The organism is Psychrobacter piscatorii (assembly GCF_043641605.1).
In the GTDB taxonomy this organism is placed as follows: domain Bacteria; phylum Pseudomonadota; class Gammaproteobacteria; order Pseudomonadales; family Moraxellaceae; genus Psychrobacter; species Psychrobacter piscatorii_C.
This window is the reverse complement of sequence record NZ_JBHZRK010000005.1, coordinates 1-115,343: the sequence shown is the minus strand read 5'-3', so window position 1 is coordinate 115,343 and position 115,343 is coordinate 1. Positions and strand designations below refer to the sequence as shown.

92 protein-coding genes, 2 tRNA genes, 1 other RNA gene and 1 pseudogene (1 of these 96 running past the window's edge) are annotated in these 115,343 nt (G+C 42.6%); 46 read left to right on the top strand and 50 right to left on the bottom strand.

The window, feature by feature from the left end; translation table 11 throughout:
• On the bottom strand, nt 1-492 hold the start of the coding sequence (locus tag ACHUET_RS06545; protein WP_394211596.1) for an OmpP1/FadL family transporter. The gene continues 1,008 nt to the left of window position 1, outside the view; only the first 492 of its 1,500 coding nucleotides appear in the window; its start codon is at nt 490-492; its stop codon lies beyond the left edge, outside the window.
• Nucleotides 493-711: 219 nt separating this feature from the next.
• Entirely contained in the window at nt 712-969 is a 258-nt protein-coding gene (locus ACHUET_RS06540; RefSeq protein ID WP_394211594.1) for a SlyX family protein, read from the bottom strand.
• A 240-nt stretch (nt 970-1,209) separates the two neighbouring features.
• Between ACHUET_RS06540 and ACHUET_RS06535 the strand changes: the two genes are divergently transcribed.
• The 6 genes from ACHUET_RS06535 to ACHUET_RS06510 all read left to right on the top strand — a co-directional run bounded on the left by ACHUET_RS06535 (nt 1,210) and on the right by ACHUET_RS06510 (nt 7,581).
• On the top strand, nt 1,210-3,153 hold the full coding sequence (locus ACHUET_RS06535) for an ATP-binding cassette domain-containing protein (RefSeq protein WP_394211592.1): 1,944 nt from the start codon (nt 1,210-1,212) through the stop codon (nt 3,151-3,153).
• Nucleotides 3,154-3,675: 522 nt separating this feature from the next.
• On the top strand, nt 3,676-4,260 hold the full coding sequence (gene petA, locus ACHUET_RS06530; protein WP_394211590.1) for a ubiquinol-cytochrome c reductase iron-sulfur subunit: 585 nt from the start codon (nt 3,676-3,678) through the stop codon (nt 4,258-4,260).
• Between the two features lie 22 nt (nt 4,261-4,282).
• Complete coding sequence (locus ACHUET_RS06525) at nt 4,283-5,488, top strand: cytochrome b (protein ID WP_179798892.1); 1,206 nt, start codon at nt 4,283-4,285, stop codon at nt 5,486-5,488.
• Nucleotides 5,488-6,201, top strand: a complete 714-nt coding sequence (locus ACHUET_RS06520; RefSeq protein ID WP_101205476.1) for a cytochrome c1 — start codon at nt 5,488-5,490, stop codon at nt 6,199-6,201. The genes ACHUET_RS06525 and ACHUET_RS06520 overlap by 1 nt, the downstream gene beginning before the upstream one ends.
• Before the next feature lie 195 nt (nt 6,202-6,396).
• The gene (locus tag ACHUET_RS06515; RefSeq protein WP_394211588.1) at nt 6,397-7,011 is read left to right on the top strand and encodes a glutathione S-transferase N-terminal domain-containing protein; all 615 of its coding nucleotides are present in this window, start codon (nt 6,397-6,399) and stop codon (nt 7,009-7,011) included.
• 132 nt (nt 7,012-7,143) lie between these two features.
• Nucleotides 7,144-7,581 (top strand): ClpXP protease specificity-enhancing factor, encoded by a 438-nt coding sequence (locus tag ACHUET_RS06510; protein ID WP_394211586.1) that lies wholly within the window; start codon nt 7,144-7,146, stop codon nt 7,579-7,581.
• Between the two features lie 104 nt (nt 7,582-7,685).
• Here the strand turns inward: ACHUET_RS06510 and dcd are convergent, their stop codons facing one another.
• The 6 genes from dcd to ACHUET_RS06480 form a co-directional block, all read right to left on the bottom strand.
• Nucleotides 7,686-8,261 (bottom strand): dCTP deaminase, encoded by a 576-nt coding sequence (gene dcd, locus ACHUET_RS06505; protein WP_058024138.1) that lies wholly within the window; start codon nt 8,259-8,261, stop codon nt 7,686-7,688.
• 142 nt (nt 8,262-8,403) lie between these two features.
• A complete protein-coding gene (gene apbC, locus ACHUET_RS06500; protein ID WP_394211584.1) occupies nt 8,404-9,636 on the bottom strand; it encodes an iron-sulfur cluster carrier protein ApbC in 1,233 nt (410 codons plus the stop codon).
• A gap of 196 nt (nt 9,637-9,832) precedes the next feature.
• Nucleotides 9,833-10,633: a 3-hydroxybutyrate dehydrogenase gene (locus tag ACHUET_RS06495; protein ID WP_394211582.1), complete on the bottom strand. Its 801-nt coding sequence runs from the start codon at nt 10,631-10,633 to the stop codon at nt 9,833-9,835.
• Nucleotides 10,634-10,675: 42 nt separating this feature from the next.
• Complete coding sequence (locus ACHUET_RS06490; RefSeq protein WP_394211580.1) at nt 10,676-11,305, bottom strand: 3-oxoacid CoA-transferase subunit B; 630 nt, start codon at nt 11,303-11,305, stop codon at nt 10,676-10,678.
• A 109-nt stretch (nt 11,306-11,414) separates the two neighbouring features.
• Nucleotides 11,415-12,128: a CoA transferase subunit A gene (locus ACHUET_RS06485; RefSeq protein WP_394211578.1), complete on the bottom strand. Its 714-nt coding sequence runs from the start codon at nt 12,126-12,128 to the stop codon at nt 11,415-11,417.
• 138 nt (nt 12,129-12,266) lie between these two features.
• Entirely contained in the window at nt 12,267-13,607 is a 1,341-nt protein-coding gene (locus ACHUET_RS06480; RefSeq protein WP_394211577.1) for a short-chain fatty acid transporter, read from the bottom strand.
• Between the two features lie 397 nt (nt 13,608-14,004).
• Here ACHUET_RS06480 and ACHUET_RS06475 point away from each other — a divergent pair, with 397 nt between their 5' ends.
• Together ACHUET_RS06475 and metG are read left to right on the top strand one after the other, a co-directional pair.
• Nucleotides 14,005-15,420 carry a GntP family permease gene (locus tag ACHUET_RS06475; RefSeq protein WP_394211575.1) on the top strand — a complete coding sequence of 472 codons (1,416 nt, stop codon included), beginning with the start codon at nt 14,005-14,007 and terminating at the stop codon, nt 15,418-15,420.
• A 341-nt stretch (nt 15,421-15,761) separates the two neighbouring features.
• Entirely contained in the window at nt 15,762-17,843 is a 2,082-nt protein-coding gene (gene metG, locus ACHUET_RS06470) for a methionine--tRNA ligase (RefSeq protein ID WP_394211573.1), read from the top strand.
• 114 nt (nt 17,844-17,957) lie between these two features.
• Here metG and ACHUET_RS06465 read toward each other — a convergent pair whose 3' ends face one another.
• A complete protein-coding gene (locus ACHUET_RS06465) occupies nt 17,958-18,368 on the bottom strand; it encodes a hypothetical protein (RefSeq protein WP_394211571.1) in 411 nt (136 codons plus the stop codon).
• Between the two features lie 595 nt (nt 18,369-18,963).
• On the opposite strand from ACHUET_RS06465, the gene ACHUET_RS06460 reads away from it, so the two are divergent.
• From ACHUET_RS06460 to ACHUET_RS06420, 9 genes are all read left to right on the top strand, one after another.
• Nucleotides 18,964-20,028: an ABC transporter substrate-binding protein gene (locus ACHUET_RS06460; RefSeq protein WP_394211569.1), complete on the top strand. Its 1,065-nt coding sequence runs from the start codon at nt 18,964-18,966 to the stop codon at nt 20,026-20,028.
• A gap of 132 nt (nt 20,029-20,160) precedes the next feature.
• Nucleotides 20,161-21,192 carry an ABC transporter substrate-binding protein gene (locus tag ACHUET_RS06455; RefSeq protein WP_102091257.1) on the top strand — a complete coding sequence of 344 codons (1,032 nt, stop codon included), beginning with the start codon at nt 20,161-20,163 and terminating at the stop codon, nt 21,190-21,192.
• Between the two features lie 446 nt (nt 21,193-21,638).
• Complete coding sequence (locus tag ACHUET_RS06450; protein WP_201602717.1) at nt 21,639-22,538, top strand: ABC transporter permease; 900 nt, start codon at nt 21,639-21,641, stop codon at nt 22,536-22,538.
• A gap of 64 nt (nt 22,539-22,602) precedes the next feature.
• Nucleotides 22,603-23,397, top strand: coding sequence for an ABC transporter ATP-binding protein (locus ACHUET_RS06445; protein ID WP_058024151.1), 795 nt, complete (start codon nt 22,603-22,605; stop codon nt 23,395-23,397).
• 191 nt (nt 23,398-23,588) lie between these two features.
• Nucleotides 23,589-25,919 (top strand): FdhF/YdeP family oxidoreductase, encoded by a 2,331-nt coding sequence (locus tag ACHUET_RS06440; protein WP_394211566.1) that lies wholly within the window; start codon nt 23,589-23,591, stop codon nt 25,917-25,919.
• Between the two features lie 57 nt (nt 25,920-25,976).
• Nucleotides 25,977-26,966 (top strand): formate dehydrogenase accessory sulfurtransferase FdhD, encoded by a 990-nt coding sequence (locus ACHUET_RS06435; RefSeq protein WP_394211723.1) that lies wholly within the window; start codon nt 25,977-25,979, stop codon nt 26,964-26,966.
• Nucleotides 26,967-27,207: 241 nt separating this feature from the next.
• A tRNA-Cys gene (locus ACHUET_RS06430) sits at nt 27,208-27,281 on the top strand.
• A 124-nt stretch (nt 27,282-27,405) separates the two neighbouring features.
• Nucleotides 27,406-27,492, top strand: a tRNA-Leu gene (locus ACHUET_RS06425).
• Nucleotides 27,493-27,655: 163 nt separating this feature from the next.
• Nucleotides 27,656-29,020: a tyrosine-type recombinase/integrase gene (locus ACHUET_RS06420; RefSeq protein WP_394211564.1), complete on the top strand. Its 1,365-nt coding sequence runs from the start codon at nt 27,656-27,658 to the stop codon at nt 29,018-29,020.
• A 103-nt stretch (nt 29,021-29,123) separates the two neighbouring features.
• Here ACHUET_RS06420 and ACHUET_RS06415 read toward each other — a convergent pair whose 3' ends face one another.
• From ACHUET_RS06415 to ACHUET_RS06375, 9 genes are all read right to left on the bottom strand, one after another.
• Entirely contained in the window at nt 29,124-29,402 is a 279-nt protein-coding gene (locus ACHUET_RS06415; RefSeq protein WP_394211563.1) for a YkgJ family cysteine cluster protein, read from the bottom strand.
• Entirely contained in the window at nt 29,369-31,009 is a 1,641-nt protein-coding gene (locus ACHUET_RS06410) for a phage tail family protein (protein ID WP_394211562.1), read from the bottom strand. The genes ACHUET_RS06415 and ACHUET_RS06410 overlap by 34 nt, the downstream gene beginning before the upstream one ends.
• A 155-nt stretch (nt 31,010-31,164) precedes the next feature.
• The gene (locus tag ACHUET_RS06405; RefSeq protein ID WP_394211560.1) at nt 31,165-32,241 is read right to left on the bottom strand and encodes a chemotaxis protein; all 1,077 of its coding nucleotides are present in this window, start codon (nt 32,239-32,241) and stop codon (nt 31,165-31,167) included.
• 128 nt (nt 32,242-32,369) lie between these two features.
• Nucleotides 32,370-33,437: a chemotaxis protein gene (locus ACHUET_RS06400; RefSeq protein ID WP_394211558.1), complete on the bottom strand. Its 1,068-nt coding sequence runs from the start codon at nt 33,435-33,437 to the stop codon at nt 32,370-32,372.
• A 332-nt stretch (nt 33,438-33,769) separates the two neighbouring features.
• Nucleotides 33,770-36,274, bottom strand: coding sequence for a BREX-1 system phosphatase PglZ type A (gene pglZ / locus ACHUET_RS06395; RefSeq protein ID WP_394211557.1), 2,505 nt, complete (start codon nt 36,272-36,274; stop codon nt 33,770-33,772).
• Nucleotides 36,271-39,789: a BREX-1 system adenine-specific DNA-methyltransferase PglX gene (gene pglX / locus ACHUET_RS06390; RefSeq protein ID WP_394211556.1), complete on the bottom strand. Its 3,519-nt coding sequence runs from the start codon at nt 39,787-39,789 to the stop codon at nt 36,271-36,273. The genes pglZ and pglX overlap by 4 nt, the downstream gene beginning before the upstream one ends.
• Entirely contained in the window at nt 39,789-43,394 is a 3,606-nt protein-coding gene (gene brxC / locus ACHUET_RS06385) for a BREX system P-loop protein BrxC (RefSeq protein WP_394211554.1), read from the bottom strand. Before brxC ends, pglX begins: the two co-directional genes overlap by 1 nt.
• Before the next feature lie 16 nt (nt 43,395-43,410).
• The gene (locus ACHUET_RS06380; RefSeq protein WP_394211552.1) at nt 43,411-44,022 is read right to left on the bottom strand and encodes a DUF1788 domain-containing protein; all 612 of its coding nucleotides are present in this window, start codon (nt 44,020-44,022) and stop codon (nt 43,411-43,413) included.
• A 12-nt stretch (nt 44,023-44,034) separates the two neighbouring features.
• Entirely contained in the window at nt 44,035-44,634 is a 600-nt protein-coding gene (locus ACHUET_RS06375) for a DUF1819 family protein (protein ID WP_394211550.1), read from the bottom strand.
• Nucleotides 44,635-44,955: 321 nt separating this feature from the next.
• Here ACHUET_RS06375 and ACHUET_RS06370 point away from each other — a divergent pair, with 321 nt between their 5' ends.
• Together ACHUET_RS06370 and ACHUET_RS06365 are read left to right on the top strand one after the other, a co-directional pair.
• The gene (locus ACHUET_RS06370) at nt 44,956-46,158 is read left to right on the top strand and encodes an AAA family ATPase (RefSeq protein WP_394211549.1); all 1,203 of its coding nucleotides are present in this window, start codon (nt 44,956-44,958) and stop codon (nt 46,156-46,158) included.
• An 11-nt stretch (nt 46,159-46,169) separates the two neighbouring features.
• The gene (locus tag ACHUET_RS06365; protein ID WP_394211547.1) at nt 46,170-46,688 is read left to right on the top strand and encodes a hypothetical protein; all 519 of its coding nucleotides are present in this window, start codon (nt 46,170-46,172) and stop codon (nt 46,686-46,688) included.
• Nucleotides 46,689-46,744: 56 nt separating this feature from the next.
• On the opposite strand, the gene ACHUET_RS06360 is transcribed toward ACHUET_RS06365, so the two are convergent.
• The 7 genes from ACHUET_RS06360 to ACHUET_RS06330 all read right to left on the bottom strand — a co-directional run bounded on the left by ACHUET_RS06360 (nt 46,745) and on the right by ACHUET_RS06330 (nt 52,485).
• Nucleotides 46,745-47,314 (bottom strand): hypothetical protein, encoded by a 570-nt coding sequence (locus ACHUET_RS06360; RefSeq protein WP_394211546.1) that lies wholly within the window; start codon nt 47,312-47,314, stop codon nt 46,745-46,747.
• Between the two features lie 78 nt (nt 47,315-47,392).
• Entirely contained in the window at nt 47,393-47,644 is a 252-nt protein-coding gene (locus tag ACHUET_RS06355; protein ID WP_394211544.1) for a helix-turn-helix transcriptional regulator, read from the bottom strand.
• 166 nt (nt 47,645-47,810) lie between these two features.
• Nucleotides 47,811-48,722 (bottom strand): recombination directionality factor, encoded by a 912-nt coding sequence (locus tag ACHUET_RS06350; protein ID WP_394211543.1) that lies wholly within the window; start codon nt 48,720-48,722, stop codon nt 47,811-47,813.
• A gap of 132 nt (nt 48,723-48,854) precedes the next feature.
• Nucleotides 48,855-49,967: a YqaJ viral recombinase family nuclease gene (locus ACHUET_RS06345; RefSeq protein ID WP_394211542.1), complete on the bottom strand. Its 1,113-nt coding sequence runs from the start codon at nt 49,965-49,967 to the stop codon at nt 48,855-48,857.
• A gap of 115 nt (nt 49,968-50,082) precedes the next feature.
• The gene (locus tag ACHUET_RS06340; protein WP_394211540.1) at nt 50,083-51,075 is read right to left on the bottom strand and encodes a DUF932 domain-containing protein; all 993 of its coding nucleotides are present in this window, start codon (nt 51,073-51,075) and stop codon (nt 50,083-50,085) included.
• 56 nt (nt 51,076-51,131) lie between these two features.
• On the bottom strand, nt 51,132-51,413 hold the full coding sequence (locus ACHUET_RS06335; RefSeq protein ID WP_394211539.1) for a hypothetical protein: 282 nt from the start codon (nt 51,411-51,413) through the stop codon (nt 51,132-51,134).
• 163 nt (nt 51,414-51,576) lie between these two features.
• The gene (locus tag ACHUET_RS06330) at nt 51,577-52,485 is read right to left on the bottom strand and encodes a hypothetical protein (protein WP_394211538.1); all 909 of its coding nucleotides are present in this window, start codon (nt 52,483-52,485) and stop codon (nt 51,577-51,579) included.
• Nucleotides 52,486-53,012: 527 nt separating this feature from the next.
• Between ACHUET_RS06330 and ACHUET_RS06325 the strand changes: the two genes are divergently transcribed.
• Nucleotides 53,013-54,125, top strand: a complete 1,113-nt coding sequence (locus ACHUET_RS06325) for a hypothetical protein (protein WP_394211536.1) — start codon at nt 53,013-53,015, stop codon at nt 54,123-54,125.
• Between the two features lie 482 nt (nt 54,126-54,607).
• On the opposite strand, the gene ACHUET_RS06320 is transcribed toward ACHUET_RS06325, so the two are convergent.
• From ACHUET_RS06320 to ACHUET_RS06300, 5 genes are all read right to left on the bottom strand, one after another.
• Nucleotides 54,608-56,236 carry a long-chain-fatty-acid--CoA ligase gene (locus ACHUET_RS06320; RefSeq protein ID WP_394211534.1) on the bottom strand — a complete coding sequence of 543 codons (1,629 nt, stop codon included), beginning with the start codon at nt 56,234-56,236 and terminating at the stop codon, nt 54,608-54,610.
• A 375-nt stretch (nt 56,237-56,611) separates the two neighbouring features.
• Nucleotides 56,612-56,857, bottom strand: coding sequence for a hypothetical protein (locus ACHUET_RS06315; RefSeq protein WP_394211533.1), 246 nt, complete (start codon nt 56,855-56,857; stop codon nt 56,612-56,614).
• Between the two features lie 251 nt (nt 56,858-57,108).
• A complete protein-coding gene (locus ACHUET_RS06310; protein ID WP_394211531.1) occupies nt 57,109-57,360 on the bottom strand; it encodes a hypothetical protein in 252 nt (83 codons plus the stop codon).
• Between the two features lie 364 nt (nt 57,361-57,724).
• Nucleotides 57,725-58,083: a transfer-messenger RNA gene (ssrA, locus tag ACHUET_RS06305) on the bottom strand.
• 85 nt (nt 58,084-58,168) lie between these two features.
• Entirely contained in the window at nt 58,169-58,840 is a 672-nt protein-coding gene (locus ACHUET_RS06300) for an alpha/beta hydrolase (RefSeq protein ID WP_394211529.1), read from the bottom strand.
• 276 nt (nt 58,841-59,116) lie between these two features.
• Between ACHUET_RS06300 and ACHUET_RS06295 the strand changes: the two genes are divergently transcribed.
• The 4 genes from ACHUET_RS06295 (at nt 59,117) to ACHUET_RS06280 (ending at nt 63,607) form a co-directional block, all read left to right on the top strand.
• Nucleotides 59,117-60,481, top strand: a complete 1,365-nt coding sequence (locus tag ACHUET_RS06295; RefSeq protein WP_394211527.1) for a glycerophosphodiester phosphodiesterase family protein — start codon at nt 59,117-59,119, stop codon at nt 60,479-60,481.
• Nucleotides 60,482-60,713: 232 nt separating this feature from the next.
• Nucleotides 60,714-61,493 carry a response regulator gene (locus ACHUET_RS06290; protein ID WP_201599841.1) on the top strand — a complete coding sequence of 260 codons (780 nt, stop codon included), beginning with the start codon at nt 60,714-60,716 and terminating at the stop codon, nt 61,491-61,493.
• 16 nt (nt 61,494-61,509) lie between these two features.
• The gene (gene creC, locus ACHUET_RS06285) at nt 61,510-63,276 is read left to right on the top strand and encodes a two-component system sensor histidine kinase CreC (protein ID WP_394211525.1); all 1,767 of its coding nucleotides are present in this window, start codon (nt 61,510-61,512) and stop codon (nt 63,274-63,276) included.
• A gap of 130 nt (nt 63,277-63,406) precedes the next feature.
• Nucleotides 63,407-63,607: a hypothetical protein gene (locus ACHUET_RS06280; protein WP_201599839.1), complete on the top strand. Its 201-nt coding sequence runs from the start codon at nt 63,407-63,409 to the stop codon at nt 63,605-63,607.
• Between the two features lie 134 nt (nt 63,608-63,741).
• Here the strand turns inward: ACHUET_RS06280 and aroC are convergent, their stop codons facing one another.
• A complete protein-coding gene (gene aroC / locus ACHUET_RS06275) occupies nt 63,742-64,845 on the bottom strand; it encodes a chorismate synthase (protein WP_201599838.1) in 1,104 nt (367 codons plus the stop codon).
• A 135-nt stretch (nt 64,846-64,980) separates the two neighbouring features.
• On the bottom strand, nt 64,981-66,153 hold the full coding sequence (prmB, locus tag ACHUET_RS06270) for a 50S ribosomal protein L3 N(5)-glutamine methyltransferase (protein WP_201599835.1): 1,173 nt from the start codon (nt 66,151-66,153) through the stop codon (nt 64,981-64,983).
• Nucleotides 66,154-66,493: 340 nt separating this feature from the next.
• Here prmB and ACHUET_RS06265 point away from each other — a divergent pair, with 340 nt between their 5' ends.
• Complete coding sequence (locus tag ACHUET_RS06265) at nt 66,494-67,897, top strand: L,D-transpeptidase family protein (protein WP_193834241.1); 1,404 nt, start codon at nt 66,494-66,496, stop codon at nt 67,895-67,897.
• A 155-nt stretch (nt 67,898-68,052) separates the two neighbouring features.
• Here ACHUET_RS06265 and ACHUET_RS06260 read toward each other — a convergent pair whose 3' ends face one another.
• Nucleotides 68,053-68,265: a hypothetical protein gene (locus ACHUET_RS06260; RefSeq protein ID WP_102090391.1), complete on the bottom strand. Its 213-nt coding sequence runs from the start codon at nt 68,263-68,265 to the stop codon at nt 68,053-68,055.
• A gap of 275 nt (nt 68,266-68,540) precedes the next feature.
• Between ACHUET_RS06260 and ACHUET_RS06255 the strand changes: the two genes are divergently transcribed.
• From ACHUET_RS06255 to ACHUET_RS06235, 5 genes and pseudogenes are all read left to right on the top strand, one after another.
• Nucleotides 68,541-70,283: a DUF389 domain-containing protein gene (locus ACHUET_RS06255; protein ID WP_201599834.1), complete on the top strand. Its 1,743-nt coding sequence runs from the start codon at nt 68,541-68,543 to the stop codon at nt 70,281-70,283.
• A 154-nt stretch (nt 70,284-70,437) separates the two neighbouring features.
• Nucleotides 70,438-73,110: an alanine--tRNA ligase gene (alaS, locus tag ACHUET_RS06250; protein WP_201599832.1), complete on the top strand. Its 2,673-nt coding sequence runs from the start codon at nt 70,438-70,440 to the stop codon at nt 73,108-73,110.
• Nucleotides 73,111-73,426: 316 nt separating this feature from the next.
• The gene (locus ACHUET_RS06245; protein WP_058024167.1) at nt 73,427-74,713 is read left to right on the top strand and encodes an aspartate kinase; all 1,287 of its coding nucleotides are present in this window, start codon (nt 73,427-73,429) and stop codon (nt 74,711-74,713) included.
• A 394-nt stretch (nt 74,714-75,107) separates the two neighbouring features.
• Nucleotides 75,108-75,275 (top strand): annotated as a pseudogene (csrA, locus tag ACHUET_RS06240) (carbon storage regulator CsrA); the annotation flags it as partial.
• A 164-nt stretch (nt 75,276-75,439) separates the two neighbouring features.
• Nucleotides 75,440-75,814: a HopJ type III effector protein gene (locus ACHUET_RS06235; RefSeq protein WP_201599830.1), complete on the top strand. Its 375-nt coding sequence runs from the start codon at nt 75,440-75,442 to the stop codon at nt 75,812-75,814.
• Nucleotides 75,815-75,895: 81 nt separating this feature from the next.
• Here the strand turns inward: ACHUET_RS06235 and ACHUET_RS06230 are convergent, their stop codons facing one another.
• Together ACHUET_RS06230 and ACHUET_RS06225 are read right to left on the bottom strand one after the other, a co-directional pair.
• Nucleotides 75,896-76,207: a YeaC family protein gene (locus tag ACHUET_RS06230; protein ID WP_201599824.1), complete on the bottom strand. Its 312-nt coding sequence runs from the start codon at nt 76,205-76,207 to the stop codon at nt 75,896-75,898.
• A gap of 83 nt (nt 76,208-76,290) precedes the next feature.
• Nucleotides 76,291-77,295 (bottom strand): NAD(+) kinase, encoded by a 1,005-nt coding sequence (locus ACHUET_RS06225; RefSeq protein ID WP_201599821.1) that lies wholly within the window; start codon nt 77,293-77,295, stop codon nt 76,291-76,293.
• Nucleotides 77,296-77,567: 272 nt separating this feature from the next.
• Here ACHUET_RS06225 and ACHUET_RS06220 point away from each other — a divergent pair, with 272 nt between their 5' ends.
• Nucleotides 77,568-78,290: a Bax inhibitor-1/YccA family protein gene (locus ACHUET_RS06220; protein ID WP_058024171.1), complete on the top strand. Its 723-nt coding sequence runs from the start codon at nt 77,568-77,570 to the stop codon at nt 78,288-78,290.
• A 101-nt stretch (nt 78,291-78,391) separates the two neighbouring features.
• On the opposite strand, the gene ACHUET_RS06215 is transcribed toward ACHUET_RS06220, so the two are convergent.
• On the bottom strand, nt 78,392-81,181 hold the full coding sequence (locus ACHUET_RS06215; protein WP_201599818.1) for a heavy metal translocating P-type ATPase: 2,790 nt from the start codon (nt 81,179-81,181) through the stop codon (nt 78,392-78,394).
• Nucleotides 81,182-81,550: 369 nt separating this feature from the next.
• On the opposite strand from ACHUET_RS06215, the gene mrcB reads away from it, so the two are divergent.
• The 6 genes from mrcB (at nt 81,551) to purH (ending at nt 89,574) form a co-directional block, all read left to right on the top strand.
• Nucleotides 81,551-84,055 carry a penicillin-binding protein 1B gene (gene mrcB / locus ACHUET_RS06210; RefSeq protein ID WP_394211516.1) on the top strand — a complete coding sequence of 835 codons (2,505 nt, stop codon included), beginning with the start codon at nt 81,551-81,553 and terminating at the stop codon, nt 84,053-84,055.
• Nucleotides 84,056-84,101: 46 nt separating this feature from the next.
• Entirely contained in the window at nt 84,102-84,914 is an 813-nt protein-coding gene (locus tag ACHUET_RS06205) for a tetratricopeptide repeat protein (protein ID WP_394211515.1), read from the top strand.
• 70 nt (nt 84,915-84,984) lie between these two features.
• Nucleotides 84,985-85,911: a 50S ribosomal protein L11 methyltransferase gene (prmA, locus tag ACHUET_RS06200; RefSeq protein WP_201599813.1), complete on the top strand. Its 927-nt coding sequence runs from the start codon at nt 84,985-84,987 to the stop codon at nt 85,909-85,911.
• Between the two features lie 159 nt (nt 85,912-86,070).
• Entirely contained in the window at nt 86,071-87,333 is a 1,263-nt protein-coding gene (locus ACHUET_RS06195) for a DUF3426 domain-containing protein (protein ID WP_394211512.1), read from the top strand.
• A 148-nt stretch (nt 87,334-87,481) separates the two neighbouring features.
• On the top strand, nt 87,482-87,844 hold the full coding sequence (gene fis, locus ACHUET_RS06190) for a DNA-binding transcriptional regulator Fis (protein WP_394211511.1): 363 nt from the start codon (nt 87,482-87,484) through the stop codon (nt 87,842-87,844).
• 149 nt (nt 87,845-87,993) lie between these two features.
• Nucleotides 87,994-89,574 (top strand): bifunctional phosphoribosylaminoimidazolecarboxamide formyltransferase/IMP cyclohydrolase, encoded by a 1,581-nt coding sequence (purH, locus tag ACHUET_RS06185; protein ID WP_394211509.1) that lies wholly within the window; start codon nt 87,994-87,996, stop codon nt 89,572-89,574.
• 185 nt (nt 89,575-89,759) lie between these two features.
• Here the strand turns inward: purH and ACHUET_RS06180 are convergent, their stop codons facing one another.
• Nucleotides 89,760-91,634 (bottom strand): SurA N-terminal domain-containing protein, encoded by a 1,875-nt coding sequence (locus tag ACHUET_RS06180; protein WP_394211508.1) that lies wholly within the window; start codon nt 91,632-91,634, stop codon nt 89,760-89,762.
• Between the two features lie 337 nt (nt 91,635-91,971).
• A complete protein-coding gene (locus ACHUET_RS06175; RefSeq protein WP_161808411.1) occupies nt 91,972-92,292 on the bottom strand; it encodes an HU family DNA-binding protein in 321 nt (106 codons plus the stop codon).
• 457 nt (nt 92,293-92,749) lie between these two features.
• Between ACHUET_RS06175 and ACHUET_RS06170 the strand changes: the two genes are divergently transcribed.
• The 8 genes from ACHUET_RS06170 (at nt 92,750) to fdx (ending at nt 99,951) form a co-directional block, all read left to right on the top strand.
• Nucleotides 92,750-93,394, top strand: a complete 645-nt coding sequence (locus tag ACHUET_RS06170; RefSeq protein WP_394211506.1) for a hypothetical protein — start codon at nt 92,750-92,752, stop codon at nt 93,392-93,394.
• Between the two features lie 484 nt (nt 93,395-93,878).
• Nucleotides 93,879-94,388, top strand: coding sequence for an Rrf2 family transcriptional regulator (locus ACHUET_RS06165; RefSeq protein ID WP_238037312.1), 510 nt, complete (start codon nt 93,879-93,881; stop codon nt 94,386-94,388).
• Entirely contained in the window at nt 94,385-95,611 is a 1,227-nt protein-coding gene (locus ACHUET_RS06160; RefSeq protein ID WP_394211504.1) for an IscS subfamily cysteine desulfurase, read from the top strand. Before ACHUET_RS06165 ends, ACHUET_RS06160 begins: the two co-directional genes overlap by 4 nt.
• A gap of 152 nt (nt 95,612-95,763) precedes the next feature.
• A complete protein-coding gene (iscU, locus tag ACHUET_RS06155) occupies nt 95,764-96,174 on the top strand; it encodes a Fe-S cluster assembly scaffold IscU (RefSeq protein ID WP_058024183.1) in 411 nt (136 codons plus the stop codon).
• A gap of 223 nt (nt 96,175-96,397) precedes the next feature.
• Nucleotides 96,398-96,718, top strand: coding sequence for an iron-sulfur cluster assembly protein IscA (gene iscA / locus ACHUET_RS06150; protein ID WP_058024184.1), 321 nt, complete (start codon nt 96,398-96,400; stop codon nt 96,716-96,718).
• A 135-nt stretch (nt 96,719-96,853) separates the two neighbouring features.
• The gene (gene hscB, locus ACHUET_RS06145) at nt 96,854-97,435 is read left to right on the top strand and encodes a Fe-S protein assembly co-chaperone HscB (protein WP_394211501.1); all 582 of its coding nucleotides are present in this window, start codon (nt 96,854-96,856) and stop codon (nt 97,433-97,435) included.
• A gap of 210 nt (nt 97,436-97,645) precedes the next feature.
• Nucleotides 97,646-99,526: a Fe-S protein assembly chaperone HscA gene (gene hscA / locus ACHUET_RS06140; protein ID WP_394211499.1), complete on the top strand. Its 1,881-nt coding sequence runs from the start codon at nt 97,646-97,648 to the stop codon at nt 99,524-99,526.
• Nucleotides 99,527-99,612: 86 nt separating this feature from the next.
• Nucleotides 99,613-99,951 carry an ISC system 2Fe-2S type ferredoxin gene (gene fdx / locus ACHUET_RS06135; protein ID WP_058024187.1) on the top strand — a complete coding sequence of 113 codons (339 nt, stop codon included), beginning with the start codon at nt 99,613-99,615 and terminating at the stop codon, nt 99,949-99,951.
• A gap of 102 nt (nt 99,952-100,053) precedes the next feature.
• Here fdx and ACHUET_RS06130 read toward each other — a convergent pair whose 3' ends face one another.
• The 5 genes from ACHUET_RS06130 to ACHUET_RS06110 all read right to left on the bottom strand — a co-directional run bounded on the left by ACHUET_RS06130 (nt 100,054) and on the right by ACHUET_RS06110 (nt 107,643).
• A complete protein-coding gene (locus ACHUET_RS06130) occupies nt 100,054-101,478 on the bottom strand; it encodes an adenylate/guanylate cyclase domain-containing protein (RefSeq protein ID WP_394211497.1) in 1,425 nt (474 codons plus the stop codon).
• 334 nt (nt 101,479-101,812) lie between these two features.
• Complete coding sequence (locus ACHUET_RS06125) at nt 101,813-102,244, bottom strand: HIT domain-containing protein (RefSeq protein ID WP_057759208.1); 432 nt, start codon at nt 102,242-102,244, stop codon at nt 101,813-101,815.
• A 168-nt stretch (nt 102,245-102,412) separates the two neighbouring features.
• The gene (mfd, locus tag ACHUET_RS06120; protein WP_394211496.1) at nt 102,413-106,123 is read right to left on the bottom strand and encodes a transcription-repair coupling factor; all 3,711 of its coding nucleotides are present in this window, start codon (nt 106,121-106,123) and stop codon (nt 102,413-102,415) included.
• A gap of 206 nt (nt 106,124-106,329) precedes the next feature.
• Nucleotides 106,330-106,851 carry a ribonuclease E activity regulator RraA gene (gene rraA, locus ACHUET_RS06115; RefSeq protein WP_394211494.1) on the bottom strand — a complete coding sequence of 174 codons (522 nt, stop codon included), beginning with the start codon at nt 106,849-106,851 and terminating at the stop codon, nt 106,330-106,332.
• Between the two features lie 90 nt (nt 106,852-106,941).
• Complete coding sequence (locus ACHUET_RS06110) at nt 106,942-107,643, bottom strand: NAD-dependent epimerase/dehydratase family protein (RefSeq protein ID WP_394211492.1); 702 nt, start codon at nt 107,641-107,643, stop codon at nt 106,942-106,944.
• Between the two features lie 463 nt (nt 107,644-108,106).
• Between ACHUET_RS06110 and rpsT the strand changes: the two genes are divergently transcribed.
• On the top strand, nt 108,107-108,373 hold the full coding sequence (gene rpsT / locus ACHUET_RS06105; RefSeq protein WP_058024191.1) for a 30S ribosomal protein S20: 267 nt from the start codon (nt 108,107-108,109) through the stop codon (nt 108,371-108,373).
• A gap of 142 nt (nt 108,374-108,515) precedes the next feature.
• Here the strand turns inward: rpsT and ACHUET_RS06100 are convergent, their stop codons facing one another.
• The 7 genes from ACHUET_RS06100 to cmk all read right to left on the bottom strand — a co-directional run bounded on the left by ACHUET_RS06100 (nt 108,516) and on the right by cmk (nt 115,081).
• On the bottom strand, nt 108,516-109,352 hold the full coding sequence (locus ACHUET_RS06100) for a histidine phosphatase family protein (RefSeq protein ID WP_201599872.1): 837 nt from the start codon (nt 109,350-109,352) through the stop codon (nt 108,516-108,518).
• Between the two features lie 164 nt (nt 109,353-109,516).
• On the bottom strand, nt 109,517-110,314 hold the full coding sequence (locus ACHUET_RS06095) for a metallophosphoesterase (RefSeq protein ID WP_394211490.1): 798 nt from the start codon (nt 110,312-110,314) through the stop codon (nt 109,517-109,519).
• 149 nt (nt 110,315-110,463) lie between these two features.
• Nucleotides 110,464-111,162: an orotidine-5'-phosphate decarboxylase gene (gene pyrF / locus ACHUET_RS06090; protein ID WP_201599787.1), complete on the bottom strand. Its 699-nt coding sequence runs from the start codon at nt 111,160-111,162 to the stop codon at nt 110,464-110,466.
• A 77-nt stretch (nt 111,163-111,239) separates the two neighbouring features.
• On the bottom strand, nt 111,240-111,647 hold the full coding sequence (locus ACHUET_RS06085; RefSeq protein ID WP_201599785.1) for a lipopolysaccharide assembly protein LapA domain-containing protein: 408 nt from the start codon (nt 111,645-111,647) through the stop codon (nt 111,240-111,242).
• 57 nt (nt 111,648-111,704) lie between these two features.
• Entirely contained in the window at nt 111,705-112,010 is a 306-nt protein-coding gene (locus tag ACHUET_RS06080; RefSeq protein ID WP_058024195.1) for an integration host factor subunit beta, read from the bottom strand.
• A 324-nt stretch (nt 112,011-112,334) separates the two neighbouring features.
• The gene (gene rpsA, locus ACHUET_RS06075; protein ID WP_201599784.1) at nt 112,335-114,023 is read right to left on the bottom strand and encodes a 30S ribosomal protein S1; all 1,689 of its coding nucleotides are present in this window, start codon (nt 114,021-114,023) and stop codon (nt 112,335-112,337) included.
• A gap of 290 nt (nt 114,024-114,313) precedes the next feature.
• On the bottom strand, nt 114,314-115,081 hold the full coding sequence (cmk, locus tag ACHUET_RS06070; protein WP_394211487.1) for a (d)CMP kinase: 768 nt from the start codon (nt 115,079-115,081) through the stop codon (nt 114,314-114,316).
• Between the last annotated feature and the right edge of the window lie 262 nt (nt 115,082-115,343).

The following is a 115,343-nucleotide window of genomic DNA, read 5'->3' as shown; positions in this document are numbered from 1 at the left end:
TTGTCTTACTTGCTCTCTAGCTGCATTTAAACGAGTTTCAGCAGCAGTTAGTTGGCCCTGAGTGCCATCAACTAGAGATCTCAATCCTTCTACATTAGTAACGCCTAACTCACCTAGACGTGATGCAATAATATTGTTAACAGCATCAGTTGGTGCGCCTACAAAATTATTGTTACCAGTATAGTCAGCGGCTGCGCCGAAAGGCTCATCATATAAGACACCAACACTAAACGTGTCGTTAATGTCTGTTTTTACGCCATAACGGAAAAAATCATAAGATTCTGCGATATCATCAATATTATTACCTGAAGTATCTTCACCCGTCACGTCCGCATCGATATAGGTATAGACAGCTTCAGCATAAGTGCCATCTTGTAGGAATGCGGTGATATCTTGACCTGAGCGATCAAGACCAGCAGCACTAGCGGCGCTAGCGACAGATAGAGCAGCAACAGCTACTGCAAGAGTTTTTAAGTGAAAGGTGTGGCGCATTTTACATCTCCAAACATCCGCATTGTTTTACTGTTTTACTTAATTTTCTTAAGTAAGCAGCATCCGAGGTGGAAGATAGTAAAGATTTTTAAACACTAAAACAACTGCCAAAATACATTATTTCCATATTATGACTATTAAGTCACCACAAGGTATCTTTATCTAAAAATACACATATTGCGATCATTCACTACTGATTATCTTATTTGCTGTTATTTTTTAATAATGTGGTGGTCTATCCGCCATCACATCAAATGGGGCAATACCACTCTCTGGGTCTTGATTTTCTATTTGCTTATAAATCAGCTGTAGCTGACGTTGTAATGTCTGAATATCTTTGTCTTGACGTGCAATCACCTCATCAAGTCTCTCTACTGTGATCTCAAGATGCGCTACGTTCATTTGCAGATCAATTACTTGGGTTTGTAAGTCATCTTGTATGCTCGCAGCAGCATCTTTGTTATTGGATCGATTCATATTTTTCTCTAAAGTATCGTAAATATAAGGCTGAAAGGTTTAGTAAGTAAAATAGGTGGCAAAACCTAGGTGACATTGTTAAATCCATCATGCTAATCAAAAAATAGCTACTATGAATAAAAGCTATAAATAGTACTGATAAAACTATTTACCCGCACTACAGTTGCGCGGTGGCATGTTATACTGCTGGCAATTTTGCAACAACCCCTACCTCACTATTATATAAGCTTAAGATACTCTATGGCACTGATTCATTTAAAAGATATTCACTTAGCGTTTGGCGTCGCGCCTGTTCTTGATGGTATTGATTTTTCTATCAATTCAGGCGAGCGTGTGTGTTTGATTGGCCGCAATGGCGAAGGTAAATCTACCTTGTTCAAACTGATTAATGGCTCATTACAGCCTGACAGTGGCGAGATTATTACCAACAGTAGCATGCGTGTGGCGATGCTAGAACAAGACGTTCCTGAAACCAGTGGTCGCATCTTAGACATCGTCATGGGTGGTAGTCGCCGCACGGCTGACTTGCTGATTAACTATAACAAGCAAGTGGATATGTGCGCCAATGGTGATATGGATGCCTGTGAACATATGGCGACCCTACAGCATGATATCGATGCGGTACATGGTTGGGATTTAGAACGTGATGCCATGCGTCTGATTACAACGATGGGACTTGATCCAGAAGATGATTTGTCATCACTCTCTGGTGGTCGTAAGCGCCGCGTACTACTTGCTCGTGCGTTAGTTACCAAGCCTGATGTGCTCTTACTCGATGAGCCAACCAACCATTTGGACGTTGAAAGTATCGAATGGCTAGAGCGCTTTTTGCTCGACTGGCAAGGTTTGACGTTGTTGTTCGTGACTCATGACAGAGCATTCGTGAATAAATTATCAACTCGTATCATCGAGCTTGATCGTGGTCAATTGACCAGCTACGACGTAACCCAAGGCGAAGGTGGCTACGCCCGCTACCAAGAGCTAAAAGAACTACAATTACAGGCTGAAGAAAAGAACAACGCCAATTTTGATAAAAAACTGGCGCAAGAAGAAGTGTGGATTCGCCAAGGTATCAAAGCTCGCCGTACCCGTAATGAGGGCCGCGTCCGTGAACTAAAAGCATTGCGTGAAGAGCGCAGCGAACGCCGTGAGCAAGTGGGTAATGTAAACATCACGATGGGTCAAGGCGAAAAAAGCGGCAAGCTTGTCTGTAAAGTCAAAAACTTACATCTTGAATACGATGGCAATGTATTGGTTGATAATTTTACGACCACTATAATGCGTGGCGACAAAATCGGTATTGTCGGCCCTAACGGTGCTGGTAAAACCACCCTCATCAAAGCATTACTCGATATGTCTGATGATGAAGTCACCAAGACTGGTCATGTTGAATTAGGCACTAACCTAAAGATTGCCTTTTTCGACCAGCTGCGTGATCAGTTAGATCTAGAAGCAAGCGTGGCGCAAAACGTCTCAGAAGGTTCTGACTTTGTCGAAGTTGGCGGTCGCAAGACACATATCATGAGCTATTTGCAAGACTTCTTATTTGCCCCAGAGCGTGCACGTACGCCTGTTAAAGCCTTATCAGGTGGTGAGCGTAACCGTGTGTTACTTGCCAAGCAGTTATTGAAACCTGCCAATATTTTGGTACTCGATGAGCCAACCAACGACTTGGATATGGCGACACTTGAGCTATTAGAAGAGTCAGTCGCTAGCTTTGGTGGTACGATTTTGCTGATCAGCCATGACCGATCATTCATGGATAACGTCGTTACCTCTACTTGGGTATTTGGCGAAGATGAAGATGGCAAAGGAGTGGTCAGCGAATATGTTGGTGGCTACCAAGAGTATTTGGTGCAAAAAACCCGAGAAGAAGAAGCACGTGCCGCAAGAGCACCTTCCAATAATGCGGTCAGCAAAAAAGCAGCAAACAAATCTGGCGCAGATACCAAGCCTAAAAAAGCAGCCAAAAAGCTGAACTATAATGAGCAGCGTGAATTGGATAACTTACCAAAAGAAATCGCAGCACTCGAAGCCGAACAAACTCAACTACAAGAAAAATTGGCTGATGGCTCTTGGTTTAATACCGACTTTGATGCAGCGACAGCCGCAAGTGAGCGGTTATTAACAATCGAAGATGAAATGATGAGTAAGCTTGAGCGTTGGAGCGAGCTTGAAGGCTAGTATTGGCAATACTCTAGCTAAGTTTATTGGAATAACGCATATATACCTTGCATTGCGTATTTCGATAAACAAGTTTCTGATAGTCTGATAAAGCATTATTAATTATTCTGAAAGCATCACCACTTTATTATATAGAGTGGTGATATTTGTTTTACAGAAACTTACACAACAGTTAGATAGTGAAAGTTAGTGAACATTCCCTTAATTTCAAGTATCATTCGCTATTGCTGAAAATCCTTATTAATTATAAGGTCATGACGTTTACAATCCCTATGAAAGCAAAGTTAGCGTTAAACATTGATAATCCGACTATTTTGGTCTGATTGTCATATTCAACCTCCTAATATGTCCTATTAAGGTTGCTTTATTTTTAACGCAATAATTTATTTTATCACCGAAATAGCTTAGAATAGTAACAATTAGCAAAATTAGGCACAGCTAAAGTGGCTTGATATTGTATATTTTCTAAGCCACAAACCCAGTGTGGGATAATCCCATTTCATTCACCTGGAGGAAGTATTAATGAGCCAAGCCGAAGGCGTTAATGTACAACGCCGTAGAGTTCTTATTGCCTCAACTGCCGCGATTGGTGCAGCTGGGGTAGCTGCCGTGGCGACACCTTTTGTCCGTTCTTGGTACCCAAGCGCTAAAGCTGAGGCTGCAGGGGCTGCAGTAACCCAAGATATCGGTGCTATCGAAGCAGGACAAATGATCGTCGTCAAATACCGTGGCAAACCTATTTATGTGGTTAAGCGTACTGAAGACATGATCGCAGGACTTGAGTCAGTCAAACCATTATTGTCTGATCCTGACTCTACTGCATCAGTACAACCTGAATACTGTACCAATCCTACTCGCTCTTTAGATCCAACCGTATTGGTTGTCGAAGGCGTTTGTACACATTTAGGCTGTGCACCAAACTACCGTCCTGATGTTGGCGCAGCTGACTTGGGCGGCAATGACTGGTATGGCGGGTTTTTCTGTCCGTGCCACGGGTCAAAATATGACTTAGCAGGTCGCGTCTTTAGTGGCGTTCCTGCACCGCTGAATCTACCCATCCCAGAATATGGTATGGATGGTACCATCTTGACGGTTGGGGAGGCTTAATATGAGTATGGGTAAAAAGTTAATGCATTGGGTGGACGCGCGCTTTCCTGCGACCGAAACCTATGAATACCATATGTCAAAGTACTACGCACCAAAAAACTTTAACTTTTGGTACTTCTTTGGTGTGCTATCAATGATTGTATTGGTCAACCAATTGGTGACTGGTATATGGCTGACGATGATGTACAACCCAAGTGCCGAAGGGGCATTTGCATCTGTTGAATATATCATGCGTGACGTCAAAGGTGGCTGGCTCATCCGCTATATGCACTCGACTGGGGCCTCTGCGTTCTTCGTCGTTGTCTATCTGCATATGTTCCGTGCCTTGCTATACGGTTCATACCAAAAACCTCGTGAGCTTATCTGGCTCATCGGTATGGGTATTTACCTAGCATTGATGGCAGAAGGTTTCTTTGGATACTTGCTACCTTGGGGTAACATGTCATTCTGGGGTGCTCAGGTTATTTTGAACCTTCCTGCAGCGTTACCTGTGATTGGTGATGGCCTTGCTGAATGGGTACGTGGCGACTATATCATCTCAGGTATCACGCTAAACCGTTTCTTTGCTCTACACGTTGTTGCTATTCCATTAGTGCTAGTGGGTCTAGTATTCATGCACATTGTGGCACTGCACCATGTGGGTTCGAACAACCCTGATGGTATCGACATCAAGAAGCTAAAAGATAAAAATGGTGTGCCATTAGACGGTATCGAATTCCATCCGTACTACACTGTGCATGACATGGTTGGTATCGTAGTATTCTTTATCTGTTTCTTTGCAGTGGTATTCTTCTTCCCAGAAGGCGGCGGTTTCTTCCTTGAACCACCAAACTTTGAGACAGCGAACTCACTGAAAACACCAGCACATATTGCACCAGTATGGTACTACACGCCGTTCTACGCTATTTTACGTGCGGTTCCTGACAAGCTTGGTGGTGTTATCGCGATGGGTGGTGCGATTGCCGTACTGTTCTTGATCCCATGGCTTGATAGGTCTCCTGTGCGCTCTATACGTTACAAAGGTATATTATCTAAGATTGCGCTGACCGTCTTTGCTATTAGCTTTGTTGTATTGGGCTACTTGGGTGCGACGCCTGCTACACCAACGGCAACCATCATGGCTCGTGTATTCACGATTCTATATTTCTTGTTCTTCTTACTGATGCCTTTCTACACTGCGATTGAGAAGTGTAAACAGCCACCAGAACGCGTTACCGGAGGTCACTAATGAACACGCTAATTAAATCCCTAGCTGGTCTAGGCTTAGGCGCGGCATTAACCTTGACTGCTGGTACGGCAATGGCTTCAGGCAGTGGCTGCGGTACATTCACCAATGCAGATGGCGTTGATGAACACCTGGCTTGTAGTACAGCTCCTATTGATTTTACCAATAAGGGCTCACTACAAAACGGCGCGAAGATCTTTATGAACTACTGTGCTGGGTGTCACTCAGCCAAGTACGTTCGTCATTCGCGTATTGCCAAAGATTTAGAGATACCGCCTGAGTTGGTTGAAAAGTATTTGATGGTTACTACCGATCAAATCGGTGACCACATTACTGCTGAAATCGATCCTGAGATTCAAGCATCTTGGTTTGGCGCAGCGCCTCCTGATTTATCACTTGAGACACGTCTACGTGGTGATGACTGGGTATATACTTACCTACTATCGTTTTACGAAGATCCAAGCCGTCCTTGGGGCGCGAACAACTTAGTACTGGCCAATGCAGCGATGCCTCACGTATTGCATAACATGCAAGAAGAGTTGAGCCAAGAAGAGTTTGAATCTGAAGTTGGTGACTTGGTTAACTTTATGGCGTGGATGGGTGAACCTGCTCGCCACGACCGTCAAGTAATTGGTTTCTTTGTAATTCTATTCTTATTAGTACTGCTCATCCCAGTTTACTTATTGAATAAAGAATTCTGGAAAGATGTCAAATAAGTCATAGTTAGCAGACCGTTCTTAGAATTAAAAAAGGCACTACTTCGGTAGTGCTTTTTTGTGCCTTGATATAGAGCATAAACACTAGAGAAGCCAGAAAATAAGCCGCTCAGCGCTAATGTTTACGTACACTACCTTGATAAACGTTGCGAGTTTGTTTACGATGACAACCTTCACTCTTAACATTAGGCTTTCATGATTGATGCGAATGACATTCCAAGTAGTCAGCTAATTTTGTATGCTGATGACGGCTACGACAGTCATGTGGTACGCCTATTACTTGAAGAAAAAAAGCTCGCTTACTATTTGTCTCGTCTGCATTCTGAGCGCCCTGAAGATTTGACTGAGCTAAACCCCTATCATACCTTGCCTGTATTGCAGCAGCGTGAGATTGCGCTTTATGAGGTTAACGTCATTTTTGAGTATCTTGAAGAGCGTTATCACACAAATAAATTGCTCCCTGAGACACCGCAAGAACGTGCACAGTTTCGCCAATTGGCTTGGCGCATTCAGCGTGATTGGTTAGTACTTGGCAAGCGCTTGCTGACACATCCAGATAGCTTTAATAAAGCACAGGCTGCCGTTGCCAAAAAACAGCTTAGTGATTCGTTGATTACTCTGTCACCGCTGTTTGCTCATAAGCCTTATTTTATGGCTGATGAGTTTGGCTGGTGTGACGTGTTATTAGCACCACTATTATGGCGATTAGATGAAATGGGTATTGAGCTGCCACGTGCTATCAGCCGTCCATTGTTTGAATATCAAACGAGAGTGTTTGAGCGTAGTAGCTTCCAAAAAAGCTTACGTTGATTAGACAAGTATAAGAAGCTGCCTTAGAATAAGTACCAATATAACAGAAATTGACTTGCACTTATTGTGCGATAATTTGCTAAATAAAATATCTTTTCATTATTGAACATCATTAGTATAGGAAATCATTAGATGAGCGAAACCACCTCTATTATACCTACCCGTCCTTATATGGTACGTGCACTATATCAATGGATAGAAGACAACGCCTTGACGCCTTATCTGATGGTCGATGCTACTGCTGATAACGTACAGATACCAACCGAGCATGTGCAAGATGGTCGTATCGTACTAAATATCGCCAGCCGTGCTACAGGCAATATGAGTATGGAAAATGACTACATACATTTTAGTGCGCGTTTTGGTGGCGTCTCACAAGAAATTTGGGTGCCACTTACTGCAGTCATGGGCATTTATGCTAAAGAAAATTCGCAAGGAATGTTCTTTGATCCAAAAGAATATGATAACTATGTACCAGAAGACGACGACGCACCGATTGCTAGCAAAAAACCTGCTACTGCACCTAAACCGAAGCGTGATAACAAAGCAGGTTTAAAAGTTTTAAAATAATTAGAGATTCACACTCATTACTTCTCACATAATAAAAAAGCCAGTCATGTTTATTATGACTGGCTTTTTATTGTCTGCTCAAAGACTTGATACTTTATCTTTGACTAAGTTCTTGGCAAGGTCACGCCGCGTTGACCTTGATATTTACCGCCGCGATCTTTGTAGCTGGTCTCACACACATCATCGGCATCGCTTTGGAAAAACAACATCTGTGCCACGCCTTCACCCGCATAAATACGCGCAGGAAGATTAGTAGTATTACTGAACTCAAGAGTTACATGCCCTTCCCACTCAGGCTCAAGCGGCGTTACGTTGACGATAATACCGCAACGCGCGTAAGTCGACTTGCCTAGGCAAATAGTCAGTACGTCGCGTGGAATACGGAAATACTCCATGGTACGTGCTAAGGCGAATGAGTTTGGTGGAATAATGCACTCATCACCGACGATATCGATAAAGCTTTTATCATCGAAGTTTTTAGGATCAACAACAACTGAATGTACGTTGGTGAATACCTTAAATTCAGGCGCACAGCGCACATCATAACCATAGCTTGAGGTGCCGTAGCTAACCAAACGCTCGCCTGCATCATTGAAGCGCACTTGACCTGGCTCGTATGGCTCAATCATGCCATGCTCTTCGGCCATTTTACGAATCCAGCGGTCAGACTTGATAGACATTATTATTCCTTAGCAAATATTTAATAGCAACGATTATACGGAATTGATGGCTCAATTTATAGGGTCGCAATGACTTAAAAATTTACGACCTTATAAAATATTTTTCTGCATAAACGCATTTTTTAACCAAGTGTTTCAGGCATTAAAAAATACGCTTATCATCGACAGGTTTGGCAAATTTATTGATATTGGTTTCGATATTTTTGGCAATGTCTAGATAATACTGTGCAAATTCATCATCAGCCAATACACTTGGCTCGCCTTTATCGACTTGGGCGCGGATACCACTGGCGAGCGGTAGCTGTCCTAATAGCGGCACATGATACTGCTCAGCGATAATCTCACCGCCGCCCGTACCAAAGATGGCTTCGGTATGATTACAGTTGCTACACGTATGTAGCGCCATGTTTTCAACCACGCCAAGCACAGGAATATTAGTCTTGTTAAACATCTCAACGCCTTTTTGCGCATCGAGTAGCGCAACATGCTGCGGCGTCGTGACAATGACAGCGCCTGTCACTGGAATACGCTGTGCCAATGTCAGCTGTATATCGCCCGTACCTGGCGGCATATCAATCACTAAGTAATCGAGCTTTGGCCAGTTGGTTTGATTATAGAGCTGCATCAGCGCACCCGTCGCCTTCGGCCCACGCCACGCAACTGGTGTGTTCTCCCCATCAAGCAAGCTACCGATAGAGAGCATCGCGATACCATGCGCATCCACTGGCACGAACTGCTCATTTTCTAATTGCGGCTTTACATCGGCAACGCCTAGCATGGTTGGCATGCTAGGGCCATAAATATCTGCGTCGAGCACACCAACACGATTGCCCAGCTTCTGTAATGCCAGGGCGATGTTCACAGTCGTCGTTGATTTGCCAACGCCGCCCTTACCTGATGCCACAACAATAATATGACGGATACGAGGATGCGCAGCTAATGAAGATTGTGTTGGAGCAGCTTTGGTAATTGGCGGCTCGGCGTTGGCGTTACTGGCATTACTCGCGTTGTTATTAGCGCCAGATGAAGGCTGGGATTCCATCGCATTGGTTGTCTTTGGCATCTGCTTTGGTAAGCTTGCACTAGCTCCTTTTGCTGGCGCAGGCAGACGCACGTTCATATGAATCGTGGTAATGCCATGAGGATGCAGCAACTGTCCAAGCTCTTGTTGGACAGCTTCAGGGTTGCTGTCTTGTGGCAGGCGTAAGTCTAATGTCAGCGCCTCGCCGTCACGCTCAAGACCTGTGACCATCGTCGCAATACTGACTGTTCCTATCTCATACCCAAGCAATACTTTGTCAACGGCACTATCACGTTCTGCTTGCTGCTGCGGTGTTTCGGTTTTGGTGGTTTTTTTCTTCATAAAGTTGAACATAGCTATTATTATTGCCTATACAAGTGGATGGGTTTGGCACATGGCTTAATTCATATCATCTCATATTGAGCAAACAATAAAACCAGTGATCATTTTAGCCAAACCTTCTATCGTGACAGTGTAGCTGAATTGGACGCATAAAAAAACCACAACGCCAGTAGGTCTGACGTTGTGGTATATGCAAGTTGTATATATATTAATTCATAAACCAACCATGACTGGCAACGATAGATTGTCCTGTAAACACATTACTTGGAAACGCCGCTAAGAATAGTGCCAACTGGGCAATATCCTCTACCGTCGTAAACTCTTTATCGACAGTATTTACTAGCATAATGTCATTAACGACAGATTCTTCACTAATACCTTTCTCGCTTGCCTGCTGCGGGATTTGTTTTTCGACCAAAGGCGTTTTGACAAATCCTGGACATATCACATGCGAGCGCACATTATGCTCAGCACCTTCTTTGGCCAATACGCGGCACAGTCCTAGCAGACCATGCTTGGCAGTGACATAAGGCGCTTTATAAAGCGATGCTTCATGCGAGTGTACTGAACCCATATAAATGACCGTGCCACCTTTATCGTCTTTATACATGTGCTGTACCGCAGCTTTGGTCGTCAAAAATGCCCCGTCTAAATGAATGGCGAGCATTTTTTTCCAGTCGTCAAACGCCATTTTATGGATAGGATCAATAATCTGGATACCAGCATTAGACACCAAAATATCAATACCACCAAAGGTATCAACCAATTTCTGTACACCTTCGTTTACCGCATCTTTAGAGGTCACATCCATCGCAATCGCGAGAGCACGCCCGCCATCTGCTTCAATGGCATCAACCGTTTGCTGTGCCGCTTCAAGGTCGATATCAGCAATACCAACCGCAGCGCCTGCTTTTGCATAAGTCTCAGCGATATCACGACCGATACCACTTGCAGAGCCAGTGACCAATGCTACTTTGCCTGTCAAGTCCTGCTGTAATTGGGTGGCCATATAGGTTCCTTATTATGATCTATAGATATTAGGAGATAAATTCTATTGAGCAATGCTGACTGGCGTTTTTTCTTGTAACTCGTCAAAGCTAACACCATCTGCTAATTCAACCAGTTTTAGACCATTATCAGTAACATCTAATACGGCAAGCTCAGTGATGATACGATCGACCACGCCCTTGCCCGTCAATGGTAGCTCACAGTTGGCTAAAATTTTTGGATCGCCATGCTTATTGACTTGCTCCATCAATACAATCACACGCTGTACGCCTGCGACCAAATCCATCGCACCGCCCATGCCTTTGACCATTTTTTTGGGAATCATCCAGTTAGCAAGGTCACCTTGTTCTGAGACTTCCATTGCGCCTAATATCGCCAAGTTGACATGACCACCGCGAATCATCGAAAAGGACTCTGAGCTGCTAAAATAACTGGCACCCGCTTCTGCGGTCACGGTTTGCTTACCCGCATTAATCAAGTCCGCATCGACGTTTTCTGCTGTAGGAAACTCACCAATACCCAGCAAGCCGTTCTCTGATTGTAGCCATACATCCACGCCTTCTGGAATATAGTTAGCGACTAGCGTTGGTAGGCCAATGCCCAAGTTGACGTAATAGCCGTCTTGTAGCTCTTTTGCAGCGCGTTGCGCCATTTGTTCTCTTGTCCATGCCATACTGATTTCCTTATTTTTTACGATATTCTATTGTTATTTATCTGAATCGCTAATTATTTAAACGACTATCCGTCTAAAAACTGGCGATAAGTCTCAACCATGATTTTATCTAAGCGCTTTCTACCGCTTTAGTCGTGGTTTTTTCGATACGTTTTTCAGGGCTAGCATTCAATACAATACGTTGAACGAAGATACCCGGCAGATGCACTTCATCTGGATCAAATGTGCCTGTCTCGACGATTTCTTCGACTTCGACGATGGTGATTTTTCCCGCCATCGCGCAATCTGGGTTGAAATTACGAGCGGTTTTATTAAATATCAAGTTACCGGCTTTATCGGCCTTCTGTGCTTTGATGAGTGCTACATCCGCGCGCAATGAATGCTCTAATACATAAGTACGACCATCAAAATCACGCGTTTCTTTACCTTCGGCAACCAACGTGCCCACACCTGTTGCTGTGTAAAATGCAGGAATACCCGCACCACCTGAGCGTAGCTTTTCGGCCAATGTACCTTGCGGGGTTAGCTCAACTTCTAACTCGCCCGCCAAATACTGGCGCTCGAACTCTTTGTTTTCGCCCACGTATGATGAAATCATCTTCTTGATTTGGCGGGTCTGTAGTAGCAGACCCAGACCGAAATCATCGACGCCAGCGTTGTTGCTGATACAGGTCAACTCTTTAACGCCACTATCACGTAGTGCTTCGATCAACGCTTCTGGAATACCGCATAGACCAAAACCACCGATAGCGAGTGTTTGCCCATCACTGACGATGCCACTTAATGCCTCTTTGGCACTGTTATATACTTTTGATTGACTCATGCTTATCTCCTATGATTATCATTTATATTTTTTAATCCATGTAAAGCTCATACTGACTTAGTTATATCAAGTATCCATTTGATGATTACTTTTCACGCATTTTATTTTACGACTTTTATTTCTTTAAGCATTACAACTTTATACCACTAACCAAAACACGCCCATTATGACTGCGCCAGATACCGCAAGCACGATCAAGCAGTAGCCCATAATTGCTCGTGCATCCAAACCTGCGATACCCAGTAGTGGCAGAGCCCAAAACGGTTGAATCATATTGGTCCACGCGTCCCCCCATGCAATCGCCATCGCAGTGATAGCTGGATTGACACCCAGCTCAATGCCAGCCGGAATCATAACGGGGCCTTGAACAGCAAACTGTCCACCGCCCGACGGTACAAAGACGTTAACTAGGCCAGCACTTAGAAACGCAAATATCGGGAAGCTATCTGCGGAAGCGGAATTGACAAAAAACTCGGTAACTTGCGTACTGATAGAGATACCATCAGCATTAGCACCCGTCATAATTCCCATGATGCCGCCATAGAACGGGAATAACAACACAATACCTGTGATGCCACCAATGCCTGAATGTACTGCCCGATAATAGCGCTCTAGCGTGCCATGCGATAACAAACCAATGAATAAAAATAGCCCAATCACGATATTTAACCCTAAATTAAAACCGTTATTGCCAAACTCGCTGATATAGTACATTAGTGCCAACGCCAGCAATATCACAGCGATGATACGACTGTCATCGAGCTTTTGCGCGGGTGTCTCTCTGGGAGGCGCGACGTACACTTCTTCCTTAATCAGCTTTGGATCAATCACGGTAGGATTTTTGGGGTGCATAAAGCGGTTTAGCAGCGGCAAGATAATAATGAGCAAACCCACAATCAGTAAGTTATAGCCTGCGAATACAGTCTGAGATAAAGGTACTGCTTCGGTCATCGTATTGCCAGATAGCGTCAGTAGCGTATCGCCACCCGAACTAAGCGTCAGTGGTATCGAGCCTGAGAAGCCACCATGCCAAATCACAAAACCCGAATAAGCTGCAGCAACGAGTAAAGGATAATCAACATTGGCGACTTTCTTTGCCAGTGCTTTGGCAAAAATGGCCCCGATAATCAGACCAAAACCCCAGTTTATCCACGAACCGACCAGCCCAACCAAGGTGGATACGATAATGGCAGTCGTAGGAGAATGAACTCTGCTGGCAAAATTATCCAATAAGCGTTGAATGAATGGCGCACTCGCAAACGCGTAACCTGTGACCAAAATTAGCGCCATTTGCATCGCAAAGCTATGTAATGACCACAGTCCATTGCCCCAGTGCCCTGCCATCGCAATCATATCTTGACCAGTAATAGCCAAGCCAACAACAAAGGCAATGAGCGTTAAAACAATTGAAAAGACAAACGGAGATGGTAGGTAGCGATTGACCAGCTGCACGCTCACGTTAGTGATGGCACTAAACATATTCACATTCCTTGCAAATTTGCTGTTTGTGATGAGATTTATGACCAGTTTTTATGGTTAGCGCTTATTATCAACAAACTTCCATTTGATAAGCGCGACTCATATCAAACATTATACTTTATATTTTTATTTATAATAATACATATTATATCGGTATATCATGTATAAAATACTTATGCTAACTTAACATATTATTTTCGTAGCGCCTAGTTGCTTAGTGATTAGAAAATAACCCAAGAGCACGCGAGTCAACAAAGCATTTCTTATCCTTCAATAATACCGCAACTGGATTTATGTTTAATAAAATATAATAAATAAGGTTTTTTGATTAACTTTATTGACCTACATCAATAAGCGCGCCATACTCGCTGTCTTAATTTTGCCAAGGAGGGCTATCATGTTTAGTACATTTGCGATTGTCATCACCCTATTATTACTCATGTTTTTTGCTTATCGCGGTTACTCTGTGCTGATTCTAGCACCGATTATGGCGACGCTAGCAGTCTTGTTATCAGGTGACTTCTTAAATACCATCCCCGCTTATACCGATGTCTTTATGGGCGCGTTAAGTGGATTTTTACTTAAATTCTTCCCGATATTCTTGCTAGGGGCACTGTTTGGGCGTTTGATGGCTGACTCTGGCGCGGCAACTGCCATTGCCAATACCGTCGTCGAAAAGCTCGGTGCCAGCAAAGCTATACTTGCAGTGATTTTGGTCTGTGCTATTTTGACTTATGGCGGCGTCTCGTTGTTCGTTGTGGCTTTTGCTATTTATCCAATCGCCAAAGACTTATTCAAAGCGGCAGACATTCCAAAACGTTTGATTCCAGCAGCGATTGCCCTAGGGTCATTTACGTTTACGATGACCGCATTACCGGGCACGCCAGCCATTCAAAATGCGATTCCTATCCCTTACTACAACACCAACGTATTTGCCGCGCCTATTTTGGGTATCATTGGCGGTACAATCATGTTTATCTGTGGTTGGTTGTGGCTTCAGTCACGTGCCAAAAAAGCCAATGCAGCGGGCGAAGGCTATGGTCAGCATGATGAAGAGGATGTAGGCGGCGTTGGAGCGGCGGCAAAAGAAGCTGAGGTATTAAATACTCATCATACTTCATTCACCGTTGCCATGATTCCGCTGGTATTGGTCATTGGCTTGAACGCTATATTGACCTATGTGGTATTCCCATCGATAGATTTCAGTAGCCTACAAACTCAATTCCCAGACTTGAATATTGCAGGCTCGCTTGGGTTATGGTCAATTATTATCTCATTGGTCGTTGCTTGTGTGGTGCTAATATTGCTACGTATTGGACATTGGAATAACCTACAAAAAACTATCAACCGCGGTACTTATGACTCGATGTTGCCTATTTTTAATACCGCCTCAGAAGTGGGTTACGGCGCGGTTATCGCCTCGCTTGCAGGCTTCCTTATCATTCGTGATAGTATCTTAAACCTTACCCCTGACAATCCTCTAATCTCAGAAGCCGTCGCTATGACCACGCTTGCTGGTATCACAGGTTCATCGTCTGGTGGTTTGAGTATTGCACTATCTACATTGGGTGAAGATTATCTAAGAATGGCAGTCAATGCGGGTATCGACCCTGAGCTGATGCACCGCGTAGCCGTTATGGCGGCAGGTGGTCTTGATACGCTTCCGCACAGTGGCGCTGTCATCACCTTGCTAGCGATTTGTGGTTTGACCCATAAGCAGTCTTATTTGAATTTGGCAATGGTTACGATGGTTATTCCATTGGTCGCTGTGGTTGCTGTTATCATCTTAGGTACGATGTTCGGTTCATTCTAAGATAGCTTAAATTATTTGTTATTACTAACGACTGATATCTAAGCGAATATTTAATAAACAAAAACCCACTTAGCATCATGCCTAGTGGGTTTTTTATGACTGCTTTATAACCATAAAAATACGGTGCAAGGCTATTATTTATAGTTAATAGATGCCTGCCAAATGAGAAGTAATTACCAAGGAATATCACAAAATTATCTGAATTACGGTATCATAGGCGCACTTTTTGAATTTTTATTATTTTTAGAAGTTTTTAGCATTAACAATGTCGCATCGATAAGCGATGAACCGCTTAAGATGTTCGATAACTAACCCGTTTATATAAAAATATAGGTGATTTTGTGCGTGAGATTCTAGTAACCAGTGCGCTGCCCTACGCCAATGGCTATATCCATTTGGGGCATCTTGTAGAGTATATTCAGACTGACATTTGGGTACGTGCGATGAAAGCGCAAGGCCATCAGGTCACCTATGTCTGCGCGGATGACGCACACGGTACGGCAATCATGCTCAAAGCAGAAGCCAATGGCGTCACGCCAGAGGAGCAAATTGCCTCAGTCAAAGCCTCACACGAAGCAGATTTTTCAAAGTTCCTGATCAATTTTGATAATTATCACAGCACCCATTCAGAAGAAAACAAACAGTTCTCTGAGCTGATTTATCGTCGTCTAAATGATGCTGGTCATATCAGCACAAAGGATGTCGAGCAGCTATTTGATCCTGAAAAGCAATTGTTTCTAGCCGATCGTTTTGTCAAAGGTACTTGTCCAGAGTGTGACTCACCAGACCAGTACGGTGATAACTGCGAAGTATGTGGCACCACTTACGATGCAACAGATCTAAAAGACCCGCACTCAACATTGTCTGATGCAACGCCAGTTCTTAAAACTTCTAAGCATTATTTCTTTGATTTGCCAGAGTTTGAGCAGTTCTTACAGGACTGGACGCGCAGTGACAATCGCTTGCAAACCTCAGTCGCTAACAAGCTACAAGAATGGTTTGATGCAGGACTTACCAGCTGGGATATCTCGCGCGATGCGCCCTACTTCGGTTTTCAGATTCCAGATACCCCAAGCGATGAGCCAGACAAATATTTTTATGTATGGCTAGATGCACCAGTTGGCTACATGGCAAGCTTTAAAAACCTATGTGATAAGCGTTCTGGTACAGACCAAGCGCTTGATTTTGACCGCTACTGGACACAAGAAAACGAGCACAAAACCGAGGTCTATCACTTCATCGGTAAAGACATTGTTTACTTCCATGCTTTGTTTTGGCCAGCGATGCTAGCGGGTAGCGAATACCGTACACCGACTGGCGTCTTTGCCCATGGCTTCTTGATGGTCAATGGCGAAAAAATGAGTAAGTCACGCGGTACTTTTATCAAGGCCGAGACGTATGCTGAGCACTTACATCCTGAATACCTGCGTTATTACTTCGCCAGCAAACTGTCTGATAAAGTTGAAGACATCAACTTAGATTTAGAAGACTTTATGCAAAAGGTCAACTCTGACTTGGTCGGCAAAGTGGTCAATATCGCCAGTCGTAGTGCAGGATTCTTGGTGAAAAAATACGACGGTATATTGTCTGAGACTTGCGCTGAACCGCGCCTATTAGAAGACATCACCAAAACGGGCGATGAGATTGCTGCTGCTTACGAGAATCGTGAATTCTCGCGTGCCATGCGCCTCATCATGCAGTGTGCGGACAAAGCTAACGAATATATCGATGCCAAAAAGCCATGGTCGCTCGCGAAATTGGAAGGCACTGAGAAAGAAGTTCAAGACGTATGCTCGGTCGCTATCAACATTTTCCGTCAGTTGATGGTCTATCTAGCACCAGTATTGCCTGAGCTGACAGCAAATGCGAAAGAGTTTTTGAACCTTGATGATTTAAGTTTTGCCAGTCGTAATGAGTGGTTACTAGGTCATAAAATCAATAAGTTCAAACCGCTGATGCAACGTATCGAAGAAAAAGATATCGAAGCCATGGTAGAAGACTCAAAAGCATCATTGGCTCAAGCCGATACTCCTGCTGTGACCGAAAATAACAAGCCTGCCGCACAAGATGCTAATACTGATGCCGAGCAAACGGATTATATTGGTATCGAAGACTTTGCCAAAGTCGAGATGAAAGTCGCACACGTTTTAGAGTGTAATCATGTAGAAGGCGCAGACAAATTACTACAGTTCACGTTAGATGTTGGTGAAGATAAGCCACGTAACGTATTTAGCGGAATTCGTAAGTTCTATGAGCCTGAGCAACTGACAGGTAAGAAAGTCATCTGTGTCACCAACCTTGCACCACGTAAGATGAAATTTGGTATATCAGAAGGCATGGTGTTATCAACGGGCAATCCAAAAACTCAGCTAACGGTCGTTACTCTACCTGACAACTGTGTCATTGGTGATGTGCTCGCATAAAAATATTAACTTAAGTAGTGATGTAAGTAATCATTAAAGAAAGAACGAAAAAAAACGGTCTAAATAGACCGTTTTTTTATGGCTGACTTAAAAAATTAAAGTTCGCTGTTATTGTTATCTACTCAAAACATCAATAATTTCTAACGTATTATTAATCACTGTCACAATGTTATTGTCTGGCGTACGGATACGCTCGTAACGGTCATCATAACGGTCTAAAATAACAGAACGATCATAGTCCCTTCTGTCAATCTTGCCGACTACTCTATAACCGTATTTATCAAGATCACGCTTGAATGAGGCGTTAGGGCTGGCATTGCGATACGCATTAATATTAGGGTGGGCATTACCATTACTTTGATAACTGTTATGGTTGTAATCTTTACTAATGTGAGCAGAGTTACCTTTGCCATTTCCATGACCGTGCCCATTACCATGATTGTCTTTTGCCATAGCAGGCAGGCAAATCAATGAGCTTGCCGTAATTCCAGCGATGGTTAATGACTTCAAATTAGCCGTATTCATAATGTTATCCTTAAAATATGCGAATGAGATATTTGAGTGCGTTGTATATTCAACACGTCAACATAATAATGATATGGATTTATAATGATATGGATTTTGGACGTACTCTACTTCTTATATAAAAAACTTTTGTATAATTATTAGCTTACGTTAATTATGAAGTGGGTGCGTAATAGATGCGTTGCTAGCTTGTACGCTTTTTGACTATCAGTTTATTGGCTAAGACAATGCCTTAAGAGACTAATTCTTATGGTTAAATGCTCAAAACCACGCTTATGATAATGGTTACGACAATGCCTAATAGTCTTACTCAGTACGCCTATGACGAATGCGCTTTAATTTTTTATTGCGATAACTTACATTACTGTCATAATATGAACATAATAATCGATGGAACGATTACTTTATTTAATGGTTAGCCTGCTATTTTGGCATCAACATAGCATTGACTCGGCTAATCTGCATTCTCCAATATCTTTTTTGAAACCAAAGAGAACCAAACAGATCATTTGAGCATTGCTATTAGTAGGCTTGATCAATCTGGCAGTCCTCACTTGGTTTTTATGATTGATATAACCTACGAGTTATCCTAATAATGACTATTGCTTCTACTCTACGCTTAAGCCTATATGGCGTTGCTCTTAGTGCCATTAGCACACTTGGCCTGATAGGCTGCTCGAACTCCTCTACTGACACAGTAGCCACTACTGAAAATAGTGCTGCTGCAGATGCAGAAAAACCTGCCAAATCTATTGCGATTACCCAAATCGTTGAGCATCCATCATTGGATGATATGCGCCGCGGTATTATTGATGAGCTGGCAGACAATGGTTATGTCGAAGGCCAAAACCTAACGGTCAACTTCCAAAGTGCACAGGGCAATACCGCGACAGCAGGACAGATTGCTAAGCAGTTTGCAGGAGACAATCCAGACGCCATCGTTGCCATCTCGACGCCATCGGCTCAGTCGATTGTCGCTGCGACCACTACTATTCCTATCATTTATACGGCTGTATCAGATCCACTAGGTGCCAAGCTCATTACCGAAGATGGCAAGCCTTTTCAAAGCAATTTGACGGGATTGTCTAGTCAGCTACCTCTAGAGCCGCAGTTAGACTTATTGCAGCAAATAAAACCTGATATGAAAACGATTGGCTACGTTTACAGCCCAGGCGAAGCAAACTCAGTGTCATTGCGTGATAGTCTAAAACAAGCCCTGCCAGCACGAGGTCTAACATTGTTAGACATTCCTGCCAACCGTCCAACCGATATCGGTATGGCAACGCGTAGCTTGCAAGGGCGCGCAGATATCATCTATACCTCATTTGACAATAATGTTGCCTCTGCATTTGAAGCCATGACCCAAGCCGCGAATGAATTAAAATTACCTATTGTTGCGTCTGATGAGTTCAGTGTGAAGCGCGGCGCGACTGCTGCTCTTGGCGTTAATGATTATGACTTTGGTCGTACCACTGGCAAGATGGTATATCGCGTATTAAATGGCGAGGCGATCAATACCATTGAACCTGCCGTCATGAACGATCTAACCTTATATATCAGCCCTAAGCACGCCAAAACGCAAGGTGTTAGTTTACCAGCAGAGTTGCTAAAAAATGGCATCAATGTTGATAAGCAAGCGCAAAGCACTGATAACAAGTAGCACGAATAAAATAAATAGTGCTGAATAGTAATACTGAAAAATAACCTGTAGCCATCATAAGTGGCTCGCTTTACCCTTTTACCCATCTATTAATAATGTACGGACACATTATTACTTTTAGGAGTCAGAACCATGTTGTATCAAAATCGTTTTAATTTTGGCAAAGCGTTACTACTAGGCGGTGTATGCACTGCTATCTTAACGGGTTGTAATCAATCAGCCCAAGATACCAGCACGACTGATACTGCGGCTACTGGCGATACAGCCACCGAAATGAAAACTGTTGCTATCACTGCTATCGTTGAACATCCAGCACTTGATGATGTGCGCAAAGGCGTGATCGACGAATTAAACGAAGCAGGATTCAAAGACGGTGAAAACCTAACCGTCAACTTCCAAAGCGCACAGGGCAATACGGCTACTGCCGGACAGATTGCTAAGCAATTCGTCGCTGATGCGCCAGATGTTATCGTCGCTATCGCAACACCATCTGCGCAGTCTGTTGCCGCTTCTACTAGCAGCATTCCACTGGTATTCTCTGCGGTTACCGATCCGGTAGCAGCCAAACTGGTACCTAAGCTAGATGGTTCTGGCACCAATGTTACAGGCGCATCAGATGCGCTACCGTACGAGCCACAAATCGACTTGATGCGTCAAATCATTCCATCGTTAAAGAATGTCGGTTATGTCTATAGCCCAGGTGAAGTCAACTCAACGATTATCTTACAAAATCTAAAAGAGAAATTGACACCGCTCGGCATCAACGTATTAGAAGCACCAGCACAGCGTAGTAATGACATTGCGATGGCAGCCCGTAGTCTTGAAGGCAAAGTCGACATGATCTATACATCGACTGATAACAACGTGGTATCCGCTTACGAGTCACTCTATCAAATTGCTAAAGAAAGTAAGATTCCTCTTATCGCATCAGACACGAGCTCAGTTGAGCGCGGTGCGGTTGCAGCATTAGGCGTAGACTACTACGAGCTTGGCCGTGAAACGGGCAAAATCGTTGTTCGTATCTTAAATGGTGAAAAAGCAGGCGCTATCCCTGTTTATACCCCACAAGCGCTTAACCTATATGTCAGCCCAAAACATGCTCAAGAAGAAGGCATCACTTTGCCACAAGCGGTTATCGATAAAGCAAAAGAAGTGGTAGAATAACGCACCTTTTTATTTGGCTTAAAATAGTAGCCGTAAGCAAGATAGCCATACCAATCAGTGATTGATCGCCATCTTGCGCTGTGATGCTAAATGTTTGACAAGAAACCCAGCTATGAGTCAGTAAGCTGGGCTTCTTGTTTCAGTAGAACCTGTTTAAATAGTTTGTTTCATATATTGCTGTCTTTAGCTTGTGGCTTATCTGCTACTTGTTAAGTAAAATACATTTTTGCTGCATTAAATATTGCCATGGCTCGAACTATAGCTTTAAACCAAGGTAACTTATGATCGTTGTTAATCGTGACCTGTTTTGGTTTACCCTAACCGCAGATTGCTTAATCTGTTAAATTCACCGCTTAGCTGTTTAGCATTTAGAAGGTTTTGGCAATCGCCTCTCACCTATCTTGATATCATACGCTAGACACTGGGTTATGACTTACTGATCTCTTATGTCTTTAATTGCTTTTTTTGGTGCGCTTGAAAGTGGTCTGATCTATGGCCTCGTCGCACTCGGTGTGCTGATCTCATTTCGTACGCTCGACTTTCCTGACTTGACGGCTGATGGTAGCTTTCCGCTGGGCGGCGCGGTCGCTGGCATCTCTATCGTTGCGGGTGTCAATCCGTGGCTCGCCTGTGCTTTTGGTATGCTAGCAGGCTCAGTCGCCGGTATCGTTACTGCATGGCTGCACGTCAAACTTGGCATCTTACAGTTGCTTGCCAGTATCTTGGTGATGGTTGCCCTATATTCTGTCAACCTGCGTATTATGGGCGCCCCAAACCTACCATTACTTGGTGAAACGACGGTATTTAGTGCTTTAGTGACTAATGGCAATGGCTATTGGATGCGCTGTCTGATTATCGGGGTCGTCGTGGCGATTGCCATGCTATTTTTAAACTGGTTTTACAGTACCGAAACCGGTTTATCAATGCGTGCTACGGGCTCAAACTTGAGAATGGCACAAGCGCAAGGTATTAATACCTCATGGATGACCATCATCGGTATGGCGATCTCTAACGGTTTGATTGCCTTAGCAGGTGCGTTATTTGTCCAGACCCAAGGTGGCGCTGATATTTCTATCGGTATCGGCACAATTGTCATTGGTCTAGCAGCGGTCATCATTGGTGAGACCATCATTCCTGCCAAGCGTATTTGGCTCATTACTTTTGCTGTTGTGGTCGGTGCAGTATTGTACAAGCTGTTTATTCAGGTCGCACTATCGAGCGATACGCTACGTAGTATCGGCTTTGGTCCGCAAGATTTGAACTTAATTACCGCGTTACTCGTGGTACTGGCTTTGGTCTTACCAAAAGCGAAAACGAAGTTTTTATCACGCAAAGTTCGCGCCTAATGACAGTTTAAGCAAGTGTCAACAGCACTTGCTTTGCCCGAAGAGATAATAAGGAATAACGATTATGATGCAAGCCACCGATTTACAGTTGACCTTTAATCCAGGCACACCTATCGAAAACCCTGCCCTACGTGGTATCAGTTTGAATATCGCTGATGGTGAATTTGTCACCGTTATTGGTACCAATGGTGCAGGTAAATCGACTTTTTTGAACGCAGTAAGCGGTACAACGCGCGTCGATAGTGGCTCAATCTTGCTAAATGGCATTGATGTTACCAAAAAATCCGCCCACCAACGCGCGCACTGGGTTGCACGTGTTTTTCAGGACCCAATGGCAGGTACTTGTGAAGCGCTAACGATCGAAGAAAACATGGCATTGGCCTATAAACGTGGCGGCAAGCGCGGTTTGAAGTTTGCACTTAACCAAAACAACCGTGACTTGTTCCGTGAAAAACTGTCTGTGTTAAAACTGGGATTAGAAAATCGCCTGACAGACCGTATGGGTCTACTCTCTGGTGGTCAACGTCAAGCCGTCAGCCTTCTGATGGCATCATTGCAGCCCTCTAAGATTTTGTTGCTCGATGAGCATACTGCCGCCCTCGATCCAAAAACCGCCGCCTTTGTCTTAGAATTGACAGATAAAATTGTCACAGACAATAAGCTCACCACCATGATGGTGACCCACTCTATGCAACAAGCATTGGCACATGGTACGCGCACCGTGATGCTACACCAAGGACAAGTGGTCTTGGATGTGTCTGGAGATATTCGTAAAGGCATGACCGTACATGATTTGTTAGATATGTTCGAGCAAACACGCGGCGAAAAGGTCGAAGACGACAGTTTAATTTTAAGCTAATATTTTTCAACTTATGAATTTTACGTAGCAGATATAACTGTTTTAGCTGCTCCTAAAACCTTCAAGAAAATTGATTTTTCTTGAAGGTTTTTTGTTATCTATAGTTAATGATGATATGAAGTTTCTGTTGACCATTATATAGTTGTTGTCTATCAATGCTCCGCTATTGTCATCTATCTATGAGGTCTGTCATGCGCAAAATTCCTATCTACTCCCACCCTGCCGCTGGTTGGCCTGCGCTGATCTCCTCGACTCAAAAGCTGATGGACTATCAGACGTTTCTACGGGGCGGCCTAAGTGTCTTCAAAAGTAACCAACCTCAGGGCGGATTTGACTGCCCAGGTTGTGCATGGCCCGACCATAAATCGCACAAATCCATCGATGTCTGTGAAAACGGTATAAAAGTCATTGCTAGTGAAACCATGACTCATAAAGCAGATGCCGAGTTTTTTGCGAAGCATACCGTGACCGAGCTACAAGGATGGTCTGGTTACGAGCTTGAGCATAGTGGTCGTTTATCAGAGCCAATGTATTACGATGCCGCGCAAGATCGCTACGTCCCTATTCCTTGGGAAACCGCTTATAGCTTAATCGCTGAGCAGCTAGGACAACTTGATTCACCCGATGAAGCACTATTTTATACATCAGGGCGCGTGACCAACGAGCCAGCCTTTCTATATCAGTTGTTTGTACGCTGTTTTGGCACCAATAATTTGCCAGATTGCTCGAATATGTGTCATGAGCCCACATCGGTCATGCTCAGTAAGCAACTAGGTATTGGTAAAGCAACGGTCATGCTAGAAGACTTTGAGCAAGCCAAGCTGATATTAATGTTTGGGCAAAACCCAGCTACCAATCATCCACGGATGCTAGAGATGCTTGCACACTCGCATGAGGAAGGGTGCCGAATCATTTCAATCAATCCGATGCGTGAACAAGGCTTGAGTAAATTTAGAAATCCGCAAAAACCAACGCATATGGCAGCCGGTCAAAGCGATGACATGGTTGATGATGTCATTCAAATTCAAATCGGTGGGGATGCCGCGCTATTGACGGGCATTGCCAAATGGCTGATTGCAAACGATAGAATCAACCACGATTTTATCACCACTCATACTTCAGGTTTTGAACCGCTAAAACAATGGCTAACAGAGCAGGCTTGGGAAGATATCACGCTTGGATGCGGTATCTCTCAAACAGATATTGTCAATCTCGCTAAGCTAGTTGCTGACAGTTCAGCGACGATTTGTACTTGGGGCATGGGCATCACTCAGCACGTGCAAGGCGATGACAATGTCGCGATGATTACCAATCTGCTACTACTGATGGGTATGATCGGTATTGATGGTGCAGGTGCCTCTCCTGTTCGCGGTCACTCTAACGTTCAGGGCGATCGTACTATGGGTATTCATGAGCGTCCTAGCAAAAGCTTACTGGACAGTCTTGAGCGTGTCTTTGAGCGCCCTATGCCGCAAGAGCATGGCTATGACGTCGTTACAGGTGCCAAAGCGCTTATCGCGGGTCAATTAAAGGTCTTTATGGGTATGGGCGGCAATTACGCTGTAGCAGCCCCTGATACGAGCGCTATAGAACAAGCATTAACCACCACTCAACTCAACATATTTGTCGGTACTAAGCTTAATGAGACGATGCTATATCCTGGGGCAAACAACATTATTTTACCTTGTCTAGGTCGTACTGAGCGCATAGTAACGACAAAAGGTGAGCAGTTTGCCACGATCGAAGACTCAATGTGTCAAATCGTTCCGACTCAAGGCAAGCTAAAACCCGTGAGCGACACTTTAAAATCTGAAGCACAAATTGTGGCAGATATGGCGGTTCATGTGCTCGGTGCTGACTCGTCTATTCCTTGGCTTGCGATGAGTGAAGATTTTGACCTTATTCGAGACTATATCGCTCAAGCTATTAATGGATTTGAAGACTTTAATCAGCGCATTCGCAATTCGGAACGCGGTTTTCATTTGTATCATGCGGCGCGTCACCGCGTATGGAATACTGAGAGCGGCAAAGCGCAGTTTGAAGTACCGCAGTACCCCATTACGTACGTTGCAGCCCAAATGGAAGATGCGCAGGGCATTGATGACGAGAATACAACGCAAAACGTAACGCAAAAGGTTTGGCAATTGACCAGCGTCCGTAGTCATGACCAGTTCAATACCATGATATTTGGGTTTAAAGACCGCTATCGCCAGACTAATCGCCGCGATGTGCTATTTATGCATCCAGATGAAATCAGCCGCCTAGGTTGGCAAAAAGGTGACAGCGTTATGGTGACTCGCCAGCGTGCCAAAGACAGTTCAGCTGAACCACGAGTATTGGGTCCATTAATACTAACAGAGATGGACATTGCCTCTAACGCCGTTGCCGCTTACTATCCTGAATGCAATGACCTGTTTGATTTGAACACACATGCGCCAGACTCTCATATTCCAGCTTACAAGTCGACGACCGTTATTTTGGAGCGCGTCAATGCAGGCGCTCGAATAGCTGAGCCTGCATAAATGACTATAATAACTGAAGATAGCGTTGAGCAAAGTGAGTTACCTAGCACCACCGATATGATAAACAAAAATAATGTGGTTACGACAGATTTATCTGAAGATACTGCAGCATCTGAGATGCTGCTTGCTCGTAACCACTTAGCGCATAAGCATTATTACTCATTAGATAATGACGGACCTAATAGTGAGGACCATACTGCTCAAGCTAATATCGAATCTCAGGCCACTAGTTTAGCCATAGAAGCAGCGGTGTCAATTATCATCAATGGGATTCATTATGCGGTACTGATGGCCAGCCCTTACCAACTAGAGTACTTGGCCGTTGGCTTCTTATTTAGCGAGGGCTTGATTCAGCACAGTCACGAGTTACTCGACTGGGAAGTGACTCATCTTACGGATATTGATAACTACCAAAATTTTGCTCAGGCTTCAAGAGACGAGAATTTCGAACCATCATCATTTGAGCAAAGCTTACAACAACTTCAAGATTACGATATCTATGTCGTAGAGCTGGTCTTAAGCCAGCGTTGCCATCAACGTATCCAAGCTCAGAAGCGGCAACTAGCAGGGCGTACAGGCTGCGGTATGTGCGGTATTACTGGCCTGACACAGGCATTGCCCGACTTGAGCCACTACTCACAAGCAAACATACATGGCTCTAAGGCGACTGCACCAAGCCTTGACTATCTATTGGCATTACGTCAGCAAGTAGATGCTGCACAGCACACACATCAACTAACAGGAGCTGTGCATGCAGCAGCAACGATATACAATGATCAGCTATACTTATTTGAGGACGTGGGACGCCACAATGCGCTCGACAAATTGATCGGTTGGCAACTGCGACAAAAGGTAGAGGTTGATTGCGTACTAATGACTTCACGCCTATCGATTGAATTGGTACAAAAATCTATTCGTAGTCGCATACCTTGGCTCGTTGGCATGTCAGCGCCGACCAGTACCGCAGTACGTGTCGCTGAACGCTATGGCCTTGGGTTAGCAGGATTTTTGCGTAACAACCGAGTCACTTACTACTCGCAGGTCTGATCACCCACAGATACAAACAATACCAAAAAGACCAAAGATAATGATAAAGAGAGCGCTCATCAGTTTAACATTTGATATTTAACACTCCTTTAACCTTTCATCATCTAATTATCATTGAATATTGAGCAACCCAACCAATTGAAAATAAAGGGTAAATATATATTAATCAAAAATAACCTTCGTTTGCATGAAAAATGACTTGTAATTTGGCATATTTTTGCTAATATAGTCCACCTTGATTGGCTGGATGGCAGAGTGGTCATGCAGCGGACTGCAACTCCGTTAACGCCGGTTCGATTCCGACTCCAGCCTCCAATTATTTATCAACTTTACGTTAATTTTGGCTTGCATTATTATCTCAACCGATTATAATAGCGACCACTTATCTAGTAACTAGATGGCCTATCAGCTAGTTTACATGTTAGATAACACAAGTTTTGCCCGGGTGGTGAAATTGGTAGACACAAGGGATTTAAAATCCCTCGCTAGCAATAGCGTGCCGGTTCAAGTCCGGCTCCGGGTACCATTACATAGTCCTATACTATCTTATAGAACAGCTAAAGCCCCTGATATCAGGGGCTTTGTTGTATCTGGCGTTCTATACTGTCCTGCTCTATCTATCCCAATCCATGCATCTGATGTACACTATCATGTACACTGGTTTTTAAATGTACATTGGGGTATCAGTCATGGAAGCACGTAAACCTATTAGCTCTGATCGAAGTATTAGCAGCTATAAAGCTAGTGACAAAGAATATCTAGTCTCTGTCAAAAACTATCCCATGTTGTATCTCATGGTCAGACCTAACGGCACTAAGTCTTGGGTTTATCGGTACCTGTCTCCTACTCACTCAAAAAATAAACGTATATCGCTTGGCGTATATCCAAACGTCTCATTCGCTCGTGCCTGTGAGATTTGGCGTGACTATGAAGAGCTACTAAGTCGTAATATTGATCCTAAAAACCACCGTGAAGAATTAAAGAATAGTATTATTAGTAAAACTAAAAACTCATTTAATCATTTTGCTTGGGAATATTTTGATAGCTTAGACCAGACTCAAAAAGGCAATACGTTAATCCGTAAGAAAGGTCGCTTAGAACTTATATGTTCATATATAGGTGATCAGCCTATCAGTGAGATCGACTCACCTAGAATGCTTGAGGTGCTTTTAGACATCCAAGCTAAGTCATTAAACAAAGCTGGCAAGCCCACAGACAAGGCTGAGCGCTGCGCGGGTATCGCTAGTGATGTATTTGTTTATGCGGGTGCTCGCGGCTTCTGTAGTAGCAATCCTGCGGCGCTTATTAAGAGCCAGTTGGCTAAGTCAAGTTATGGTCATCGTCCTGCCATCACTAAGCCTAAAGATTTGGCTAAGCTACTGCGTGATATTGAGACTATAGAAGGTGATCCAAACACCATTAACTCCCTTAGGCTATTAGCATTACTATTCGTGCGTAACGGTGACCTAAGACGTATGCGCTGGGCTGATTTAGACCTAGAGGCTAGCAGGTGGCAATTAAAGCCGCTCAAAGGTCAAGGCAAAGTAAACATGGTCAAAGACATGGTAGTTCCCCTACCTCGTCAAGCCGTAGCTATATTGAGTGAACAACAAAAAATTAATGGTCATACTGAATACGTATTTTTTAGCCAGACGGCAAAAAAGCATCAGATCATCTCTGATGCGACAGCGAATAAGCGGTTAAAGGATTTGGGCTATAAAGACGTTCATTGCGCACATGGCTTTAGAGCCACTGCGAAGACTATCCTGCAAGAGCAGCTAAAGTACTCTCTTGTACTTGTTGAGATGGCTTTAGGTCATACTACTAAAGACCCTAATGGAACCGCTTACGGTCGGTTTGAGTACATCGACGATCGTAGCGATATGATGCAGAAATGGGCAAACTACTTAGATGCGCTCAGGGAAGGTAATGACACGGCGGAGTTTAGAGCAGATGCTCAATTACAAGCTGACTCTACTGCCCAGCTGCAAGCATTGATTGATCAGCTTGGAGAGGATAAGGTATTAGAGCTATTGAAAAATAATAATCAATAGCTCATATCAAGAATCACCTCAGATACTTAAAATTATTGAATAATACATTATTAACTAAAAAACGTTTAACTACCACTCGCAAAAGGCTTAGTTAGTAATACATTTAAAGGTCTGCGCAAATATCCATATTTATTTTGACAAAATCATCCCAACTTATTTGATCAGTTAAATACGTTCTATAGTAGTCCTCGACTCTACAAATTAAGGGCCTTTCACTATAGATATTACACAGGTTATTTACTTCATTAAAATTTCGACAGACACCATCGCCGCGATCTAAGTAAATCGTTAACTCGCTTAAGTTAACACGGCGACAGCATTTACCACACGAGTTACAAGGAAAAGGCGTTATTTCTTCGAGTTGAATTTTGCTTGTAGCCATGACTTAGTACTCTCCGAGTTACCCATTTCAAATGGTAATTCTATATTACGTTTTTCAACCTCATTTTTTAAGATAATACTTCTATCGGACTCGCTCGTAGCTAGGCTCAAATTGTCAGTTAATAACTGTAACTCATTCACATCTAGGTTAAACTCTATTCTAGCTAGCTCTGTTGCGTAACGATTTATTTCTGCATTTGCTTCTTTCATAAAATCGAGAGTAGCTTCGTACTTATCCTTCATTGAATTCAAGAAATCCCAAAGCTTCTTCATCATTGGACTATGGTCTAAAAAGTATCCCGTACCTACAGTAAAAAGACCTATAAATAAAGCACTCAAGAATGCTGCTATCTCAGTGCCGAAAGGAATGGTCACAACTGTTACTAGATGTTGATTGATAGCAACACCAATGATCGTTGAAACGCTAGCTAAAATAATACGAGTAACTTCTCGCATTAAATCACCAAAAGCGAGTTTCTGGGGATTAAAAAATACCAGCTTCATTGCTTGAACTAAGTTGTTCCAAGACTCTCGAATCAATTTCCCTACTAGTTTTCCACTTGTAAACACTATGTTCAATAGCGTTGTAGAAATACTGGCTAGGACACCACCGATAAAGCTATCCTTAAAAGTACTCAAGACATCGTTGAAACGCAGCTTTACTCTCTCTAAGACAGCAGATAAGGTGTTTTTAACATCTTCCCAAAAAGCGTCAAAAACAAATATGTCCTTATGATTTCGATAAACAGTTGGTAAGGCTTCTTTGAGCTCAAACCAAATCTCTGCCAATACTAGACCTATAGCTTGTCTAGCACCCATTGCAACTCCTTTATTCGCGGCAGCAGTAACCGTACCTTTGAAGAACTTACTGCTACTATAGTAAGCTTTCGCTACTTCTTTATTATAACTTTGTCTAGCTTGTTCATCTGCTTTGAGCATAGCGACAGTATCGACAGACTCCAACTCTTCAATATGCTTCTTTTCTTTACGGATTTTATCCGCAACCACTTGCTTTTTATGGCGTTGCTCAGGAGTACTTTCAGGCATACTCTCAATCTTTTTTTCATTATTGGATACAGATTCTTTTTTTGAGATAATCATCTCAGGTAGCTCATCAACAAACTCTTGTATAGGTTTATTACTTTTTTTATTATTAATATATGCAATAGTAGAAGCGAAATTCGTATCTTTATTTGCTAGATTTATACCATCAATATCTGCCAAAACTCTACCAGCATCATAGTGTATCTCATGCGATGAAACAACATGGTCTAACTGTCGTTTCTCATGAACTCCCATACTAGTGCTTCTGTATTTATCTTCTAACTCTCCAGCCTGTTGGGTAGTTTTATCCTCTCTACCTTTTGCTATATAGTTTCTATCTTTATGATAAGAATCTGAGTCGTACTTTTCAATATTTTCATATTTTTCTTTTTCAGCATCTGTGGCCCAAACACCATTGCGAACATTATGGATAGTATTAACATCACCGCCTTTCTTATCTTCTAGTAATAGAAAATCTAAGCCAAAAGTTGTTACTAAACTATGTGTAACCGTTTTACCTACTTCACCTAACCAATCATATTCTGTGTTAGACATTTTTTGCATAATAGCTTCCTCAATTTTATTAATACTAAGTCTTATAGATATAAAGCCATAATTAACACACAAAAAAAAGAGTAAAGGAACAGCATAACTTGAAGCACCTCTACTCTTTTAAATTTGAACATCAACTAATTCAGTTCTAATAATTTATCAAAACTTTAATCCCTGAATTGCTCAGCATTACGTTTTGATACTTCTATAACTTTTCTTATCTCAGTTTTATTCAATATTTTAGACCCACTTTCATTGGTTTCAAATACAGGTATTCCATCTTCATTAACAACAGGCACACCATCATTTTCTTTTACCTTAAATAAAGGAGTAGTAATGATATCCGTAAGAATTGCAGCGACAGCATAACCATTTTCTACCATTCTAACAATATTATCTTCTTGATCTAAGATATCGCCATGACCCCTACGCATTGCCATCTCAACAATTTTCAAATCTTCTAAGTAACCATTAAATATAGTACGTATACGATTTAGACATAAAGTTATTTTGCTAACGTACTGACATGTATCTTGTAAGTAATCACGAGATATTTGAGCCTGCCTTTGGAAATCCCGAACTTCATCTTTAGTTTTTTGTGCTTTTGATAAAGCTTCTTCAGCATGAGATGCGAATGCCCAACCTGCAATCGCAAGTACTGGAGCTGCAACAACACCTCCTAAAATCGCTGCTCCACCTGCCATTCCTAAACCGCCTGCAGCTAAAGAACCACCACCTATGGCCGCCATTGTTGCATTATAAGCTGCAACACCTGAAAGTGCAGCAATAGGCGTACCTGTCGATGCAGCAGCTAGAGCCATTACACCCCCATAAACTGCATACGCCGCAGCTGTACCTCCTAATGCACCACCCGCTAGTTTACTAGCATAGGCGACAGAACCCATTGATAACCTTTCTATACGTTTGCGTTGATACTTTGGAACATTTACCTTTATATCTGTCTTACTAGCATCATTTAATTTGCCTAGCAGTTCTTCAGCAATAGTTTGAAATTCGTTAAAATCCTTACCTATATCTAACTGTAGTTCACCTAATTCTTCTAAACTCTGTTGGACTTTTTTATCGTCGATTTCTAAGTCCCTTGCTGCTATATCGTAATCTCTTTTAGCCTTCTCTAGAATATTGTTTGCTTCTGCTTTATCTTGATAACCATCGTATCCTTTTTTCGTACCAACGCCAGCTAATGCTACAGCTGCACCTACTAAAATAAACGGTAAAGGCATATCTTGTCTCCAGAATTAATTGTTCAAATTTTTTTGATTAATACTACGTTTTTAAATCTACATATTTAAATACTTTCAGATTAAACCGTTAAAAAGCAGTCAGACAAATAACTTTATATCATAAATTTCTAGTTTTTAAATTGCTCAACGCTACGATTGGATTCTCCTATTACCTTTGTCATATTATTTTTATTTAATATTTTAGAGCCTTCATCATTAGTTTCGAACTTAGGTATTCCATCTTTACCAACAACAGGCACACCATTATTCTCTTCAACCTTAAATAAAGGAGTAGTGATAATATCTGTAAGAATCGCGGCTACGACATAGCCGTTTTTTACCTTCAAAATAATATCTTTTTCTTTCTCTAAGATATCAAAATTACCTTGGCCCATTTCTGCTTCAACAGCTTTTAAGTATTTCAAATAATTATTGAAAACCTTACGAATTCCGTTCAATCCTAATATAATTCTACTAATATACTGGCGTGTATCTCTCAAATAACCACGAGATATATCAGTTTCTTTAACAAACTGTCTTACCTCTTCTCTTGTTTCTTTCGCTTTTGACAATGCCTCTTCAGCATGCGATGCAAATGCCCACCCTGCAATTGCAAGCGCTGGTGCTGCTACTATACCGCCCAAGATCGCTGCTCCACCTGCCATTCCTAAACCACCTGCAGCCAAAGAGCCGCCACCTATAGCAGCCATTGTCGCATTATAGGCTGCCACTCCTGAAAGCGCAGAAATTGGTGCACCCGTTGATGCTGCTGCTAAACCCAGCACACCTCCGTACACTGCATATCCCGCAGCTGCACTACCACCAACTACTTTACTAGCGTAGACAATAGAATCCATTGACAATCTTTCAATACGTTTTCGTTGGTACTTCGGAACATCTACCTTTATATCTGCCTTGCTAGCATCATTCAGTTTACCTAATAATTCTTCAGCGATTACTTGAAACTCATTGAAGTCTTTACCGATGTCTAACTGTAATGTTCCTAACTCCTCTAACTTATCCTGTACACCCTTATCATCGAACTCTAAATCACTTGCTGCTTTTTCGTACTGCTTTTTAGCAACTTCAAGAATATTGTTTGCTTCTGCTTTATCTTGATAACCATCGTATCCTTTTTTTGTGCCAACTCCAGCTAGTGCTACAGCTGCACCTACTAATATAAATGGTAAAGGCATTTCTTATTTCCTAAAGTGATTATTAAAATTCTTAAAAATACGCAAGATAATCTTGTAAGTAATTTCTACTTACAAAGCTAATGACGTTTTTTTTAATCTAAAACCTCTATAAAAGCTATTAAGTTTTATTTATATTTACTCCAAAAGAGTATAAACGTTTGTTTGTACAAAAAACAATAGGGCTGAGCTACAGTGCGACACTAAATGTCGCACTGTAGCTCGGCCCTATTGCTCAATAAAAGGATTTAAGATTTTAAGCGTAATCGATGTTATTCGTCTTTAACTTACACAGCGTTCAATAACCAGTCTCATGATGGCTTTCTGAATCCACTCTAAAAATCGAAATCGCTAGTGAATGAACGCCTTACTGTGTATCTAAGCGTTTTGTATTCTTTATAGTGCGAAGTGCTTCCGACTCTTTCTTCTAGCTTTAAAATGACTTCTTGCCCATTGACTTCATCAATTTTACGGGTAAGTATCAAACTGACTTGCTGCTCTCTTTCCCGAGGGTTTTCTGAACGTAGATCAAAAGTCATCTCATAACTGTCTGAGATAAGCTCTCCTGCCTCAGTATAAATACCTACTCTTAGTACGCGAGGTAGCGTTTTTTCTGTTACAGGTGAGCTCTGGTACATACTGACATTAAGCTCTTCTGTAGTAATTAAAGAGTTCGCGCCGCGTAAGATATCCACTTCAACCGCTGTGGTATCGCTCTGTCTACTTTTATTGATGCTAATTACAGGGACAACCACCTCTTGCAATGATGCGCCACCATGTACAAAACGGCTTCCTGAGCCACTAAGTCTCAAACGGTTAATAGACTTAGGAATTTGCACTTCTACTTGACCGTCCAAACCAAGCATTTCAGAGCTGAATTTGTGTAACCCTGATGACTCCTCTAACCCTTTACCCAGTATAAATCTGCGATCTTTATATAAGATTTCTTTGCCTTTTACTTCAGCACCTGAAAAATCGCTCTGATCTATCTTACGGTTTTGGTAAATAAATCCATGATCAGCTGTGATTAATATATTATTAGCATTAGCATTGGCTAGTTTCTTAATCACTTTAATCAGGTCATGCAATGTTTTTTCGGCAGCTTCAAAGGCCTCTCCCTCAGAGAGCATTTTATCGCCAGTATGATCTATTCGATTATGATAAATATAAATAACATCATTGGCTTTTAACAGCTCTCGACTCCCCTCTCTATCAAGCTGCATAAAATCATCTGCTGTAATGGCCTCACCTCGATCTTGTAATGCTGCTTTGAGAATTTTGCTTCTATTGGGCGTGCCTTGAGAGCTTTGCTCATTAACAAGAACCATGCCTTTATCCTTCTCCTTATCTGCAATGGATAAGGTCTCATTAGGTAGCAAGGCTGCCATTCCAAGTTGGGTATAGCTTGGCAACATGGATAGCATAGGTTCTAGATCGGCATTGTAGCGATCTTCTTGACGAATCAAGCTGACCAGCTCATCTGCTATCTCATATCTCATTGCATCTGAAATAATGACGTATATTTTATTATTGTTCTCTAAGTATGGTTTAACCCAATGCTTAAAAAAATCATCTTGTCTCACTGCGACTGACGTATTCCATTGTGGTGCTGACTCAACAAACTCTTGAAAGCGATTCCCTAACCCTAGTAAGTAGACATTAGAATATAAATTTTCTACCTTATCATTCAGATCTTTTAGAAGTGACACTTTTCCAGACGTAAGCTTGTGGTAGATAAACTTACGGTAGAGTTGGTCAAGCTTATACCAAGACTGGGTATAGCGCTCTATGCCTTGATCTAAGCTATTCATATCGATCTCAACGTGGTTGAAGATAGATATGAACCGTGCAGCGTTATCAAGTGCCTGATAAGTATGTTGAAATTCAGAATACCAGTGACTCTGGCGACGTTGTCGAACCCATACAGCAATTTGCTCAGCCGTAAAGTCACTCTCTAATACCGCACGAGCTAAGGCACTGATTATTTTTTCGTCGATTGATCTAAAGTAATCAGTTTCGATTAACTGCTTAAAGTCGCGATTGTTTAGATCATTTTCTATATCAAGGTAATCGGCAAAACGATCTGATAGTGTCTCAAAGCTAGCTTGATGGGGTTTACTGTCTTTCCAACGCTTCAAAAATACAAGCGCATCACTAGTTAGTTTGACCTGACCACCAGTTGCCATGGCATAGCTGGACTTAAATAACTCAATGGCAAAATCAAGAATACTTGGTTGAACAGACTTATAACCATAGTAGCGACTCATCTGTTCCCAAAAAAACTCATCAAGACCGCATCGACTTATCAGTTTAATCTTATCATCTTTCTCATGAGCCAAATCCTGCAATAGACTCTCAACAATAGAGTCCATTTTAGGCTCGCTTTTAGCACATACTGCTAGCATTTTAAGCTGCATCGTACCCGAGCTATCATTAGGGGCTATCAGCTTACTCAAAGCCTCTTTACGGCTCTTGGCCTGAAAAAACTCCTTATGGTCTTTTAGCACCTCTGCAAACTCGATTCCTAAGGACAGCTCTGACAACCAAATAGCGGTCTGATCCGTACGGAACTCACCGTGTGCCAGTTGTACATCCAATAGCCAATTATCCAACTGTGCAGGTTGAGCGCCAGCACGATAAAGTAAAAACTTTTGATTGGGCTGCTCACGTAATATCTTATATTTAACACCAAACTCATTATTGTTCAGTACTATTTTTTCTATACCTTCTAGCGTTAGACCGTCAAAGTCATCGCGCAGCTCTTGCTTGTTGTCGTACCAAAAGACAATTCGATGACGCTCGAACAGCCTTTGTAATGAGTTTATAATACGATCATTCATGAACTAAGCCCCGTCACTTTTTTCAATGCGTTACCAAATTTAGGGTAGTTGACCTTGACGCCATCATCTAGATCAATCTCTACTTGCTGGGTCGCTAACGGATAAAGTGCGTCGCGTTCATACTCTTCCATCTCTGTGATCATTTTAGCAGTGATATCTAGCTTCTTTTGTGCTTTCGTTTTTTCACTTTGGCTTTGACTGCCACTAATTTTGATCGCACTAAGCTGGTCTTTATAGGCATTGAGCTTGGTACGGAACTCACGCAAGTAGTCGTTAAGCACAACGCTTACTGTGTCAGGCTGATAGCGATGCATGTAAATAAGGGCATTAAAGTTACCGCTTGAGAACAGCCAATATATAGGCCGTTTTTTATAACGCTTTACGTGATCGTTATAAAAGTCTTTTAAGAAGTAATCACGAATGTCACGGGGCTTGCCGTTTTTACCAAGCGCCAGCTCGATGAATTGCATGTTACTCTCGTACTGCGCTTCACCAAATGCTACCTTGATAAATTTCCGGAAGCGCTCAACGATATCATCGCTGAACCAGCCATCATCTAAGATAGGGATCACGTTATTTTTATCAGGAGTAAAGCTTGGCTCAGGTATTTTCTCAAGATACTGACCGATTGTGTCGCCTTGATTGGCAAGTATTAGCCCAGGCTTATCTAAGCTATAGCGACCAAACATACAGCCAACGGCATACGAGACCAGCTCACGCATGGTATCGGCTAGCAGAAGTGCCTCTAACTCATCATCTGTCTTATCACCACCATAGCGATAATACGGATTACAGGTTAGAGTGATTTCTTTTAGTGGAACTTCTGGGGTCAGCTCGTCTTGTAAACCATAAGCGTCAATAAAAATACGATTATTCTCTTCTTCTAAGCGCTGCATGTTATTGGTCATTTGCTGCCAATGCGCGCGTAGCTCGATATAAGTATCTTTAAGTGCTGGCTTGCGGTATTGTTTGTTGAGCAATGGTAAGGTAGTAAAATCCCATGAGATTTCGTAAGCATTCCAGTCTGTTCTTGCTATCTCTATTAGTTTTTTAGTATTGGAGTTTATATAGTTAAAGTGCTCGATTGCACTTTCTGGCAACTTTAACATATCAAAATAGCCAGATAAAAGGTTTGTTGTTGGATTGACAAGATCTAATTGAGGTATAGCAATACTACTATTTGCCACTGAAAGAGCAAAAGATAAGTTGTTTTTGTCCTGAGAATAAGCACATAAACTTGCACTTTCAAACACACATCCATGTGGTGTGTATCTAAAAGAACCCGATGGAGATGAAATCCTAGTCCAATTTATATTTTCACGAAAATAGAAATCACGGGATGGTAGTTTGTTTCCTGAATCAGACAACACGTTAAATGAACGCTTATCATAAGTAATAATATTTATTAAATTTCCATACCACTTTCTGAATGACCCTCCTTTAATTAAAGGCGCAAACCGCTTTTTCTTCTCCCAAAACTCAGTTGGTGTCGCAGCCGAAAAATTTACTTTATTAAAAGAAACTTCCCAATAATATCTTATAAAGGTCTCATTATTTCCTGTAGTCAATCCATCGCGAGAATTGACAAAATCAGTTATAGGTTTGCCTTGCGAAAACAAACGTAGCATTGCTTCTGAAGCCCAATAAGCAATCGGGTAGGTAGGTATGGTCATTAAATCTCTTGCAGATACTAAATGCTTATAACTACATTCAGGAGCGGAAATCGCATCAAAAATAGCTTTTTCTTTTTCAAACTCTGATTTTCCACTGGTAAGCCTCAAGTAAACACTTTTATAGTCTAGATTATTTGTGTTTGCAAGAATAAAAGCTGTGGTAGCCACTACTTCTCCACCAATACTATCAAATGCTCTAGAACCTAAATGAGCCATTGTTAATACAGTATTTTTATTCAATATAGAATTTCTAAGCTTTTCATATGTTGAAAGAAACATCCAGCTATGCATAGTTATCATAGCAACCAACCCTTGATCGACTACTAAATCAAAACTTCGTTCCATGAACATAGCAAATAGATCAGCTTTACTATTAGGATATTTTTTCTTGGCCCAAACATCTAATTTAGTATTCATTCCCCCACTACCCATATAAGGCGGATTAGCTACTACAACATGATACTGAGGACTTAAATAATCAGCCTGTTTTAACAGCCGAAGTACCTTTTGATGCGTCTGACCTAAGAATAATTGCCCTGATACATCAGCAGCATGTAACCGTTCCAAAACTTCAGCAACGTCTGTCAACGTTGGTCGGATCAAAGAGCCAAAATTATCGACCTCATCAAACTGACGCAGCGTCTTCTCTAAGTCAGTCGTAAATAAATCACGACCGATAAAGTTCATGTACTCATCTAGCTCATCATCATCAAAACTGATTGGCTCAAGCACACAGATATTTGGACGGATACCTGTACTAAAGAAGCGACGGTGGCGAGCTCTTGCCTTCATAGTCAATGCAAACGCTGCTAGCTCACCTGCTCGCTCATCAATCTCAATACCGTACAAGTTATGAGTGAGAATAAGCGTGGGTATCTCAACCGCATCGTAGCCTTGCTCTTCATAAATGGCATATAGCAAATCAAAAGCATAAGTCAGCATATGGCCTGAGCCACATGCTGGATCACATATTTTTAGATCTTTTGGACTCGCTACTTTTAGATAATCTGTATCATCATTGTCTTCAGAAGGCTTTATGTAGTACTCCATATGGTCAGCCAGCTTAGACTCAGGATGATTCAATAGCCATAAACGACCAAGCGAGTTTTCTACCAAATAGCGTACGATCCAGTGTGGCGTGAATAGCTGGGTCGCGGCTGGGATATTCTCTGGTGTGACCTTTTTATTTTTTTTAAGTCCAGCAAAGACATCATCTTTTTTATCTGAGATATAAAACTGATATAACCAGCCGATGACCTCAACATCTTCGCAGGTATCCGCTGGCATTGCTTCACGCATATCAGCCAGTACTGAGCTGCTTGATAGTAGATCATCAGGCATGAGCAGTTCTGTATAATCATCAATGCGCTGAAATAAGAATGGCATAGACTCATGCCATTGATTACAGTAGGCCACAAGGAGTAGACGATACACTTCCGCTTCTGGATTGCGGCTGGGCGCTTTACCGTTTAGTAGATTAAGTATCTGCTCACGGCTTTCTTCTGGTACGACCTTATCATCAAGATCACCTGATTTGGCTAGCGCCAGTACTTCAGGCTGAGTATCGCCTGTAGCAGCTGACACCACCAGCCTTCTGTTATAACGATTCATATCCATGAAGCGCAGTGCGCAGAATCGATTGAACCAAATATAAGCGATACGCTCGACGACTTCCTGCTCGGACTGCTGACGGATAAGATCCTCTAGCTTTTTGACCGCAATAGGGTTCTCACGTCTGGCTAGGCTCTCCTCCCCCAGTACAAAGTTAAGCTTGGTTGCTACTTGTTCGATCAAAGTGACACGTGCTGTCTGAGCAAATTTTTTGATTTTAGTCGTTTCCATCAGATATAGATCCTTTTACCTTTACGTATTTCGCTGAGCATTGCCTCACTCATCGCTTCTAGATAACGCTCTACATCGGTCTCGTTCTCTAGCCAAGCTCGATCGTAAGGTACATTTATTTTATTTGAGTTGATATACTCATTTTTAGGTTCACTCACCTGTTTAGGCTCAGATAGCGCAGACACCTGTGATTGATCTTTATCACTATTATTACCATTGTCAGTGCTTACCTGTGTAGGTACTGGCGGTGGCTTAGGCGTTGCCATTACTACCATTTTTTGCAATAAATTTGAATAGCCTTTATCTTTGAAATACTGCAATCTATCATTAATAACGGCAATCAGCACTTGCTCATTCACATTATCAATCAGTTGTGCATAAGGGGCGTCAAGTTCTGCCTGTCTGATATCTGGCAGTTTTTTGTACTCATCCATCTCTTGCATACGCGACTGCATTTGCTTAAGCGCTTCAATCGACTGGCTACGAGCTTGCTGTAGGGCAGCATCGATCTTGTCTTTCAAGCTACCTGATAGCACTTTTACTTGTTGGATTTTACTGCCTTTATATATAGAGGTATCGTTTAGACTGGCCTCAAGCACCCTCACCTGTTCTCTTTCGATATAATCAAAGTTCGCTGACTGCTTTTCTAGGAAGTTTTTAGCCTCATCGTAGATGCCTTTTTGTGGGCTATTCATAAACCTATGGATTGGATCTAGTACCTGCTCTTTTAAATCCAAAAACTCATCTTCAGTATCTGGATCTAGCTCAGTTAAGTACCATGTATAAGGCTCTTTTACTATCGTTTTGATACGCCCGATAGCAGGTTCTAAAGTGGCTAAAAAAGGATAGGTTTTTGAATCAGCCAACCAGCTTTCAAGATCTGTAAGCATTGCTTTAAACGTATCAATCGTCTCATTGCCTAACGCTTTGGCTTCAGTATGACTAGGAGGCTTAGCAAAAAAGTCTTCATAAAACTCTTTTAATTGACGAACTTGTGACGCGGTAAATTCAACTTGTGGTTCTAATACTAAATTGCTTTGTTGCTTACTATTGACTAGAGCGCGAGCAAGCTCGCTATCCTCTAATACATTGCCATCCATACGTACTTCGACCTTGCCATTTGCACATAGCTTAGCTAATGTCGCTAGCACTGCTGCATACGACCATCCATAAGGCTTCGCTTCAAACTGAGTCAACAAACCTTTTACAGTAGTGCGTATGGCTGACTTGGTATTTCTTTGAATAAAAGCCAATACCTCTCGCTCTGGCTCAGCTAGTGCCAAAGCATCGTCACCTAGCAGGTCTTGTTGTGAGGTATCAAGGATATTGACAACGTCATTTTCTGTATACGCCATATCACGCAGCATACGCAAATTAGGGTACGCTCGGGAGACAAGTTCATGAAACCCTTTTTCAATGCGCTGTTGTGCCTCTTCTGTACTAACCTCAATCTCTATACCTGCTACCAATAGCTTAGCTTGACCTATCAGGCTTTTTACTCGCTGTAGCAGCTCGACTTCACGTTTGGTATTCTGTTGTCTTTTCTCGCTTAAGATACGTTTTACGGTTTCTTGCTGCGCAATAGAGTATTGTTGTTTGACATATTTCTCTGTACGCTTGTACATCGTTATGTCACTCATTAAGCGTGAATCAGCTGGCAACACCACAAATAACTCATCACTAGAGAAATTTGATTTATTAGACATCATCTCATCATTTTCAGCGTGTTCATAAAACGGACTGATAATATTGATACCAATTTCATATTCACGGCCATATAACTTATCATCAAGCTTCCTTGAAAAAGCATAATCCTGCCCCTGACTGCCTGACCCGCCTGTACTGTAGCGAATTTTTCGAGTTTTTATAATTTGATCAAAAATTATACTTTCAAGCTCATTAGCAACATCCGCGGCTTCCACTTCTGTATTCTTGATTTCTTGTTCAATATCTTTTTCTTCATCAGTGAGATATTCATATACCTCCCCTGTACGCTGCACGTAAGTCTGATCTTCTAATAGATTGAGCGCCTCTTCTACGCGCTGGCGCAATACAGTGACATCTTCATCAAAACTGCTGAGCATCAAAACACAGATATTACGGATGGTTGCTTTGAAGCCATCGACATATTTGACCAAAAACAATGCTTTTAATACTTGCACTGCAAATTTATTATCTAGATGTGTTTCTGCATTGATAACTGCACGCTGTATATTGGACTTCAAGGCGGTACGAATACCCTCAAACATCAGATCAAAAGTTGCTAGCTGACCTATGTCATGATCACTTACTTTGATCGCTACCTGCTGAAACACACCTAACATAGAACGCTCACCCACTGAGCTATGCTTACCTTCAAAAGCATTGTGTGATGACAGATCAGCGATGGCCGACTGAAATAAGCTAAACTGATAAGGAATGAAAGGATAGCTGTTTATGAAATGCGCTTCATTCTGAAAGTTTTGATACGTTTGTGAGCCATCAGCAAAGTCGAATAAGGTTTTAAAGTTATTTGACTGATTGGCATAAACATTAGATAGCAGCTGAGCGCCTTCATCAGTTTTGACCAAAAGACGCTTTTGAATGACCTCTGCTACGTTTGCACTGGTAAGCTTCATGCGGTTGGCAAAACGTGCTTGGATTTTTGAGAAGTCATTACTTTGTTGTTTGCCCATCTCACCGACGACAGTACCCATATCTTCTTGAGCCGTCACGATAATCCAAGATCGACCCCGAGACTTAGTTGCCAAGCTTTCAGCGATAGTTTGCAAGTTAGTCATGAGCTTGACGTTTTCGGCAATATATTGACCTACCTCATCGACAAAGAAATTCAGCCTAAACTCATCATACCCATTTTCTTTGATTTGGCGTTCAATATAGTCATCAACTTGTGCTGCAAAATCCTCAATCGAGACATGGTAGTCACTACGATATTTATCCAAAATCCCTGTTACTGAAGATTCGTCTGTTTGTGTAATTTGACTATAAGCTTGGGCTATACTTTTTGATTCAAATAATGACTGCTCTCGCCCTGTTGTCCATGGTTTATTTGCTATGGTTTGATAAACTTCTTTAAAGCTATCATAGAGACCGCGACTATCAAGATCACGCTCAAACTGAGCGATATAGCCTTGTTTACCGTAGTACCCACACATCTCATCGAAGACTTTAACAAAAACTGACAATAAAGCATCAACCTCTGTTTTACTGATAACGTCTGCTTTTTGATCAATATTGAACAGTATGCTTTTTGAAGGGATTGACACTGCCTTTTGAAGGCCAGTACTCAATAATTGATTGTCATCACATTTAGGTAAAAACAGCTCAAGCGCTGACGCATTGTCAATTTGTCTATTCTCAAGTAATAATGCCAACATTTTTAGCAAGTGTGACTTACCAGAGCCGAAGAATCCAGATAGCCAAACACCATTAGCAATCTGATAATCATTATAAGCGTCAAAAAAAGAGATTAGACGATCTTCAACCTCATCAGTTAGCACATATTCTTCTAACTCTAAACGCAGGCTAGCCTCATCATCAGCTTTGATAACACCCTCGATCGGGCGGTTTACTGGTTTTTGAAAAATACTTTTTAGAGCGGTCATACCTACCTCATTATAATTATACTTCGCAGTGATAAATGTTAAATGCCCGATAATACTTGTCGTCGTGCAACCTACCAAATAAGTCAAGCGATGCACCAGACTCTAAAGAATGAGTATAGGCACCGGGGAAAAAGATAACAGTCGGTTTGTCTTTTGCGGTACTTTGTAAGTTATTCAAAACGTTATGTGAGCGTATATAAGGAAAAACCTCCCCAACACCTGATAGAAACAAAACATCATAGTCCGTATCATCTAGCTCCTTAGCAATAGCTGGTGCCAGATGAGACTCAGGATCTAAAACTCCCTGAAGCAGCTCTTTGAGTTTTTCTTTTGCAACCTCTGACTCCATCTCTAGTATCTGCTCAAAAATCTCACGTTCCTTGAGTAGCTTTATAGATAGGTCATATAAATTAATACTTAATACATTGATACCTTGATTCTTCAACTGCTTGGTGAGTTGGTCTTCAAGGCGTAGCATCTCATTTACTTCTTCTGGTCGGAATGGACATATAAAGAATGGCACTTCATTACCTAGACCTTGCATCGTAAGAAAGCGTTCGCTTGAAATCACAGCGAGAAGATGATCGTAACTTTGCTTATCACATGCATTTATATCGCTTGTAGCCATAGTGACACCCCTTTATACCGCATTTTCAGATACTGTGAAGTACATGATATCTCTGCCCCCATTGCGCTCAATGGCGTCTAACAAACGTGGGCTTAAAATAGTAGCTTGGATATTATTTTTACCGTCCAAGAAGTCAGCTTCTCGAAGCATTTTGAATAGCACCTGTCTGAGTTTTTTCTTTGTACTTATACTTAAACCATCAAGCTCACTATGCCAATCACATTTGCGATTAAAGAACACATCGAAATCTGAGTACTGAAGATCTGGCTTAAAAGTGATGAAACGCTCTCTTAATACTTCAGTAGCAAAATCAGCAATAAATTTATGATGTCGACAGACTGCCATCCATATCAGATAAGCTTGATCTTTATGACTACTATTCACAAGTAATATAAGCTCCTCACTGGTAAGGGTGCTCAAACGAGATATAATCTCATAACTTATTCGCTTTAGCGTACTGACTGCTCTTGATTGAAGGACATTATTGGCAATAGCTTTGTCTTTTACCTCATTCCAACTCCCAAGCTCAAGGTATAACTTAGCTATCGTCACTGACTCTGACTGTAGCAGCGCACCAGCTGTAAATGACATATTGTATTTTTGACTATCCATCTGTTGCTACCTGCTTATAAAAACGCTCGACCTATATTCAGAGGTTATGCATTTTTGATAATAATTACTATCTTAGGATAAGGTAATAAAAGATGACATTGTACATGGTTCTATATATCGCTTAAATAGTCGGAGCCGATATAGTGCTCACTATAGCTTTTATGCTCATACAACCTACAAACAACATTAAAACCTAACTGAGTATTTAGAAAATTTTACTATGTGTATTAATATAATAAACGCTATATAAGAAAGGCACTAAAACGTTATTTATGCTATCTTAGCCAACAAACCACAAAATATCGTTAAAAACGGCTGACTATGATTACTTATATTCGTTTCGATAATTTTTACTCTTACCCAGATTCAACGGAATTATCATTCACGCTAGGCAAGCAGCCAACCGAGTCTAACTATAACTTTTATATTGATACTGATTTTGACCAGCATCGACTTAATAAAGTTACAGCGATCTTAGGTGCGAATGGCTCCGGCAAGACGCAGCTGCTCAAAGCAGTATCGTTTTTGCGCTGGTTTATTTGTGGCTCTACCAGCAGCCTTGATTCAGAAGACAATATCCCGTATAGCCCCTTTGCGTTGAATAAAAACAAACCTTCTGAATTTGAGATGGGTTTTTTACTCAAAAATACCGATGGTGTTTATGAAGAGTATCGCTATGAGCTAACGCTTAGCCAAAGCCGCGTGATCAATGAAGCGCTATATAAAAAGACCAGTCGCTTATTTAGCTATGTTTTTAGCCGTCGCTATGATGGTGATGAGATGGTCTATAAGCACCGCAATTTTGTCATCCCATCGCTTGCAGATGACGTGAAAAAAAATGCCTCATTGATCAGTTATGCCAATTTGCTTGATGAACCACTGGCAGAAGCAATCATCGAGATGTTTGAAGGCTACAAAACCAATGTAGTCTCAATGGGCAGGCTTGGCAGTCTTAGCCAGTCTATACCTGAGATGACTGAATTGTTTGCTAAGGATGATGGTTTAAAACAAACTGCTGAGAAGCTACTTTGTCAGTTTGATACGGGCATTGATGAGATTAATATAAAAAGCGTCATGATGGTCAACGAAGGAAAGCAGCAAGAAGTACTGTTGCCCTTTGGTATTCATAAAGTCGGTGATGAATCGTTTGAGCTTATGATTTATGAAGAGTCTAATGGCACACAATCTGCTTATAGCTTGCTTGGCTTAATACTACCTGTGCTTAAAAATGGTGGCGTAGCTATTATCGATGAGCTTGATAACGACTTACACCCCCTACTTTTACCTGCCATTTTTGATTTGTTTCGCTCATCGCATCATAATCCTCATAATGCTCAGCTTATCTTTAGTTGCCATACCCCAGAGGTGTTTAATCTATTAAATAAGCATCAGATATATTTAGTCGAAAAATATGAGCAGGCTTCAGAAGCTTGGCGGTTAGATGAGATGGAAGGGGTTCGTAATGACGATAACCTTTATGCAAAATATATGGCTGGCGCGTTTGACGCGATACCAAATCTATAAGGGGCTAGATTATGGCAAAGCGTAAACCTAGGACAGTCAACAAAACCACCCTACTCGTTATGGGTGAAGGTGAGCATGACAAAGCATTTTTAAGTCATATGAAAGGTATCTATCATGAAAGGCGCTCTGGTAGTAAAATCACTTTAGACTTTTCTAGTGGTGGCTCACCGCACGATATCATCAAAGATACAGTCAAAAAGAGCCGTCATGTTGGTTATGATAAAAAGTTCATTCTGATGGATAGCGACGTCCCTGTTAATCAACAAGATATTAAAGCCGCTAAAAACTCAGGCATTACGATCTTATATTCAAAGCCACTATGCTTAGAGGGTATGTTGCTGAGCGTGCTAGGTCAAAACACTCCCCATACTGCGCAAAAATGCAAAAGCGCATTACACCCGCAATTGTCTGATAATCCTGCCTTATCGAAAAGCTACGACCCCTTATTCGCTAAGCCAGTACTTGATGAGACCAATCATGCCACAGTCGCGATGCTACGCTCATTACTAGGTAACAAGCAAAAAAAATAGCCGACTCACATTTGAGTGAGACGGCTAATGCAGTTTGAAAACTGCTCAACACTTAACTATACGAATAGATAAGCGGCATAGTACATAACTTTTGCCTCAAGACCTAGACTACCAACATCAATCTTATTCTGCTTATGCATCTTCATGCACGTACTAGAATTATAAACTTTTAGTGGATAAAAAAGACCGCCTTTTAAACCGTTCATACCTGGGTCTTCAAATCTATTAAATATCTCTTGAGCTTTCCTATCTAACTCATGTTTATCATCCTCTGTAAGATCATTTGCATAAGGTTGTTCAGAAGCATATTGTTGAATATTTTGTAAAACTCTATCGTCTTCTATTACTTTAGATTGTATTAGTTGTTGAGCTGACAAATTACATTCTAAAACCTCTTCATACATGTTTTGTGCGTTGCTAGATCCACATGCGCTTAAAAGAAGTGTTATAGACAATAATGCTAAAAACTTACTTTTACTAAAAGTGCTCAATTCTTCCTCCAAAAAATCTTCCAAATTAATTAAGTTTTCTATTACTACTGAGTAAGTACGGAATATTCTAAGCAGTAATTTAATTGTTGATAAGTATATACTAACCAACAAAATTTTATTAAAAATATTTCTCAATGACCTAAACATCCAATGTTAATAAACTTTCAATGAAAAGATAGGCCACCTCTAAGTACTTATGAAGTGGCTCACTTACTAGGCTAATCGTTCATTCATCTTAGTTTCAATCCACTCTGCAATCTCACTGGCTACCCACACTACTCTTACCTTCGTAAGCTGTACCTTTTTAGGGAACGTTGGGTCGTAGCGGTCAGAGTCTTCATTGATAAGCTCATATATCGTGGAACGACTAAGAGCAGTGTAACTACCAACATCTTTGATGCTTAGTAGCTGTGGGATGTGGTTGCATTGTTTGATTACAGGCTGTGTTGCATTTAAATTTTCCATGACTAGCTCCTTATGAGTGATTGAGAGCATTTCCTCTCATAGAGTTACGGAGCCCCATATTTTTTTATGGCATCCTATGCCGTCCGACGACTGTCCTTAGACAAAACAATAAAAAAGGAGCTGATTATTCAGCTCCTTTTTTATGCCGTATATCCTTACCACTGCTTTAACTTATAGCTGTCACACTCTCCCTTAGACTTCTTTCGATATTACCGACATTGTAGGGAGCAATACCATTTTGCGACCCTCCTTGATGACTACGGTTAGCCTCATCTGTCTCTACTGGATAAAACTCTTCTGCCACATCCAATAGATTATCGCTATCAACCTCAAAGCAAGAGTTGACATAGCCTTGCTTAGCGGCTTCCTCTAATGCCGCTTGATCAAAGCCATGTTCGCTAAGCTCGGTATCAATTGCCTTCGCTTGTTGTACCGCATCTTTAAGCGTTACCCCATCGCGTAGCGTTAAATCCACAAAGTAGATAGGCGTACGATAGCTTTGCGTGGTACTTTTGCCTCTTAGTGTTAATTGCAGTGGCAAGCATGAGAGCTTGTTGCCTGACACCGCAGCAAAGTAGCTTAGTCTTGCTGCCAGCGTTCTAATACTATTAAAGCCTGTGGTGCGAAAGATAAACGTGCCTAGCTCATCGTCCTCAGATAGATTCACGTACAGTCTGCCATAAGGCTTACAAGCACCGCCTTGTGCTAATGGACACCTATCTGGAGACGGACAAGGCAACTGCTCCACACCATTATTAGTTCGTCGCTGGCAGCTCTCACCGTCACCAACACACAGTGGACGACCCGTTTGCCGATCAAACAAAGTATATTCAGCTCGCAAATTAAGTTCAGGATCGTTAAACAGCATACGCACGGGTATTTGTCGAAGCTTACTGTCATTATTCGCACGTAGCTTGGCATCAAGGGGATGATTGACCCAGCCATCTTTATTCTGCACTTGACTAGTAATAGTGAATTGATCGTCCTTAGCAGGTAAGCGTTTGCCGTCTTTGACAATGACACGTCCAATGCTGATACGACCGAGTACGGGCGGGGTTATGGTTAGACCTTTAATCATGGTGATATTCCTTAATTTAGTTGGTTAAGTAAAGCAACATAAAAAGCCCACCTGTGAGGGTGGGCGTTTATGCACGTGCTGTGGCTAGTAGGTTTATTGCATGAGTCAATAGTGGACTACTGGCATAAGCGCTTAATCGCTTAAGATGACAAAGCGACGACTGCCTTGCTTGGTTTTACTGAATTGAGTGAGTAAGTCAGGATGTGCCTTGATAACCGCTTTACTATCAAGACCGATACTATCTTTAGAGCGCTTCCATGAAATAGCGCCTTTATTGAAGATCGCCACCTCATTATCTTTGATAAGCGTTTGTAGCTGATGCTTAATCTGGTCATGACGTTGCTCTAGCTCCTCAATAGACATGCGATGATTAAGCAACTTATCAAACAGCTTGTTAGCGCCTTCATCGTCTCGCAAATCAACTTTACTTGACGGCTTAGGCTTTGGATAAAGCTGCTTTAATGCTCGCGCTGCTGACTCGCTATGGTCAGGGTTTGGTGGTGTGTCGGTCTCAACATACTGCCAAAACAGACGCTCGTGCCACAGAATGCTATTAATCAGCTGCTCATCACGCTCAACCTTGTATATTTTGGCTTCATGTCCGCATAGCAGTACACAGATATGCGCCGCGCTTTTACCTGTGACCGCTAGCTGATGCTGCACTTGGCAAGTCACATAGAGCGGTACGCCATGCTTCCAAAGCTTGGCACCATGCTCACCAGCGGTTTTGCACTCTAGTATTTGTACCTCGTCATTGCCTGTCACTGCATAGTCTAGATTGGCTAGCATAAAGTGATTATCAGGGTCAGCATGTTGCAAGACGGCATTCACCCGACGTACTTTATTGCCTGTCTGCTCTTGGTAGTATTTAGCGACCATCGGCTCAAGCGTATTACCCCAGTACAAAGGCGAATAACCCTCGATGCTCTCATCGACGTTTGAGGTCATGCGTCCTGTTTTAATCATCCATAGTTCAAGCATGGAAAGGTAAGGATGGATACCACAGGCAGCAGCGGCATCAGAGCTACCAATACCTTGCTTGCGAACGGCTAACCAGTCTTCACGGCTCAAGTCTTTGGTACTGACAAGACGTTTGGCGGTGGTTGATTGAGTCGATGGCACCAAAGGCGTTGGGTGCTCAATGTTGGCTTTCGTGTTTGAAGGTATGCGCATTGTTTTTGCTTTAACAGTTGAACGCTTTGCGCGTCTTGGCTGAGTGGTTGTGTTTAATGCGATGGTTTCCATAATACATTCCTTATAAATGGTGTCATGAATTAATGTAATTCGTTAAATAACGGGTATAAAAAAACCACGCGCTAAGGCGTGGTTGATTGTGTTTCTAGACGTTAGATATCCTTGATTAAGCAAGCATCAGTAGTGACTCCTCTAAACCCTTTTGCTTAAGCTTAGCTCCAGCACCGAACCATGCTGAATTGAGACGATTATCGGTACTCATCGCTCGACGTTCATGGTCAACGTATTCCGTGATACTACATAGCAGTCCATAAGCGGTGTCACGGGCAGCATCTAAATCAGCACCGCGCCCTTGACCGTTAAACATCTGCATTACCTGATTCATTGCTTTGGCGTTAGGAACGGCATCCTTTTGCTTTTTAGCGCGGTTAAATAGAATGAGGTCATTGTCCTGATCATTGAACACACGGCTAAGATAATTGGCTGCTTCTGATTGGGTCACACGGCGCTCAGACAATTGCTTCATCTCATAAATATGCTCCTCCCACTGCTTCACCGATACGCCTAATTGCTGCTTGACGCTATCAGCATCAAAGGAGGTACTATGCGGAACTTTGACCACACCACCCTTGCCGTTAGCTAAGCTAACAGCAAGGGTGTTATTACAGACCACACGAATATTAGTGAATTGTGCTGTGGTCGCAAGCGTACCGTCACAAGCCGTTGCCAGTAATAGATAGCCATTACTAACGTCACCACCTCGAAGGCTAGCTGACTGACCTGTACGAGCCAATGCCCACAGCTTACGACCACCTTTGAGCACTCCAGCAGTCTCTAGCTCGAAATCCGACTGTTCAGTGAGATCGCGATAGAACTCTAAAATCTCACGCGGTTGTACTTCTTGATAGCGTTGACTGACAACTGATAAAGGCTCTAGGTTGTCACTGCGATAAAGCACTTTGTTCTCAGCAAAAGGCATAATGAGGTTATGACCTTTGTCATTGCTTGACATGTAGCTGACGTCTGAGGATTCAATACGCCAATCAAGCCCTGCCTCGCGTGCCCAAACCTCTAATGGCTGCTTAGGTGATAGCTCATTGCCAAGACCATGCCAAGGGGTTTCGCCTACGTACGCCATACTTTCGATTAAATGTGCCATGATAATTTTCCTTTTTATTGATAATTAAATGAAGTAAGTGAAGTGGGTTAACTGGATTAATGAAAGGTGGTGAAGACATGTGTGCAGTCATCACAGCGATATTGCTGATTGACTAGCAGCGGTAGCGCTTGATGAGACTGAGTCATCTCAATAAGTGCTGCGACTGTTGTACCTGCAACCACGCCTATAGCAGGATGAACCTTAAGCGTCTTGCACAGACTAACGCCAAGGCTGACGAGAACCGCAGGAGACAACAGCTGGTCGATTAGATTGATACTGATGCCATCAGTCATCTCATAGACCGCAGTTGACTGACAACATGGACAGATGGTTTTCATAAACACTCCTTTTATTTTGGGCATAAAAAAGGCCTGCACGAGGCAGACCTTTATTGATTAAATGTTGATTGGATTAGGCACTTTACTAACCACTAATGCGCTATCTCATTAAAATAGTATATATCTGAGATTATTTTGCTATGGGTTCAGTTGACTATACCCTTTAACCTTGAGTAATACCGCGAGTAAAAGTTTTCATTTTAGGTAGCTTGACCTTTAGATGCTGGTCAAGCCTGTCAATATAGCGGTCAGCCTTACCAGGGTCAGTGAGGTATAAGGCCGTTCTTATCGCATTCTCAACGGCTTGTTCATCATGACGACTTATCATGCCGATACCTAGTGTTCCACTCTTTTCATAAGCTCTCTTATTTGCTGGGTGGTTGCAATTATAGTAAGAGCCCAGACCATCAGTAATAGTCTCCCACTTCTCTCCTACTGCTTGGCCTAGATAGGTGTCTTTCCAGCGTTTAGCACCGTTATAGATTAACAGGATATGACAGTGGTAGCCATGTTCGTACCCTTGCTCTATCGCTATAGCATAGCCTACCCGATCCTTAAAGCACGTCCTTTTATTGCCTATAAAGTCTCTGAGCTTTGTCAGATGTCGATGTAAGTCTGCAATAGTGACCAGATGCATGGTGTCTTTCAAGTAGAATAAATCAACCCTGACAAATAGTAGCCTAGACAATCCATCTTCCTCACTAAATAGCTTGCGTAAATCTACTTCAAACACTTTGCTATTAATTTTCTCTTGCTTAATCAGCTCAGCATCTTCGTCTGTAATGAGAGCTTTATGATTGCCTAGATAATCCATAAATTGAACCGTATTGTAATAGCCCCATCTATGAGTCTGTGAGTATGGGTTATCCATCACGTCTTTGGTGCTCTTTTTGAAAGCTTCAATAGTTGGCATGTACTTCAATGCGGGATCGTAATTCTCTATAAACGGCAAATACAGTTTTGATAGCTGAACGCTGACTTGGCTGATATCAATATCTCCAAACAGCACATCTCTGACTAATAAATCGATAGTACTGATAAGTTTGGATTGATGGATACGTGGGTATGACATGAGACTACTCCTATGAATGAGAACGGATCGTTCATAGAGTAGGGTCTAGTGGTATTTTTTAATGATAATTAGTAAGTAGTATTAATTAATAACATAGATACCAACCATATTTGAGAAATTCAGGAGCAGAGTTTCCAGAGTTTTTTCATCACCCAGATAAAGGGTTTTCAGGCTTTTTGAGTGAAGAATATCACGATGGAGTTAGCTCATAACAGACAACCGAATGCGAATGTTGTATTGATATATCTTGGCAGAGATACCGTTGTTGCTGAGCGACTTCATTGTGTAGTAGACTACTTATCAAAGTTATATTCAGAGCCTTGGGCAGTTAATGAGCTTTAGCCTCATAAATATTACCCAGACACCACTGTTTGCGAAGACTATTAAATTATAGACATTTTTTTGTCTTACTAATTTCTTACTAAAAAATTATTTAAATATAACTAATTTTCAATGCACTACTGATTAATAACTTACTTTGATATTATTATTAACTTGCATGTTTAATCATGTTCTTGGACTTCATAATGGATGTCAGTTCGGACTCAAGGCTAGAACACAAAGATATTAAAAACATTCTGTCTAGATTAACAAGTAGACAGCTATACATTTTGATTCATGAGATGTATCTAAATGACATTAGTATTAATATTAGTAATAATTTAGATTATCTAACCAATCAGCTTCATTTGCTAGGTTATAGAGCTCTTGTTTTACATGGCTATGTTGATAGGTGTATGAATAGAGTTATAGGTGACGAATACGTAAAATGGCTTAAAGACAACCTCAGAGCAGCGATATGGTTTGATGTATATCTGTCTAACTCCAGAGCCAGTTTAAGTATCGATAGGTTTTCTCTTCACTCAGATTTTAAACATGACTTTTTGAAATCTTTTGATGCTTGTCACTTTCTCGGAAAATCTGATTTTGCTGATACTCACTTTAATACAAGGAGTAATAGTTTTCTTATACCCAATCAGAGTTCAACCCCATTTTCCTTGAAGATGAATCCTGATTATGAATTTGAAACTGCCTCTTTACACATGATGCAAATTTTTCATAGCCCAAATAGTATATCGAACTCATCTAATCCTCATCTCAAACGACCCACTAGGTTTCCTCCTAGAGCACCATCACGAACAGATATAATAAAAAACACTAAAAACCAAGCCAAACTCAAAACGAAATTTGTAACTTCAGCAAGAATGAAGTACGTCCTAGACATGGCAAGTGTTAAGGATTTGAAGTGGCTTGATGATAAAGATGAGAGGCAGATTGATTGGGCAATTGCTTATCTAGAGTCGAAGAATCTTTTGTGGAAGCCCTACCTCTTTATCGCAAGCGGAGGCCAAGATAAATACGATCAAATCTGTGCTTCTATAGATGCATTTGAACTTCAAAAGCATCAGCCTCGAAGAAATAATAAGATACTTGACCTTAGTCAGAAAGACTTTATAGAGAAAATGAGAAATGCTTGGTACCAGATAAAATCTAAAGAAAAAGCTCCTAGAAAACTTCCAGAAAAACCATTATTAGGTTCTGCATACCAGAAAAAGCTTAAAAAATTATGTGATAATTATGGTGTGGATTCATCTACCTACTTGAAGGGCTTGATTGATGATGAGCTAAAAAAATTATAGAATCTATATCAAAGGTGTTTTAACTGCCTAACCATTCCATAAGTGTAAGCAAAAATGTATTATTTGAATCTATATGATTAAATACGAAACCTAAACCTCATGTACACTCACATGTACACCGCACAAAAAAAATTAAAATTTTATCTTATAAATTAAATACTTAATACATAGTAATCGTTCCGGCTCCGGGTACCATTACATAGTCCTATACTATCTTATAGAACAGCTAAAGCCCCTGATATCAGGGGCTTTGTTGTATCTGGTGTTCCATATTGTCCTGCTACATAGAACTTTATTCAAAAGCTCTATACATTAATATTCCATGCGCAATTGCCACAATAACTAGAGTCGTGGCACAAGTGAGGATATTCAAAAAGCGTTTCAAATATTTTCACTTGCACCACTACGCTCAGCAAAACCTATGTCATGTCATACTTGAGACTTTTAAAGTTATACTGATATCATGGCATAATAGACCACTATCACATCTCTAGTAGTGCATCACCATAGTCATCACGCAAGTCTTTTTTCACCATTTTTCCGGCACCATTCAGTACGATATTCTCTACAAAAATAACTTTGTCAGGTATCTGCCAGCTAGCAATTTTATCTTCATAAAAACTTAGCACTTGTGACTCATCGAGTTCTGCATTCTCTTCTTTTACTACAATCAGTACCGGACGTTCTCCCCATTTTTTATGTTTTGCCGCGATAGCAGCTGCCATTTTTATCTGTGGATGGGCGGCAGCGATATTTTCAAGCTCTACTGAGGAGATCCATTCTCCACCAGACTTAATTAAATCTTTTGATCGGTCACGAATATTCATATAGCCATCAGCATCAATGGTTGCAATATCACCCGTGTCAAACCAGCCATCTTCCGTAATGGCATCAGGATTCTCTGTATAATAATCGTTGATAATCCAGTGACCTTTGATCTGCAAGCGGCCCTGAGACACTCCATCCTCTTTGACTGGCTTAAGTGGCTCATCAGTATCTATGAGACGTAACTGAACACCATACGGTGGACGTCCTTGAGAGTTACGTAGCTCGTTAATCTCATCTTTACTTAGTGATTTATGCTTAGCCTTTATTTGATTCATTGTTCCAAGTGGACTGGTCTCCGTCATACCCCAGCCGTGTACCGCATCGCAATTAAAATCTTCTCTAAACGTTTTAATCACTGATGGTGGACAAGCGGCGCCACCGACAATGGTCCGCGTCATACTATCAAGCTTACTACCTCTGGCCTTAGCGGCAGTCAATAGGCTTTGCCAAATCGTCGGAACACCTAACGCAACCGTCACCTTATAATCATCAATGAGAGACACTAGGCTATCACCATCCAGATTAGGACCTGGAAGCATCAAAGAGCAGCCAGTTAATGCAGCCGCATAAGGAGTGCCCCACGCGTTGACATGGAACATCGGTACCACAGGGAGTAGGACGTCTTGCGCAAATAAACCCGACACATCCGGCATGCACAATGCCATCGCATGAAGCACAGAAGAGCGGTGCGTGTATAAAATGCCTTTAGGATTGCCTGTCGTTCCTGATGTATAGCAAAGTGAGCTGGCAGTGGCTTCATCAAACTGAGGCCACTCAAAATCAGCATTATGCTCTGCTAATAACTCATCAAAAAATAATACATCAGGCAGTTTTGCGACGACACTGTCCTCTCGAGCGCTCAAGCAAATAAAGTGCTCAATCCCTTTAATATCTTCTTTAATCGCCATAATAAGCGGTAGGAATGTGACATCAAAGAATAGCACGCGGTCATCCGCATCATTGATAATGTAGCTAAGCTGCTCAGGAAATAGACGTGGATTAATGGTGTGGCAAACCATGCCACTGCCTGAAATCGCATACCAAGCTTCTAAGTGACGGCGATTGTTCCAAGCCAATGTGGCTAAGCGCTCTGATGATTTAAGTCCCAGGGTAGCCAACGCATTGGCCAACCGTTTTGAGTTATTCGAAATCGTAAGCCAATTAGTATGAGTCATTTGTCCATCGACTTCTTTGGACAAAACTGCCGTATCACCGTGATATCGGGCAGCGTGTTCGATTAGACCACTGATCAGCAATGGCTGATACATCATTTTTCCTAACATAGTACATTCCCTGTCGTTGTTTGAAAGTCCGCTTATTTTTATTCATGTATCCTCTAATACTAAAAATAAACCACAATTAAGAATAATCAGAATTGTGTGTCAAGACAAGCTAATATTATGATCGCCATCGATTAAAATAGACGACTGTTCATTATTTATATATCGCTGCTAATACTCTATTTTTCCTTTCATACGGTTTTACCAAACCGTTAGCTACATTAATCATCAATAAAAAATCGTTAAATGACTCTAAATTCATCACATTTCTTAGGTTTTTTGAGCAATACCACATAACGCAAAAAAACCGACCAAATTAAGTGATCGGTTTTTTCAGTAGGATCGCAAGAACTAAATACTTTGATAATTTTTATTTTTTTAGAAACCAACTTCACTTTGCGTTAGTGCACGTACCTCAATTGGTACTGCATAAAACCAACCATTATCTGCGGCGCAATAAAACTGCCCGTCTCTAAAATCTACGATACACGCTGTAAAGTCGTTCCCTACTTGATCTTCCATAGCGTCTTCATCGCTCACATCACTCACGGCACACCATATTTCTTGATGACCATTTTCAAGCATTGAGCGCGTTAATGCACTCCCCACCATTCCACTATCCATACCACTGACTCCTACAATGAAGAGAATTATTCAGGCAAACAATCAGGACTATAAGAGCAATCGCTTGACCACCTCTAAGACTTTGATTTTCAATCAGGAATTCTAGTGCTGCAATACAGGTGCTGATATTTGCATATCATGTTGGCGTTATTATTTTTGTCGTGCAGTTACTCAATAAACGCTACTATTCAGCGTCAACAATTAAACTAATCTATATTGACCGAGCGCCAACCGTTTTTAACTATTATTAATCATAAACCCACTTCATTCTGAGTAAGTTCGACCTTTTTAACGGGTACAGCGTACTGCCATAGATTGCCTTTATCACAAACAAAGCCATCATCACCCAAAGACACGATAGACACTAATAATTCGTAATAACCATTATCGATGGCTGTCATAGCATGATCGTCACTGACATTGCTCACAGCACACCATACCTGACTATCATCCCGCTCTAATATTGCCTGAGTCAATCTACTACCCTGTAGTTCGATAAGCATGTCTAATTCCTCATTTTTGGTCTGTTATTTTTATACTTTACAGATAAATTCACTTTCTGCAATATATTTTTTAGACTTGGAGGTTACAAATAGACATATCGGAGAGTAATTCTAGCTTGCCTTAAGTAATGTTTTAGCTAATAAGCATGAGATATCTCATGGTGAACTCTATGCTACGTCACGTGATATAGTTCAAGGACATTGAAATATTTTTTGTTAGTATTGACCAGCTGTAAAGGGTTCAATACCAACAAAAACACCAACATCCTATATGTTAGCCATCCCTTTATAAGATAAGAAAAAGTCAAAAAACACGCAAAATAAAGGGCTGACAATCTGTGACTGTCAGCCCTTTATCAATATTTGGTGGAGATGGCGGGAGTTGAACCCGCGTCCGCCAGCATTACGCTCATGAATCTACATGTTTAGTTTCTGTCTTTAAATTTAATCCGCACCGATCCGACAGTCAGGATGGATTGGACGATTCTCTACTTTTGAACCCAAGCGATTGAGACAATCCCTTGTGGCGAGCCTACATGCGGACGCTTCAACTTAGTTAACCAACTGTAGGTGATCAGCAACTAAGTAAGCAGGGTTTAAGCTGCTAGAGCGTAAGTTTCGTCGTTTGCGACTATAACAATATATGTTTGATTAACGAGAGGACATACACTCTCGACATGCATCATTGAGTTTCATCACCAGCGTCGAAGCCAGAACATCCCCAATAAGGTCGCTTATTATATAGGAGATATCGGTTAGGTTTCAACCTATAGTAGACTTGCATTACATTACGTTACAGCTTAATAATTTACGCCAAAACGCTATTTAACCACTGACCAATATTTTGAATCTGCGGCATACAAACCTGATGCGCCATCGGATAGGTATTGTAAGACACATTGTAGTCTTTTGCTGATAATAGCTGATGTGCTTGCTCACCTAGGATGACAGGCACGACTGGATCATGAGAACCATGCTCAATCAGAATGGGCATGTCTTTATTCGCAGCACTATACTCAATATTATCATTGGTCGCTAAGTAGGTAGAGAGCGTCATCAAACCAGCTAGACGCTCTGGATAGCCGAGTGCTACATGGTACGCAACTGCCCCGCCCTGCGAAAACCCTGCGATGACGATATGCTCTGGTAGCACGCCGCGCTCAATCTCACGGCTAATCAAATCTTGTATCTGCTCAGCAGACTCTTCAATTTGAGCCACATCTACTTTTCGCTCCAGACTCATCTCTATGATGTCGTACCATGCTGGCATCACCATGCCGCCATTCACTGTGACTGGGCGTTTGGGTGCATGTGGGAAGATAAAACGTACTGCCATATCATCAGCCAACCCAAGCTGCGGTACAACTGGCTCAAAATCATGACCGCTAGCACCTAGACCGTGTAGCCAAATCACCGCGCGATCTATCTTTTTTTGAGAGGGATTATGCTCAACGACGACTGCGTCTAAATAGTTACTCATAGTTATCCTTAATAATGTAGTGAGATATGCCTTAGGCGTTTCTATATTTCTTGCCAAAATAATGTATGTGTCATTATATGGTCAATATCATCTGTTAGTTTGAGAGTATGGTCAATAGTGGGGTACTAAATGGACAATAGCAAAAATATGGATAATCAAGCATGTCATGACCTCTAGCTACTTTTAGCAAACAACAACCAATAGTCAAACGTTAATCTTTTAATTCCTATCCATACGTCCGATGGGATTTTTTATAATTTTGCAGGAACATTTTACATGACAATTTTTAATAAATCAGCGCTTGAGCTGAGTAAGCACACGCTGGCTAAAATTAATAAGGTTAATCTCGCCTTACCTTTAACGCTGATCAGCTCATTATTGATAGTAGGCTGCACTACTGACAGCCGCTCAATGTTCACATCAAAAGCCTCTTCCTCAATAGCGCAACCGCAATCACAATCGTCTTCACCTGTCGCATATACCTATGGAGTGCGTCCGTTTTATTTGATAAATGATATGGATGAAGGACCACTAAAAGAAGAGCTACAGGCATGCAGAGGGCAACTGCCAAGTAAGACAGACTTCTCTATTGCGCATCGAGGTGCGCCATTACAGCTGCCTGAACATACTTATGATAGCTACGTGGCGTCAGCACAAATGGGGGCCGGCATCTTAGAATGTGATGTCGCTTTTACCAATGACGGTGAGCTTGTCTGTCGTCATGCCCAGAACGATTTGCATACCACTACTAATATATTAGCTACGCCGCTTGCCAAGCAATGCACTGTACCGCCCATATTGGATGCTAAAGGCAAACTTACCAATGCCGATAGTATCGAATGCCGTACCTCAGATATCAGTGCCGCTCAGTTTAAAACCTTGACGGGTAAGATGGATGCTGCCAATAAAAAAGCAACCAGCATTAGCGAGTATATGAATGCGACTGCACCTTGGCGAACGGATTTGTATTCACAAAATGGTCAGGTAATGACGTTAAAAGAGCATATCGCGTTGGCACGCAAGCTAGGTATGAAGCACACGCCTGAGCTAAAAGCGCCTGCAGTGACCATGCCGTTTAATGGCTATCGTTTGAACGATTACCGCCAACAGCTGATAGATACTTATAAGGCAGCGGATGTACCTGCAAGCGATGTATTTGCCCAGTCATTTAATATAGAAGATCTGGATTACTGGATCAAAAACGAGCCAGCTTATGGGGCTAATGCCGTTTATCTTATTGATGACAGCAATGAGACCGCTAAGGATAAAACATTTGATAAAGATGACGCAGCCACATGGAAGCACTCATTGGCTGATATCAAAGCACGTGGCATCAACACCATTGCACCAGCACTTTGGTTGTTAGTCACTACTGATGGTAAAGGAAATATGCAACCATCAGAATACGCAAAACAAGCCAAAGCCAATGGTCTAAAAATCATTACCTGGTCGATAGAGCGTTCAGGACCATTAACCGATGATGGCGATTGGTACTATAGCGGTCTTAGTGATGCTATCAACAATGATGGTGATATGATGAATTATATTGACGTACTAGCGCAGGACGTCGGTGTCCAAGGCATTTTTTCAGATTGGCCCGCTACAGTGAGCTACTATGCCAACTGCAAAGGTCTTAAATAGGTTTTCGCTTAGTCTATTAATAGACAGTCATGCTTAATCTTCGTTACCAAGGCCAGCTTATCTATTGAGCTGGCCTTTTTATTGAATGCATTAAAATAATTACATCGCACGCTATCTACTGAGCACCCTACTTTTCCATTAACTTTTCACACCATTTAACTCGTGGCAGCAAGAGCAACCTGCTGTTTTGTGCTACGATAATTTACTAAGCCTATAAGACGATGTAGAGACTATGACCCATATTTTACTGGTAGAAGATGATCCTGCGATTGCCATGTCACTCAAGGTCACCTGCAAGCGCGAAGGTTGGCAGATGACTTGGTTGGATAATGCCAGTAGTGTGTTACCCATGCTGCATAGTCATGAAGCACAAGATCTATCGGCGATCATTATGGATGTCGGTCTGCCAGATGGTGACGGCTTGAGCCTATGTCAACAAATACGTCATACACCTGATATCGACGCCTTAAAAGATTTGCCTATCGTGTTTTTGACCGCGCGTAGCGATGAGGTCGATCGGATTTTGGGGTTGGAGATGGGTGGTGACGACTATTGCGCCAAACCCTTTAGTCCACGTGAATTGGTCGCACGCTTAAAAGCCATTTGGCGCCGTGAACAACTGATTCAACAGTCAGGCTCTCATACCACAAACTCAAATGACAGTACTGATACTACTTCCTCGAATAATCTATCGGGACAAGCATTAACGTTTGAAAATCAATCTGGCGTTTGGCATTATCAACCGCTCAACTATTCATTAATGTGGCAAGAACAGAAGCTGGAACTTAGTAATACTGAGCGCAAAATTTTACTGACCTTACTACAAGCACCGTATCAAGTCTTTAGCCGTGAGCAGCTGCTTAACGCAGTTAGTGATTATCCTGATCATCGCCTAGCACGCACGATAGACAGCCATATCAAGTCAATTCGTAAGCAACTTGCAACCGTTGATACGAGTATTGAAGTCATTCATACGCATCGAGGACTGGGTTACGCCTTATGTCCAGCTTAACAATGGCTGCTAACTTATGAATCATAATGCAAATAACGCTGAGAGCGCTATTCATAACGACCAAAGCAATTGGTATGCAAAACTGCACCCCATTGGCACGGTGCAGCAAGCTCCTAAACGTAAACGACTGCTCAATTTAAGTATATTTTTTAGGATTTGGCTTGCAGTCGCTTTAGTGCTCGTCATATGCGGCGTGGTTGTATTTACTCAGTTATTTGGCTACGTCAAGCCAACCGCCCAGCAAGTCATTGAAGACACTCTCCTAGACACCAGTAAGTTACTTGCGGCCAGTCTCCAGATGCCATTATCTACAGGGCAGTTATATGATGAGGCTTATCAAGCGCAACTTGATGCGGCCTTTGTTGGCATACCAGCCATTAACGATAATTTAGGTCCCGTCTATCAAACCAAAAGCTATAGTAGCTTTCGGGTATATGTAACAGACAGCAGCGGCAGGGTCATTTATGACTCGCTACCCAAACCTGACAATAATGAAGGGCAAAATTATGGGCGCTGGAATGATGTCTATCTCACATTAAGAGGTCAATACGGTGCAAGAAGTACGCTGCGGGATAACCAGCAGCGTGATGGTTCGGTCATGTATGTCGCACAGCCAATCAAGAATATGTCTGGCGAGATTATCGGCGTGGTCAGCGTCGGCAAACCTGTCGCCAGCGTGCTACCTTATTTGGACGACACACGTAACCGCATGCTGATCACAGTGCTATTCATCAGCATTGCTGCCCTCATTTTAGCGGGTCTCATCGCATGGTGGCTCAAGCAAAGTATTACCTTGGTGACTCAATATACCAGTTCGCTGGCAGAAGACACCAAAAAACCCTATTTTTATCTGGGTCATGAGCTAAACAGTCTGACCGATACCATCGAGACTATGAAGCATCGACTCGAAAACCGTGCTTATGTCACTGATTATGTGCATACGCTCACTCACGAGTTAAAAAGCCCTTTAACCGCCATTCGCGCCAGTAGTGAGCTGTTAGAAGATGATGGGTTAGATGGTCATATGCTTGATCAGGATGATCGGCAGATGCTCATTGAGGCAGTTGGTGAGCAAAGCGTAAAAATGCAGCAGCTCATCGACCGACTACTGTTACTTGCGAAAGTTGAACAGCCTACTTTTAAGCTCAATCGTCAGCTAACGCCGCTACTGCCATTATTACAGAGTCTAATAAAAGACAATACTGCTAAGCAGCAACAGCAGAATCTACAACCTATCGATATATACATCGATGATCAGCACATGACAAACACTACAAACTTGCCAGCAGAGTTGTTGGCCTCTACCAGTGTGTTTGCTGACCAATTTTGGCTGATACAAGTCCTACAAAATGTGCTGGATAATGCCATTCATTTTGCTGATAGCACTGTTAACATCTCTTTGCATAGCACAGCGCGAACGGTAATCATTGATATATTTAATGATGGAAAGCTGTTGCCTGATTATGCTATTGAAAAAGCTTTTGAACGTTATTTTAGCCTATCTCATCAAAGCCAACCATCATCTCAAACAACGAATCGCACAGACAGCAATGATCTATATATAGAATCGGCAGATTCGAGGCAAACTGACTATAATAGTAATACGCTTAAAAAGGGCACTGGCCTTGGTCTAACACTAGTGAAGCAAGTGGTTGAACATCATGGCGGTCAGGTAGCCCTCAATAATGTCCGTACTAATGATGATAAAGCCACTGATAACACTGATACTGGTAAAAACCAGCGTTCTGGTGTGATGGTTAGTATTACCTTGCCCTTAGCTTGAAAATAAACACTTATAGCAGTTCATCAACTTTCCATCATGACTACACAGGATTTCTACTTCATTGTTTTACGATAGCACTAGGATCTATTGAACCGTCAAATTCGTAAAGTAAATTAGGAGTAGAAAATCTATGTCACATCAATTAACGGATAACCCTATCGTCAAGAGCCTAATCGGCCTTAGCCGTCATCACTGTACACAGACATTAACGAGCCAAGGCGTCGATAGTATTGAGTTTGGACATTGGCTAGCGATTCCTAGTCACCGGTTGTTATTGGTATTTCGACATCAGCAGTGCGTAGCTATTGATGAGTATCAACTGGCAGCCTGATATCTTGCTCGCTCAACACATTGATTGTATTTAGGTAACACCTGTATTTTATTTGGACATAAAAAAGCCCTTTATTATTTCTAGTGTTAAATCACTAGAAGCAATAAAGAGCTGATTTCTCTACGACAAAAATACTAAGTAATCGATTGTACTGGCAGCTGCACATCCGCGTTTTGACCGCGATGACGCAGATAATGATCAAGCACTACAATCGCTAGCATCGCTTCGGCAATGGGCGTAGCACGCACACCAACGCAAGGATCATGACGACCCTTAGTCAGCATATCGACTGCTTCACCTTGAGTGTTAATGCTCTTGCCAGCAGTGGTAATACTAGACGTTGGCTTAAGCGCAATACTCACACGGATATCTTGGCCTGATGAGATACCGCCCAAGATACCGCCCGCATGATTGGCTGCAAACCCATCTGGAGTCAGCTCATCACGAGCGCTATGTCCGAATTGACCTGCTACCGCCATCCCATCGCCAATCTCGACGCCTTTGACCGCATTGATACTCATCATCGCATGAGCGATATCTGCATCTAAACGATCAAATACTGGTTCGCCTAAGCCTACTGGCACACCGCTCGCAATGATATCAAGGCGTGCGCCACAGCTAGTGCCTTCACGGCGCAAGTTATCAATCAAGGTCTCAAACCGGCCAATCGCTTCTTTGTCTGCACAAAAGAACGGATTGCTATTTACAAACTCCCAGTCAATTTGGCTTGGGTCTAAGACATTACTATGCTCATTGCCGATTTGGGTAACGTGACCACGGATTTGTACGCCCAGACGTTCTTGCAAGTATTTCTTGGCGATAGCACCAGCAGCCACTCGCATAGCCGTCTCACGCGCTGACGAGCGACCGCCACCGCGATAGTCACGGAAGCCATATTTCATACTATAAGTATAGTCAGCGTGTCCAGGACGGAAAGTATCTTTGATATCGCTATAGTCTTTAGATTTTTGATTGGTATTACGAATCAATAGACCGATAGACGTACCTGTAGTTTTACCTTCAAATACGCCAGAGATAATCTCAACTTCATCAGACTCACGGCGCTGGGTTGAATACTTAGACGTACCCGGTTTGCGACGATCCAAATCTACTTGTAGGTCGTCTGCAGATAATGCTAAACCTGGTGGTACGCCATCAACGATGGCCATCAGGCCTGCGCCATGTGACTCACCGCAAGTGGTGACCGTAAAAACCTGCCCAATACTATTGCCTGCCATAACTGTCCTTAAACAAGTAAACGCTACTGATGACTATGTGACCAATCACTCATGGTTATTGCTTATAATGAGTAATTGTATTGTTATTTATAGTTTCGGCTCGTGCAGCCGATGTCTATCCGACCCAATATCTGTCTATTGAAGGCTATCTAATAGCTGAACATAAGAGGCAAACAATTGACGGTTTGAGACTAGCTCATCATAGGTAATCGCAAAGACACCATGACCGCCATGTGCAAACTTCAACCAATCAAACTGGATTTCAGGATAGGCTTGTTTTAGTGCCCATTCGCTGTCGCCCACTTCACAGACCAGCAACCCATCTGGGCTAAGGTAATCTGGCGCTTCAAATAAAATACGATGTACCAAATCCAAGCCATCTTGGCCCGCGGCTAATGCATGCTCAGGCTCGTATAAGAACTCAGGCGGTAAATCTGCCATGATAGCCGCATCGACGTACGGTGGATTGGTGACAATAAGCTCATACTGGTTCTCAGCAGGTATCTTGGCAAACAAATCAGACTCGATTACGTTTACTTGATGGCCAAGATCATGATGATCGACATTGACCATTGCGACGTCCAGCGCGCCTTTATCAATATCAACAGCATCAACCAAGGCATCAACGAAACGAGTAGCAAGCGCGATTGCGATACAACCAGAGCCAGTACACAAGTCCAAGATACGCTCAGGCTGCGACAATTGCTTCACATCTAAACCATGATCATAAAATACCGCTGACTTTTCATTCGGGCTGACACCCAGTGGTTTGGCGAGCTCAGTCACATCAAAGTACGGATGGAACTGCTGACGAATCAACTCTGCAATCGGTGAACGAGGGATAAGAACCCGCTCATCGACATAAAAAGGCAAATCGCAGAAATACGATAAGTTAATCAAATAACTTAGTGGCTTACGCTCAGCGATACGCTCTTCTAATAGTCCTAGTACCAACTGCTTTTCAGACGTGGTCAGACGACAGTCTAAAATCTGCTCATTAGCAGACCAATCGAGAGACAAAGAGTGCAGGACAATGGCTGACGCTTCTGCAAACTCGTCGGTCGTGCCTTGTGCAACAACGACGTCATAATTACGCAGCTGTGTGACTGAAAAACGAATAAAGTCGCGAATACTGACGAGCTGCTCTCGTGCTTCGTTTAATTCTGCATGTAAGTTAGCAAATTCATCGTGCTCACCAAGAAGTCCAGTCTCTAAATCATACTCCATCTCACCGTCTAAGCCCTCAGACTCATCATTGAAGTATTGGTTTTGAAACTCTTCTGCACTCATTGTTTGGTCTTCTGACATATCGCACCTTGTGGATTAACTGCTAGCGGGTTAAATTGCTTTTTGCTAAAAATCGTTATATTAAATAAAATTCAGTCATACATTATAGACGTAAACCTCTAGTAGCGCCAATAACTGTCATTTTTACTTGCACAAAAAATAGTGCGAATAATGAATAGTTTGCGTAAGAATCGAGCACGACGCCATACACACCTTGGTTAAATTATTACCCAACTGTAGCGAATACGTCAGCAGTTGACGTTTGGCAAGTCTTAAATGCAAAAAGATGTGTCAAAAGTTTGCGATGCAATCAAATTATGCGCATAATAGCCGCATTAGTAGCAACCACAAGTGACTCAATATGATGAAAATAAAGCCAATTATTACTGCCATATCTATCGCAGCTGTAAGTGCCAGTGTAGCCGCACTTGCTGCACCTGCCGATAGTACTCGCACATTGCCAGTACGCACGGCTGACGCTATGCCAGGCCTTGCAAAAAAGGTCAGCCTTAATGTGCAAGAGAACCGTAGTCGCTCAGATGGCGCTGCTACTGTACAGTTAAATACAGAGAAAGCGAAACCAGTCGACAGCATGAACCAGCTTATCAATAATAAGCAAGAAGCCAACCAAAACGTGCCAGCCCCAGCTGCTGACAATATGAGCGCAGCAGAACTAACGCGCAAAGATGAGCAAGCTGACCGCAATGATGACATTAGTGAAGGTCAAGCCGTCGCTGCGCCTAGCGACCTATCATCTATCGACTCATCTGATCCACTCGCTTTTGAGTTACCAGAGAGTGAGAAGCGTCAAGACTTCAGCGACGATCCAACCATCAAAAATATCGAAGATAAAGATGGTAAGAAGCACACAACGCTGAACTTGTCGAACTATGCTAAGCAAGTGAATGGTGCTGTCTGGTCACCTAATATGAAAGTCAACTCAGCGATGACCATCAAAATGCAGGCGCTGCTCGATTGGAACCATGCTTCTCCTGGTCCTATCGATGGTGGTTGGGGCATGAACAGCAAAAAAGCCCTTGTTAACTTCCAAACGATGAAAGGCTTGCCAGCGACTGGTAAAATGGATCAAAAAACTTGGGATGCCTTGGTTAAAAACATCCCTGCGAACAAACCTGTACTGGTCACTTACACGTTGACCGCAGACGATATCAATACCAATTTTGCGACCACGCCTTCTGGTTCAGAAGCGAAGTCAAAAATGAAAGGTCTTTATTATCAAGATATTAAAGAGATGCTAGGTGAACGTTTCCATATGGATGTACGTTACTTAGATAAACTCAACAAAAATAAAAAGTACGCTGTTGGCGAGACTATCACAGTACTAAATACTCGTGACAAGCTGAACCAACGTATCAATCGCGTGGTTGCCAACAAAGCCGACAAAACATTGTATGCCTATAATGGTGACAAATTGGTTGCTACTTATCCGACGACCGTCGGTAGCGATGCCACACCGTCTCCAAAAGGCACGTTCAAAATTATCAATAAAGTGAAAATGCCTTGGTATAAATCAACCGTTGGTGAAGGCGCTCAAAAGAAAGTTCATATGATAGCACCAGGACCAAACAACCCAGTCGGTGTCGTTTGGATGGGATTATCTAAGCCTTCTTACGGTTTACATGGCTCACCAGTACCTGAAGGTATCAGTCGTCAAGGCTCAGCAGGTTGTGTTCGTTTGACCAACTGGGATGTGTTAGAAGTTTATGCCAATATCGAAAATGGCGCGGTTGTCGAACTTCAATAAATAGAACCTTATTAGAACTAGCTTCGATGCTAGTTAGCAAATAATTCTAATGATGACAAAAAAGACCTCAATATTGAGGTCTTTTTTTGTTTGTTGATAGGTGTTTCCACTTCACATCGATAACACTGCTTGTCTTTATGTCTTACTGTTCGCCTTTATGTCTTATAGCCTTCCTCATTCCCAGTAATACTGCCAATTTTTTTGGTAAAGAATAATCCTGCAGGTATTGAAGCCAAAACACCCAATCCAACCGCTATTTGAATATGAAATATCTCATCGAACCCTGTAACGAGAGCACCAATCATAAAAAGCCCAATAGTCACGGTGGCTGTCATTGAGTATATGACAGAAAATAATGGCCAGTTCATAAGTTATTCCTTATCTTTATTGTGGATATAATATATTTAACCTCAATTCCACAAAAAAAGTAAGTATTTACCGTGAACCATTGTAGCATCTATATTGAATGACTTTTGAATAAAAACCATGCTATTATTAAGGTTTTCGACTTAATCATAAGAAATACCAGTTCTTACTCCCACCTTCTCTCAACTCTTTTTTATATTTTCAAGAATCTCCTATATCTTTATCTATTTATCATTACAATAATGACTTTCTTTACCTACTAAGAACGCTATCTGCTATGTCCTCATCTAAAAAAAATACTGCGCCTAACTCAGTGGATCAAAACGATTCACCAATCACTACTGACGCCTCTCACAATCAAGACGCGACAATTGATCCAGTAGTTGATGATGCCGCTGTCGATCACAATAAAAGCGAAGATAATCAACATAAGCAATCGACTGATACAGATGGCGAGACAGACTCCGAAGTAGACACTGAATGTGCGCAGCCACCTGACGCTGAGATAACGATGGAAACCATCAGTGACGATGTGGTCGTAGCAACCTTAGAATCGACAGAACCTGAGTCACAGTCAAATACTGAAGCATCAGAGATTGCAGAGTCAGAGACTATAGAAGCGAAAGAAAAGTCCGATTTCTTCCAGTCGGATACGGCAGAAACAACAGAAAAAAGTGCTCAAGATGATAGTGATGCTGAAGTAACGGTAGAAGCAGAAGACGATCTTGCTGATGACTCTGCTGATGACACAAACATCGCAGCAAAGTCATCAGATAATAAAACAGCCAATCAACCAAAAACAAAAAATGAATCTAGTCGCGATGATGACAATCAAGAGAGTAATTCAGAAGATAAAAGCCAAAATAAAGACACTAATGTAGAAGATAGCGATGTAGAAAACGAAAGTGACGAAGATGAGGTTCAAGAGGAAAAAGAAGCCAAACTTGAGTCTTATAAGCAATTCGTCGCCGAGCAATTTAGTAATCAGAAGGTAGATTACCCAGAAGTACGGGTTAGGATTGAGGCAAACGCGCTGCCTAGCAAGATGTACTTCATCATGAACATCTTATCTGCCATCATTGCCAGTTATGGGCTAGTGACTAATTCAGCAGCCGTGGTCATCGGAGCCATGTTGGTTGCGATGATGCTAGGCCCTATCACGGGTATAGCACTAGCAATTATCGATCACCGTATGCCACTGCTACGTAAGTCGCTCTTTACCGTCATTATCGGTGTCTCATTGGTGGTATTGGTCGGCTTTATCGTTGGTTGGCTACATAAAGACCAACCGCTAACGGCAGAAATCCTATCTCGCACCCAGCCTACTTCCATGGATTTGATGATTGCCTTAGCAGGTGGCACGGCTGGTGCGTATGCGATGGTATCTCCGCATCTCTCGGTTGCTGTTGTTGGCGTTGCAGTTGCCACAGCCTTAGTACCACCACTGGCTGCTAGCGGTATCTTGCTCGCTAATGGCGAGATGCAGCTTGGTCTTGGTGCGCTTCTGTTGGCAGCGACCAACATTCTTGCTATCCAGTTTACCAATGCGCTTGTCTTATGGGTCTTAGGGTTTCGTCGTTTGGTCGATGACGATTATAAGTCCAATACCTATCTGACCTTTTTGCAGCGTAACGCGGTGACTTTATTACTACTTGGCGGCTTAGGTGCCTACTTAACCATCAATCTACAGACCAATGCCAAGCAGCAAGTATTTGAAAGTAGTGTAAAAGAAGCCATCAACAACTACTTTATCGATCAAGGCAATGTATTAACCAATACACAGTTTGATACCTCAGAAGAAAATCAAGTGGTGCGAGCAATCGTGCGTGGAGAGACTTTGCCGAGCTCATATGATGTTCGCCAGATTGAAACGCTCATTACCAATGATATGGCAGAGAATTTCCCAGAGTACTTGCCAATTAAGCTTCAACTACGTTATCTGCCTGTGCAAGTAATCGAGTCCAATCCAACGACGCAAGACAAATTAGATGAAACGGATGCGGCAATTTTGACCAACTAGTTTGCATACTCTATAAATTAAGCAATGACTAGCACACGTATAATAACCTAGTAGTTATAACTCTTGTACCAAGAGCTTGGGCGTTTGTGCTAAAATCGCTTGCAAAATTATTTTATGTCATTTACTCAATTCTATCCGTCAGTAAGGAGCCGCTGTGAGCCAGCCATTTCGCTCAGCCGATATTCGCCAAGCCTTTATCGATTTTTTCATAAGCAAGCAGCACACCCAAGTTTCATCGTCTAGCTTGATTCCACACAATGATCCGACATTGCTATTTACCAATGCCGGTATGAATCAGTTTAAAGAAACCTTTTTGGGTATGGAACCACGTGACTATACACGTGCGGTAACCTCGCAAAAGTGCGTACGTGCTGGCGGCAAACACAATGATTTGGATAATGTCGGCTATACCGCCCGTCACCATACTTTCTTTGAAATGCTTGGCAACTTCTCATTTGGTGATTATTTCAAGCAAGCAGGTATTGAGTATATCTGGGAGTTTTTAACCTCAGATCAGTGGTTAGCGATTGATAAAAATCGTCTCTATGTCACTATCTATGAGACTGATGACGAGGCCTTTGAAATTTGGAATAAAAACATCGGCATCCCGAGTGAGCGCATCATTCGTATTGGTGATAACAAAGGTGCTCCTTACGCGTCTGATAACTTTTGGACAATGGGTGACACTGGTCCTTGTGGTCCTTGTACCGAAGTCTTTTATGACCACGGCGCCGATATCGAAGGCGGTCTGCCAGGTACGCCAGAAGAAGACGGCGATCGCTATATTGAGATTTGGAACTGCGTATTCATGCAGTTCAATCGTCAAAAAGACGGCACGCTATTACCACTGCCAGCACCTAGCGTCGATACAGGCATGGGGCTTGAGCGTATTAGTGCCATTATGCAAGGCGTTCATGGCAACTATGAGATCGACTTGTTCGTTCATTTGATGGACGCAGCGGCTGACATTTTAGAAATCAATAATGAGCAACAATCATCATTAAAAGTCATCGCCGACCATATTCGTGCCGTGGCGTTTTTGATTGCTGATGGTGTCATGCCAAGTAATGAAGGTCGTGGCTATGTATTGCGCCGTGTCATTCGTCGCGCAGTACGTCATGGCAACAAACTTGGCGCTGATAGTGAGTTTTTCTATAAGATGGTAGCCCCGCTTGTGGCTGAAATGGGCAGTGCCTATCCTGAGCTAAAAGACAAGCAGAGCGTCATCGAAAGTGCCATTCAAAAAGAAGAAGCACAGTTTGCTAAAACACTGGCACAAGGCTTACGTTTACTTGCCAGCGAACTTGAAGGCTTACAAGATGGCGATACGCTATCTGGTGAAGCAGCATTTAAGCTCTATGATACCTATGGTTTCCCACTTGATTTGACTGCCGATATCACTCGTGAACGCGGTATCGCTATTGATGAAGCCGAATTTGATGAGCATATGCAGGCACAACGTGAGCGTGCGCGTGATGCTGGCAAGTTTGACGTCGATTACAGCAGTGTCATCCAAGTAGAAACGCCAACGACATTTATCGGCTATGAGCAGCTTGAAGAAGACGGCGTGACTATTGACGCGCTTTATCAAGACGGCAATCCAGCAGATAGCTTAACGGAAGGTATGGAAGGCGTGGTGGTATTGGATCGCACGCCATTTTACGCGGAAGGCGGCGGTCAAGTGGGTGAGCTTGGTGAAATCCGCACCGAATCAGGTGTCTTTGAAGTACAAGATACCAAAAAATCTGGTCAAGCCATCATTCATTATGGTGTGGTGACTATGGGTGATATCAAACCCAAGCAAACGGCGGATGCCCACGTACTCTCAAGCATTCGTGCAGCCAGTGCCAAAAACCACTCTGCCACTCACCTATTACATGCAGCACTAAGAGAAGTCTTGGGTGATGAAGTCACGCAGAAAGGCTCATTAGTCTCAAGCGAAGTGTTACGTTTTGACTTTGCTTATGACAAGCCTGTCAGTGCTGCTGAAATCACGCGTATCGAACGCTTGGTCAATGAGCAAATCCAAGCCAATACTCCTGCCCGTATCGAGCACATGTCGATTGATGAGGCCATGAATCAAGGCGCAATGGCGTTATTTGGCGAAAAGTACGGCAGTGATGTTCGCGTACTTACCATGGGTACAGAGAGTGTCATAGATGGTCAGCGCAAGCCTTTTTCTATCGAGCTATGTGGTGGCCTACATGTCGAGCGCACTGGCGATATCGGTATGCTAAAAATCACCAGTGAGTCGGGTATTGCTGCTGGTATTCGCCGTATTGAAGCCGTCACGGGTATGAATGCGGTCAAAAACATTCAGCAAAGCGAGCAACAACTGAGTGAGTTGGCAAGCCAGCTAAAAGTCAAACGTCCTGAAGTTGCCCAACGTGTACGCACCATGGCAGATAAGCAACGCGAGCTTGAAAAACAGCTAGAGCGCTTAGAGCAAAAAATCGCCAGCGCTCAAGCCGCTAACTTACTCGATGATGTGCAGACTATTGCAGGTACGCCTGTACTTATCAGCACCTTAAGCGGTGTTGATGGCAAATCCATCCGTACGCTAATGGATGATATCAAATCAAAACTGCCTGATAGTGTGATTGTATTAATTGGTGATAAAGATGACCAATTAGCTCTCGCAGCGAGCGTCGCTAAATCTGTTACTGCTAAAATCAAAGCGGGTGATATCATTCGTCATTTAGCAGGCGAGCTTGGTGGTAAAGGTGGCGGTAAACCTGACTACGCACAGGGCGGCGCACCAAAGTCTGGCAACAGTCCTGCCGTAATCAATGCCCTACCTGCTTGGATTGAAACCCAGCTTAGCTAGTCATAAAAGGCCTAGTAACTCAGAGCCTTACTCTGGTTTACTTGGCATGGGATATGCGATTGGTTATAGCAACTATAACCAATCGCCATGTATCTAAGCGGTACTGATACTTAAAGTTATGCTGTAGATATGGTATAAAGGTCAACGTTTGACAATATTGCTCATGTATTACCGTTGATGCAGTACCACTAAACGAATGACACATATAGTGCATAACTCTTATAATCTGGCTTTATCTATACACGCATTGACGAGTATCACATTGACACTTATCAGTGATAATAAAAGGTCATTAATGAATAACAGGTAAATTTTTATGGCGTTAATAGTACAGAAATACGGCGGCACCTCGATGGGCAGTATCGACCGCATCAAAAACGTCGCCAAACGAGTCAAACGTTGGCATGATAATGGTCATCAAGTCGTGGTTGTGGTCTCAGCCATGAGTGGTGAAACCAACCGTTTGATTGATCTAGCACGCCAAATCAGTAACAACCCTGACCCACGTGAGTACGACCAGATGGTCTCAACCGGTGAGCAGGTCTCTATCTCACTACTCGCGATGGCGATTAAAGAGCTTGGTATTGGTGCGCGTTCAATGACTGGTCGTCAAGTCGCGATTAAAACCGATAACGCCCATAATAAGGCCCGTATCGAAAGCATCGATGATAAAAACATACGCGAGCAGCTAGATGCTGGCAATATCGTCATTGTGGCAGGCTTTCAAGGTATTGATGAAGAAGGCAATGCAACCACATTGGGACGCGGCGGCTCTGATACGACAGGCGTTGCGATTGCGGCGGCTTTGGGTGCTGATGAATGTCAAATTTATACTGACGTTGATGGCGTTTATACCACTGACCCTCGTGTCACCTCAAAAGCCAAAAAGCTTGAAAAAATTACCTTTGAAGAAATGCTTGAGATGGCAAGTCTTGGTTCCAAAATCCTACAGATTCGCTCAGTAGAATTCGCTGGCAAATACGGCGTGCCACTGCGCGTCTTATCTAGCTTTGATGAAAACACTGACGGTAGCTTTGACCAAGAGTTTCAAAACAACGTGGGCACCCTAATTACGATAGACGAAGGAGACAATATGGAACAGGCAATCATCTCAGGTATCGCATTCAACCGAGACGAAGCAAAAATCTTAGTACGCGGTGTACCTGACCATCCTGGTATCGCCTCTGCTATCTTAAGCCCAATTGGCCGCGCCAATATCGAAATCGATATGATTGTCCAAAACCTCTCGGACAATGGTACCACTGACTTTACTTTCACGGTCAATCGCACTGACTTGGACAAGACTCTAAAAGTGCTTAACGAAGAAGTCAAAGACGAGATTGGAGCCAAAGAGATTTCAGGCAACAGCGAAGTGGTCAAAGTCTCACTAGTTGGCGTTGGTATGCGCTCACACGCAGGGGTTGCGAGCCTCATGTTCCAAACACTGGCTGAGAACAATATCAATATCCAAATGATATCGACCAGCGAAATCAAAGTGTCTGTTTTGATTCAAGATCAGCACTTAGAAAAAGCGGTCAAATCACTGCATACTGCCTTTGGTCTTGACCGTGAAGACGGCGAGAGCAAAATCGCTGGGCTATAAGGCCAAAAAACTGTTAAAATACAGCTTTAGCATTGATGGCTATCTATTAACCGCTATGAATAACGCTACATCGTATGTAAATAAATAGCCTCCAAATAAAAACAGTACTTAAATAAAATAGGATCTTTTTAGGTCCTATTTTTATTTTTTAGCATAGTTGAAATGAGCATTTACCTAATAGTTTTGTGAAAAAACCGTGACAGTATCTGTTATGCCACCTATAATGGGGCTTTCATTTGGGCTAAATGAATCTACCTATCATTGCCGCTATTGGCACAACGTCAAGCATCGTAATAATTGATACATGACATGTTTAGTGCTGCGGTGATGTTCTGCAATTGAGAAGTAATCTGATGAGTAATAATTTGTTGATGCGACATAAGGAGTGTGACGCATGTTAATTTTGACACGCCGCGTGGGCGAAACGCTAATGATTGGCGATGAAGTCAGTGTGACGGTTTTGGGCGTCAAAGGCAATCAAGTACGTATCGGTGTGAATGCACCTAAAGATATTGCCGTACACCGCGAAGAGATTTATCAACGTATTCAGCATGAGCGCTCTGTACAGTCGCAAATGCAACATCTTGAGCAAGGCAACTTTTCGCCTTCGTTCGATGACGAGGACTACTTCAATCGCTAATCTATAATACTTAATGCTCAACGACTAATGAGCATACATAAGCATTATATTTTTTATTTTTTAAACTGCTCTGAGGTCATTTATTTATGAGTATCCGCCAATCAGATGTATCGGCATTACTTAATGGTTTGAATAAAAAAGCCATTGGATTCAATGATGTCATCAGCTTTATCGATGATTTTTATCGCTATTCTCCTGCCCCATTTGTGAATGGAATGGTACATAATGCAGCTGGCGAAAACGAAGGCAGTGCAAAGATTTTTGGATTTGCTAAGCATCACGGTCTAAACCAATTAGATACGCTAAAACTATTCGGCGAACATTATGCCAAAGTTCAAGCAACGCCTAACGGTACCGACCATGCTAATATTCGCAACTTTTTGCATTGGGGATGGAAAGGATTTTTGATGCAAAAAAATCCGCTAACGGTTCGTCCTAGTGTCGACACGACTGCAATTTAAATATGTGTAGTGATTGAATGATTAATAAAGTAAAAAAAGCCACGCTCATTAGCGTGGCTTTTTTATTGACTGTTTATAGATTTATTTATTACGAAACTTCACAGGTTGCACCGCCCCTTTCGGGTTCGGCATATTAGGATAATGATGCTCGTGCTCGACATCACATTCAGCACCAACCACTGAACCGTCGTCTTTTACTGGTTTGTGGATATAGCCCGTACGCTCGGCAGGTGGTAGATGCTCGTGCTCCCATACCATCACTGCTTGCATGCAGGTTTCTCGCTGCTCAGCGGTAATTTTACGACCATCAGGCCACTTACCTAGCTCAATCGCCATGCGGAATTTATCAACCACTTCCGGTGTCAGACTGGCTAGTATTGTTTGTTTATCCATCTTGCCTACTCTCCACTACTATTTTTGCATCATATTTTTTGATGACTATTAGACGACTTGAAGACATGCCCTAATAGATACGCTCATTCATCCTCTATAATATCATCATCGACATCTAGACTAAATTCTTCGGCATGTACGTTCCAGTGCAGCTTGGTACGACAGGCTTCATAAAAGTCAAACCCAGGCGGATGCAGTAAAGTGAGCTTATCAGGATGCTTACGAATATACAGGCGCTGTTCTTGCTCAAGCGGTACGCTTGGTTTGCCATCTGCGCTGACCATCGGCTGCGTGCGATTGTCTTCGTGAATACGAATACAAACCTCACTATTACCACTGACGACAATCGGACGACTAGACAACGTATGCGGATGCATGGGCACCAGACAGATGGCATCCATACTTGGATGAATGATGGGGCCACCACCAGATAGAGCATAAGCGGTTGAACCAGTCGGTGTCGCTGCTATCAAGCCATCACTATGCTGCCTATAAACATCATGTCCGTCAATCTTCATCTGAAAATCGATCATATGTACCGATTTGCCTGCGTGCAGTACGATGTCGTTGAGCGCCATGTCTTCATGGATAATTTTGCGCCCTTCTCGTATCTCCATCGTCAATAAAAACCGATGATCCAACTGATAATCGCCCATCAATACTTGGCGTAGCTTAAATGCTGCTTCGTCAGGTTTGACATCTGCCAAAAACCCGAGACGACCACGGTTAACCCCTAATACCGGGACACGGTAGCGTGCCAATGCTTCAGCAGCATGCAATATCGATCCATCACCACCAACGACTATGACCAAATCGCAAATCTCACCAATCAAGCCACGTTTAACGATTTTGACTCTTTCTACTTCTGTGAGGTTAAGCGTTGGTAAGTTGGCCGTTTGTACATCCATGATCAACGTCAAATTCATATCGTTGATGGTTTGGGCAATCTGTACCAGACTTTGCGTGACGCTGCGTTTACCAGCACGGCCCATCAAGCCAATACGCCTAAAAGCAGGATTTTTGATAGCGTGGAACAGCTCTGACTCGTGTAAGTGTGGCAATCTTGCTGACTGCGCTGAGTTTTCCATAAAACGACTCGGTATAACGGTGAAGTACAGGGCAATAATAGCGATAAATGCGCGCTTAGACTAGCATGTTTATGAATTATCGTTGTTAACTGTCGTAACTGGCCCCATATAAAATATATCAGATGCCTTGCTCATACTTGCTTGTCTGCTTAGGTTTTTAGACTACTAGGTTGAGCTGTAACGGCTGTCACGCAAACACAGTTGACAATAACGGCGGTTTTGCTAAAGTAGCAGCATCTCTATTTTTATATTTTATTATTAAGGACTTATGTATGGCCAATCCTATTGTCAGTCGCGCAGAACTTGCGATCGGCGGTAATCCAATGACGGTCAAAGGCGTTATTCAAAAGACCAGCCTGTTACTTGGGTTATCAGCTATTACTGGTGTGGGCTTTTTCTTTTATGCGCTTATGGCAGGTTTATCGCAAGGTTTTATTACCATGGCAGCCTTCGGTAGCATGATTGCTGCGTTTGTTCTTGCCCTTTTTATTACCTTTAAGCCACAAAAAGCCAAGACGTTGGCCGTGCCTTACGCATTGCTAGAAGGTATCTTTTTGGGCGGTATCTCATTATTCTTTATGAGAATGTATCCAACGGTACCAGTCACGGCAATGTGTGCGACCTTCGTTACAGCAGCGGTCATGCTAGGGCTGTATCGCTCAGGTTTGGTTAAGGTCACTGAAAAGTTCCGCTCTATCGTGACCTCAGCCGTGATTGCGATCATGCTTGTTTATGTAGCACAGTGGGTACTGTCTCTAGCGTTTGGCTCAACCTTACCATTCTTGTTCGAAGGTGGTGCTATCGCTATTGGTTTTAGCTTATTTGTCATCGTTATCGCTTCTTTCACGCTGTTGTTGGATTTCGATAATATCGATCGCGGCGTGGCGATGGGTATTTCTGAAGACTACGAATGGTTGTTCAGCATTGGTATTCTTGCCACGCTAGTCTGGATGTACATTGAGTTCATGCGTCTATTGAGCTATCTACAAGACTAATTGAACAAACTGTCTAATAGAAATTTTGTACAGAAAAAACCGCCTGAGCTATTCATAGTTGCAGGCGGTTTTTTGTGGGCAGGTTTTATAGTTCTTCTTAACTAAGCACGTTTTAGGCGTAGCGCATTTAACACGACAAACAATGAGCTAAGTGACATCCCAATCGCAGCAAGCCATGGTGGTACGTAACCTAAAGCCGCTGGTATCAGAACAATACTGTTGTAAGCGAGCGCCCAGCGGAAGTTTTGTTTGATAATACGCTCTGTTTTATCAGAAATACGTTTGGCAGCTGTGATGGCCTCTATTTGACCATTTAGGATAATACTGTCGCTAGATACTTGTGCCAAATCGGCCGCGCCAGCAATCGAGGTGGACACATCTGCTGCCGCCAGTACGGGCGCGTCATTGATGCCATCACCCACCATGAGCACAACCGCGCCTTTAGATTGCAGCTGCTGGATATGATTGACCTTATCGGTCGGTGACAAACCATTATAAGCGGCCTGCATCCCTAGGCTCTCAGCCATTACCAGTGCTTGCGGACTCGGGTCACCAGTCAACATCACAGACTCGATACCCAGCCCTTTTAGCGTATCCAGCATGGATTTTGCACTATCACGTACCTTATCGTTAAAATAAAAGCATGCGAGCGCCTGCCATTCATTTGTATCTGCTTTTTGGCAAGATAAAACGACCGCTGAGCTCGCGCGCTGGGTTAGCAAATCGATGGTTAAACCATTGTTTTTATCCATACTACTTACATCAGTGCCTAGTGCGAAATTCTTATGACCGATACGATATATCACACCATCAATCATCGCTTCCACCCCGCCTGCTGGATAATGCTGCATGGCACTCGTCGGTGGTAGATGTAACTGATAGGCAGCGGTAAGCAGCGCGTGTGCAATGGGATGACGACTCCCTACTTCTAAGGAAGCTGCGATTGCCAATAGCGTGTCTTTTTGTGCTGTTGATGGTGAGTTAACAGAATCAGTCTGGTTTACTGGCTCGATTATCTCAATATTTAATAGGTTTGGCTTCCCATAGGTGAGCGTACCTGTTTTATCAAAAGCAACATGAGTGATTTCAGCCAATGTTTGCAACGTATGCCCGCGCGTCGTCAAAAAACCATAGCTGGCTAGACGATTGGTCGAGACGGTCAAGGCAATTGGCGTCGCCAATGACAAGGCGCAAGGACAAGTAGCGACCAATACGGCGACTGTTGCCCAAATAGCTTGACTTGGATCAACGATATACCAGCCGACAAATACCAAGACGGATAAAACCAAAATGCGCGCCACAAACCAACGTGCCAGCTTATCTGCTTGCTGCGCCAGTTTGGGTTTTTCACTCATGGCGCGGTTCATCAGTCTATCAATCAGCCCTATTTGACTGTCTTTTGGTAGCGCTGTCACCAACATCTCAAACGGCTGGCTGTCGTTTTGTGCACCGCCAACAATATAATCGCCTTGGGACTTAATGATTAAATCACCTTCGCCCGTCAGTAGGCTTTGCGAGACTGTTGCAGTTGGACTTAACAAGATACCGTCACTGATAATCTCCGAGCCCGCTTCAACCAAAATAATGTCACCCACTTGCAAACTATGAGCTGTCACCATCTGCTTTGATACCACATCACCTTCTAACTGTGCTGTCACATTCTGTTGATTACGTGACTGCTGCCAATCTTGAGCAATACGTGATGTGAGCTGATAAATATTGGCATCAATACCCTTCATAAACTTAGGCATAATTTCTGCCGTCGCACCTGATACCTTTTTCGCCTCATCTTCGATGGCTTCACTTTGTTGAGACTCATTGTCTATGATCTGCTGCAAAATACGCTCTGCTGCTGATTTGTCTTCAGCCACTTTTTGTACCAATACTGGCTCTACTACGACCAGATCATTGGCCATGGTCGCAGCTTTTAGACGGGCATTATGCTCGATATAGCGTCCTGCCAGCAAAAAGAAAATAAACATGCTAACCGAATCGTAGTATGTTTCTCCTTGTCCAGTGATGGTGGCGTATAGACTGGCAAAGAAGGTAATAATCAAGGCAAGGCTAACAGGCACATCCATATTGACCTGGCGTGCACGAATCGCTGACCAGGCTGAGGTAAAGAAAGGAATACCAGCATAGAAGAAAACAGGCGTGCTCACAAACAAAGAAACCCAACGCAAAAAGTCGCGCTGAAATATTAACATGTCGCTATACTCACCAAAATAAAGCGCAACGGCATACATCATCGCTTGCATCGAACCTAGTGCAGCGATGCCGAGACGCAATAGCATTTGATTATTATGACGTGCCAGCATGGCTTCATGAGTATCTTGGCGATAAGGCTTGGCTTCGTAGCCGATTTCGTTGATGACCGCTAAAATGCGACTGATGGGTAATTTGTTTTCATCCCAAATGACCCGCATACGTTGGTTGGTCAAATTTACCTGACACTTACTAATACCCTCTAGCTCATCAAGACGCGACTCAATCAGCCAAGTACAGGCCGCACAGCGTAAATTATTAACAGACAGCTCCGCCACCGACATACCATCTTGCGCGTAAACGAACTGTGACTTTATCTCGTCATGATCGTAGACCTCGAGACGCGTCAGCTGGGTCGGTAAGCTTGCTGTACGGTTAATCTCCGAACGGTCAAGATAATACTGCTCAAGCCCAGCCTCTACAATGCTTTGAGCCGCCAATTGACAGCCCATACAACACATCTCACGCGACTTGCCTAATATCTCAGTATGAAACGGCGGCTGAGGCACTGGATCACCGCAATGGAAGCAGTGATCAGCAAGGGGTAGCACTAAGCCGTCAGTAATAGAGTTGTCTTCATAAGAATGATTGGTAGCAGATGATACTGATGATGGAATACTAGACATAATCGGACGTACTTCCTTTGGATAGGCTTGTTTAAAGGGTTCTCACTCTAAGCAAGGTTTCTATCATTGACTGTACTTAAGGTCTTTCAAAATAGTTAACAGCAACGGCGGATTCATACAAAATACATCGTGACAGTTATCATAGATTGTTATCTTATATGGCGTTTATTAACCCAATTGAAAGATGTTGATACTTGATTATAAGTATCAGTATTTTAATAGAGATTATACTACAAGCAGTCACCCTAGGCAGTACCATTGCTTATGGTCTAATACCAATGAATGCCCTCGTTAACGATGATAGATTGAAAAATTTGTCAATTTGCGTCATTATGAGGCAGTTTTTTATCCAAAAATGGTGCGACATCCGTGCAAAAATCCAATTTTAAGTTACCAAGTACCAAGCTATCACCATCATCTAAACCTGCTATGAATGCCTTACCTTCACAGCAGCGCGGCTTGGTATTTAGTAGTCTTCTCTTAATTATCATCATCGCTGGCATGGTGCTATTTGCACTGTATTTGGTCAAGCTTGATCGCACCATTACTCATAAGTTCGAAGGCAAGCGCTGGGATATTCCAGCTAAAGTATACTCACAGCCGCTTGAGCTATATCAAGGTGCCAATATCGATAGAGATACGATGAAAACGTGGCTAGAGTTGCTTAATTACCAGAGCAACAAGTCTTATGATCGTACTGGCACTTATCATAGATCGGGTAATACTTATTTTATCCATACACGCGGCTTTACCTATAGCTCGAGCGATATAGATGCTGAGCAAGTCATCAAAATGACCATTGCTGGCAATAAAGTTGACTCTATTCAAAGCACCTTACCTGCCAAAAGCGGCATCATTCGTCTAGAGCCAGTGAGTATCGGTGGTATCTATCCAGATAGTAACGAAGATCGAATGGTTGTCTCTTTAGATGACGTGCCTCAGCCACTAATTGATGCCTTGATTGCCACCGAAGATCGCGCGTTTTATGAGCATAAAGGCGTCTCGATACGCGGTATCGCTCGTGCCGTTTTCAATAACTTCTCTGGTGGCGCTAGACAAGGTGGCTCGACCATCACCCAGCAGCTGATCAAAAACTTTTATCTCAACTCTGATCGCACCCTCAAACGCAAAGCCAATGAGGCGTTGATGGCGGTACTGCTTGAGCTGCATTATAGTAAGGATGAAATTTTACAGACCTATCTGAACGAAATTTATTTGGGTCAAAACGGCAATCGCTCTATCAATGGTTTTGGTTTGGCATCACAGTTCTATTTTGATAAACCACTTAATGAGCTGCGTATAGATCAGCAAGCCATGTTAGTTGGTATGGCAAAAGGTCCGAGCATTTATAACCCACGTCGTAATCCAAATGATTCAAAAGCTCGTCGTGACGTGGTGCTTGGTAACATGCTCGCAATGGGCACACTAAGCCAAGAGGACTATGACAAAGCTCTAAAACAGCCGCTCGGTATCGTGGACAAGCCTGCTGAGGGCAAGAGCCAGTTCCCTGACTTTTTGGACATCGTCAAACGTGAGCTCAATGATGTCTATTACTCTGATGATCTCAAAAATGAAGGTCTAATCATCATTAGTACCCTAGACCCTATTGCTCAGTTGGCAGCAGATAAGGCGGTTGATAGAAAACTTGGCGAACTACGCCGTAGCGGTAGCAAAACCAAAGATTTACAAGGCGCGCTCGTCAGTGCCAACCCTGAAACTGGCGAATTGGTGTCTGTCGTCGGTAGTGGCAGTGAGTTTACGGGCTTTAACCGCGCTGTCGATGCCAAGCGTCAAGTTGGCTCTCTATTGAAGCCAATCATTTATATGACCGCGCTTGAGAGTGGTCGTTATAACTTAGCAAGCTCGGTGGATGACTCACCTATCACAGTCAACCTGAATGATGGTACCGATTGGAGTCCTAAGAATTATGACAACCGTGATCATGGCTATGTACCACTGACCACAGGACTGTCGCAATCTTATAACCAAGCGGCGGTACGCTTAGGTATGGAATTTGGGGTTGATACTTTTGCTAAACAACTAAAACGCATGGGCGTTAAAGAAGAAATACCACCATACCCATCAGCGTTATTAGGGTCTGTCAATCTGAGCCCGATGGATATGTTAGGTATTTACCAAGTCTTTGCGACTGGCGGTTTCCGCACGCCTATTCATAGTATTCGCACGGTTATTGATGATCGCGGTCGTATTTTGCAGCGTACCGGACTCAATACTCAGCGTAGTATTCCACCTGAGACCAACTTTTTGACCAACTACGCGCTACAACAAGTGGTGTCAAACGGTACCGCTAGACGTGCTCAATCACTTGGCAGCAATCTGAATCTCGCCGGTAAAACGGGCACGACAAACGACTACCGTGATGCTTGGTTTGCAGGCTACAGTGGTAACTATGTTAGTGTTGTTTGGGTTGGTCGTGATGACAACAAGCCCATTGGCTTAAGTGGTGGTACAGGTGCTCTACCGGTTTGGGTCGATTATATGAAACGCCTCAAACTCACTCCGGTGGCGCTACCAGAGCCAGAAGGTATCGAATGGTTGTGGCTCGAGAACAACTCAGGCAAGCTGTCTAATGAACGTTGTGCCAATGCTCGCTACTTACCTGTCATGTCAGCACATTTACCAGAGGAAGCCAGTAGCTGCGCGCTTAGCTTATATCAACAAGACAGTGCTCGTGAGCAATCGCAATTCCAAAATCAGCAGAGCGCGATCAATGAGCAACGTCGTCGCGAAGGTTTAGATATCCCAAACGGTGAAGCGGTTGATGCTGGTGATTCAGAAGACAGTAATGGACAAAATAATGAAGGTCAAAACCGCGCTGATACGTGGTATGACCGTGCTATTGAATGGTTTTAACATTATTTTTAATATGTAGCGTCTGATATTTAAAAAAGGTCTCAATATGGTCTCATTTCTACAGCAATCTGCCTCTGTGACACAAACAATATCTTGGTGGCAGAAAAAATTTGCGCCAGTGAATACTCTAGTTGTAGGTGGCATCCTTTGCAGCATGCTAAGCCTTAGCGCATGTCAGACTGCGCCAGATAGCTCAGCTGCAATGAAAACAACACCTATTCAAACAATCCCGTCATCACAGTCGCCAGTCACGTCTGCGACAACTGTGACTCAGGCACCCATCGTTGAAGCAGATGATGAGAACGAATACCCAATTGAGCCTTATACTCCACCCGAACAGCTCGAGTCGCCGAACCCATTGACACAAGAAACGCCTGTATTTGAGCCACCTACTCCAGTGGCGACAGAGCCTGATCTGGGCATTGCCATACCATCGCGCAATGACTATATCATCTCTGAGCCCTCAGTACCGTCACACAATGATCTATTAGAACAGGCAAGAAAAAACTCGCAGCAACGCTCTCAACAATCAGCAAGTAATAACAGTAACTTGCCTGCATTTCGTAACTTGATGCAGGTGGGCGTTAATCAACTGAAATCAGGACAATTAACGAATGCTGAAAACAGCTTTACCCGTGCACAGCGCTTGGCACCCAAATCGTCAGCCGTATATTTTTATCTGGCGCAAGTGGCATTGAAAAAGAACCAACCTCGTAAGGCAGAAGCAATGGCACGTCGTGGCCTTAGCGTTTCTCAAGATGCCAGTCGCAGACGAGCGCTGTGGCAAATCATTTTACAATCAGGGCAAGCTCAAGGTAACTCACGCGTCGTTAGTGAAGCAAGACGAGCTTTACGCTAATAATCGCTCACTACAGTTATCATTTATCCAAAACATACATTTATTTTTATTTTAGCTTAGGGTTATCGTTATGGCATGGCAACAACTGCATTTACAATGTGAAAAATCAAACGTCGATTTGGCTGAAGCGCTTTTATTAGAAGCTGGCGCACTATCTATTGCCTTAGATGATGCAGGTGATCAGCCTTTGTTTGAACCACTTCCCGGTGAGTCACCGCTATGGGATGAAGTCATACTGACAGGGCTATTTGATGCCACTACTGATGATGGTAGCCGTCAGGCTGTTGAGCAGCTCAGCCATGAAATCGCCGCACAAGTCCAAGCTACTCGTATTTGGCTAACGGCTGTTGATGACAAGGATTGGGAGCGCGAATGGATGAGTAACTACCATCCTATCGAATGCGCTAATGACTTATGGATTGTGCCAGACTGGCTTACACCGCCCAATCCAGAGGCGACCAATATCATTATGGATCCAGGCTTAGCCTTCGGTACTGGCTATCATGCCACGACTCGTCTTTGTCTTGACTGGTTAACAGAGCAAGACCTGACAGATAAAGTGGTCATCGACTATGGCTGCGGCTCAGGCATCTTGGGTATCGCCGCTCTATTATTGGGTGCACGCCAAGTGTATGCAGTCGATATCGATCCACAAGCTGTACTCGCAACCAATCAAAATGCAGTGCGTAATCATGTTGGTGACCGTCTGCAAGCATTCTTACCCGAAGAGTTCACAAATTACTGCTCACAAAACGATGTTTTGCCTGTAGAAGTGATTGTCGCCAATATTTTGGCCAAACCCTTAATTGGCTTAGCACCTTACTTTTCGACATTGATTGCATCAAAAGGTCGCATCGTATTGGCAGGTCTAATCGAGTCTCAGACTGAACAAGTCATGGAAGCTTATCAACCCTATTTTGCACTCGATCCAAAGCATGCCTTTACCGCGCAAGAGGACCAGCATTGGCAGCGTTTATCTGGTACATTTACTAGCTAGCAACATTTAATTACATCTGTTACGATAGAGGGCAGTCAAACGTTACATGTTTGACGCCACTCTGTCGTTGCTCATGATTTATAGAATTTCAAAAAGCATGGTAGCTGTTGGTGAGTGGCTAAGCGGTATAGATAACCATACTTTTTTGGATTCGACCCTATGACCACCCCAATAAAAACCCAGTGCCCTCATTGCCAAGCTTGCTTTAAAGTGCAACAGAATCAACTAAATAAAGCCAACGCTACTATTAACTGTACTCAGTGCCAAAAAAGTTTTTCGGTCAATCAACACCTTATCGTAACCCCTGATACCTCCAACAGCTCCTCCACTCAACATCAACATACTGCTACAGCATATCAAAATGCTCAATCCAAGCTGAGTAATCGACCCGAGAGCTCTACCAGTAGTCGTAATCAAGCACTTAATATATCAAATACTGCGAAGCCCTCACTCAATAAGAAACGTTCATCTGATATGTTGATTCATGACGACTTGATCTATGATGATATGGATATCGATGAGCCAGAAGACAACATTGTAGAATACGACTCACTAGACAGCATGGATGCTTGGCTGACGCAAGTGAGCGATACCAATTCTGCCACGACAACTGACAACTCGACAACCATATTTTCTAAAACCAATAATAAAAGCCAAGAGCAATTTGTAGCACCCCCTACCGATCGTATTGCAACAGAACATTCCTCAATGACTCAAGAAGTACTGAGCTCAACTGCTGCCAATGATATTCATGCGAGTATCAACGACACAGCTGATAACTCATGGCTAGAAGCACTTCTTGAGGAACAGAATAAACGCGAAGCCAAATCAGTAGATAGTACAGATTTATCACAACTACTGATAGATATGGGTGTACCTCTTAGGGACGAAGACAATTCTGTTACAGAACGCGCAAACAAGGCTCAAGCACAGTTTGCGCCAACATCCACAACACATTCAATTGCATCTATTCTCTGGATACTGGGATGCTTAGTATTAGCACTATTACTTGCCGCGCAGTATGTTATGTTTAACCTAGAGACGTTAGTCAAGAACCCTGCCAATGCGCAGCGCCTCCAAACGGTATGCTCTATTGCGGCGTGTAGCTTGCCAAGCGCTGATCTGACAGCTTTGACTATCGCCAATCCAAGTCATCGATCAAGTCAAATTAAAACAACAGGTGCGTTTAGCGATATCAGTGCGACCTTGAACAATCAAAGCACAAAAGCACAGCTCTATCCAAATATAAAAGTCAGTGTTTATGGGACAGATAAACTCATTGGAGAGTTTATAGCAGGGCCTAACGACTATTTATTGGGTAAACCAAGCCAGCTAGCTGCTAGCAATAACAGGCAACTACTATTTACCATACCCGTTGACAATGCACAAATTCGCGAAATTACGATGACACCACTTTATTGAATGCTATTTTTAGCAATAGAATAAGCCTAACATGTCGCTGCCGTTAAGATAGCCGTCAATCTGTCAGCGCTAGACGATATTAATTTGATATACTATTATTCTGACATCTTATGGTTTGACTCTTTTTTCATTTCAAGGATATTATCTTATGGCACCTCATGCACAGCATCATGCCCATCATTTTGCTAAGAGCTCTGAGCATCCTGCCGACTATAATAAAGAAGATTATCACCATGTCGCTCACGATGTTGAGTTCCCGTTAGAGAGTGCTGCGAGTAGCGCACAGCAGCCTTTGCGTGTACATGTTGAACGTGTCGTTCGCCAGTATTTTGCTATGCTAGGTGATGAGATGCCTACCGACTTGTACGAGCTTATCTTAAAGCAAGTCGAAGAGCCTCTATTGTCAGTGGTTCTAGAGAAAACTCGCGGCAATCAGACCAAGTGTGCACAAATCCTAGGCCTCAATCGTGGTACTTTACGCAAAAAACTCAAAACTTACGACTTAATGTAGCACTGCTATATGAGCTCACCCATTATTACTAATCATCATGCATGGCAATTGAATGTGCATGGCTTTATCTATCGCGATATAGTCTACCGTTGTTGCCATCATCACCTTGCCAGACGTTTACGTCAGGCTTTTTTTATGGAAGATTTTTTATGAGTACAACCCCACTTGCCCTACTCTCGGTCTCTGATAAATCCAATATCGTTGAGTTTGCTCAAGGCCTTATCAAAGCAGGTTTTGGCTTACTCTCTACTGGCGGTACTTATCGATTACTTACAGAAAACAATGTCGCTGTGACGGAAGTGTCTGACTATACGGGCTTTCCTGAGATGATGGATGGCCGTGTTAAAACCCTGCACCCTAAAATTCACGGTGGTATCTTGGGACGTCGTGGTACAGACGATGCTGTCATGAATGAGCACGCAATCGAGCGTATTGACTTGGTTGTGGTAAATTTATATCCGTTTGCTGAGACGATTGCGCGTGCTGACGTGACAATGAACGATGCTATCGAAAATATCGATATTGGTGGTCCTACCATGGTACGCTCAGCCGCAAAGAACCACGCTCATGTCGGCATCGTGACCGATCCTGCTGATTATGACCGCGTACTGACTGCTGTAGATGGTGGCACTGAACTGACAACGACTCTACGCTATGATTTAGCGGTTAAAGCCTTTGAGCATACTGCGCAGTACGATGGTATGATTGCCAACTTCTTAGGCAGCCGTGTCAATGAGACGCAGGAACCAGAGAACTTCCCACGTACATTCAATGTACAGCTAGAAAAAGCGCAAGATCTTCGCTATGGCGAAAACCCACATCAAAACGCCGCTTTCTACACTGAAAACCAGCCGTTAAAAAGCCAGCAAGCTTCTATTGCAACGGCTAAGCAACTGCAAGGTAAGGCGCTATCATACAATAATATCGCTGATACTGACGCAGCCCTTGAGTGTGTTAAAGCCTTTAGTGCACCAGCTTGCGTTATCGTTAAGCATGCCAATCCTTGCGGTGTCGCGGTTGATAATGACCAAGTAGCTGCTTATCGCACTGCTTTTAGCACTGATCCTGAGTCGTCTTTTGGCGGTATCATTGCATTCAACCGTCCACTGACGCTTGCTGCGGCAAAAGCCATTATCGATAATCAATTTGTAGAAGTCATCATTGCGCCTAGCATTGAAGACGGTGTGCTTGAAGCGACTGCTACTAAGAAAAACGTGCGCGTATTGGTATGTGGCGAGCTACCAGCGCCAGATCAGCGTGATAGTCAGCTTGACTACAAACGCGTCAATGGTGGCCTGCTCGTACAAGAGCAAGACCTTGGTCTGATTACGGCAAACGATCTAAAAATCGTCACTGACGTACAACCAACTGAAGCACAAGTAGCAGATCTATTGTTCAGCTGGAATGTGGCAAAATATGTCAAATCGAATGCCATTGTCTATGCAAAAGGTCAACGTACTATCGGTGTTGGCGCGGGCCAAATGAGCCGCGTTAACTCAGCACGTATCGCTGCTATCAAAGCAGAGCATGCTGGACTGGCCACTGAAGGTGCCGTTATGGCCTCAGATGCCTTCTTCCCATTCCGTGATGGCATCGATAATGCTGCTGAAGTGGGTATCTCTGCTATCATTCAGCCAGGTGGCTCTATGCGTGATGATGAGACCATTGCGGCCGCTAATGAGCACGGTATTGCGATGGTATTTACTGGCATGCGTCATTTCCGCCACTAAGTAATCACATATTAATTTAAGACTGGTATTAGTCGCAGCACTTGTATTTGTTACTGCTACTAATTTCCAGTCTCTTATAATATTAATGGTGACTACAGTTAAAGTATTACCCATTAAAAAAGCCACTGTAGCGCTACAGTGGCTTTTTTGCTTTTAACAATCAAGAGTAACTATACAGCAAACGCTTAGCGCCCTTGTGCATTTGCCATGTTGGCTTCGTTAATCTCAACTTGATAGACCATACGTAGATAGTCTAAGTAATCTTGCAGCTGGTCTTGACCTAAGTTATCACGAATGATGCTGGCCGTTTGCGCTCTTTGCATATCAGATAGTGGTGACTTCTGCTCAGTCTTGATGCGATCACCAACCAATAGCGTTGCACCTGCCTCAGTTTCACTAGCGAGCGCGACTACGCCATCATTGGCAGCTTGCTTGCTAAAGGCCAATCCACGCTCTTTATCAGTCAACAACGTTGTTTGACGATTGATCTCACCCAAAGATTGCAAGCTTACCGATTGCTTAGCAATATCAGCTGGCGTTTTGATACCAGCAGCGACAGCTTTCGCTTCTTTTAGCGCCAAAGCTGTAGCTTTTTGCTGACGCAATATCTGAGTGATTCTTGGCGTTGCACTAGATAAGCTCAGTGTGGTCGTAGGACGATAGTTGCTTGGTTGTACCCATACCGTACCGTTACCAACTTCTATCCCTGCCGTTACGGCCTGATCTTGAATCGTAAATTCGTCAAAGGCCTGTTTGATAACTACTGGTTGCGATAATACTGATTTGTTGTTTTCTTTACGGTAATCTTTGATACGTTTTAGCGTCACATTCTCTTGCTGCGCAATATCCTCAATACTAAAACCATCTGCTGCCAAATCGTTAATCGAAGTTACTTTATCCGCATAGATTTCTTGACGCTTGTACTCTTTTGCCTTAGCAGTCAGCTCAGCACGCATACTCTCGAGACTTGGAATCTTTTTACCATTATCTTCTGTGACTGTGAATATCTGATAGCCAAAGCTGGTCTTGATAGGGGCTGTCACATCTCCAACGCTCAAGCCTTCTAGTGCTTTTTCAACAGCATCGGCGTCACCACCAAATACTGACGGATTAAAGCGACCAATGTCACCGCCTGTTTCTCCTGAAGGATCATCCGATTCTGCTTTGGCCACAGCAGCAAAAGACTCGCCTTTAGCCAAGCGAGCTTTAACCTTATCTGCTCTTTCCTTAGCATCATCACCTGTTAACAGAATTTGACTCACTCTGCGCTCATCATTAGCAGCCAGACCTTGCTTATACGCTTCATACTGCTGCTGCAACTCTTCTGTTGTCACATCATCGACTTTTATGGTCTGCGGGCTAAGTTGAAGATAAGCCAAGTTAACCATTGCCGCACTTTTTAAGGTGTCTTTATTGGCATCATAATATGCTTGAATATCATTTTTGCTCAGCTTGACCTGATCAGCATAGTCCTGCCAATCAAAACGATGTACCCAGACGTTGCGTGATTCTAGTTGCAAGTCGATCAATTGGCTAACTGCCTGCATTGGATAGACGGCTGTACCAACGATACTAGCATTCAACTGATCCAAGCTTAACTGATTACGAAACTCTGCAAACAGCTGATTTTTAGTCATGCCACGCTGACGCAAAAAGTTTGCAAACTGATCGTTAGAAAAGTTTCCATCAGCATCTTTGAATATTTCTTCTTCACGCAGCAAACGATTGATCGTGTCATCAGAGACTGTCATGCCAAGCTTACCTGCTTGCTGCTCTAGTAATGTACGATCAATCAGACCTTTTAGTACCTGCTCGTGCAGTACATCTTCATTCAATAAACTGGCATCATCAACTTGCTCTAGTATTTCGCTACGACGGTTATTGACGGCAGTCTGATACTCGGACAACCCTACGCTTGCCTCACCCACCTGAGCGATTTGGTTGGGATCAACACCACCGCCAAAATAGCTTTCGACACCCAATAGAGCGAGTGGCGATAGGCATAAAATCAATAAAATGCGACCTGGCCAGCTTTTTAAGAAATCGCGCAATTTATCCATAGTTATCTCTGCTTTATTAACCTATATTGATGAAAAACCATTGTAATACTGTTAGGAGCTGTTGAGTGCGACCTGCTAATATCAATGCTATTTAAGCCGGCAATGGTAAGAGGAAGAACGTGTACATTTTATTAGGGGGAACAAGGTTCAGTGACAATACCTTATTTAAACAACGCATCTATCGCGCGCCCTATGATACGTGATTTTTCGTATATACTCAAAATATTCACGTTGTATGAGATAAACTATAGCGACAAAAAAAGCACCTAATATTTAGGTGCTTTTTCGGTGCTTAGCTTATGACATCAGCCAAAGCGACCATCTACCATAGAGCGGCTTAGTTCAAACGCTCTTTTAGGTTTTTACCAGCTTTAAAGCTTGGTACTTTGCTTGCAGGGATGCTTAGCTCTTCACCAGTCTTAGGGTTACGGCCAGTACGTGCTTTGCGGTCTTTTACGCTAAAAGTACCGAAACCAACTAGAGAGATGCTATCGCCAGCTTCTAAAGCTTCGCCAACACTTTCCATAACAGCATTCAAAGCATCACCAGCTTGAGTCTTATTTAGACCACTTTTGTCTGCGATGCTATCAATTAATTCTGACTTATTCATAAAATTTCCTTCAAGTTTAAGGGGGTAATAAACGCTCACGCCAAGCATTGTAACGCTCTCGTGGTACTTACGCAATAAAAACTACCTGACTGGCGTATTAACAGGTTTCGCTTTGTTATCGTCTTTATATCAAGGCAGCATAAGGAGTGCAAGCGATTTTACATCTTTTTGTGCCATCAACTACGTATTTGACACCCAATGTTACGCAAAACATCTGCAACCTCTATATAGTCAAACTGTCCTCATTCAAACAATGAATCAACTTATTTGTTTATTGTTTAAAACAGTTGTCAGTTGGTGTCTGTGCATTACCAGTCATAAATTTTGGTGTCTTTATCGACTGCTAGATTGTACTGTAATAATTTTACCACTGACAGAAACTAGCGTTACTTTTTATTATAAAGGCGTTACTATAAGCAAAATATCACTGCAAGTTTTAGATAAAAATAAACTTAAGTTTATTATATAACTTTGATTTGCTAAATAAAAAAAATGGATTATTTACATGAAGCGTTCTACGTTGTCTCACTCTCTTCTTAATATTATTCTGGTGTTCATCGAGTCGGCGCTGACACTATTGTTACGTTTGGATCCTGAACTACGTAAAGCCGCTTATCCACTTGCCAAACAAGGTACGGTCGTAGCATTGCGCTTATATCTGCCTCATGTTGAGGTTTTTGCCACCTTTAGTACCAAAGGCGTACTCTTAGATGCCCAGTTGCCTGTTGGTCGTAGCGAACCTGATGTCGTTATCAATGCTTATAGCATTCAAGTGATTAATGCCATCACCACTCACGATAGAGAGACGACCGAAAAATTACAGATGCGCGGTGAATCCGTTCAAGTGCAGCTGGTCAAACAATTCATTATGCAGCTTGGTCTCGGCAGCTTAATCCAAGGTTTAATTAGAAAGATAAAAGGTGGCAAAGTTAAAACCAAACCGACCGATGCTGAAATGGCGGAAAAGAAAGACCATTATAAAGAGCGTATCAAAGAGCAGCAGACCCAAATCAATACATTAACCATCAAGAACCGTGAGCTTGAAACCACAGTCAAAGAGCTACAGAGTAAGCAAAAGACCTTTATGATTGTCACTATGGTGGCGCTGGTTGTTATGATTGGCTCAGTCATCGCACTGTTGATGAGCTGATGTTAGTTGAACCTAGCTTTTATCAATTGATTTTTACCAAACTATGATTTCAGATATAGATGAGCGTCCAGTGCCTATTGCAGGTAATGGACGCTCATTTTTTCTTTAGATTGTTCCATTCTGGCTTGTTCCATATTGCTACAACTTACGTTCGACTCATACATTAGCCAATATCGAAGTGTTAAAAATAAGATCTCTCTCCCCGCTCATACATACATCCCGAACTTCATTGTTTTTATCAATCATAGCGATAAGCTCGATTAACCATTTAACCACACTTTAATCTTGACTAAATTACTCAGGATTAAGTATAATTGACCTAATCGTTGCACACATCGGGTTAACCATCTGTTGTTTAATAACGATAAGACACAACTTGAACGGATATGATTGACAGTTTTTATATTGATGTATTATTGACTGTATCTATCCCTTTCCAAGATCGTTGTTAAATAAAAATGACATAAAAGTTTGGAGATAACACATGCGTTTAACTACTCGAGGCAGATATGCCGTTACCGCTTTACTAGACTTGGCATTACAGACCAGTCAACAAGAGAGCGCAGTATCTTTATCTGATATCGCTAAACGGCAGTCAATTTCTATCTCCTACCTCGAACAGTTATTCTCCAAGCTGCGCAAACGCGGCCTTGTGACCAGTATTCGCGGTGCAGCTGGTGGTTATCACCTAGCCAAGCCATTGAACGAGATAGATGTGATGAGCATCATATCTGCTGTCGATGAATCCGTTAATGCGATGCAGTGTGAAGGACGCGGTGACTGTCAAGGTGGTACAATGTGCCTAACCCATGACCTATGGTGTGCACTATCAAATCATATTGAGCAGTACTTGAAAAATATAACATTAGCGCAATTATTAGATATGGAAAACGTGCAGTCAGTATCAGAACGTCAGCACAACTCTACAAAAGATATTTCCATAAAAGACATCAATACCATTACTCTATCGAACAGCGAGGCAAACCCAGCATGAGCCAACATAACAACCTTATATACTTAGATTATGCCGCCACCACACCAGTTGCCAAATCAGTAGCTGCTAAGATGAGCGAATATCTGACAGTAGATGGCATCTTTGGTAATCCAGCCTCGCGCTCGCATGGCTATGGCTGGCAAGCAGAAGAAGCAGTAGAAACTGCTCGCGGACAAGTTGCTGAAGTTATCAACGCTGATCCACGTGAAATCGTCTTTACTTCTGGTGCAACTGAATCTGACAACTTAGCCATTAAAGGCGCGGCTCACTTTTATCAATCTCGTGGTAAGCACATTATCACTAGTAAGATTGAACACAAAGCGGTATTAGATACGTGCCGTGAGCTTGAGCAAGAAGGTTTCGAAATTACGTATCTTGAGCCACAGCCAAGCACAGGGCTTATCTTGCCAGAGCAAGTAAAAGCAGCCCTACGTGATGATACGATTTTGGTATCGCTTATGATGGTAAACAATGAGCTTGGTACGATTACTAATGTTACAGCGATTGGTGAAATCACTCGTGAAGCGGGTGTAGTTTTCCATGTTGATGGCGCACAGTCTGTTGGTAAAGTAAAAATCAATCTTGAAGAAATGAAGATCGATTTGATGAGCTTCTCAGGTCATAAAGCTTATGGCCCTAAAGGTATCGGCGCATTGTTTGTTCGTCGTAAGCCACGTATTCGCCTAAAAGCAGAGCAACATGGCGGTGGTCATGAGCGCGGTATGCGTTCAGGTACATTGCCAACGCATCAAATCGTTGGTCTTGGTGCAGCGTTTGCTTTAGCCAATGAAAGCTTTGAAGCAGATCACGCACATGCAGCAAAACTGCGTCAAAAATTGTGGGATGGTCTACAAGATATCGAAGAGATCTACCTAAACGGCGATCTTGAAAACAGCGTACCAAACATTGTGAATATCAGCTTTAACTTTGTTGAAGGCGAGTCATTGATGATGTCGCTAAAAGACTTAGCAGTATCATCAGGTTCTGCCTGTACATCAGCGACGCTTGAGCCATCATATGTACTACGTGCTATCGGTCGCCCAGATGAATTGGCGCACAGCTCAATTCGCTTCAGCTTTGGTCGTTATACGACTGAAGAAGACATCGATACTGTTATCAAGCAAATGCATGAAGCTGTTGATAAACTACGTGCCCTATCGCCACTTTGGGATATGTACCAAGAAGGTGTTGATTTGAATTCAGTCGAATGGGCTGAGCACTAAAATCAAGCATAGACAGTAATACAGCTTCAAATATATTTATTAAACGATTGATCAGACAATTAAAATTTAGTGTTTGACCCCAATTATCGATGAGTAGTCAGACATTTAAAGTTAATAAGTGACTACTCATCATCTAACTAGGAGAAAACCCCATGGCCTATAGTGACCAAGTTATTGATCATTACGAAAACCCACGCAACGTTGGTAATCTTGACAAAAACGCCAAGAACGTTGGTACCGGTATGGTCGGTGCCCCAGCCTGTGGCGATGTAATGCGTCTACAAATCCAAGTCGATGATAACGGTATTATCGAAGATGCACGCTTTAAAACTTATGGCTGCGGTTCAGCAATTGCTTCAAGCTCGCTCGTTACTGAGTGGCTAAAAGGTAAAAGCTTGGATCAAGCTGGCGAAATCAAAAACAACGATATCGCTAAAGAACTAGCGTTACCACCAGTAAAAGTGCATTGCTCTGTACTTGCAGAAGATGCCATTAAAGCCGCTATTAGCGACTATAAAGGTAAGCATGGCGTAGCAGCAGCGGCAGAAGAAGCCACTATCTAAGCCAAACCTACTAGCGTCTGCGCTGTGTTTTGTTAGCAATGCTAAAGTAGTAATACATTAAATGGCTACTAACGCTAAAAAGGTGACAATGACACTTATGTAATTGTCACCTTTTATTTTCTAAAAACTATTAGCATATTATTTTGGCAAACTCGTAATTTCGCTTGCCAGTTTACATAGTTTATTTATTGATATTTACGATTAATAGTCAATGGGAGTTGGCATGATTGAAATGACAGAACGCGCCGCTCAGCATGTTCGAGACTTTTTGGACAATCGCGGCAAAGGTGAAGGTATTCGAGTTGGTATCCGTACAGCGGGTTGCTCGGGGCTCGCTTATGTTTTAGAGTTTGTAGATATACCTGATGAGAACGACACGCGCTATGAAAGCCGCGGCGTTAGCATTTTTATTGATCCTAAAAGCTTGGTCTATTTAGATGGCCTGTTGATGGATTATGAAAAAGAAGGTCTAAACGAAGGCTTCAAGTTCACTAACCCTAACCAAAAAGGTGAATGTGGCTGCGGTGAGTCTTTTACTGTCTAATGGTTCAATCAACTAACTTTCAGGTTGATGCACCCGTTGTGATGAATCAATACAAAAGATATAAATGTCCTAATATATTTAGTGGAAGCACCAGATTAAGACTTTAAAAACAAATAAAAAAGCAAGGCGTAAGATATGACAGACACGATTTCAGAAGCACAATTTGATAACTTCTTTGCCCTATTTGAGCAACCTGTACAATTTGAAGTCAATCAAGACAGTCTCGATCAGCATCTACGTCTGCTACAAAAACGCTATCATCCTGATAATGTTGCAAAGAATTTAGCAGATACCAAGCAAGCAAAGCAGCAATCAGAGCAGTATTCTGCCGTCATCAATCAAGCCTACCAAACATTGAGTGCACCTGATAGCCGTGCTGGTTACCTACTAGGTATGGCCGATCAAGCACAAAATCTAGAGCACTCCATCGCAGACTTGGATTTTTTGGAAGATGCGATGGAAATGCGTATGGATTTAGATGACGCTATTGTAGGCAAAGACCTTTCAGCCTTGCAGCAGCTACATCCTCAGATTACAGAGCGCTTGGCAAACCAGTCTCAGCGCTTTGAAACCGCTTACCAAGAGCAAGATTGGCCAACGGCGATTGATGCGACACAGAAATTGAAGTTTTTGGTCAAATTGAATGCTGATGTTACAACTGGTCTTGATGAAGTCGCCACTGCTGCACATTCAGATGACGACGATCTATACGTCTAGATAGCTGTGCATGATGTATCTTATTTGAAAGCTAGATTCTAAATATTTGGTTAAATTAGTATCAACTATACCGTATAATCTCTGATTTTGAGCATGCTTAACTGCCAAATTCCTCTATATTTAGAATAAAGAGATAGCGGTTAAGCAGTCATACTGAACATGCCATATTTGCCTCATTACACTTATTCATTTTATCTCTGAGTTATTCTTATGTCTTTAATGCAAATTGCCGAACCAAATCAAAGCGCTCAACCTCATCAACATCGTTTTGGCCTAGGTATTGACCTTGGTACGACACGCTCACTGGTCGCTGTAGTACGTTCAGGCAAGGCGCAAGTCTTAGAAGCAGGCGCAGCGTCAGATACGTTGTTGCCTTCTGTGGTTTATTATCCAGCGACAGGCAATCCATCGGTCGGCTATGATGCCCTAGCGCATTTAGCAGATGATCCAAAAAATACGATCGTCTCGGCTAAGCGGTTTATGGGTCGTAGCCAAGCAGATATTAAATTCTCGCATCCTTATGAGCTATCTGGTAGTACAGATGCTATGCCAGCATTTGTCACGGCTCAAGGTGAAGTCTCACCTGTCGAAGTATCAGCGCGTATATTAGCCGCGCTTGAGCAACGTGCAGCGAGCGCATTGCCTGCAGATAGCATTGAGGGTGCCGTGATTACCGTGCCAGCTTATTTTGATGAGGCACAGCGCCAAGCCACTAAAGATGCTGCGCAAGCGGCTGGTATCAATGTGCTACGCTTATTAAATGAGCCTACAGCGGCTGCGGTCGCTTACGGACTCGATCAATCATCAGAAGACAATAGTAAAGAAAGCTACTACCTCATTTATGATTTGGGCGGCGGTACTTTTGATGTATCTATCTTAAAGCTGAATGACGGTGTCTTTGAAGTATTGGCAACTGGCGGTAATAGCGCACTAGGCGGCGATGATATTGATCGTCTGATTACCAATTGGATCATCAAACAGTTAAATATCGATCCAAAAGACGTAAGCCTGCATGACAAATCAGTACTAGCACAAGAAGCTAAAGCTTATAAGCAAGCGTTGACTGACGCTGAGCAAGTGGATATCAGTGTTACTGTCAATGGCCAGTCATACCAAGGCGTGTTAAGCCGTGAAGACATACTCGCTATCGTAGAACCTGTTAGTCGTCGCACATTAAGTGTATGTGAACAAGTACTGCGTGATGCCAAGCTGACTGCTAAAGATTTAGACGAGGTGATTTTAGTAGGCGGCTCAACGCGTATGCCTGCCATACAACAAGTCGTGACTGAATTTTTTGCCAAGCAGCCACTTTGCCGTCTAAATCCAGATGAGGTTGTTGCCTTAGGCGCTGCTCAAACTGCCCACCAATTGGTGAATGGTGATAGTGACAACAATTTATTATTATTGGACGTGACGCCATTATCATTAGGTCTTGAGACCATGGGTGGTTTGGTCGAAGTGCTGATTCCACGCAATACGCCTATTCCTGTCAAAAAACGTCAGGTGTTTACCACCTATCAAGATGGTCAAACAGGCATGGTGATTCACGTCGTGCAAGGTGAGCGTGAAACGGTAGAAAACTGTCGCTCACTTGGCCGTTTTGAGCTGTACGGTATTCCGCCAATGAAAGCTGGGTTTGCTCGTATAGAGGTCACCTTTAGCATCGATGCCAATGGTCAGCTGACTGTTAGTGCGCAAGAGACCACGACCAAAACAGAAAGTAAAATTGAGATCGTGCCTTCTTATGGTTTGTCTGATGAGCAAAAAGAACAGTTGCTTGTTGCCGGATTTAAGCATGCAGAGGAAGATAAAAACGCACGCTCTTTAATCGAAACTAAAGTAGAAGCCGAGCGTGAAGTATTGGCTTTGGAGTCTGCACTCAATGAGTTTGCAGCACTGCTTTCTTCTGATGAGCAGCACGCTTTAGCGGAGCACATACAAGCACTGCGTTCTGCTCTTGGCACCAATGACTTGGCACTTATCGAAGCACAGCAAGCACAGCTTAAGCCGCATAGTGATGCCTTTGCTGCTCGCATTATGAATCAAAGCGTTAAAACCAGCATGGCAGGTACCAGCGCACAAGATTGGTAAAATCCATACTCAAAATGATAGCTTAGTTATGATACTAAGCTACTTTCTCTTATTTTTTAGATTGATTAGCATTGGACAAATAATTTATGCCAAAAGTTACCGTACTACCCCATCACGAAATCTGCCCAGAGGGCGCAGAAGTTGAGCTACAAGCTGGTCAGAACTTGTGCAAAGCGTTATTAGAAAAAGGCATCAAAATTGAGCATGCCTGTGAGATGTCAAAAGCTTGCACTACTTGTCACGTTGTCGTACGCAAAGGGTTCAATAGTCTAGATGAGATGGATGATGTAGAAGCTGATCTACTTGATCGTGCTTGGGGTTTAGAGCCTGACTCACGTCTGTCTTGTCAGGTCATGCTCGATGATGAAGATCTAACCATCGAAGTTCCAAAATACACATTGAATCATGCAAAAGAAAATCATTAATATGATTAGTACAAACTACTTATAAGTTACAAAAAAGCCAGCTATTAAAATATAATAGCTGGCTTTTTTTGTACTCAATATTTCACGATATGACTTCCCAAATCATGACTTTTTATTAGCACTATGACGTTTGCTTTCTTCAGCGATGCTCTGTGCCAACTTTTCTTCTTCTTGTTCGATACGCTCAAGCGCAAAGTTTAGACGACTCCTAATATCTTGATAGTCATTGTCTTTCATATCTTTAAAATTTAGATGCAAGTTAAACCCTGGCAAGGTGTGATCTACCCATTTAGACAAATGACCTTTATTAGCGTCAGGGTCAAGTACTTGCCATGCATTTACCTTGTCATCAAAGCCTTTTAGCTGAAGCGCTCCAACATGTTGGCACTCATAGTTATGGCAAACATAATCATAAGTGCTTTCACTGACCAATATCTCATCTTTGCCAGCATTCGATTCGAGTCTTGAGGCCAGATTAGCCTCTTTACCAATCAATGTATAACTAAGACGATTATTGCTACCAAAATTACCCACGTGGCAATAACCAGTTGTGATACCAATACGTATATACAACCCCTCAAATCCCATCAGTCGCCATTTTTGACGTAATGTCCGCATCTCGCGGCGCATATCTATCGCCATTGCCACACAGTCAAGAGCATCTTGACGTGGGCCATTACTGGCGGGCTCACCAAAAAAGCACACCATGCCATCACCAATAAATTTATCAAGTACAGCACCATGTCTGTCAGCAATTAACGTCATGCAATGCATATAAGTGTTCAAAATATCAGCCAAGTTGTCAGCGCTCAGACTATCAGACAGATCGGTAAAGCCCACAATATCTGAAAACATAATGGTCAGCTTGGCACGTTTATTCGACACACTAACAGGGCTATTAGATCTAACAATTGGTTCCCAAATTTGCGGTGGTACAAAGCGAGTCAACTTATTGATGACCGACACCATCGTACTCAAACGTCCTCCTGCTTTAGAGGCACTTTCTTTATAACCGATATACTCTTGATACGTACTGCGAAACTGATACAAAATAACTATCATGCTTGCTAACAATACGGTGGGTGGGACCCAGCCTTCATCACAGTTTAACCCTTCGTTGTCTAGTATTGTACTGACATAATAAAAGACAATAGATGTTACCAATGCCACCGTAAATAATCTTAGAGCGTTATCAACCCCACTGACAATCATACGTACGCCGATTAAGGCTATCAAACTGAGCGATATCACCGTACAAAACTGTATTGACCCAATAACGACCGCAAATAAAATAACGACCATATTAGACGTCCAAAGACTGGTTTCGCGTCGGTAGTTATAAATCAGAATCATCAGGCTAGGTAGGAGAATGACAACCAATAATGCCATTGAAGTAGGACGAAAATTGTAATGCAGGGCGAGTAATATGACAGTGAGTATTAAAACAAAAACTTCTGGATAGTCGAATTGACAGATTCCACTACCTTTTGACGACAGTTTTGGCTTTAATGTCTCTGTAAAAGGCATATTGGATTTCACTTAAGTAAGATAGGCTATCAGAGAGATAAAGATATATAAGAATAGCATACACACATCATTTATCTGAACGATAAGTTATTACAAAAATATATTATACTTTCTAAATTAGGTGAAACCTAGGTCAGTGGTAGCTAAAAAAACACCATCCATCATTTATCCAGATAGCAAATTTTCTGGATAAATAACTGACAATGTTTGATTATTACAGAAAAAAGCCAGATATGACGAGTATCTGGCTTTTTTCTGTCGCAATAGTCTATGAGAGATGCTTCATAAATAATGCTTTATAGATGAGGTAAAGCAATTCAAAGTTAAAAACGGATTACATCTGCCAATCAAAAGGCATTTGATGATGACCACGTAGCGCCATCATTAACGTCTGCTGCATTTGTGCCAAGACTTCTTTGGTATAAGGCACCGCAGGAACTCCCCATACTGGATTTGGCCATTGCATATCATTTTGATAACGAACAATATGATGAAAATGAAGCTGCGGGACTTGATTACCAAGCGCAGCCACATTCATTTTATCTGCTTGAAAGGTTTTGGCTAGTTGACTTGATAACCAGCTCGACTCACGCAAGAACTGCGTTTGGTCCGCCTCAGACAACTCATAAAGCTCTTTGATACCTGATACGCGCGGCACTAATATCAGCCAAGGGAATTGACAGTCATTGATCAAACGACAAGTAGATAATGGAAAATCACCCACTAAGAAACTATCAGCAGCAAGTTTATGATGAAGTTGGAACATAATGACGGTTCTCTTGTTGTTTAATGCAAATAAAAGTACGTAAAAAATATCGAAGAAGAAGCAATCCGGTTATTTTATCAGTTATCCCTGCGATAAAATAGCACCATACACTATTGCATTTGTGTTGATTGTCTTAGAAATTCCAATGATAGCTCTCACCGATTGAATCTAGGCAGCTTCTGTCACCATATGCTCACTAAAATAACGCAAAAGATCTTGGACAACAGAGACTCGCTGTTGAGGCGTTGCCAGCTTATCGCTATGTTGATAACGAATACCAGATGCCCCATTCATACGATAATGCTGCCCATCTGACTGAATCAGCTTAATAATCGCCAAGGCATCGACGGGGGTATCTGGTGCAAACTCCAGCGTCATACTACTACTATTGGCATCGATTTTGTTGATCTTCAGCGGTTCTGCTTGCAAGCGCAGTCCATGAATGGCAAATAGGTGCTTGGTCTGATCTGGCAATGCCCCAAACCGATCTATCATTTCAGTACGAATATCCGTTAATGCTTCTTTATCATCCGTGTTACTAATGCGTTTATAAAAGAGCAAACGCTGATGAACATCATGTAGATACTCTTCTGGAATGAGCGCCGAGCTATGTAGATTGATCTCACTGGTCAGCGATAATGGCGTATTCAAATCAGGCTCTTTCCCTGCCTTGATCGCCTTAGTCGCACGTTCAAGCATATCCATATATAGGCTAAAACCAATCGCCTGCATATTACCACTTTGTTGCTTACCGAGTATCTCACCTGCCCCGCGAATTTCTAGATCTTCACTCGCCAGCATAAAGCCTGCGCCCAATGTATTGGCACGTTCAATCGCATGGAGGCGACGCTTGGCATCGCCTTTGAGACCTTTAATAGAAGGCACCAAGAGATAACAGTAAGCTTGATGATGGCTACGCCCTACGCGGCCTCGCAACTGATGTAGTTGCGCCAAACCAAATTTATCAGCGCGTTCAATGATAATCGTATTGGCATTCGGTACATCGATACCTGTCTCGATAATGGTAGAACAAATCAGTACGTTAAATTTTTTGTGATAAAACTGCTGCATGATTTGCTCAAGCTGGCGCTCTTGCATTTGCCCATGGGCAACACCCACTCGGGCCTCAGGTACAAGATCACGAATGGTCTCTGCCATACGCTCGATACTGGCAACATCGTTATGTAGTAGATAGACCTGACCACCACGTAATAACTCACGCAAGATAGCTTCTTTCATCAGCGCTTCTGTCTTTTGCATGACAAAGGTTTTGATGGCGAGTCGACGTGCAGGCGGGGTTGCGATAATCGACATGTCACGCATACCTGAGAGCGCCATATTGAGCGTTCTAGGGATAGGAGTCGCCGTCATAGACATACTATCTACATCTGTCTGAATGGCCTTGATACGCTCTTTGTGACGCACCCCAAAGCGGTGCTCCTCATCGACGATCATCAGCCCTAAATTCGAGAACTTTACATCAGGCTGGAGTAATTTATGGGTACCAATCACGATATCTACTTTACCGTCAGCCAAGTCAGCCAGCACCATCTCTTGGTGTTTTTTGCCACCGAAACGTGACAAGCTCTCAATACGCACTGGCCAATCGGCAAAACGATCGCGGAAGTTGTCTTCGTGTTGCCCAGCAAGCAAGGTAGTAGGCACCAACACAGCCACTTGATAGCCAGCACTAACGGCAATGAAAGCGGCTCGCATCGCTACCTCTGTTTTACCAAAGCCAACATCACCGCAAATGAGACGATCCATCGGTTGGTTTTGTCTCATATCTTCCATGACCGCATGGATGGCATTGGCTTGGTCAGCGGTTTCTTCAAACGCAAACTGACTGGCAAACAGCTCGTATTGTGACGAATCTATTTTGAAGTGGATACCCACTTTAGCCTCACGACGCGCCTGCATGTTAAGTAGCTCTGCGGCAACATCGTGAATTTGCTCTAACGCCTTTTGCTTGGCTCGGTCCCATTTGCCACTGCCGATCTTATGGAGTGGCGCTAATGCTGGATCGCCGCCACTATAGCGACTAATCATTTGCAGATTGGCGACTGGCACATAGATACTGGCATCATCGTCATACTTTAAATGAATAAACTCTTGCTCACCATCACCCACATCTAAGGTAATCAGGCCATTATAACGACCAATACCGTGCTCAATATGAACGACTGGACTACCATCTGTTATCTCAGTGACGCTCTTAACCAAGAACTCCTCTGATACACCGCTTTGGCGACGACGACGCGTCTGTAAGACTTGACGACCAAACAGCTGCGTTTCACTAATCAACACCAAACGCTCAGGCACATAAACACCGCGCTCAATCGGTGCCACAGTCAGACCGACATGTGGTAGTCGAGCATTATTCATAGCGCTCGTCTTGTCTGCTGCTAAAAATGCTTCAAAGCTATCATATGCTTTGATATCAATCTTACCCTTAAACAGCTCGATGAGAATCTCACGACGGCCTGCGGTTTCTGCAACAATTAGTACTGGCGTTGCTGTTTGTTTTTGAACGTTTAAAAAGTCGAGCAATTCAGTTAATGGCTCAGATTTCTGATGGTTTACTGCCAGTTGTGGCGGTTCTTGAGCGCTTAATGTCACCAAGCCTTGCTGCTTAGTAGGTATCAATGGCAACTGCGGCTGAGATGAGTCACTACCTTCTGGCGCTGCTACATCATTCATTGTAGCCAGCTCATCACGTGCACTTAATATCACTCGTGGATAGTGATTTAGCTGCTCATTGAGCGCATTAGACAATAGATATAACAGCGTAGGGTCAACGATAGGCTTGTCAATATCATGTCGACGTTCTTCATAGCGGCGCTGGATTTGCGACCAATAGTCCGCCTGTTTTTCATTAATCAGTTCATCTGTGATAAACAACGCATCTCTTGGCAAATAAGAAAACAATGTACTTTCTTCTTGCCAATCTTTTAGGTCGAAAAATAGCGGCTGATAGTACTCCAGTCCGCTACTCGCGATACCTGCCATCACATCTTTATGCAACTCAGACTTGCGGCTACTGGCATTAGGGAACATCGCCGCAAAATTCGTGCGAAACGTCTCTCGCCCTTCATCGAGTGGAAACTCTTTGGCGGGTAATATTTGGAACTGCTCGATCGGTTTAGAGATGTCTGGCAATTTGTGCAGCAGCGACAGTGACTCTTTACCCATACTGGTATCATTGCCTGTCAACATCGCCTTGAGATCGTCAGCGGTCAATGTGCGCTGGGTTTGCGGATGAAAAAAGCGAATCGTCTCAATTTCATCGTCAAATAAATCTAAACGCAGCGGAAAAGGCTGACCCATAGCAAAGATATCGATAATGCTGCCACGTACCGCAAACTCACCGGGCTCAAAGACATTATCAACCGCTCGGTAACCTGCCTTTGCCAGTAACTCACGCTGCGTATTGATATCAAATCGGTCGCCAACGCTCAGATCAAAATGCTGCCCAATCAACCAGCTTGGCGGTGCCACACGGTGCATTAGCGCCTGTACAGATATTAAAAGCACGCCTGAGGTTGGCATATCCGTCAGCAGATTGATACGCTCGCTTACGATGTCCTGATGCGGTGACAACTCGTCATAGGTCAGCGTTTCCCAATCAGGAAACACGTAGGCATCGACTCCGCAAAATGCCAACTCTGTCTCTATCTGATTGAGCTGGTTTTGATCCCGTGTCACTACGATTTTAAGACGGTCAGCCACGTCCCATATTGGCGCTTGTACTAAACTTGCCAGCCACAAACTACTGACAGCACCATGGACAGGTGCAAGCCAACGCCGCTCGGTATTTTGGATAGGAAAAAGCTGCTGATTAATAGGGTCAAATGCGTCAGTCAAAGCAGTGATAGGCATAAAAAATAGGATCGAAGTTAAGAGTCAGATAGCTATTATACGAATATTTAAGCAATTGCCAAAACTTATGCCGTAACGGTTTGTCACGTAAAAGTTTACTCATTCATGATCGAGGATTGATAACGATTATTAAGCTTTAACTATCATTACATAAAAAAACCCCAACTTATCAGCTGAGGTCCTCATTCACACTGGTTAAACCAAGTTTAAATTAACGGTTTATCACTAGCGATAATGCCATTGTTGTCAGCATAGACAAACATTCCCGAGTTCAACGTTAAATCACCAAAGCTGATTTCAATATCCGTTTGACCTTCATCGCGGCGAGTAGACTTGCGCGGGATACAACCAAGTGCCATGACACCAATATCCATCGCTGCCATGTCATCAACATCACGCACACAGCCATATACGATGACCCCAGCCCAGCCATTATCGATAGCTGATTGTGCAATCATATCGCCTAATAGTGCACAGCGCATAGAACCGCCACCATCAACGACCAACACTTTACCATTGCCGGCTTTGTCTTTACCATCACTATTCAATAGTGATTTGACGCGGCTATTGTCTTCAAAACACTTCACTGTCACGATTTCACCGCAGAATTTATCTTTTGCACCAAAACGACGAAATGACTTACCTTCAATATTTGGTAGACATACTTGCGACTCAGGATGGGCATCCAGCAAATCACATGTCACAAAGTTATCTTTATTCATCTCCATCGCTTTTACTCCTTATTATGAATGATTAAGCCGCTTGATCGTGTAATACTTGTTCATACTTAGCTGTAGTCTTGACTCAAAAATAATGCTTTATTTTTTCACGCGAGTCATCGCAAGCATCTTCTTATTTTCAATGATCTCTGTATGTTCAATCTGAGGTTCTGTACGGTATTTACGACGATGATAAATATCATGCGCACTCATCGCCATAGCACTAGCGACGCGCTTAGCCGAGATAGGATGTAATGAGAGTGACTCTGAGACTAAAGGCGAAATAAGCTTAAACGCTTTTTGACCAATGCTCTCAAGCGGACGCCCTTTATGCTTGCCTAGTAATAACGACGGTCGAAATATCACCAGTTGACCAAAGCCTAGTGCCGTAATAGATTGCTCAGTCTCTGCCTTGACTCGATTGTACAAAAAGCGGCTGTCGAGATCCGCATTCATGGATGAAAGTAGAAAAAAGTTTTCTACCCCTTTATCACGGCATAGCTTAGCAAAGTTAAAATTGTAATCATGGTCTATCTTTCGAAAAGCCTCATCACTGCCCGCTTGTTTTTTGGTGGTGCCAAGACAACTAAAGGCATCTGTCGTTCGATCCGCACCAACGCTCGCAAACACTTCAGAGAGATTATCAAAGTCATTAACCTGATAAAAACGCATGCTGGCATTAATATAGCGTGGCGGGCGCCGAGCGATCACAATTAATGTATCATAGAGCTCACTCAGCTGTTTTACCAAATGCTGCCCTACCAATCCTGTTGCGCCAATCACAATTGCTTTTCGCTGCATACCCTATCCACTTATATAACGTTAGAGGTTCTATATTGATGAAAAGTGACCTATATCAAGGTCTATCATTAGGATATCATACCTAAATTCATGAATAACTGACGCTATTATGTAGGATATATTGTAAGAGATTTTATCAATCAATTGCGCCTATTGATGTCTGCTACTGATTTAGATACCTTAAGAAGCCAAAATTCATGAGTTTACAGCACTTCTTTGCGCATTAATCATCAAATATATTGTCCTTAGCGCAATAATTTGCTAAGATAACCGGCTTTACACGTCAACGCTGTTTAATTATTCCAAACAGTTCTGGCGCTTGCGATGATCTATTCATATTAGATACTTTAATATTAGACATCGACATCATGTTTGGCGAGAGGCTGCTCGTCACCGATGATTGTTAAACCCATTATTGCAATCAACATTCATATTTTTATCTGTCTTTATCAAGGAGATACGCGTGGCTAATACTGCACAAGCTCGTAAACGCGCCCGTCAAAACACCAAACGTCGTCAGAACTCTGCGTCACAACGCTCTATGGTTCGTACTTACTTAAAACGTGTTGATGCGGCTATCGAAGCTAAAGATTATGACGCGGCTACCGAAGCTTACAAAAAAGCGGTACCAGTTATTGATCGTATGGCTGACAAAGGTATTATTCATAAGAATAAAGCTGCTCGTCGTAAGAGCCGCCTAAACAAAACAATCAAAGGCCTACAAGCTTAAGAATTGTATTGTCTAGACCGCATTACGCTTTTATAGCGTCATGACTAAAACCTTGCTACTGGTTCTAATACTGGAGCAAGGTTTTTTTATGCCTGCTCGATATATATCTAGTGAATCATCATTGCCATTTTTTGATGAAATTTTATGTCCATTGCACCTCTGGTGGTAATAGCAGTTTACTTGGGTGATACCCTGCTGCACGATACCCATTCAACAATGAACTAATCGGACGCGTATATACTTGGCCACGCCAGATAAAATGCGCATTTGCCTGATCAAAAGGTTTATCATCAAACCACAAAAACACCCCTTCCATCATTTTTGGCCAATCATTCCAATCGATCTCTTCCACATCGAACATCACGGCTAAGAATGCAGACAGTAATGTATCATGGCTGACAGCCAGCATAAGATGTCCATGCTGCGGCTGGTTTTGATAAAAGAGCGAAAGAATATCAAGGCCACCTTGATAAGCATTTTTGGTACCTTCAAGATTGCCTTGTAAAAAGCGATTGATAAAATTCAGTACACCAATCTCTTTGAATATTGGGTTGGCTATTTCAGGTTCAGTAACGAGGCTGCCAGGCTCAACCAGTAGTGACTGATGCGTAATATCACGCTTTAGACCTGCTCCTTCCTGCATGAGCTGCGCCGTATCAATACAGCGTTTAATCGGGCTTGAGATGCTATCAACATCAAGTGAGTATGGAAGATGACCTGCTAACCAACGACCCCAAGACTTTGCTAATACACGGCCTTTAGGCGTTAACGGCAACTGATAACTGGCAAAACCATTGCCGTCAGAACGCTCACGCAAAGAGTGTCTGGTAAATAAAATCAGCCGCTCATTCTCAGGTAATAGTCTGACCGAAGGGATCATACTATCTGGCAGATGTGAAGGCGCAGGCGCACTTGGTGTGTGACTCGCAAGCTTGTCAGCAGAGACTTTTGATAAGGTGCTATTAAGATATTTACTCATGGTAGCAAGCGTAGCAGATTTTTTGACAGGAATGAACAACATACAAATCCAGTTGCAATATATCTTGTAAATATCCTGTTATATGTGAAATGGGTATCTAACTTTTGAGAATGGCAAGCTGTAACAGACAGCCATCACTATTACTTACATGCGCAAAATCTTGGCTAACCAATATCAACGACTTTATCCCACGCAAACTCCAGTGCAGTACTGCTAATCTCGTTAGGGTAAGCCCTTGGATTAACGATCACCCGCGTATTGCCTATCCGATAATCGAATGCTTCGTGCGTGTGTCCATGCACCCATAGCGTTGGTGCCCAGTCCTCATGCATCCAACCAGATAAATCACTGACAAAGGCAGCATTGCTTGGTAAATTGGCATATTTTTCAGACACGGATAATGCACTGACACTATGATGACTCATGACGACCGTTTTTTTGCCTAGTGCTTTGGCAGTGATTAGTGCTTGCTGCAACCACTGACGATGCTCTGAGTGGATTTGCATGGAAACTTCAGGTGAGAACATCTCCTTACCTGCATATATCTGCTTATAATCACGCATAAAATGCCTAGCAGCAGCCATGGTATCTTCATTGGCATGATACTGATAGTCCGTCCACAGTGTGCAACCTAAGATTCGTGTATCACCAATATCAATATGCTGGCACTGTAAGACACAAACCCCTTTGTTAGAAGCAGCATCATAATTGTCCCAAGTCGCTAACTTTTGGTCAAAATTAAGCACATCTTCGTCAAAATATTCGTGATTACCTGAGATTGTGATCAGAGGAACTTGTAACCGTGCTGCCTGCTCTTGTAACCACGGCATACCTCTATCACTATTGGCAGTATCCCCTGCTACCAACACGATATCTGCATCAGTTTTAGGAATATGCCCAACGGGGTGTGACTGGCGTGCATAACTATCAATATGCAAGTCACTTAATATTTGTAATTTCATATTATCCAATATCGTCCAATAGTATCATTATCAATAATTTGAGTCGTAAGCGTGAGCAAGCGCTAAAGTAGTGTATCAGCTTTTTCTCTACCGTCAAAAAGTAAAAAGACAGCGGTTTAGGCTGTCTTTTTACTTTTTAATATCAAAACTTAAATACTTTGCAGTATTGTCTGCAATTTAGCCGCAGGGTCTGTAGCCTGAGTAATGGAGCGTCCAATGACCAAATAATCAGAACCGTCTGTCAATGCCTGGCTCGGCGTACAGATGCGTTTTTGATCATCAGCATTGTCTTCTGCTAGTCGAATGCCTGGCGTGACCAATTTAAAATCTTGACCACATAACGCTTTAAGCGTTTTCGCTTCTTGAGCAGAACATACTACCCCATCTAACCCAGCTTGCTTGGTCAATTGCGCCAATCGGCTCACCTGTGCGTCTAAGCTATCAGTGATACCCGTTTGCATCAATGCGTCACTGTCCATAGAGGTCAATACAGTCACCGCGATGAGTAATGTATCAAGGTCTCTATCTATTAAACGCTGTTTTGCCAACGACATAGCCTCTAGACCTGCACTAGCATGAACATTCACCATCCATACACCAAGCTCGGCAGCAGCTACTACCGCTTGAGCGGTAGTGTTAGGAATGTCATGAAACTTTAAGTCTAAGAATACTTCAAAGTTACGCTGATGTAGCGCCTTAACGATGTCAGGGCCACAGCGCGTAAACAGCTCTTTACCTACTTTTAGTCGACATGACGTCGGATCTAATTGATCAGCTAATGCCAACGATGCTTGCAGAGTCATGTTGTCTAAAGCAACAACGACGGGAGAATTAATCACATTATTCATGGTTTTGCCATCTATCATAATTATCAGAGCATTATTTTTGAGGTCGACAATGTAGCCAATAGCCATCGCCTAGCAGATTAATCTCGCTTACGCTTAGACAGCGTACCACCTTTACTTAAGTGAGATTCTGTGGTGTCTTGCACATTAGTAGCAGTCGCACCATAAACGGCTTCTTCTACCGTCGGCGCAGTTGCTTGACGGTCAATGACAACATTAGCTTGAGTCAGCTGCTCTTGCAAGTTGGTATTTGCCTTTTGCAAACGTGAGATTTCCCACTTATTCTGTAGTACACGGAATATGAGCAATGACAATAAAATACCAATAATAATGCCGAGTATTAGACATAGAATGAGCAGTAGCCCCAAATTCATTGTAGGTGCTTGCGAAAACAGTAAATTGACCCCGACCTCGGTATTATTTGCCAATACCAGACCAAGCGAGTAAGCAAAGCTCAAAAACAGCAATACGAATAATAAAAAGCGCATGAGACAGTTACCTCAGGTTGGAATGATAGTTTTTGGTCAGTCAATCATTAATGAGTATTAGCTATGTGCTACTTTATCATTGACTGCTTCACGTAATGCTTTGCCTGGCTTAAAGTGTGGAATCGCTTTGGCAGGAACTGGTACGCTCTCACCCGTTTTAGGATTGCGTCCGACACGAGCGCGGCGATGATGTAGACAAAAACTGCCAAACCCACGAACCTCGACTCGGCCATCATTGGCTAAAGTATGGGTCATCAAATTTAATATTTCGCGAACAGCGTCATCAACGATGGTATCTGCCATGTTGTCACAATTCGCACTCAAATTACTGATAAATTCGGATTTGTTAATCGCTTGCTGCATTATTACGCTTGCCTTGTTGATTGATGGATAAACTGATAGTAAGTCAAAACAGTGTTATCAATAGAAACTCTAATAGCTACATTAATAATAGCTCATATCAGAATAGTCTATTTACAAGAGTCATATCGCAACTCTAAATACACTGTCGCTCACATCTCGTTACTCAATGTTGCAAATGATAGCGGATATTGAGGAAAATAGGAATAAGAGTTTCCTTATTTAGCCAAAAACCTTACCCATTAATACAAATATCAAAACTTAATCATAAAAAAAAGCGACCGAAGTCGCTTTCTTGATATTACTTTTATATCAATAACTTATAACTTACTGCATTTGCTCTTTGATCAAATCACCAATTGTTTTTGGCTGTGCATCAGAACCTGCAGCGGCAGTTGTGTTCGTGCTACCAAGATCTTTAATCGCTTGACGCTCTTCAGCTTCGTCTTTCGCTTTGATAGACAAGTTGATGTTGCGTGTTTTACGATCAACGCTGATGATTTTTGCTTCAACATCATCACCAACAGATAGATGCTTAGTTGCATCTTCAACGCGGTCACGTTGAATTTCAGAAGCGCGTAGATAAGCTTCAACTTCGTCAGCAAGCTCAATAGTAGCGCCTTTAGCGTCTACTTCTTTCACTTTACCATTAACGATAGCACCGCGGTCGTTACCGACTAGGTATTCGTTGAATGGATCAGAGCTTAACTGCTTCACGCCTAGGCTGATACGGTTAGCTTCTGCATCTACAGACAATACCATTGCTTCAACGGTGTCGCCTTTGTTGTAGTTACGGATAGCATCTTCGCCAGTTTCGTTCCAAGAGATATCAGACAGATGAACCAGACCATCAATACCACCGTCTAGACCGATAAAGATACCGAAGTCAGTGATTGATTTGATCGTACCAGTGATTTTATCACCGCGCTCATGTTTCTTATCAAACTCATCCCATGGGTTGGCTAGAGTTTGTTTGATACCTAGGCTGATACGACGACGTTCTTCGTCGATATCAAGAATCATTACTTCAACTTCATCGCCCACTTGAACTACTTTAGATGGGTGGATGTTTTTGTTGGTATGATCCATTTCTGATACGTGTACTAGACCTTCGATACCTTCAGAAATCTCAGCGAAACAACCATAATCAGTCAAGTTGGTTACGCGAGCTTTTACAACACTACCCACTGGGTAAGTACCGCCAACGTTGTCCCAAGGATCAGTACCAAGTTGTTTTAGACCTAGGCTTACGCGATTGCGCTCACGGTCAAACTTCAATACTTTGACTTTTAGGTCTTGACCAACTTCAACAACTTCAGATGGATGCTTGATACGGCGCCATGCCATGTCAGTGATATGCAATAGACCATCAATACCACCTAGATCAACGAACGCGCCGTAATCAGTAAGGTTTTTAACGATACCTTCGATCTCGATGCCTTCTTCAAGCTTGTTCAATAGCTCTTCGCGCTCAGCTGAGTTTTCAGCTTCCATAACTGCACGGCGGCTAACAACAACGTTATTACGTTTTTGATCAAGTTTGATGACTTTGAACTCTAGCTCTTTGCCTTCAAGATGCGTTGTATCACGGATAGGACGTACATCTACCAATGAACCTGGTAAGAACGCGCGTACTGAACCGATATCTACAGTGAAACCGCCTTTAACTTTGCTTGAAATGATACCTTTTACGATCTCATCATTGTCAGCAATTTTTTCAAGGAAGTTCCAAGTTTCAACACGCTTAGCTTTTTCGCGTGACAGCAAGGTTTGACCCATGCCGTTATCAACCGCTTCAACTACGACATCAACACTATCGCCAACTTCAACTTCAAGTTCGCCTTCTTCGCTTAAAAACTCTTCACGAGCGACGATACCTTCAGATTTCAGACCAGTATCAACTGTGATCCAATCGCTATCGATGGCCACAACAGTACCGTTGATAACCGAGCCACGCTCGATATCTAGGCCTGTTTCTTCGATGCTCGCTTCAAATAGTTCAGCAAATGATTCCATTATGTCTACCTTTGTATAGCCGTATCCTGTCCAGCACAGTACGGATCAAATTTATGATTGCATAAAACGAGAATACTGGTTTTATATCTTATGCAATCATATATAAAAACGTTTGTTGATAATAAGCGCATATTTAAACTTACTAACAACAACTGTCTTAATTTAATTCATTTTATCAACTGAATCTAATAAATGATTAATCGTTAAAAAACACTAACTTCCAACTGTATAATTCTACATTAAAAACAGGGACTATAGGAAATTTTTTAGTACTTAATATGTTGTTTTTATTAACTATTAAAAAACAGCCCTTGATCTTGGCAATGTCTTTTTACTTGTTCGTAAACCGCATCAGCATCGAGCGATGAGCTATCAAGTAACAAAGCATCTACTGCAGGTTTTGATGGTGCGGTGCTACGGTTCTCATCACGATCGTCACGTTCTTTAATCGTCGCCAAAATCGCGTCAAAATCTGCCGTTTGCCCAGCATTAACTAGTTGAGTTACACGGCGTTCAGCACGTGCTTCAGCACTAGCGGTCAGATATACCTTAACATCCGCATCCGGGAACACAACTGTCCCCATATCGCGACCATCAGCGACGAGTCCTGAACGTGTCGCCATATCCTGTTGTAACGTAAGCAAAGCCTCACGAACTTTTGGAAATACTGCGATCTGCGACGCATAGCCGCCTACTGTCTCGTTGCGTACTTGATCACCTACCGCTTGTCCATTCACAATGATGTCTACACGTCCAGAATCATTATTTGGTACAAAAGCTATTTCCAAGCTTTTCGTCAATGCTAACACTGCCGATTCATCGATTGGTTGGCTAGCATCCGCTGTGAGCAATCCAGCTTCAAATGCTTTGAGTCCTACGATTCTATATAGCGCCCCAGAGTCTAATAGCTGATAGCCCAATACTTGAGCTAAACGCCATGTGACCGTACCTTTACCAGCGCCACTAGGCCCATCGATGCAGATAACCGGATAGCGTGCTAAATGGTCTGCACTATCATTTTTATTGAGTAGATCGTTATCAGATACGGAGACGGTCATAATACTTACTCAATAATAGTTGTTACCTGTATAGCTGTCATGCAGTAGCAATGAAGCAATATTTACTGGTATATCAAATGCTTGATAGCAGGCTAAAAAATTCGCTACCAAATAGGGTGATATTATAGCAAAAAATCATCGCTATCACTAGCGCCCAGACTGATATCTTATTTATTAATCATTTTGGTGGTGTGTCAGAAAGTATGCTGAAGAAATAAAGGAGGGTGACAGCCAAAGCAAGATGATATATTTGAGGTTATGA

What these genes read in the sequence shown, in the direction of transcription:
- ACHUET_RS06180 (WP_394211508.1), bottom strand. Translation starts at nt 91,634, where the DNA reads ATGGATAAATTGCGCGATTTCTTAAAAAGCTGGCCAGGTCGCATTTTA.
- ACHUET_RS06485 (WP_394211578.1), bottom strand. Translation starts at nt 12,128, where the DNA reads ATGAGTCAATCAAAAGTATATAACAGTGCCAAAGAGGCATTAAGTGGC.
- ACHUET_RS06355 (WP_394211544.1), bottom strand. Translation starts at nt 47,644, where the DNA reads ATGGAAAATTTAAATGCAACACAGCCTGTAATCAAACAATGCAACCAC.
- ACHUET_RS06330 (WP_394211538.1), bottom strand. Translation starts at nt 52,485, where the DNA reads ATGTCATACCCACGTATCCATCAATCCAAACTTATCAGTACTATCGAT.
- ACHUET_RS06445 (WP_058024151.1), top strand. Translation starts at nt 22,603, where the DNA reads ATGATGCAAGCCACCGATTTACAGTTGACCTTTAATCCAGGCACACCT.
- ACHUET_RS06420 (WP_394211564.1), top strand. Translation starts at nt 27,656, where the DNA reads ATGGAAGCACGTAAACCTATTAGCTCTGATCGAAGTATTAGCAGCTAT.
- rpsA (WP_201599784.1), bottom strand. Translation starts at nt 114,023, where the DNA reads ATGGAATCATTTGCTGAACTATTTGAAGCGAGCATCGAAGAAACAGGC.
- ACHUET_RS06540 (WP_394211594.1), bottom strand. Translation starts at nt 969, where the DNA reads ATGAATCGATCCAATAACAAAGATGCTGCTGCGAGCATACAAGATGAC.
- ACHUET_RS06130 (WP_394211497.1), bottom strand. Translation starts at nt 101,478, where the DNA reads ATGCCTTTTACAGAGACATTAAAGCCAAAACTGTCGTCAAAAGGTAGT.
- ACHUET_RS06495 (WP_394211582.1), bottom strand. Translation starts at nt 10,633, where the DNA reads ATGGCCACCCAATTACAGCAGGACTTGACAGGCAAAGTAGCATTGGTC.
- ACHUET_RS06510 (WP_394211586.1), top strand. Translation starts at nt 7,144, where the DNA reads ATGAGCGAAACCACCTCTATTATACCTACCCGTCCTTATATGGTACGT.
- ACHUET_RS06225 (WP_201599821.1), bottom strand. Translation starts at nt 77,295, where the DNA reads ATGGAAAACTCAGCGCAGTCAGCAAGATTGCCACACTTACACGAGTCA.
- ACHUET_RS06080 (WP_058024195.1), bottom strand. Translation starts at nt 112,010, where the DNA reads ATGCAGCAAGCGATTAACAAATCCGAATTTATCAGTAATTTGAGTGCG.
- ACHUET_RS06350 (WP_394211543.1), bottom strand. Translation starts at nt 48,722, where the DNA reads ATGATTAAAGGTCTAACCATAACCCCGCCCGTACTCGGTCGTATCAGC.
- ACHUET_RS06480 (WP_394211577.1), bottom strand. Translation starts at nt 13,607, where the DNA reads ATGTTTAGTGCCATCACTAACGTGAGCGTGCAGCTGGTCAATCGCTAC.
- ACHUET_RS06230 (WP_201599824.1), bottom strand. Translation starts at nt 76,207, where the DNA reads ATGGATAAACAAACAATACTAGCCAGTCTGACACCGGAAGTGGTTGAT.
- ACHUET_RS06175 (WP_161808411.1), bottom strand. Translation starts at nt 92,292, where the DNA reads ATGCTTGGCGTGAGCGTTTATTACCCCCTTAAACTTGAAGGAAATTTT.
- cmk (WP_394211487.1), bottom strand. Translation starts at nt 115,081, where the DNA reads ATGACCGTCTCCGTATCTGATAACGATCTACTCAATAAAAATGATAGT.
- ACHUET_RS06195 (WP_394211512.1), top strand. Translation starts at nt 86,071, where the DNA reads ATGACCACCCCAATAAAAACCCAGTGCCCTCATTGCCAAGCTTGCTTT.
- prmA (WP_201599813.1), top strand. Translation starts at nt 84,985, where the DNA reads ATGGCATGGCAACAACTGCATTTACAATGTGAAAAATCAAACGTCGAT.
- iscA (WP_058024184.1), top strand. Translation starts at nt 96,398, where the DNA reads ATGATTGAAATGACAGAACGCGCCGCTCAGCATGTTCGAGACTTTTTG.
- ACHUET_RS06260 (WP_102090391.1), bottom strand. Translation starts at nt 68,265, where the DNA reads ATGAACTGGCCATTATTTTCTGTCATATACTCAATGACAGCCACCGTG.
- ACHUET_RS06255 (WP_201599834.1), top strand. Translation starts at nt 68,541, where the DNA reads ATGTCCTCATCTAAAAAAAATACTGCGCCTAACTCAGTGGATCAAAAC.
- ACHUET_RS06345 (WP_394211542.1), bottom strand. Translation starts at nt 49,967, where the DNA reads ATGGAAACCATCGCATTAAACACAACCACTCAGCCAAGACGCGCAAAG.
- ACHUET_RS06465 (WP_394211571.1), bottom strand. Translation starts at nt 18,368, where the DNA reads ATGAATACGGCTAATTTGAAGTCATTAACCATCGCTGGAATTACGGCA.
- petA (WP_394211590.1), top strand. Translation starts at nt 3,676, where the DNA reads ATGAGCCAAGCCGAAGGCGTTAATGTACAACGCCGTAGAGTTCTTATT.
- hscA (WP_394211499.1), top strand. Translation starts at nt 97,646, where the DNA reads ATGTCTTTAATGCAAATTGCCGAACCAAATCAAAGCGCTCAACCTCAT.
- ACHUET_RS06450 (WP_201602717.1), top strand. Translation starts at nt 21,639, where the DNA reads ATGTCTTTAATTGCTTTTTTTGGTGCGCTTGAAAGTGGTCTGATCTAT.
- brxC (WP_394211554.1), bottom strand. Translation starts at nt 43,394, where the DNA reads ATGACCGCTCTAAAAAGTATTTTTCAAAAACCAGTAAACCGCCCGATC.
- ACHUET_RS06215 (WP_201599818.1), bottom strand. Translation starts at nt 81,181, where the DNA reads ATGTCTAGTATTCCATCATCAGTATCATCTGCTACCAATCATTCTTAT.
- ACHUET_RS06165 (WP_238037312.1), top strand. Translation starts at nt 93,879, where the DNA reads ATGCGTTTAACTACTCGAGGCAGATATGCCGTTACCGCTTTACTAGAC.
- ACHUET_RS06435 (WP_394211723.1), top strand. Translation starts at nt 25,977, where the DNA reads ATGATAAACAAAAATAATGTGGTTACGACAGATTTATCTGAAGATACT.
- ACHUET_RS06295 (WP_394211527.1), top strand. Translation starts at nt 59,117, where the DNA reads ATGACAATTTTTAATAAATCAGCGCTTGAGCTGAGTAAGCACACGCTG.
- mfd (WP_394211496.1), bottom strand. Translation starts at nt 106,123, where the DNA reads ATGCCTATCACTGCTTTGACTGACGCATTTGACCCTATTAATCAGCAG.
- aroC (WP_201599838.1), bottom strand. Translation starts at nt 64,845, where the DNA reads ATGGCAGGCAATAGTATTGGGCAGGTTTTTACGGTCACCACTTGCGGT.
- ACHUET_RS06125 (WP_057759208.1), bottom strand. Translation starts at nt 102,244, where the DNA reads ATGTTCCAACTTCATCATAAACTTGCTGCTGATAGTTTCTTAGTGGGT.
- ACHUET_RS06380 (WP_394211552.1), bottom strand. Translation starts at nt 44,022, where the DNA reads ATGGCTACAAGCGATATAAATGCATGTGATAAGCAAAGTTACGATCAT.
- ACHUET_RS06400 (WP_394211558.1), bottom strand. Translation starts at nt 33,437, where the DNA reads ATGCCTTTACCATTTATATTAGTAGGTGCAGCTGTAGCACTAGCTGGA.
- ACHUET_RS06325 (WP_394211536.1), top strand. Translation starts at nt 53,013, where the DNA reads ATGGATGTCAGTTCGGACTCAAGGCTAGAACACAAAGATATTAAAAAC.
- purH (WP_394211509.1), top strand. Translation starts at nt 87,994, where the DNA reads ATGAGTACAACCCCACTTGCCCTACTCTCGGTCTCTGATAAATCCAAT.
- ACHUET_RS06235 (WP_201599830.1), top strand. Translation starts at nt 75,440, where the DNA reads ATGAGTATCCGCCAATCAGATGTATCGGCATTACTTAATGGTTTGAAT.
- ACHUET_RS06490 (WP_394211580.1), bottom strand. Translation starts at nt 11,305, where the DNA reads ATGGCATGGACAAGAGAACAAATGGCGCAACGCGCTGCAAAAGAGCTA.
- fis (WP_394211511.1), top strand. Translation starts at nt 87,482, where the DNA reads ATGGCACCTCATGCACAGCATCATGCCCATCATTTTGCTAAGAGCTCT.
- ACHUET_RS06315 (WP_394211533.1), bottom strand. Translation starts at nt 56,857, where the DNA reads ATGGATAGTGGAATGGTGGGGAGTGCATTAACGCGCTCAATGCTTGAA.
- ACHUET_RS06520 (WP_101205476.1), top strand. Translation starts at nt 5,488, where the DNA reads ATGAACACGCTAATTAAATCCCTAGCTGGTCTAGGCTTAGGCGCGGCA.
- ACHUET_RS06170 (WP_394211506.1), top strand. Translation starts at nt 92,750, where the DNA reads ATGAAGCGTTCTACGTTGTCTCACTCTCTTCTTAATATTATTCTGGTG.
- ACHUET_RS06220 (WP_058024171.1), top strand. Translation starts at nt 77,568, where the DNA reads ATGGCCAATCCTATTGTCAGTCGCGCAGAACTTGCGATCGGCGGTAAT.
- ACHUET_RS06320 (WP_394211534.1), bottom strand. Translation starts at nt 56,236, where the DNA reads ATGTTAGGAAAAATGATGTATCAGCCATTGCTGATCAGTGGTCTAATC.
- ACHUET_RS06365 (WP_394211547.1), top strand. Translation starts at nt 46,170, where the DNA reads ATGGCAAAGCGTAAACCTAGGACAGTCAACAAAACCACCCTACTCGTT.
- ACHUET_RS06085 (WP_201599785.1), bottom strand. Translation starts at nt 111,647, where the DNA reads ATGCGCTTTTTATTATTCGTATTGCTGTTTTTGAGCTTTGCTTACTCG.
- pyrF (WP_201599787.1), bottom strand. Translation starts at nt 111,162, where the DNA reads ATGAATAATGTGATTAATTCTCCCGTCGTTGTTGCTTTAGACAACATG.
- iscU (WP_058024183.1), top strand. Translation starts at nt 95,764, where the DNA reads ATGGCCTATAGTGACCAAGTTATTGATCATTACGAAAACCCACGCAAC.
- ACHUET_RS06375 (WP_394211550.1), bottom strand. Translation starts at nt 44,634, where the DNA reads ATGGATAGTCAAAAATACAATATGTCATTTACAGCTGGTGCGCTGCTA.
- ACHUET_RS06460 (WP_394211569.1), top strand. Translation starts at nt 18,964, where the DNA reads ATGACTATTGCTTCTACTCTACGCTTAAGCCTATATGGCGTTGCTCTT.
- ACHUET_RS06455 (WP_102091257.1), top strand. Translation starts at nt 20,161, where the DNA reads ATGTTGTATCAAAATCGTTTTAATTTTGGCAAAGCGTTACTACTAGGC.
- ACHUET_RS06415 (WP_394211563.1), bottom strand. Translation starts at nt 29,402, where the DNA reads ATGGCTACAAGCAAAATTCAACTCGAAGAAATAACGCCTTTTCCTTGT.
- ACHUET_RS06245 (WP_058024167.1), top strand. Translation starts at nt 73,427, where the DNA reads ATGGCGTTAATAGTACAGAAATACGGCGGCACCTCGATGGGCAGTATC.
- ACHUET_RS06475 (WP_394211575.1), top strand. Translation starts at nt 14,005, where the DNA reads ATGTTTAGTACATTTGCGATTGTCATCACCCTATTATTACTCATGTTT.
- ACHUET_RS06405 (WP_394211560.1), bottom strand. Translation starts at nt 32,241, where the DNA reads ATGCCTTTACCGTTTATTTTAGTAGGTGCAGCTGTAGCATTAGCTGGC.
- hscB (WP_394211501.1), top strand. Translation starts at nt 96,854, where the DNA reads ATGACAGACACGATTTCAGAAGCACAATTTGATAACTTCTTTGCCCTA.
- ACHUET_RS06110 (WP_394211492.1), bottom strand. Translation starts at nt 107,643, where the DNA reads ATGCAGCGAAAAGCAATTGTGATTGGCGCAACAGGATTGGTAGGGCAG.
- ACHUET_RS06410 (WP_394211562.1), bottom strand. Translation starts at nt 31,009, where the DNA reads ATGCAAAAAATGTCTAACACAGAATATGATTGGTTAGGTGAAGTAGGT.
- creC (WP_394211525.1), top strand. Translation starts at nt 61,510, where the DNA reads ATGAATCATAATGCAAATAACGCTGAGAGCGCTATTCATAACGACCAA.
- dcd (WP_058024138.1), bottom strand. Translation starts at nt 8,261, where the DNA reads ATGTCTATCAAGTCTGACCGCTGGATTCGTAAAATGGCCGAAGAGCAT.
- ACHUET_RS06290 (WP_201599841.1), top strand. Translation starts at nt 60,714, where the DNA reads ATGACCCATATTTTACTGGTAGAAGATGATCCTGCGATTGCCATGTCA.
- ACHUET_RS06205 (WP_394211515.1), top strand. Translation starts at nt 84,102, where the DNA reads ATGGTCTCATTTCTACAGCAATCTGCCTCTGTGACACAAACAATATCT.
- rraA (WP_394211494.1), bottom strand. Translation starts at nt 106,851, where the DNA reads ATGGAGATGAATAAAGATAACTTTGTGACATGTGATTTGCTGGATGCC.
- ACHUET_RS06280 (WP_201599839.1), top strand. Translation starts at nt 63,407, where the DNA reads ATGTCACATCAATTAACGGATAACCCTATCGTCAAGAGCCTAATCGGC.
- ACHUET_RS06515 (WP_394211588.1), top strand. Translation starts at nt 6,397, where the DNA reads ATGATTGATGCGAATGACATTCCAAGTAGTCAGCTAATTTTGTATGCT.
- ACHUET_RS06095 (WP_394211490.1), bottom strand. Translation starts at nt 110,314, where the DNA reads ATGAAATTACAAATATTAAGTGACTTGCATATTGATAGTTATGCACGC.
- ACHUET_RS06100 (WP_201599872.1), bottom strand. Translation starts at nt 109,352, where the DNA reads ATGAGTAAATATCTTAATAGCACCTTATCAAAAGTCTCTGCTGACAAG.
- ACHUET_RS06160 (WP_394211504.1), top strand. Translation starts at nt 94,385, where the DNA reads ATGAGCCAACATAACAACCTTATATACTTAGATTATGCCGCCACCACA.
- prmB (WP_201599835.1), bottom strand. Translation starts at nt 66,153, where the DNA reads ATGTCAGAAGACCAAACAATGAGTGCAGAAGAGTTTCAAAACCAATAC.
- pglZ (WP_394211557.1), bottom strand. Translation starts at nt 36,274, where the DNA reads ATGAATGATCGTATTATAAACTCATTACAAAGGCTGTTCGAGCGTCAT.
- ACHUET_RS06370 (WP_394211549.1), top strand. Translation starts at nt 44,956, where the DNA reads ATGATTACTTATATTCGTTTCGATAATTTTTACTCTTACCCAGATTCA.
- apbC (WP_394211584.1), bottom strand. Translation starts at nt 9,636, where the DNA reads ATGTTCAACTTTATGAAGAAAAAAACCACCAAAACCGAAACACCGCAG.
- ACHUET_RS06265 (WP_193834241.1), top strand. Translation starts at nt 66,494, where the DNA reads ATGATGAAAATAAAGCCAATTATTACTGCCATATCTATCGCAGCTGTA.
- ACHUET_RS06340 (WP_394211540.1), bottom strand. Translation starts at nt 51,075, where the DNA reads ATGGCACATTTAATCGAAAGTATGGCGTACGTAGGCGAAACCCCTTGG.
- ACHUET_RS06300 (WP_394211529.1), bottom strand. Translation starts at nt 58,840, where the DNA reads ATGAGTAACTATTTAGACGCAGTCGTCGTTGAGCATAATCCCTCTCAA.
- ACHUET_RS06535 (WP_394211592.1), top strand. Translation starts at nt 1,210, where the DNA reads ATGGCACTGATTCATTTAAAAGATATTCACTTAGCGTTTGGCGTCGCG.
- fdx (WP_058024187.1), top strand. Translation starts at nt 99,613, where the DNA reads ATGCCAAAAGTTACCGTACTACCCCATCACGAAATCTGCCCAGAGGGC.
- ACHUET_RS06335 (WP_394211539.1), bottom strand. Translation starts at nt 51,413, where the DNA reads ATGAAAACCATCTGTCCATGTTGTCAGTCAACTGCGGTCTATGAGATG.
- ACHUET_RS06440 (WP_394211566.1), top strand. Translation starts at nt 23,589, where the DNA reads ATGCGCAAAATTCCTATCTACTCCCACCCTGCCGCTGGTTGGCCTGCG.
- ACHUET_RS06310 (WP_394211531.1), bottom strand. Translation starts at nt 57,360, where the DNA reads ATGCTTATCGAACTACAGGGTAGTAGATTGACTCAGGCAATATTAGAG.
- ACHUET_RS06525 (WP_179798892.1), top strand. Translation starts at nt 4,283, where the DNA reads ATGCATTGGGTGGACGCGCGCTTTCCTGCGACCGAAACCTATGAATAC.
- pglX (WP_394211556.1), bottom strand. Translation starts at nt 39,789, where the DNA reads ATGGAAACGACTAAAATCAAAAAATTTGCTCAGACAGCACGTGTCACT.